The following is a 115,343-nucleotide window of genomic DNA, read 5'->3' on the forward strand; positions in this document are numbered from 1 at the left end:
CCTGGGGGCGCTTCGAGGACGGAGCCCCCGCTATGCATTCCCGACTGCGCCCCTATAGGCTTGGTAACAAATAGGGTCGCCCGTGATAGGTAACTATCGCGGGCGACCTTTGCGTTTGAGAGAGCGGCATACCGGTTCACGCTCGCGGGGGAGTGCCCCCTCTGCGGCGCTGGGGCGCCTTGAGGACGGAGCCCCCGCTTTGCGTGTCCGGTACACGCCCTCTAGGTCGCCTATCCCCTTGAGGTAGGGAAATATAGGTGGCTTGGTACGGGGTTTCCTTCTCAGGCTAGCTTGCCTCAGTCTGGGGTATATGAGGCTGGTCTGGGGCTGAGTTTCGTGTGCAGCTCGCCTGAGTTTGGGGTGGGCAGGGTTTTACACGTTAAAAACGGGTGGCGTATTCGCTCCGGCACTGCGAATACGCCACCCAAACACACCACACTCCACAAGACAATGCAGAGCGCGCGGGATCAACCATCCCGCAAGGTTCCCGTAACCTCCATCGCGCACCACGGTAGGCGACGACAGAAGAACGGGAGCTTATGACCGTTTGACACGCACAACGCCCCCTCGTACAGGTATACAAAGGCGCACGTCATGCGATCTTCCGGAAGTTTATTCGGAAGAGCTCCCACGCCGGTTCCGTTGAGAAAACAATTCGGTGTGGTTGCCTCCCGATGGTGAAGCACATCAACATCGTGTGCCGCAATACTGCGCAATCCAGTACGCGCAGATGTTGCGTGAAAACCATCCTCAGGAATGCAGTCCGCAGGCCAGTTTTCCAGCTTCAAATGGCAGAAGCTTAAGGGTTTGATGTGAGTGCTCGGATGGTCCGAATCATGTTGCTCTCAACGGAACCGGTTTATCGGTGATGGGAGCTCCTGTAGATAAGAATAACCTTAAATCACCCCTGGAGTAAACCTTAAACCAATAATTTAACCTTATTGTTATAATTCCTTGTCATAAAGGTATTGACGGGTGTTCAATGTGCTCTGAGTAGCCCCCTGGAGGCCCTCATAACTCTTTGGTCTGTTTGGCGCTCTCCACCGTTATGAAACCGTGATAAATCATCCCCGAAAACTTGAAGAATCGGGTTCCAAAACGGTCCCGCAAGTGACTACCGCGAGGGCTTGTTGAGAGGGTCTTGAAGGCGCGCTGAGAGTACAGTCATAAAACGTCATCTTGTCACGGAAGTTATCCCAGAGAAAACAAATTAAACCCCCTGCGTGCGCTGTGGCATAATCAGTATCAACATCGTGCTCCGGGGTCGGTGAAATTCCGAACCGGCGGTCACAGCCCGCGAACCACTCTCGCAGGCAGGCAAAAATCGTACGAATCTTCGCATCCGCACAGGATGCAAGACTCCGCTAGAGAAGCCCGCCCGCAAGAGAGGCCGAACCGGTGAAAATCCGGTGCCGACAGTACAGTCTGGATGGAAGGTAGCACGAGCAGAAAAAGGCAGGAGCGCACTCTGTCGAGCCGCCCGAGAAACCTTGGGACAGCTTGCATCGCGCACCCAACGCAGTTGTTTCAGAGAGCATCAGCTTTCTGTGTAGCAGGGGAGAGGCACCTTTCGTAGGTGCCGGTACGTTATTCCCCTCGATCGCAGTCTCTGATTTCAGCCACGGTTTTCAGCCACGGTTGGCTGAATCGCCGCTCCCGCCTCACCACGGATACCGGCCATCCCATAAATCGGGCACCCCATAAGATGCCCGCGGTAGCCGCCCTTTTCTGTTCCTCTCCCCGGAGCCGCCGCAGATGCGCACCCAGCGCATCCGACACACGGTCCAACTCAGAGAGGAAAGAAACAATGGACATCTTGCGGTGGCTCTTCGACGCACAAATTCACGTGGGGGATCAGTCCCTCCTCGTGCGCGAAGTTCTCGGAAACGCATTCGGCCTGGCATCGGCGCTCGGCGGAATGCGACGCAAAGTATGGGCGTGGCCCGTCGGCATTCTCGGCAACCTGCTGCTCCTCACCGTCTTCCTGGGCGCCCTCGTCGGCAGCCCGCACCCCGTCACCATGCTCGGCCAGGCAGGCCGCCAGATCATGTTTATTGCCGTGTCCATCTGGGGCTGGCATCGTTGGCGTGCAACCCGCGCCGCCGGTGGTGACGCCTCCGAAGGTGCCGCAGTGATCCCCAAGTGGGCTACCAACACCGAACGCGCAGGCCTGGTCGTCGCTATGGTTGCAGGCACCCTGTTGCTCACCCCCATCTTCCGCGCCCTCGGCTCCTACGAACCCGTCTGGTCCGACGCCTGGATCTTTACCGGCTCGCTGCTCGCCACCTACGGCATGGCGCGCGGCTGGGTTGAATTCTGGCTCATCTGGGTTGCCGTCGACCTGGTCGGCGTGCCGCTGCTGTGGAGCGCAGGCTACTACGCAACCTCGCTCATGTACGTGTTCTACGGATGCTTCACCCTGGTCGGCTTCTTCGTCTGGTGGCGCACCCGCAACCTGGAGGCGCAGAAGACTCGGGTACAGACCCAGTTCCCCGACGTGACCGTTGAGGTAACCGACGTGAAGAAGGGTCGTGCATAAATGCCGCAGAACCCCTCGCTGCAGGTGCTGGCGAGCGCGCACCTGCCCGCAACCGTCGCCCCGAGCGTATCTTCGCCGCGCAACGATGTGGACTACTCCGCCGCGGAGTACGGTCACCTCGCCGGTCTGCCCGCCGCACGCACCCTCCAGCTGCCCGACCCCGAGCAGGAGCTCAGCCACGCAGAGGCCATGACCCTGGCGCTGCAGGCGGCACTCCAGGGTATCCGCGGCGCGAACCCCCTCGTCGGCGCCGTCATCACTGACGCGCACGGGCACCTGCTACATGTGGGCTACCACCGAGGCGCAGGCACCCCGCACGCCGAAGCCGACGCCCTCGCCGCCGCCCGAGCCGCGGGAACCGACCTCACCGGCGCCCGCATGTACGTGAGCCTCGAGCCCTGCAACCATACCGGACGCACCGGCCCCTGCTCCCACGCCGTCGCCGAGGCGGGCATCAGCGAACTCTACTACGCCTACAGCGACGACACCGAAAACGCAGCCGGAGGCGCCGCCTACCTGCGCTCGCAGGGCGTCACCGTGCACGCCATGGAGGAGTTCGCGAACGCATCCTACCTGCTGAACGAGCGCTGGTTCATTGCCGCCGCCGAACGCCGCCCCTTCATTACCGCAAAGAGCGCCTCCACCCTGGACGGGTTCATTGCGGCTGCTGATGGCACGAGCAAGTGGATTACCGGCCCCGCCGCGCGCGTTGACGGGCACCTGATTCGTCACCGCGCCGACGCCGTCCTGATCGGCACCCGAACCACCCTCATGGACGACCCGACCCTGGACGCGCGCGACGCCAACGGGGAACGCTTCGAGAAGCAGCCGTTGCGCGTGGTCATGGGTAAAACCGAGATTACCGAGAACTACCGCGTGCGCGGCCTCAACCCGCCCGAAGGTGTGGAGGCGGACCCGCAGAACTTCCTGCAGGTCTTCACCCACGACCCGCGCGAACTGCTCGATGAGCTGTACGCCCGCGGGGTGCGGCACCTCATGATTGAGGGCGGCCCCGGCATGGTTGGCCTCTTCGCCGGTGAAGACCTTATCGATGAGATGGTCTGGTACCGCGCCCCCATGATCATGGGGCAGGGCAAGAGCGCCGTGTACCGGCTGCTCGTGGACACCCTCGCGCAGGCGCCGCGCCTGCAACTGGACGACCTGGGCATGTTCCCGGCGGTGCGCGTGCTCGGCAATGACACCGCAATGCATCTGGTGCCGGCACCTCGCGGAACGGCGCAGGAACCGGGTGAGCGGCGTACCCTGCCGAAGCTGGACGCCTGCCACGCGCCCGAACCGAGATTAGATTAGCCGAGGCTGGACTAGTCGCGGCTGGACTAGCATCCGCCTGGGTTGAGTGTGGGCGGGGGAGTAGCACCTCAAGGAACCCCCGTCTGCGCCCGGCTAGTTTGTGCCGGCTGGTTCGCATGCTGGCACAAAAGCTCCCCGTCACGGGGAATATTCGAAAAATACGTATAGTTATACCGACGAACAAACCATCGCCGCCCGTCGCCCTCAACGACGACGCCCCGGCGGACACGGCGAGAAAAGGAAAAGCACACATGTTTACCGGAATCATTGGCGCCCTCGGCACCGTAGAATCCATCACCCCCATCGAAGGTAGCGACGCAGCCTACCTGACCCTCAACGCCGGTGACATCGTCGCCGACCTCGAACACGGTGGCTCCCTCGCCGTCAACGGTGTATGCCTCACCGCTATCGACCTCGACCAGCTGCAGCCCGGCCAGTTCCGCGCCTACGCGATGGGGGAGACTCTGCGCCGCACCAACCTCGGCAACCTGAACCCCGGCGACACCGTCAACCTGGAGCGCTGCCTGCCCGCCGGTGGCCGCCTCGACGGTCACGTCGTGCAGGGCCACGTGGATGCGGTCGGTACCCTCGCATCCATCACCGCGCACGAGGCGTGGAGCACCCTGCGTTTCAACCTGCCCACCGAACTGGCACCCCTGCTCGCTGAGAAGGGCTCCATCGCTGTTTCTGGCGTGTCCCTGACCGTCACTGCCGTTTCTGAGCCCGGCGAAAGCCCCGCATGGTTCGAGGTCGGCCTGATCCCCGAAACCCTGAAAGCAACCAACCTCGGCGCCCTCAAGGTTGGCGACAGCGTGAACCTTGAGACCGATGCACTCGCTAAGTACGTGCAGCGTCTGACCGCGTTCGCAGGCGTGCCCCAGGCTGACTCTGCGCACTCCGGTGAGCAGGTTGCGCCGCGTCGCGCCGACGCCGCAAGCGTCCTCGACAGCGTGCAGACGGCAGTGGACGCTATCGCAGCAGGTCGCGCCGTAGTCGTCGTTGACGACGAAGACCGCGAAAACGAAGGCGACATCATCTTCGCCGCCGAGCACGCAACCCCCGAGCTGATGGGCTTCATGATTCGCTACACCTCCGGCGTGGTCTGCGCACCCCTGAGCAACAAGCGTGCCGACGAGATGAACCTGCCGCCCATGGTCACCAACAACGAAGACCCCAAGGGCACCGCCTACACCGTCTCTTGCGATGCGGCATCCGGCGTGAGCACCGGCATCTCTGCGGCAGATCGCGCACGCACCGTGCAGATCCTCGCGGATGCATCCTCGACCCCGGCGGACATCACCCGCCCCGGCCACATCTTCCCGCTGCGCGCCGTTGACGGCGGCGTGGCGGAGCGCCCCGGTCACACCGAAGCCGCAGTGGAACTCTCCCTCGCGGCGGGCCTGTCTGGCGTGGGCGTTATCGCCGAGGTCGTGCACGACGACGGCTCCATGATGCGTTTCGACGCACTGCGCGCCTTCGCCACCGAGCACAACCTGCCCATGATCTCTATCGAAGACCTCATCAAGTACGTAGCTAAGGCGTAGGAGAACGCATGAGCGAAACCTCTAACACCCAGGCAACGCCAGGCACCCCCTCAGCGGACACCTTGGTCGAGTCGGTTGAGGCGCAGGCTGAAGAGCTCAGCGCCGAATCCCTGCGCATCGCCTCCCAGCTCGCTGAAGGCTACCGAGTCAGCCCCCTCGACATGGTGCCCAACCCCAGCCCGCTGCTGGTCGAAAGCACCGAAGAGGTCGCCGTACCCACCCCGCAGGGTGTGTTCGGCCTGCGCGCCTGGCGATTCGCAGACGGTGCCGAGCACATCAGCGCCCGCGCCCTCGACCGTGACGGCACCCCCGTACCCGCCGAGGACGGGGGAGCGCCCGCGGTGCGCATCCACTCCGAATGCGCCACCGGCGATATCTTCGGTTCCTTCCGATGCGATTGCGGCCCCCAGCTGGAGAACGGCCTGCGCATCATTGGCCGCACCGGCGGGTACCTCATCTACGTGCGCAACCACGAAGGACGCGGCATCGGCCTTGTCAACAAGCTCCGCGCCTACGCACTGCAGGATGCCGGGCTCGACACCCTCGACGCGAACCTGGCGCTCGGCCTGGACGGCGACATGCGCGACTACTCGCAGGCGGCGCTAATCCTGCAGGAACTCGGTGTGAACGAGCTGAGGCTCGTGACCAACAACCCCGCCAAGCAGGAGGCGCTCGAAAGCCTCGGCCTGCAAGTCACCGAACTCATCCCGGACGAAATTCCCGCCCGAGTCGAGAACGCACACTACCTGCAGACCAAGCGTGAGCGCATGCGCCACGTGCTCAAAAGCGCGTAGCGGCACCCCTGCAAACCCCTAATTTTTCAAAAACCCCAAAACCTACAAGGAGAACACAATGAGCGGCGTAGGCGCAGCAGACACCACCCTCAACCCCGAAGACTACAAGGGCTTCAAGCTCGCAATCGTAGCGGCAAGCTGGCACACCCAGGTCATGGACGGCCTCATCGACGGTGCGCAGCGCGCAGCACGCGACGCAGGCATCGAGCCGACCCTCGTGCGCGTTCCCGGCACCTTCGAACTGCCCGTCGCAGCAACCCGCCTCGCTGAGAAGTTCGACGCAATCGTCGCGCTCGGCGTGGTCATCCGCGGCGGCACCCCCCACTTCGACTACGTCTGCCAGGGCGCAACCAACGGCCTGACCGACGTGTCCGTGCTGACCGGCCGCCCCATCGGCTTCGGCGTGCTCACCTGCGACAACGAGCAGCAGGCACTCGACCGTGCAGGCCTGGAAGGCTCCAACGAAGACAAGGGCTACGAGGCGACCGCAGCGGCACTGCAGACCGCAGCAACTCTCAAGCAGTTCAGCAACTAACACGGCTGAACGGTACGCGGCTCAGTTTCACGAAGAGAACTATTGACTCTTTACCGTGGAACTGGGCCGCAGTACCGGTTAAACTGAAACAACCCGCGCACCGGGCTTACCGGGATTTATCAGGCATTATCGGGCGTCTATGGATCTGGCAAGTATGCGCCAGAGAGATACACACCGGCACATATGTCCCGGTACCCCCATATACCGGTAAAAACCCATGCACCGGTAAAACCCCATATACCGGTAAAAACCCCGCGCGGTAGCTAAGGGACACAGCGCACCGACGCGCTCCCAACCCAACACCAAGGAGTACAGCAATGCAGGATTTGGGCACCATCACCCCCAGCCTCGAAGAATTCCGCGCCCGCGCAGCCGGCACCCGCGTCATTCCCGTACACATCAAAATCCTCGCCGACTCACTCACCCCCATCGGCATCTACCGATCCCTCGTACTCCAAAACGACCAGGGCGAACCCGTCGAAGCAGCCCACGGCACCTTCCTGCTCGAATCCGCCAAAATCTCCGCAGAAGGCGAATCCGCAGCCTGGGACCGCTACTCCTTCATCGGCGCGTCCTCCCGCTCCACCCTCACCACCGTTGACGGCGCAGTCCACTGGCAGGGACGCACCCCCGCCGGCGCACCCGTTGACGGCGACCCTGTAGAAGCCATCGCAAAGACCCTGCAGATGCTCTACACCGAACCCGACCCGACCCTGCCGCCGCTCACCTCCGGCCTGGTCGGCTACCTCGGCTGGGACGTCGTACGCCACTGGGAACACCTGCCCTTCCCGCCCGCCGATGACGTGAACCTGCCCGAATTCGCGCTCAACATGGTCTCCGACATGGCAATCCACGACAACAAGGACGGCACCGTCCTGCTCGTCGCCAACGCCATCAACTTCAACGGCACTAGCGAAAACGTTGACGGCGCCTACGAGGACGCCGTCGCGCGTTTGCACAGCATGCTCCGCCGCCTGCAGCGCGGCGCCACCGCAACCACCTCCACTCTCTCCGGCGTGGCGGACATTGACCGTAAGGTCCGCGAAGACGTCACCCTCACCTGGAGCGAACAGGGCTTCAAGGACGCCATCGACCGTTCCAAGAAGAACATCATCGACGGCGATGTCTTCCAGATTGTGCTCTCACGCCGATTCGAAGCCGAAACCAACGCCAAGGCACTCGACGTGTACCGTGTACTGCGCCAGTCCAACCCCTCGCCGTACATGTACCTCTTCAACTTCGAAGACAGCAACGGCACCCCCTTCCACATTGTCGGCTCCTCCCCGGAGGCGCTCGTCACCCTCAAGGACGGAATCGCCAGCACCCACCCCATCGCCGGTTCCCGCCCGCGCGGCGCAACCCGCGAAGAAGACCTCGCACTCGCTGAGGAACTGCTCGCCGATGAAAAGGAACGCTCCGAACACCTCATGCTCGTCGACCTGGCACGCAACGACCTCTCGCGCATCGCCAAGCCCGGCACCGTGTCCGTCGACCAGTTCATGATCATTGAGCGTTTCAGCCACATCATGCACATTTCCTCCGCCGTCAGCGCCGAACTCGACCCGCAGTTCAGTGCCTACGACGTGCTGCGCGTCGCCTTCCCGGCAGGCACCCTCTCCGGCGCGCCCAAGCCGCGCGCCATGCAGCTCATCGACGAATACGAACCCACCCGCCGCGGCGTCTACGGCGGCGTATGCGGCTACTTCGACTTCGCCGGCAACATGGACATGGCAATCGCCATCCGCACCGCCGTCCTCAAGGAAGACACCGCCTACGTACAGGCAGGTGCAGGCCTCGTCATGGACTCCAACCCGGACTCCGAAACTCTCGAAACCGTCAACAAGTCCGCCGCCCCGCTGCGCGCCGTGCTGACCGCCTCCGGCCTGGCACCCCTGGACGCAGACGCAGCCGTCAACGCCACCAAGTAACCCAAGGAGACACCATGAGCACCGTTCTCGACGAGATCATTGTCGGCGTCCGCGAAGACCTCGCCGCCCGAGTACAGCAGGTTCCCCTCGAAGAAATGAAGAAGCGCGCCCTCGCAGCCGCCCCCGCCCGCGACGCGCTCGCCTCCCTACGCGGTGAAGTACCCGGCGGCGGCAACGGCTCGACCGCACGCATTATCTCCGAGGTGAAGCGCTCCTCACCCTCCAAGGGTGCGCTCGGCGAAATCCCCGACCCCGCCGCGCTCGCCGCACGCTACGAAGCAGGTGGCGCCGCTGCAATCTCGGTACTCACCGAACAGCGCCGCTTCAACGGCTCCCTCGCCGACCTGGACGCTGTGCGCGCCGCCGTGAACATCCCCGTACTCCGCAAGGACTTCACCGTTGACGAATACCAGATCTGGGAGGCACGAGCACACGGCGCCGACCTGGTTCTGCTGATTGTTGCTGCCCTCGATGAGCAGACCCTGCGCGAGTTCCTCGAACTCACCGAATCGCTCGGCATGAACGCCCTCGTCGAAACCCACACCCCCGAAGAAATCGAGGTCGCCCAGCGCATCGGCGCCAAAATCGTCGGCATCAACGTGCGCAACCTCAAGACCCTCGAAGTCAACAACGAGCACTACGCATCCCTCGCAGCGCACCTGCCCGGCTCTGTCATCAAGGTCGCCGAATCCGGTGTCGCCAGCATCGAGGACGTACGCGCCTACGCCGGTGCCGGTGCCGATGCGGTCCTCATCGGTGAAGCACTGGTACGCTCCGGCGACCCCGAAGGTACCGTGCGTGAATTCTCCAAGGTGCCTGTGACCCGATAAAGGTTTTCTCTGGTTGTGAAGCCGGTGTCTGCTCCCTCGCAGGCACCGGCTTTTCTGTGGTCTTTTAACAAGCCACCAGGTGCCCTGTGACGTAAATCTATGGGTAGATTACAGATGGAGAGTTTGTTATACGTGCCTGGTGGGTTAGTGGCTGATATTCTATGGGGGACATTTCACTAAAGTGCAGTGCATACCCCCCGGTCCGTGACCCATGACATACTCTAAAAAGTCTGGGAGTAGCGCCGAAACACACCAACTATTTCACTCATTCATACATACGGAACACCATGGCTGAACATCATGGACGGGTCGTGCCGTCCTTCAACTTACGTGACTTTTTTTATGGCTTCCTCTCCGGTCCTGTACCGACTCTAGAAGCACTCCGAACCTCCACAAAGAGTGGAAGCGGAGACTCTCCCTCCTCTGGAGCCGACGCCAACCGACCTGAGCTACTGCCCGCTCGCCGAACCTGGATTCCAGCCCTTATCATCTGGGCTGTAGCATGTATCCTCCACCTGGGTATGTTCTCTATCGCTCTTGAACAGCACAGGACCCACCCGCTCATTGACTTCGGTCAGCACAATGACCTCCTTGGGTTCCTGAACAGGTGGGACGCTCTGTTCTACGAACGCATTTATACCGAATGGTATCCTCAGAACCTGCCGCTCCGCGCTGACGGGTCTGTGGATTACAATGCTTGGGCTTTCATGCCGTTGCAATCCCTTATTGCCGGTGGAATCGCCAATACGTTCGGTATTGAGTATCGCGTCGCAACACTTGCACTGACCCTCGCAGCGGGCTTCGCTTTGGCTTACGTACTGTATCGCCTATTCATCGGCTGCCTGAACTGGCGTGACCGCGGCGTCTTCGACACTCGTGCGTTCGTAGGGGATGAATCCCGCAACCGCTTGGCGCTATGGGCTGTTGCCGTGTACGCATTCAGCATGGCCAGCCCCGTGTTCATTACCGGTTATGCTGAGGCACTGTCCATCCTGCTCATTGCTTTGAGCGTGTGGTGTGTGCTCCGGGGACGGTATGTATTGCTTCTGCCTGTGGCGCTTCTAGCGGCTCTTTCCCGCCCTGTGGGCGTGCCCCTCGGAGCCTTTGTTGGTTTGTGGTGGCTGTGGTGTACGGTGAACGACTATCGTCGCCGTCGTATCGAGGATGCATCGCACTCTGCGCTATCGGATGCGTGGGCTGCCTTCCGCGGACGCTTTGGACAGCTCCTCAGCGCTCTGCTCGTCTGTTCCTTCGCGTTCGTACACCCCCTGCATGCCGCCCTATACACGGGTCGTATAGACGCCTACTTCGCAACAGAACTGGGCTGGTCTAAGCGTAAACCCAGTGAAGGACACCAATACATTATCCAGTGGATCAACCAGCATTATCACTACTTCGGCGGAATGATTCCTAAGATTGTTGTGGCAATCTTATTTGTGGTAGCAATGATGGGCTTCTACTACTGGATTTCCCGCAAATTCAGCCGCACTCTCATCCACCCCGCCCTTTGGCTGTGGACCGCTTGCTACATGGGATACCTCTTCGTCTTCTGGCTCCCGATTTCTTCTACGAATCGTATTCTGTTGCCACTGTTCCCGCTGGCACTGCTGGTAGCGGCATATTTGCCGAAGAGCCGATGGTACCGCCCCTCGCTAGTGGCATTTGGGATTCTGATTTCTATTCCTTGGGTCCTACTACTCTGGGGAGACCCCGCGATGATGGGCAATATTGTGCTCGTCCCCTAAATATCAAATGGTAAAAAGCCGGTGCCCGGTTCCTGTCACGCAACAGGAACCGGACACCGGCTTTTTACCTATTAGAGAGCTTTTAGCGGCCCGTATAGTCCGCGTCCGCAATATCCTTCGGCCAGCGCGCCTTACGGAACGGCGCCCACGTAAACGCCGCCGCCACCAACAACAAACCACTGATAATGAACGCCGGAACAAAGCCCCACGCATCCGCAATCAAACCAGCCACCAGCGGACCCAAAATCATACCAAAATCACTACACATCTGATACACCGCCAACACCTGGCCACCGCTACGGCGAGTACCAATCACATCAGACACCGCAGCCTGAATCGACGGACCCATAAACGCCGCCCCAATACCCAGACACGCCGTCAACGACACAAACACCCACGCCACCGGCGCGAAACCCATAAACGTCACCGCAGAACCCGCCAACAGCAGACCCGAAAACGCCATCACACGGCGACCAAAACGATCCGAAAAACGACCCGAGAACGTCTGCGTCAACGCATTACCAAACGAATTCGTCGCCATCGCCAACGAAGCCAACAGGGTACCCGCCACCGAATTCGACATGTCGCCGCCCGTCGCCAAATACGCCGCCGCCAACGGAATAATCGACGACTGCACACCAAACACCGACCAGCCAATCGCCCAATTCGAAACCAACGCAGAACGGTAATTCGAGAACTTCAACGCGTCACGAACCGTCATCGCCGGCAGGTCGCTCTTACCCGTAGCGCCGCCGGATGCAGCAGGCTTAGCCGCCTTGCCGGATGCGCCAGCCTGAGTGTCAGCAGGGGAAGGCGCCGCCGACGGCAGCACCCCGGTACCCTTACCCTCAGCCAGCGCCGCCGCCTCCATAATCGCGTCACGCTCCGCCTCCAGCGCCGCCTGCGACGGCATCAAAAACCACACAATCAGGCCCGCCGCCAGCAACGAAAAACCATACACAATGAACGGTGCACGCATACCAAAGGGCGCCAGGGCGCTCGCAATCACCGGGCCCAGCAGGTTACCCAGCAGGAACGCCGTTGCATAATAGCCCGAAATACGGCCACGCATATGCGCCGGGGACAAGCGCACCAGCAGACCCATCGCAGAGACCGTGAACATGACCGAGCCGATACCCGCCACCGCACGCGAACCCAGCAGAACCCAATAATCCCAGGCAAACGCAATCATGAACGACGTCACCGACACAATCAGCATGCCAATCGTGTACACCGGACGCTCACCCCACCGGGTAATCATCTGACCCGCCGACGGCGCAAAAATCAGGCGCGTAATCGCCAACGCAGAAACCACCATCGTCGCCATCGTGACCGTCGCATTAAAGTTCTGGGCATAGTTCGGCAGCACCGGCGCCACCAAACCAAAACCCACCGCAATCATGAACGAGGCAGCAATCAGAACCTTCAAGCCGGTCGGCACACGGTTCGGGTCAATCGTGCGCGGGTCAAAAACAGGCGGTGTTTTGGCAGGGTTCCTCATGTTCATCCTCGAAATCGTGCGGTGCCGTGCGGCAGCCGCGGGCCCCACCCGCAACTGTCAACCATGTGTTCGGCTAAAAAACTTAACAGTGTCCAGTCTACTCCGCCGACAGCCGGGCATGCGCGTCACCTCGACCAGCCAAACCGCCCAAACCGGTAAGCTAGTAGTGTGAATGAAACGATGATGATGATTTGCGCGATTGTGCTGGGTGTACTGGTTATCGCCGGTATACTTTTCGCCGTTCTGCGCCGACCCAAGAAGACCGCGGACCTGCAGTCTTTGCGCCAGGAGGCGGCTAAGGCCTCCGGCGGTTCGGCAGAAGAACCCGAAAGCTCGGCACCTCGCGCTATTGAACTTGATATGCCCGACCCGTCCGCGGGTCGCCTGGTGCGCCTGCGCGCCCGCCTGGCTCGTTCGAACAACATGCTCGGCAAGGGCCTGCTGGCTCTGCTTTCTCGCGACCGCATCGACCAGGACGTCTGGGATGAGGTTGAGGAGACCCTGTTGCTTGCCGACCTCGGTTCCGAGCCGACTACCCGCCTGGTGGAGGCGCTGCAGCAGCGCGTGCGCGTTGAGGGTACGAGCAACCCTGCCGCCGTGAAGAAGATGCTCCGTGAGGAGCTCGTGAAGATTGTTCGCCCCGACATGGACCGCGAGCTGAAGACCGCCGGCAGTGACGGCAACCCCGGCGTGGTGCTGGTCGTTGGCGTGAACGGCGTGGGTAAGACCACGACCGTCGGCAAGATTGCGCGCGTGATGGTTGCTGACGGTCAGACCCTGCTCCTGGGCGCCGCGGATACGTTCCGTGCGGCCGCCTCCGAGCAGCTGACCACCTGGGGTGACCGCGTGGGCGTGAAGACCGTGCGTTCTGAGAAGGAAGGTGCCGACCCCGCATCCGTCGCGTTTGATGCCGTGAAGGCTGGCAAGGAGCAGGGCGTCGACACCGTGCTCGTGGACACCGCGGGCCGCCTGCAGAACAAGTCCGGTCTGATGGATCAGCTCGGCAAGATCAAGCGCGTGATCGAGAAGGAAGCGCCGGTCACCGAGGTTCTGCTCGTTATCGACGCGACCACCGGCCAGAACGGTATGGTTCAGGCGAAGGTCTTCGGCGACATCGTGGACGTCACCGGTATCGTGCTGACCAAGCTCGACGGCACCGCAAAGGGCGGCATCGTGGTCGCTATTCAGGAGGAGCTCGGCGTTCCCGTCAAGCTCATCGGCCTGGGTGAAGGCCCGGACGACCTGGCACCGTTCGACCCGGAAGCATTCGTGGACGCGCTGCTGGACTAACATCCTTATACTCCGCCGAGAAGCCACATGGGTTGTGAACACATGTGGCTTCTCGGCGGAATTGGTCTGATACATTTTGAGGACGCACAGAGAAGCCTCGAGGGAGTGTAGAAATTACACCCTCTCGAGGCTTTGTCGTTTATACGCTCACTGGTAGAACAGGACGTCGCGCTGTGATGACTTCAAAATAATGTTGAGGTACGCGCGACTTCTCTCTCAATATCTCAACTGGAATGCCTGACTCCTCGATGAGACTAATCGCATGAGGAATTAGGGACGGTTCTTCGAGAGAAGAAATAAGACCTGGTTCCTTAGCGCGCCATCCGTTACGAGAAACGGTAACCATTGCGTTTCGGTAGGCATCGTCTGAAAGGCGGCCCAGTTCTTTAGCCCTATACAGAAGAGCCTGCATACTGATGCCCCAATATTCCTTAAGCTCCTTCAGCTTCATCCAGCCTTGACCGTTCATGACTGTAGGCAATTCATCCTGAATGCATGCACTTGGTGCCAAAAATTCTGCGGCAAATGCATGAGCCTGAGCCTCAAGAACCTTATGACCAGGATCAGCATCAGCATGCATTACTAGGTGGCCTAGTTCATGGGCGGCATCAAATCGTTGACGGTAGTAATCACCCTTTGTCGGGTTCAGAACTACTACTGGAGCCTCGCTACCAAAAGTGGAGTATGCATCAATTGCTGCACTATGGAATGGTGCAAAGACAACGACGATACCATGGTTCTCCATGGCGCGGACAACATGTTGGACAGGCTTATTTCCTAAACCCCAATCTTTACGAACCTGCTCAGCTGCTAGACGAGGAATCTCAGAACCGGGAAGGTCAGAATCAGTCAAGATGCTGGGAAGTACCAGGTCCGGGAAATCGACGTACTCATTCATTGTATGTACAACATCCTGGACAACCTGCGTATACGCTTGAGCCTGGTTGCGGCTAAGCTGAGTTGTCGAGCGTAAGGACCTAAAGTGAGGTGCGCCAGAAATTAATGGGGCTTCTGAGAACTGACTTTCAAGAAAAGATGGAGCAACGCCAAGAGTTAGAGCTAGTGCGTAGACATTATCTTTAGTTGGGTTTCGGTTACCCGATTCCCAATGAGTAATAGTGACAGCGCTAACTCCAAGACTCCTAGCCAAATCGCTCTTGCGGACACCTTGAAGTTCTCGAGCTAACGTGAGCCTCCTTGGGTCAAAGGAGAGTATGGGGGAAGAATCTTGTACAGACATAATGCTTTCGCGGACAAAGAGTGTGGTGTATGAGTCATAACAGCTCCTACTCGGCTGCCTTCTTCAGCTTAACATGAGCGTCAGGAACTGCCGGGGCCTCAGGATGGGTCGTAGACTGAACTTCTTCCTGCGCGGAATCGATGGCGGCAAGGAATTTCGGCGATGCTGCATGATCGAGTACATCAATGGTCCATACCCAAGGGCTCTGGTTGCGACGTTCGACCGGAGCAGGTAGACCAAGGGCAAACTCCTTGAGTTCACCTTCGGGGGAAATATTATACGCTACTACCAAAATGGGGAGACGCAACGGCAAATCTTCGACGAGATCATCCAACCCCGGAATATCGAGAGTGTCCTGAACGTAGTGATTCGTTGCTGAAATAATTCGCTTTTTCGTACTGCTCTCCCAACGAATCTTGTCAATGCCACCGAAGCGGTTAGCGCTTTGCATTACCAGGGAGCAACAGGTGCTGACCTCCCAATAGGGCATGTTCTTGTACGAATCACTGCGGTAAAGACCACGCCGACGGCTCAACGCAGTGAGAAGCGGATATGCTTCCTGCGGAAGGTCAGTTGCCAAAGCGTTGAGATTCTTAGTGATAGGTTCATTTTGAAATGAGACAAACTTATCACCGGTAAGGGTGACACGATTAAGATTTTCAGCAACAAGCTCGTAGTGGTTCATGCCCTTGCTGGCGTTCCGTGCATGTTCAGGGTAGTCCGGGTTATTCGCCGCAAGCTGGATAATCTTTGCCGCAGTGGCCAGAGTATCCAAAACCCCGAGGTCTTTAAGCCAGTCCTCCATGACCTTCTTGTTGCTATAGGGAGAGTGGGACATTATTAACTCCTTTGAAAAATATTGTTTGAAAATTAACTAAATAATACACTGCGATTCTATCATTAACAACTGATGGGTGCTTATATGTGTCTATGGCGGGTATGGTGAAGGCGATAAAAACACTCCAAAGCCCATAATGACGATGGGCAGCACACGATGCGGGGCTCTGGGATATTCTGAATTTAGAAGATGCGTAGAAAGAAGGCGCGCCGGCCCTTCAAGCGGCACCGCGCATCGCACACCATACAACCCAGCTCACCCCGAACCTCAGCGAAGGAGCCACCATGGCAGCCACCCTCCCCGGAACCCTCCCCAGCGCTAACTACCGACCCACCTACCGCTCCAACGGTGCGTGCGATGACCTCGCCGCACTCGTTGCACCCTACAGCCTTTCGCGCGCCCAGCTGGCTGAGGCTACCGGCATTGCCGACGAGGCTGCCGTGAACAGCTGGATTGAGCAGTGCCGCCCCGGCCTCGCTGCGGATGCTCCCGTGCCCCTCGAACCCGTGCTGCGGTACCTGGACGAAAGCTACCTTCCCGACCCCGCAAACTGGCCCGGCGACAACGCCTACGACGAGTTCATTCTCGAGAACATTGCCGCACGCATGCTCGCACGCGTTGTTGCTGAAACCTTCGGCGCTGACCGTTCGGGTAACTACCGTGAACTTCTCGCACTCGTTGCAACCCTTGTGCTGATTGCCCGCTGCTGGGCTGGCACCGATGAGGCTTTCCTGACCCTGCTCAACGCCGAGCCCACCGCGGAAGAGGAAGAGTACCTGCAGGAGGCTATCGCGAACGCCCCCGAGCCCTTGCACCCCCTCCTGACCGAGCTGCTGCTGCCCGCCCTGCGTGAGGCGCGCGGCACCTTCACTGCCGCTGAGGCGCAGCTGCTCACCGGCTACGCGCTTGCCGCCGGATACTACGCGGGCGAGCATCCCTACGAGACTCTGAACGGCATCCACATTGCATTTGCCGCGGATGACCGCGCACTGCCCGATGATGAGCTGATGAGCCGTGTTGAGGACGTCCTCAAGGCTAATTTCCAGGCTGCCCAATCGGAAGCCGGCGCTACCGAGAACCCGGAGGCGCACGAGTTCACCCTGCCCGGCGACCAGGAAGGCTACGAAACCGCCGCACACCTGATTGCAGCTCTGCCCCAGGCTCATGACGTTATCGCTTTCAGCGCCCACCCCGGCGAAGGAACCAGCGCGCTCGCTGACGACTGCCGCGCCGCCTTCACCCTGTACCTGTGCTATCTGCTCCTCGGCGATGACGAGTCTTCGGAGCAACGCGCCGCTGAGCTGTACCGCGCCAGCCGTGAGAACTAGGTTTTCGCGCCCTACTTTGATTCTGTAGACACCTTGCCCGCAGACGCTAAGAAGCCACATGTGTTCGGAACACATGTGGCTTCTTGCGGTTAATGGTGGTGGTGGGTGTGGTGTGGTGGGATTATTCTCAACGGTGACTGTGCACGGCGAATTTACACAGCTACGGGCTGTTCCGCGCGAATCGCGCTGTAGGTCGCGTCGCTGACGGTCACGCCGTACTGGTTGGAGGCGAGCCGCAGAATCTCCTCGACGGTGTAGATGCGGAACACGCCGCCTCCGGTTGCCTTAGCGTATTCACGCAGCAGCTGGCGGTTCGCGAGCTGGTGTACGGGTTCGCCACCCGATGCGGCGCGTACCTGCTGACCGTTGCGTAGCCAGGTGTCGCGCACACCGCCGGTGACAAAGACGCAGTCGGTGCCTTTCACGCGGGTGGTTGCTTCGGTAACGCACTGGTTCCAGAGCGCGAAGTCGGCGTCAAAGCTGGCGTTAGCGAGTAGCGGGTGGCCCTGTGCGAGGGCTTCGCGGCACTGCTGTTCATGGCGTTCGGGGCTGGGCGCGGCACCCACGTGTCCGGTGAAGATGCGGTTCAGTCGCGGCAGGATCGTGTCGTCTTCGCGGCGTGCCACGTTGATTGATCCGGTGTCGGTGGTGGGTTCGAGAATCCGCATGATCTGTGCGATGGAGTGGTCCAGCTGGTGCGTGACAGAACGCAGCGCACTCCAGGGGGAGTTGCGTTCTTCGGGCAGGGTTTCTTTGAAGGATGCGAGCGCTGAGCGGACGCGTTCTGCGGCGGCGGGCACGGGGGATGCGCCGTCGAGTGCTGCCCAGAATTCTTTGAGCGCCTGGTGAGGGAGAAAGGCGTGTCCGCGTAGCTGTGAGTAGGCACGGAGGATTTCGTCGCTAATGTGGGTTGGGTAGTTGTAGAGGCTTGCAAGCGCGGTGGAGTCGAAGGCGATGAGAATTCCGGGGTGAATGGAAGTCAGCGGTTCGCGGTCGAGTTCCTTGTACTCGACGAAGTCTGAGTACAGGGTGCGTGCTTGACGGGTGATTGACATGAATCCCCTCCGGGTATCGAGTATGGTCGGTCAAATGCGAGTGCCGGAGAAGTCGAGGAGAATAATCCATTCCAGTGTATCGGCCTTCTTTGGCAGGTGATGGAGTTTCGGTATAAATATTTTGTTTATTACGTTTGTATCTAACCCGATGACGCGTTAGTGCATGTCAGAGTCATTTTCGGGTCTATGTTTTAGGTGTGAATTTCGCCGCGTGACCTCTATGCTGTGCGGTTTTATTTTCACAGTTATGAGCAGTATAGAACAAAAAGGTGCATTAAGGTGCAAAATCAGCGGGGTGGCGCCCAAAATAACGTCAGAAAACCCCTCCCACCTGCACATAGGATGCATGTAACACGCGGGGGACAAGGTGAGAAAGTAGATGAACATTTATTTCCTCCTGTAGACTTTAAGTGATTCAAATTTGATAAAGGAGAAGAGTAATGTCAGAGCTGACCACTCAAAATCAGGCGGAGGAGCAGGGTCCCGCTCGCACCGTCGTCGTGGCAGAAGATGAGGCATTGATTCGCCTCGACATCGTCGAAATTCTGAAGGACCAGGGTTTCGATGTTGTTGCAGAAACCGATAACGGCAAGACCGCTGTTGAGCTAGCACAGAAGCACCGCCCCGACCTCGTCCTCATGGATGTGAAGATGCCGATTATGGACGGCATCACCGCAGCCGAAGAAATCGCGAAGGAGCAGATCGCTCCCGTCGTTCTGCTGACTGCATTCAGCCAGAAGGAACTCGTTGACCGTGCCGTTGAGGCAGGCGCTATGGCGTACGTCGTCAAGCCGTTCTCCCCGAACGATCTGGTTCCCGCCATTGAGGTGGCAATTAGCCGCTACGAGCAGATTCGTGCACTCGAGAAGGAGGTGGGCACCATCCGCGACCAGTTCGAGACCCGCAAGCTCGTTGACCGCGCAAAGTCGCTGCTCATCACCAAGATGAACCTGACCGAGCCGGAAGCATTCCGCTGGATTCAGAAGACCTCCATGGACCGCCGCCTGTCCATGCGCGAAGTTTCTGACACCATCATCAAGCAGCTCTCCTAAGCACAAGACGTGCAAAGTACGTGACAGTACAGGTACGAATGCACGCTACGGCGAAGACTAGGAATCGCCGCTGAGCACACACGGCTGGTGCATTGATGAACCAGCGCCTTATTCATGACACACAAACGCCCCACCCCTCACAATGAAGCTGAGGGACGGGGCGTTCGTGTTTAACGGTTCGCGTGTGTGCGTTGTAAACCGGCGCTTAGCGCGGGCGGGAACCCAACGCTACACGGAACTTAACGCAGGTAGCGGTTCAAATCGTCTTCGTCATTGTTGGGGCCGCTGATGGGGCGGTCCGTGGGGGAGCCAGCCCAGAGCATGCCGCCGGTACCGAGCATCACGCCCAGCCACCAGAAGCTACCGGGGTTGTTGATAGCGGTCACCAGGCATACCAGCATCACGCCGATTGCGATGGGCAGGACAATGCGCTTGGCGCGCACAATCTTCGGGTAACGCTTGAAATAGGGGGTGCGCTCGCGGGCCATGGTGCTCCTTCTGGTCGTACCTTCTGGTGGGGTGTTGGCGGGGTGCCGTGTACCCCGTGCTTCTACGATTTTAGGCTACTTGCTGAAGTTGTAGGACGTTAGGCGGTGGGGCGGGGAATCAGCATGTTGGTGATGCGTGCGGTGCAGGTGGTGCGGCCGCGCTCATCCACAATGTCGATGGAGTGGATGCACAGGGTGCGTCCGAGCTTGACAGCGGTGCAGGTTGCGGTGACCACGCCGGAGACTGCCGGGCGCACGTGGGTTGCGTTGATGTCCACGCCGACTGCTACTAGGTTTTCGCCGCCGTGCACACCCGCGGAGAGCGAGCCGAGGGTCTCGGCGAGAACCACGTTGGCACCGCCGTGCAGCAGACCGATGGGCTGGGTGTTACCGGCGACGGGCATGGTCGCAACGGTGCGTTCTGCGGTGAGTTCCTGGAACTTAATGCCCATGGCGGGGATGAGCTCGCCCAGGCCGCGGGGGAAGTAGGGGTGCAGGTGCTCGGGGATGCCGCTTTCGGTCAGCTGCGCCTTGATTTCTTCTGCGGTGAGGGTGGTGGGTGCTGCCGCGCGGACGGGTGCGTGCTGTGTGTTGTTTTCAGTCATGACTTCCAGTGTACTCCTTGGTTTTTGTTGCTTTGGGTGGGATAGCTTTTCGCGAGTGCTTCCGGGTACGAATCAGCCCCGCCTCCTACAGGGGGAAGCGGGGCTGAAAAACGCTATGTAAGCGGATGAGGAATTAGGCGGAAATAGCTTCTGCCTTTTCGATGTCCTCGTCGCGGATTTCCTTATCGGGGTTCGCTCCGATTGCCTTGGAGATACGCTCGGTCAGGGCTGCGATGGTCGCGTCACCGGTCACGTTGGTTGCGGTGCCGAAGGAGTCCTGAGCCAGGTACAGGGCAATCATCAGGGCAATCATGGAGGCATCGAAACCAAGCATGGACTGCAGCAGACCGATTGCGGTCATCACGCCACCGCCGGGAACGCCGGGAGCGGCAACCATCATCACGCCGAGCACCAGAATCATGGGGATCAGGCTACCGAAGTCGGGGTGCTGGCCGGTCATGAACAGCACTGCCACCGAGCAGGAGGTAATGGTAATCATGGAGCCGGAGAGGTGAATGGTCGCGCACAGCGGAATCGCGAAGTCCACCACGCGGGGGGAGATGCCAGCTTTCTTCGCCGAACGCACGGTCACCGGGATGGTCGCAGCCGAAGACTGGGTACCGATCGCGGTGAAGTATGCCGGGAGCATGGTCTTGAGCATCTGGATGGGGTTGCGGCGAGAAATCGCGCCAGCCACCGAGTACTGCAGCGCCAGGGTGACCCAGTGCAGAATAATCACCATGACGAACACAAGACCGAAGACGGAGAGAATCTTCGCCACCTGACCGGCGAGGGTCATGTTCGCGAACACGCCCACAATGTGCACCGGCAGCAGGGGGATAATCACGTAGCCGAGCATCTTCTCAACGATGACCTGGAAGTCCTCGAAGAGGTTCAGCATCGCACGGGTCTTTAGAGCGGTAATGCCCAGGCCCAGGATGAAGGAGAGAATCAGTGCGCTCAGCACGCCCATAATCGGGGTCAGCTCGAAGGAGATGTAGCCCTTGGACAGTGCGTTCTCGGGGTTATCGAAGGAAGCGAGCTGCTGACCCTTCAGGATGATGGGGTAGAGCAGCAGTGCGCAGGTCAGTGCCAGGAAGCCAGCAAGGATGCTGGAGATGTACGCCAGACCCACGGTGATGCCGAGCATCTTGCCCGCACCCTGCGCGAGGGAACCAATGCCGGGCACGATGAAACCGATAATAATCAGCGGAATCGCGAAGCTCAGGAAGGCACTGAATACGGTAGAGAAGGAGACGAAGAGCTGCACAATAAAGTCGGTGGCGATGGATGCGCCGGTTGCGTCATTGATGCCGCTAATCATTCCGGGGGTCAGCATGCCGATGAGCACACCCGATGCAATCGCGATGATAATCCACGCGAGAAGGGGAAGTTTTTTGAGTGCCTTCATAGTTTCCTAAATGAGGGTTCGTTGTGTGTTAAGCGCGGGAGGTGCCCTCACGGTCCGGTGGATCCTGCCGGTGAATTCTGGGTAGAGTTCTGCCTATGAATACACGGGGTGTGGGGGTTCCTACGCTGGAGGCGATAATAAGGTTATATATTATCTGGAAACCGTATTATTATCCACCTTACATAGTGGCTTGGGGCACATTTTTTGGGGGAAAACTCACCAAACGCACCCCACCGGCACCTACATATGAGGTAAAACTCTTTCCACACACCCCGTTATTCCGCTATATGGCACAGCACCGGCACCCAACACGGCGCGGGCGCCTCCCCACAGTCCTAACCGGCAGCCACCACAAAACCCGCAGCCACGAAGCCAACCACCAAGAAAACTCAGACTCGATACACTAGAGGAGTGACTACAGAGAACAAAACCCTCCTGCTCATTGACGGACACTCCCTCGCCCTACGCTCCTTCTTCGGCATCTACACCATGGCCGAAAGGACCGGACAGCACATCTTCGTGCGCAGCGACGGCCAGCACACCGAAGCTGTCCACGCCTTCCTCTCCACCCTGCTGAGCATCATCAAAGACAACCAGCCCAGCCACATCGCCGTAGCCTTCGACCTGCCCGGCGGCACCTTCCGCACCGCCGAATACGGCGAATACAAGGGCGGCCGCAACGCCATCCCCGAAGCCTTCGACGGCCAGATCGACCTCATCAAAAAGATGCTCGGCGCGCTCAACATCCCCGCGCTCACCTACGAAAACTACGAAGCCGACGACATCGTTGCAACCCTCACCCGCCGCGGCACCGAAGCCGGCTACAAGGTTCTCATCCTCTCCGGCGACCGCGACATCTTCCAGCTCGTCACCGACGACGTCACCCTGCTCTACCCGGTCACCACCGGCCCCTCCAAGGGTATTCAGCGCATGGACCCCGCCGCCGTCGAAAAGAAAACCAAAGTACCCCCGCACATGTACCCCGACCTCGCCGCCCTCACCGGCGAGCAGGCGGACAACCTGCCCGGCGTACCCGGCGTAGGCCCCGGCTTCGCCGCCAAATGGCTCAGCGAATACGGCTCCCTCGACGCCGTCATCGAAAACAGCGACAAGATCGGCGGCAAGAAGGGCGAAGCACTACGCGAAAATATCGACAACGTCGTGCGCAACCGCCGACTCAACCAGCTCGTCAACGACCTCGACCTGAACGTCACCCTCGAAGACACCGCATTCACCCCCGACCTGGATGCACTCAACACCTTCTTCGACGAAGTAGAGTTCCGCACCATCCGCAAGCGCGCCGCCGACACCCTCGGCCCCATCGTGCGCGCAGCCGGATCCGCTGGCTCTGCAGTTTCCACCGCAGAAGCAGGGGAGGAGGGCGTCACCAAGAAGGCACCCACCGGCCCCGTCTACGCACCCATTGCCACCAGCGCACCCACCAAAAACGCAGACGCAGTAGCATTCCGCGCCTTCTGCGCCGCCGCAGCCGAAGAAAACTACGGCACCGACGAACAGGGCGCGCCCATCGCCGTACCCGAACGCCTCGAAGGCGCCGTGACCCTCTACCCGGTCACCAACCTGCCCGTAGCGCGCCCCGCCATCGGCGACGCACCCGCCGTCAAGGTCACCAAAACCAAGATCCGCGCCGCCGAAGAAAACCCCGAACTGCTCGGCGTGCTCCTCACCAGCAAGAGCACCAGCCTCTGGGTCGACACCCGCAGCATCGACCCGGAACTCGACGCCGCCCTCGCCGCCTGGCTCTCCGACGAAGCAGCCCGCAAAATCGTCATGGACCTCAAGGTTCAGCGCAAACTCCTGCGCGCCTACGGCTACGAACTCGCCGGCGCCGTCGAAGACCCCGCCCTGTCCTCCTACATGTGCGGCTTCATCCCCACCGCAACCCGCAAACTCTTCTCCGAACGCATGGAAGACCTCGCCGAACGCTACCTCTGGATCCCCAAGGACCCCTACGCGCAGCTCGTCTTCCAGCCCGAAGAAGATGAGGCAGAACCCTCCCTCTTCAGCCTGCCTGGCGAAGCCGAACCCGTCGACAACCTGCGCTACTTCACCCAAATCAGCCGCATCATCCACGAACTCGCGCGCCTGCTGCACTACGAAATGGAAGAACACGGCCAGCTCAAAGTCTACGAAGAAATCGAACTGCCGCTACTTTACGTCCTCGCAGACATGGAGCAGGCAGGCATCGCCGTCTCCGACGCGCTCCTTGCCGAACTGCACGACACCTTCTCCGCACGCGCTAACCAGGCGCAGGACGCCGCACGCACCATCATCGGCGACACCGTCCAAACCGACGACGGCGAAGAACCCCTCAACCTCGCCTCCGTCAAACAGCTGCAGACCGTGCTCTTCGACAAGCTCGCCCTGCCGCACACCCGCAAAATCAAGTCCGGCTACTCCACCGACGCCGAATCCGTCACCGAACTGCTCGCCAAAATCTCCCCGGAGTCCGACGGTGCCGCATTCCTCGGTGCGCTCGCCGCCTACCGCGACAACATCAAACTCGTACAGACCGTCGAAGGCCTGCAGAAAGCAGCCGCCGACGACGGACGCGTGCACACCACCTTCCAGCAGGGTGCCGCCTCCACCGGTCGACTCTCCTCGACCGCGCCGAACCTGCAGAACATCCCGATCCGCACCGAAGAAGGCCGCCGCATCCGTGGCGCCTTCATCGTCGCGCCCGCACCCGTCGACGGTGTGGAGTACGAGGGTCTGCTCACCGCCGACTACTCGCAGATCGAAATGCGCATCATGGTGCACCTCGCCGCCGACGAGAAGCTCATCGCAGCCTACGAAGCGGGGGAGGACCTGCACCGTTACGTCGGTTCCGAAGTCTTCGGCGTCGCCCCCGAAGAAGTCACCCCCGAGCAGCGCTCCAAGGTCAAGGCAATGTCCTACGGCCTGGCATACGGCCTGTCCCGATTCGGCCTCGCCAAGCAGCTGAACATCAGCTCCGACGAAGCAGGCGAACTGCGCACCAACTACTTCAAGCGCTTCGGACGCGTAGGACGATTCCTGCGCGGCGTGCTCAAGCAGGCACACCAGGACGGCTACACCGAAACCATTTTCGGCCGCCGCCGCGTGCTGCCCGACCTGGACTCGCCCAACCGTGTACGCCGTGAAGCCGCCGAACGCGCCGCCCTCAACGCCCCCATTCAGGGCACCGCCGCGGACATCATCAAGATCGCCATGATCAACATTCACCGCCGCCTGCGCGAAGAGGGCCTGAAGACCCGCATGCTGCTGCAGGTGCACGACGAAATCATCCTCGAAGTCGCCACCGGTGAGCGTGAAGCCGCCGAACGCGTGCTGGTCGAGGAGATGAGCGGTGCCGCCTCCCTGCGTGTTCCTCTGGATGTGCAGGTCGGCTGGGGTAAGTCTTGGCAGGAGGCGGGCCACTAGGCTCACTACCTTGTATTGATTTCCGCACGGAAAGGCAGTTATCGTCCTCGTTCCTACAGGCAGGGGTGGGTGGGTACGCTATACCCTTCCTCCGCTCCTGCAGGGGAACCCACCCTCTCGGGCGCTCCGCCCTCTCCTTGCTTCGCCGCGGAGAGCACCCGAGAGGGTACCCTGATGTCGCTTCCGGAGGGTATAGCTACCCCTCGTTCCAGCCTGGTGCGAGCATGAGGAGGGGCGGTGTCGTCCGTAGTGACATCAGGGTGCCCGAAGCGAAGCGAGGGCGGGTGCCCCTGTAGGAACGAGGACGAGCACAGCCCCTCGCATCCCAGCGTTACTAAAACCGCAAATAAGTACGGGAATCCCGGGCGCGTAACCATTGACGACACGCCCGGGATTCCCGTACACTATTAATCGCGTGTACCAACGTACGGGTTTTCTATGCTCTTTTTCTCCTTAAGAAAACGGGGAGAAAACGGGCACAGACCGCTCGCACACCCTGCTGAGAGCATCTGCTTCCGGTGGGCGGTACACATTGTAAGTATCCGTCAGCTCGACGTTTCCTCACCCCGTTCAAAGGCGTTAGCGGTCCTATACCGTGCGCGCCGGGGTGAAAAAGTGAGCCGGTTAGCGCCTCCACCCGGGGGTGTTGAGCGGCGAACCGGCAGCGTCGACCTATTAGAAATCCAATTGGAGCCCTCACTACATGAGCACCAACATCCCTCAGGTCGCAATCAACGACATCGGCGACGAGCAGGCATTCCTCGAGGCAGTCGAGAAGACCATCAAGGTCTTCAACGACGGCGATCTCGTCTCCGGCCAGGTTGTTAAGATCGACCACGATGAGGTTCTGCTCGACATCGGTTACAAGACCGAAGGCGTCATCCCCTCCCGCGAGCTGTCCATCAAGCACGACATCGACCCCTCTGAGGTTGTCGAGCTCGGCTCCGAGGTTGAGGCACTCGTCCTCACCAAGGAGGACAAGGAAGGTCGCCTGATCCTCTCCAAGAAGCGCGCACAGTACGAGCGTGCATGGGGCGACATCGAGAAGGTCAAGGAAAACGACGGCGTCGTTACCGGTACCGTTATCGAGGTTGTCAAGGGTGGCCTTATCCTCGACATCGGTCTGCGTGGCTTCCTGCCCGCATCCCTCGTTGAGATGCGCCGCGTCCGCGACCTCGCACCTTACATCGGCCAGCAGCTCGAGGCTAAGATCATCGAGCTGGACAAGAACCGCAACAACGTTGTTCTGTCTCGCCGTGCATACCTGGAAGAGACCCAGTCCGCAGTCCGCTCCTCCTTCCTCAACGAGCTGGAGAAGGGTCAGGTCCGCGAGGGCGTTGTCTCCTCCATCGTCAACTTCGGTGCATTCGTGGACCTGGGTGGCGTGGACGGTCTGGTTCACGTTTCCGAGCTGTCCTGGAAGCACATCGACCACCCCTCCGAGGTTGTCGAGGTTGGCCAGCCCGTTACCGTCGAGGTTCTCGAGGTGGACCTGGACCGCGAGCGCGTGTCCCTGTCCCTCAAGGCAACCCAGGAAGATCCGTGGCAGGCATTTGCTCGCACCCACGCTCTGGGTCAGATTGTTCCCGGCAAGGTCACCAAGCTCGTTCCCTTCGGTGCATTCGTGCGCGTTGAGGACGGCATCGAGGGCCTCGTCCACATCTCCGAGCTGGCAACCCGCCACGTTGACCTGGCTGAGCAGGTCGTCTCCGTTGGTGAAGAGGTCTTCGTTAAGATCATCGACATCGACATGGACCGCCGCCGCATCTCCCTGTCCCTCAAGCAGGCAAACGAGGGCGTTGACCCCAACGCTACCGAGTTTGACCCCGCTCTGTACGGCATGGCTGCAGAGTACGACGAGGCTGGCAACTACAAGTACCCCGAGGGCTTCGACCCCGAGGCTAACGAGTGGCTGGAAGGCTTCGACGCACAGCGCGAGGCTTGGGAAGCACAGTACGCAGAGGCACAGGCTCGCTTCGAGGCTCACAAGGTTCAGGTTGCTAAGGCTCTCGAGGCTGACGCAGAGGCTGCAGCAGCAGCTCCCGCAGCAGCTGAGCCCGCACCGACCTCTTACTCCTCCGAGGAGCCCGCTTCCGCAGGTACCCTCGCATCGGATGAGGCACTGGCTGAGCTCCGCAAGAAGCTGACCGGCAACTAATCTGCCGCTCAGATGAGCACTCATCAGGCATAGTAGCCGATAGGTAACCCCCGCGTGGGGTGCCTAGAGCAGGGGAACCCCCTCATCTCCCGTTTGGGAGGTGAGGGGGTTCTTTGCGTTATTGGGGGGCGTTGGGATCCGGGGTACGTGCCCTGTGTTGCTGTGCTCTGTATTGCTGTGCCCTGTGCTGCTGGGGAGGATTTTAGGCGGAGGTCATCTGGTCCCAGACGGTGCGCACCTGCTCGGCGGTCTCCTCCAGCGAGCCGCCATTATCAATGATCCAGGTTGCGACCGCCTCACGCTGCTCGTCGGTTGCCTGCGCGGCGATGCGGGCGCGCGCATCCTCCTCACTCATGCCGCGCGAGGACACGAGGCGTTGCAGGCGAGTTGCCAGGGGAGTGCGCACCACGACCACGCCCTCAAAGGCGGACGGGTCGCCGCTCTCCACGAGTAGCGGAATGTCCTCCAGCACCACGCTGCTGAACCCGGGCTCGGACTGCGCCTGCTCCACCAGCTGCGCGGCGCGCTCACGAATAGCGGGGTGCACAATCGCGTTCAGGCGCAGGCGCGCCTGCTTATCATTGAACACGATACGCGCCAGGGCGGGGCGGTTGAGGCGGCCGTCCTCATCGAGCAGATGCTCGCCGAACTCCGCGACCGTGCGGGCGAGCACCGCCTCGCCGGGCTCCATGAGGGAGCGGGAGATAGCGTCCGCATCCACCAGGAATGCGCCCTGCTCAACGAAGAGGGAGGCGATGGTGCTCTTGCCGCTGCCGATACCGCCGGTGAGGGCGTAACGGCGCAGGGCGGTAGAAGCGGGGGAAGAAGGCTGGGACATGGACGGTGCTCCTGACGGGCTGTGCCACAATAGATAGGTACTGATTAGAGGAGGACACATGCAGGAAGAAACTCGCGCCAACCGATACCTTGTGCCGCGCGGCGATGAGCCCTATGAGAGCCTCCTCGAAATTAAGCGTAGCGAATTTATTGGTCACATCAAGCGCGTGAGCACCGTTGAGGAGGCGCGCGCCTACATTGAGTCGGTGCGCAAGACCTACCACGATGCCCGCCACGTGTGTTCGGCGTTCATTATTGGTGCTGACCGCGATATTCAACGTTCCTCCGATGACGGTGAGCCCGCCGGTACTGCGGGTGTGCCGATGATGCAGGCGCTGCTGGCGCGTCAGACCCGTGAGGACGGCACCACCGACCTGTCGGATGTGGTTGCCGTGGTCGTGCGCTATTTTGGTGGCATTAAGCTTGGTGCGGGCGGTCTGGTGCGTGCCTACACTGATTCGGTGGTGCAGACCCTGGATGGTGCGCTATTTGATTCGCGTGAGCGTCTGCGAGTGGGTCAGGTGCCCAGTTCGCATGCTGATGCTGGCCGCCTGGAGAACGAGATCCGTGCAGCCGGTCTGAATGTGCTGGGTACCGAGTACGGTGCGGAGGGTGCCACGATTTCCCTGGGTGTGTTTGACCGCCCGGAGGAGCTGGCGCGTGCCGAGGAGCTGGTGGTGAGCTTGAGTTCCGGTGCGGCGAGTGTGACCTGGGGGGATACGCAGTGGGTGGATTTGCCGGTCTAGGTTACCGGCCTCTAGATTGCCGATCCCTAGATTCCCGGTCTTAGATTTCTGGTTCTAAATTTCTAGTCCCAAATTTCCTGGCTAGAGCGCCCGTTTAAAGTCTTCAAAACTCAAAAGGTAGTCCAACCTTAGTTAATAGTTACTCTAGCCCTAGTAATTGCCCGCTAAAGCTGATAGCCTAAAAAGCGTTGCGGAACGCACACGCCCCTCCACGGCACGGGCAACGGGTTCGTCACCAGCGGTAACCCAGCCTGGCGCCTCCACGAGGGAACGCGTGCGCCCGCACTGACGGGCAGGGCTCAACGCTGACATCTCAGCGCCGAGAACTGGGTACTATCTCAGCGCTGAGGTCCTGATGCTGACGTCTTGAAGCTATAGCTTAGTTGCTCAAGGAACGAGGCACAGCTGTATGCCGGTACTATACGATCCGGCAGACGGTCGAGTGTGTGCACGAACCATCTGCCGGTAGGCGCTGAGCCCCGCCCGTCACCTTACGAAGAATCAGCTAATGAACGCTCTGAAGAGCTCAAGGTCGTGAAAACGTGACGCAGTCGGGAACCTACTATCAACAAGTAGACGAACAAGCAGGCAAAAACTCATCAGAGCAGTCCGCGGGCAGCCGCGGCGGCACCGCAACCCTCAACCGCCAGGGAGCGCGCCTCCCCAAGATGGGCACTGTCGAGCAGCTAGAACCCGCCACCGTCGCCCAGCTACTCAACGCCTACCGCCAGCAGAACCTCGGCACCCTCCTGGGTGTGCTCACGCAGCGTCCGGCAGAGTTTGCCCGTCAGCTCGGCAGGCTCTGCCGCGTCTTCCCCGAACACGTTCACGCTATCGCACAGGCGTTCGGCGCCGTGGGCCGCGCCCTGCCCATTGACGAGCTGGTGCGCCTGCACAACCGCTACTCCAACGCCGCCCGCGGAGTTGGCGAACACCTCAGCCTGGATAACTCCGGCGTGGCGCACCTGGTTCAGAGCCCAGCACTGAGCCGTGAAGGTGCGGGCCACCTGCTCATGGCGGTTGAGCTCTGCCTCGCCGGCAGGATGCGCGGGCTCACCATCGCCATGCCCTCCACCGAGGCGTTCACCCCGGCTGATCAGGCGCCGAGCCTCGGGTCCTGCAACCCCGCCCTGGACGGTGCCCTCAACGCTTTTGAACCGGCTGGCTGGGAGCCATTCCCCCTGGAGGGCAGCGAAGTGCTGCTCGCGACCGGTATGCGCGATGTGCCCGACGGCTACGAGCTGTCCCTCTGGCTGCTCGACGACGACTATCAGTGCCGCGCCCGCATTGAGCGCGGCGCCCCGCAGGTGTGCGTGGCAAGCTTCTACGATGAAGAAGTCATCACCCGCACCGTGGAAGAAACCGGGTCGGGCGAGGCCGGTCTGGTCGAAAACTACCGCGTGGAGGAGTACGCGGAACTGGACTTCCTCAACGCCATGGACCGGCAGGTACGCTACGTGGCGGTCACCGCCGCGGTGGGGGAGCCGCTGCTGTCTGTGCTGAACGAGAAGAGCGCGGTGCCGAATAGTATTCCCGACCCTGCCGCTTTTGCGAACGGTGCGAGCACCTCCCGGTTCGCGAGGAGCGCCCGCCCGGATATCCGCACCGCCGCCGTGGTCGGTAAGGGCCTGCGCACCATCAATCACCGCGGCATGCTGCCGGTGTTGGACGTGCCGAACCGCACCGTGTGCGCGGTGATTGACCTGTACAAGCAGCGCATCTGCGTGCCGGGTGTGGGCATTCCGCGCGGGCTGAGCGTGGAGGATGAAGAGCGCACCATGCAGCTGATTTTGAGCGCCCTGAACGGGTACCTTCCGCTAACGAACCGGGCGCTGATGAGCCTCGCCGGAGCCACCGTGGAGGTGCGCTAGCACTGCGGTCAACTAGCGCTGCCGTCAACTATCACTGTGGCGCCCCACGGCTACAAACCAATAAAATACCGCCCGGAATCGTGTTGTGAGCACGGTTCCGGGCGGTACGTGTTTAACGAACTAACCAATCGCCAGGCGAGCTAGTTGCCGGATTAGCTAGCCGCGGGACCCTGACCGTTGATGATGCGCTGCGCCTCATCCTCGGTCAGCTGGTAGCCGTAGAAGGTCGAGTAGAACTCGCGGGTCTCCTTCACCAGGTCAACGTCGGAGAACTTCTCGGGATGGAACAGCTTCGCCGCCCACAGAATCTGCAGAGCCTCCTCGGCGGAGTAGCGGTCCCAGTTGAAGGTGCCGACCGGGTTCTTAATAATTTTGCCGTTCTTCACCGCCGGAACGTCAGCCCACGCGGCGTCCGCCTTAATCGCGTCCACGCCCTTCTGCGCATCCGCGCCGCCAATGATGATGTACTCCGGCTGTGAGGCAATAATCTGCTCCAGGGAAATGTTCTTCAAGTTCTCCACGCCGTCCAGGGAGTTCTTCGCACCCGAAAGCTTCATCCATTCACCAATTAGGGAGTTCGAGCCGTCCACCTTCGTCAGGTCAGAACCGCCCGCAATGTGCAGAACCTTCGGGGACTCGGTGACGCCCTGCAGGCGCTCCTTGATGAGGTTCTCGTTCTTCTCCAGGTACGCCAGGTACTTCTCGGCACGCTCAATCGCCTCATCGGTGCCAATGACCTCGGCGGTCAGCTCAACGGTGCGCTTCAGATCCGCGAAGTTCTGGAACTCCACGTGCACCGCCGGGATACCCGCCTCAGATGCCTTCGCAATCTGCTCCTTCGAGGAGGCGAGTAGCACCTCCGGCTTATCGGCAAGCAGCTGCTCCATGTTCACGTCGGTGCCCTTCACCGGCGCGTCAACCTTCTCAATACCGGGGTACACCTGCTTGAACCATGCCAGGGACTTCACGGTAGAGGTGGTGGACACCAGCTTCTCAGCGCCGCCGAGCAGCAGAACCACCTGGTTGTTTGCGTGCCACAGGTCAGCGATGCGCTCCGGGGTGGTGGGTACGGTGACCTCCTTGCCGTCAATGTCCTTAATGACCTTGGTGCCGTCACCGTTATCCTTCACGAAGAAGCTGGTGTGCTTCTTCGAGCTCTGAGAGGAGGCGGAAGCGGACACCGAGCTCGAGGCGGAACCCGATGCAGAGGAGGAGGCGGTGTTCGCGGCACCGCAACCGGTCAGCGCAGCCAGCAGCAGGGAAGTGGTCAGGGCAATGCCGGTGTGGAACTTCGTAATCTTCATGATGTGTCTTTCTGTGTCGATAGGGTGGGTGAATAACCCGGCGGCGGCCTGGGTGGGGCAGGCGTGCTAGGGACACGCCTCCCACAAGACAAAGGGCACCTCTACCGTATCTCTTGTGTGCCACCCAAACCACCGCCGGAAATCTAAACGCTGCGGAGCCTCAGATATCGAGGCTCGTCATGTGCACGCTGGAACGACCCAGCTCGGGGGAGTAAGCCACCGTCAGGCCGGTATTGAAGGTGCGGGAGAGAACCTCGCTCGTGAGCACCTTGGAGGCGCGGCCCGTCAAAAGTTGAGCCGGCGCATCTGCAGGTACCTCCGGCGTTGCGTTTGGCACGGTATCGGGCATATCGCGCGCACCAAGCAGGGCGACGGTCGCATCCAGCATGAGGGCGTGATCCGGGTTGTGGGTCGTGAAGATGACCCCGTACCCGGCATCGCGCAGCTGCCGAATTTTCCGCAGAACCTTCGCCTGATTCGCCACATCGAGGGCGCTCGTCGGCTCGTCCAGAACGATGAGCGGGGCGTCTTGCACCAGGGTTCGGGCAATACCCACCTGCTGACGCTGACCGCCGGACAGCTGATCCAGCGGGGAGTGCGCCAGGTCGAGCAGCCCCAGCTCCTCCATCACGGTGTGCACCTGCTCACGGTCACGATGCGAGGGCGAAGAGAACAACCCGATATAGGGTGCGCGACCCATCAGCAGGTACTCGGTCACGGTGTAGGAGATGCCGTGACCTTCCATCTGCGGAAGGTACGCGATGCGGCGGGCACGCTCAGTCGCGGTCAAAGAATCCAGCGGCTCACCGCCCAGGTGGACGGTGCCCTCGGTGAGCGAGTGCAAACCAATCAGGGAGTTCAACAGGGTGGACTTACCCACACCGTTGCGACCCAGAATGGCGAGGACCTCACCGCGTCGCACCTGCAGGTTCACGTTGCGGAAAATCCAGCGGCTGGAGCGGTGCCCGGAACGGTGCAGACCAGCGCGGTGATCCGTGCGGCGGCGCTTGATGTGCCCGCCCCGGTGGCCGTAACGGAAGCCCGCACCGTCCAGGTGTAGCAGAACCTCGGCGCTCGCATCCGTGCGGTGCTGAGCATCGGGAATGGAAGACGACATTACTTCACCCGAACCTTTCCAAACAGCAGTAGCGCCACGTACAGGGGTGTGCCAATGAAGCCGGTCAGTACGCTCAAAGGCACCTCCGCACTGGTGAGGCTACGTGCCAGGGTATCGACGAACATCATGAACGAAGCACCCATCAGAATGGACAGCGGCATGAGCTTGGTCGTGTCACTACCGACCAGCAGGCGGCACAGGTGCGGAATGACCAGGCCAACCCAAGAAATCGGGCCGCCAATACACACGCTGGTCGCGGTGACCAGGGTTGCCAGCAGAATGGTGATACCGCGGGTGCGGGTCAGGTTAATGCCGAGGGTGCGCGCCTCATCGTCACCGAGCGAGAGGATATTGATGCGCCAACGCATCGCCAAGAGCAACAGAATGCAGGGCACCGCCACCAGCGCAAACTGCGTGAGTGCTTCCGCGCGTACGTCCTGCAGGGAACCCATCTGCCAGAACACGATCTGTGCCAGCTGAGTTTCAGGGTTCGCAATGAACTTCAACGCACCCAGCGCGGCGGTGCCAAAGCCACCCACAATCACGCCGGAGAGCACCAGCATGAGCGTGGACTGATTCTTGAGCAGACGCGGAATGCTCACGGTCAGTAGCACGGCGGCAAGACCACCGGCCAGGGCAGAACCCTGAATGGCGATGCTCGTGCCCACACCCAGTAGAATGGCGGAGGCGGCACCCACCGACGCACCCTGCGAAACACCCAGCAGGTACGGGGAGACCAACGGGTTACGGAAGACCGCCTGGAAGGTGGCACCCGCAATGGCGAGGGCGGCACCGATGAGCCCGGCGGCGAGCAGACGCGGAATACGCACGGTCAGCAGCATGTTTTCGGCGGGCTTGTAGACTTTCAGGTCCATGCCGAACCAGTTCTTACCGAGAATGCGGAAGAGCTCGTCCAATTCGAGCGGGTACCTGCCGGTGATGAGTGAGAGGTAGGTGACGCCCAACAGAATGGTGAGGGCGATGAGCAGAATCAGCGGGTACGAGGACGCGAAGAGGGTGCTGCGATGCTCGGCCTTGGCAGCTAAGGTGGCAACCGGCGCGCCGGTGGGGTTCGCCTCCGGGTTCGCTTCTGTGGATTCGTTCGGAGTTGCCTGTGAAGCTGTCTCCGTGGTCGTGCTCATGGAGTCCTTCCGTGCGCTCTTGTGGTCCCGTTCTGTCTGCGTGTATGCGCTCTAAACATATGTGAGCCACATCAAGGAGGCAAAGGGGGTGAGTGCGGAGCGCCCGTCATAAGTCTTTATGTGTTGCCGCTTATCTTCTGCGGTGCGGTGCCCGTGAGCGGCGGCGGCTGCGGGGGAGAGCGGCCACCCCTAAGAGCACTGTTCCTAAGAGCACCGTTATCGTGCGGGAGAATGCTCCCGCTCGCCTCCTGCCCGGTAGCGCAGATGAACCAGTCGAAAGACCCTTATCTTTTGCGCCACCTCTTTTATGAACTTGGGCACTTTCATGGTGATGGCTTGTTACCTGTCGTGTCTGGGCTATTGCACGTCATTGTATTGCGCCAGCAGAAAAGGGTGACCAATCCTGGGGCGCATTGGGCGGCTTTCCCCTAGGATGGATACATGAGCTACGCACCCGAAATTAACCGCATCGTCGCCCCCTTTGAAGTGGTCAGCCCCTTCCAGCCTGCCGGTGACCAGCCAAAGGCTATCGCCGAGCTCACCGAGCGTGTGCAGAACGGTGAGAAGGACATCGTGCTGATGGGCGCTACCGGTACCGGTAAGTCCGCGACCGCAGCCTGGCTGATTGAGGCGGTGCAGCGTCCGACTCTGGTGCTCGTGCAGAATAAGACTCTGGCGGCGCAGCTGGCGAATGAGCTGCGCGAGCTGCTACCGAATAATGCGGTGGAGTATTTCGTCTCCTACTACGACTACTACCAGCCTGAGGCGTACGTGCCGCAGACCGATACGTTCATTGAGAAGGACTCCTCCATCAATGAGGAGGTGGAGCGTCTGCGCCACTCGGCGACGAACTCCCTGCTGACTCGCCGCGACGTGGTGGTGGTTTCGACCGTGTCCTGCATTTACGGTCTGGGCACGCCCGAGGAGTACATTGAGCAGATGGTGACTCTGCGTCGCGGTGAGGAGATTGACCGCGACGAGCTGCTGCGCCAGTTCGTGGCGATGCAGTACGCGCGTAATGACATGGACTTTCACCGCGGCACGTTCCGTGTGCGCGGCGATACCGTCGAAATCATCCCCATGTACGAGGAGAACGCGATCCGCGTTGAGTTCTTCGGTGATGAGATTGAGGCGATTTACACCCTGCACCCGCTGACCGGAGAGGTGATTCGCGAGGAAGAAGAGATGTACGTCTTCCCCGCAAGCCACTACGTTGCCGGCGCCGAGCGCATGGCGAAGGCTATTACCTCCATCGAGGATGAGCTGCGTGAGCGCCTGCAGACCCTCGAATCCCAGGGCAAGCTGCTGGAGGCGCAGCGTCTGCGCATGCGCACCACCTACGACCTGGAAATGATGGAGCAGATGGGCTTCTGCAATGGCATTGAGAACTACTCGCGCCATATTGACGGTCGTGCCGCCGGTAGCGCCCCGAACTGTCTGCTGGATTATTTCCCGGATGATTTCCTGCTGATTATTGACGAGTCGCACGTGACGGTCCCGCAGATTGGTGCCATGTATGAGGGCGATATGTCCCGTAAGCGCACCCTCGTGGAGCACGGTTTCCGTCTGCCGTCGGCGATGGATAACCGCCCGTTGAAGTGGGAGGAGTTCCTGGAGCGTATCGGTCAGACGATTTACCTCTCGGCGACCCCCGGCAAGTATGAGCTGTCGCAGGCTGATGGTTATGTGGAGCAGATTATTCGCCCGACCGGCCTGATTGACCCCGAGATCGTGGTCAAACCGACCAAGGGTCAGATTGATGATTTGCTTGAGGAGATTCGCGTGCGCGTTGAGCGTGATGAGCGTGTGCTGGTCACGACCCTCACTAAGCGCATGGCGGAAGATCTGACCGAGTACCTGCTGCAGCACGGCGTGAAGGTGCAGTACCTGCACTCTGACGTGGACACCCTGCGCCGTGTGGAGCTTCTGCGTGAGCTGCGCCTGGGCACCTTTGACGTGCTGGTCGGTATTAACCTGCTGCGTGAGGGCCTTGACCTGCCCGAAGTGTCCCTGGTTGCGATTCTGGATGCCGATAAGGAAGGCTTCCTGCGTTCGACCACTTCGCTGATTCAGACCATTGGTCGTGCGGCGCGTAACGTGTCCGGTCAGGTGCACATGTACGCCGATAAGATTACGGATTCTATGCGCGTGGCGATTGATGAGACGAACCGCCGCCGCGAGATTCAGCAGGCGTACAACCACGAGCACGGCATTGACCCGCAGCCGCTGCGTAAGAAGATTGCCGATATTACGGATGTGCTCGCCCGCGAGGAAGAGGACACCCGCGAGCTTCTGCAGCTGCGTAAGAGCGGCAAGAAGGGTGCCCGTACGGTGAGTGCGGGTGCGAAGACCGGTTCTGCGACCTCGTCGAAGATTGCCACGAGCACCCCGGAGTCGGAGGAGCTTCTCGCCCGTGCGGAGGCGCGCGTTCGCGCCGACGGTCTGGCTGCGGCACCCGCCGAGGATCTGCTGGATTTGATTGAGCAGATGAACGAGCAGATGCGCGTGGCGGCGGAGAACCTGCAGTTTGAGTTGGCGGCGCGTCTGCGTGATGAGCTTGCCGATTTGAAGAAGGAGCTGCGCCTGATGAAGGAGGCGGGTCACGCCTAAACCCGGTGCTCTAACCCGGTGCTCTAACCCGGTGCTCTAAACTTGATGCCCTAAACACCGTGCTCTAAGCCCGGTGTTCTAAGCCTGGTGCTCTAAGCCCGGTGTTTAGGGGTCTGACTTGGGTTTTTCGCCATGAGATAATTCATTGCTCGTGAAGTTCCACTGAGTGCAGATAGATACTGTAGACTATCAAGGTGTTTTACGTATCAAATAACACCGTGATGCTTCCGAACGATAAAGAAAAATCTGTGACTATTTCGAATAACTCTTCAGACGAACACACTACGGGAGCTCGTTCCGTTACCCGCCGCAACCTCACCCGCGGCGCGCTTTGGGCTGTGCCCGCTATTGCCGCCTCTACGGCGGTACCCGCATTCGCTGCTTCGGCTGATGATTGCAAGACGGTACACGGCCCGGACTTCACCCAGGTCGGTGGCTGGATGATTACCAATCCCGCCAGTGGCGCCCTGCAGTCGCGCACCAAGAACAAGCCCGTGACTGCGCCGGAGACCGGTCAGGCGTGGTGGTCCATGGAGAACGCAACCTCACCGAACCCCGCAACGATTCGCCTCATGTCCGTGTACGAGGCGACTCACGGCCCCGAGGGCGACCTCAACCTGAACTGCGGTGAGTTCGTGATGACTTACAACGTCTCCGCGCTGGAGGCGACGACCGGCACCACGCACCTGCACCCGTCCATGGACATTTACCTCTTCTCGCCCGAGGGTAAAATCATTGACCGCCAGATTTTCACGACTGACCCGACCGGCAAGGCAACCGTTATGACCCGCAACGGCAAGACTCAGACCGTTCAGGGTCAGGTCATTCCGTTTGCGTCGAGCGTGAATGATAAGGCGACCGGCATCTCCGCGCGTTTTGCGCTGCGTGGCGATAAGCTCATGGAAGGCATGTACCAGTTCGAGGTGGTTATTACCGTCCCGACGATTCAGGAGAACGGCACGCTTGATACGAACAAGCAGGTGAACGCGATTGCTTTCACCCCGCCGACCTTCAACATGGTCTCCTAACTGAATGAAAGGTAGCCCTCCCCGTAATAGTTAACGGGGAGGGCTACCTTTATGTGGGCTTGCGGCGCGGTGTCGATCTGTGCGTGCTGATTTGCAATACACCACGTTCTACACCGCGCCTTTTTTGCGCTGTGCCTTTTTACACTTCGGCGTGCCTCGCTCCTGAAAAACCCTCCGGAGGGGCTCCTGTGCGAAAACCTCAACCTGCTGTATAATCGTTCACCGAGCAAGGGAGTATCCCACCAATCGACTCATCGTCAGCACGTTAGCCGAAGGCGCCTAACCGGTGAATCGAGCCGACCTCCATTCAGATCGGCGGGAGAGACTTGTGGTCCTGTACGCACACCACAAGAAAGGCTCCCCATGGAAGTTACCGGGTTGCAATGGTTGGTTACTATTCTCATCATCGCGGGTCTGTTGGCCTTCGATTTCGTGTTCCACGTTCGTAAGGCGCACGAACCCTCCGTCAAGGAAGCGGCCATCTGGTCGAGTATTTACATCGGCATCGCGCTGCTGTTCGGTCTGTATATTTTCGTGACGAACGGCCCCTCCGCCGCCACTGAATTCTATGCAGGCTACATCACCGAAGAAGCTCTCTCGGTCGATAACCTCTTCGTCTTCATGATCATTATGGGCACCTTCCGTGTCGCCCGTGAGAATCAGCAGAAGGTCCTTCTCTTCGGTATCGTCTTCGCGATCCTGGCGCGCGGCTCCTTCATCTTCGCTGGCGCGGCGATCATCAACTCCTTCGCCTGGGTATTCTACATCTTCGGCCTGGTCCTGCTCATGACCGCAGGTAACCTGCTCAAGGACGAAATCACCGAAGGCGACGGTGACGACGAAGCCGACAACATCATGGTCCGCCTCGCCAAGAAGTACCTGAAGACCAGCGACCACTTCGACGGCGACAAGCTCTTCACCATCGAAAACGGCAAGCGCGTCATGACCCCCATGATGCTCGTCATGGTCGCTATCGCCGGTTCCGACCTGCTCTTCGCACTCGACTCGATCCCCGCGATCTTCGGCCTCACCCAGTCCGTCTACATTGTGTTCACCGCGACCGCGTTCTCCCTCATGGGTCTGCGCCAGCTGTACTTCCTCATTGACGGCCTGCTGGACCGCCTCGTCTACCTCTCCTACGGCCTGGCGACCATCCTCGCGTTCATTGGTGTGAAGCTCATCCTGCACGCAATGCACGAGAACAACCTGCCGTTCATCAACCACGGCGAGCCCGTGCACGTCATCGAAATCAGCACCGAAATGTCGCTGATGGTCATCGTGGGCGTTCTGATCATTACCGTGCTTGCCTCGCTGCTCAGCCCCAAGGGGCGCGCACTGCAGACCATTCAGCGTGTTCAGGCGCTCTCCGAGAAGTACCTGGCACTGCCCGAGGATGCACCTGCCGCCGAGCGTGCGGACATCACCGCCCGTTGGCAGCAGGAAACCGAGAAGCTCAACGCCATTCCCGCCAAGCTGCGTGAAGAGCTGATCGAGAAGGAAGACGAATACCACGCCCTCGTGATGCGTGCCCGCACCGCACAGGATGCGCACGCTTCCTCCTCGAAGTAGTAGTTTGAGCTACTGAGCGTGCAGCCTCACCAGGCTAAACGCTAACACTAAAGCCCCTCACACCGGATCAACCGGAGTGAGGGGCTTTAGCTATATCAGAGATATTTCAGAAGAATTACTGGTTGTGAACCTCAGCCAGCATGTTCTTCAGGTGACCCAGAATGGTCAGCGAGTCAGAACCGAAACCGTCGTGGTGGTGGGTCTTCGAAGTCCACACGTGGGTGTTACCGACCCAGCGAGCGGTCTCCATGGAGTGCTCAAAGTCCACGTACACGTCCGGGTTGTACGCCGCAGCCACCACGGGAACCTCGTTCTTGTGCAGCTGTGCGTGGTCGTACAGGCGACCCCAGTCCTTCTTCTCAGCCAGCAGGTTCGCAACCTCAGCCAGCGGACGCAGCGAGGGATCCTCCTCGTAGTACCAGGGGAAGATGTGCTCGCCGGTGAAGAGCAGACGGTCCGCATCCGGTGCGAACTCGGGGCGGGAAGCCGCCACGCGAGCAGCAGACCAGTTGGTCGGCGCGGGGGAGGGGGACAGCTCGTAGCCGGGGATGCCGGGCAGAACGCCGTCAGCGGGGCCGTCAGCGTAAATGGTCTCGTGCATCAGGGCGTACAGCGGGTTCGCCTGGAAGGTCACCTCGGCACCCATAGCGGTCAGGAACTGATCGGACAGGTGGTCGTTACCCTCAGCGAAAGCGGTCTCCAGGAAGTAGTGCAGACCGCGCTCGCGCCAGCGGCCACCCAGGAAATGGCCGGCCATCTGGAAGCGGTGATCGGTCAGACGCTCACCGGTGGGCAGGTACTCCTTGTGGGTGCGCAGGTGCTCAGCAATGCGGGTAGCGAGCTCAGCGTCCTCGGGGAACCAGCTGTAGTACTCCTCAACACGTTCCTTCATGCGGTCGAAGGTGTGCTGGTAGACGTTGTCCACGGAGGTGCGAATCGGCGCCAGGCCCGCGGTGATGCGGCAGTCACGCAGCGACTGCGGTGCGAACGACAGGTAGGACAGGGTCAGGAAGCCACCGAAGGACTGACCAATGGTGGACCAGCGCTTGTCGGCACGGTCAGCCAGCAGCACCTCGCGGACAGCCTCCGCGTCAGCGATGATGGAGTCCGCACGGAACAGCTCAGTGTACTCAGCCTGAACCTGCGCGTCACCCACAGCGGTGATGGTGCGGGCAGACAGCGGGGAAGACATGCCGGTACCGCGCTGATCCAGAAGAACCACGCGGTGAGTCTTCGCCAGCTCAGCAATCCAGCCGCCAATGGAGCCGGTCTTCGGCGAACCGAAACCGGGGCCACCCTGCAGGTACACAATGTAAGGACGCTTATCAGCCGAAACGGTCAGAGTCTCGTTGGTGCTCACAACCTCACGGGCGAACACGGTGATGGTCTGGTCCGCGAAACGGGAGGAGAGAGCGGCATCCTTGCCCTTGGAGAAAATCAGACCGTGGGTCAGGGGAACCTGGAACCAGTGGTCGGTAATCTCGTAGCCGTCGTGCTTGACGACCGAACCCTTGCGGTACTCAACCTTGGGAAGCGAAGAAACGGTCAACGGTGAACCTTCTTTCATTCAAATAGATAGATACTCTGTATTCTAGCCCACTATGGGCAACATCTGGGCAGAGCCTCGGGCGGAGTCTCAATCGGAGTCTTAGAACTCGCCCACGCTCAGAATCTTCAGCACCGGGTAACCCGCCTCATCGGATGCCGCCAGATTAACCTCGGCACGAATACCGAAGTCAAAGTTATCTTCGGGGTCAGCGAAGCTCTGCTGAACCTTCCACACGCCCGGATGCGCGGCGGTGTCCTCATCCATGCTGACCAGGCGAGGCGAGCGCGCGTCGGCGTCCGTGTAGATGTCGTCGTAGGTGTCGAAGTAGTCGTCCATGGCGTCCGCCCAGCGGTCGGCATCCCAGCCGCACCACTCGTCCAGGGCGCCCAGGGCGCGGTCACGCTCGTCAGCGAAGAGCTCCACACGGCGGAAGAGGGCGTTGCGCACCATCACGCGGAAGGCGCGCAGGTTCTGCGTCACGGCGGGAGGCTCTTCCTCCTCGATGGAGGCGTGCTCGGCCGCAATGGTCGCGGTGTCTTCGCCGGCAGCCAGCTTCTCCCATTCGTCCACCAGGGAGGAGTCGGTCTGGCGTACCAGCTCGCCGAGCCACTCGATGATGTCGTCGAGCTCGTCGGTCACGGCAGAATCGGGGATGGTGTGGCGCAGCGCCTTGTATGCGTCAGAGAGGTAACGCAGGAGCACGCCCTCGGCACGTTCGAGCGAGTAGTACTGCACGAAGTCGTTGAAGCCCATCGCGCGTTCGTACATGTCACGCACGATTGACTTGGGGCGCGGCTCAAAACGTGCCACCCACGGCGCGGACTGCTTGTAGGTCGTGTACGCCTGATCGATGAGCTCCGCCAGGGGCTGCGGGTAGGTGACCTTGTCCAGCTCGTTCATGCGTTCGGTGTAGTCCACACCGTCCGCCTTCAACTGTGCCGACAGTTCGTTCTTCGCCTTGCGTTCCTGTGCGTACAGCACCTGGTTCGGCGAATCCAGGGTCGCCTCAATGAGGGAGAGCACGTCCAGTGCGTAGCTGGGCGATTCGGGGTCGAGCAGTTCCAGCGCGGCGACCGCAAAAGCGGACAGCGGCTGGTTCAGGGCAAAGTTATCCTGCAAATCCTCGGTCAGGCGCAGGTAGGAGCCGTGCTCGTCCGGGGTGTTGGTTCGCTCAATCACGCCGCCGGTCAGTAGCTCCTTGTAGATGCCGATTGCCTTGCGCAGCAGCTCGCGGCGGCGTGCCGGGCTCTCGTGGTTCTCCTGAATGATGCGGTACGCGGCAATGACCGGGTTCTCCGGGCGGTGCATCAGGTTCAGCAACATCGAATGGGTGATGTCGAAGGAGGAGGTTAGCGGCTCCGGGGCTGCTTCTACCAACTGGTCGAAGGTCTTCTCGGACCAGCCAACGAAGCCTTCCGGCGCCTTCTTGCGCTTGGAGGACAGGGACTGGTTAATGCGCTTGGTGTCGTCGCCGAACTTCGCCTGCGCCTTCGCCAGCAGGCGCGCGTTCTCAATATCGTGCTCGGGAGCCTGAACCACCACGGTGCCGGCGGTATCAAAACCGGCGCGGCCCGCGCGTCCAGCAATCTGGTGGAACTCGCGGGCACGCAGACGACGGCTACGGGCACCGTCAAACTTCGACAGCGCCGTAATCAGCACGGTACGAATCGGCACGTTAATACCCACGCCCAGGGTGTCGGTACCGCAAATCACCTTGAGCAGACCCTCCTGAGCCAGCTGCTCCACGAGGCGGCGGTACTTGGGCAGCATGCCCGCGTGGTGAATACCGATACCGGCACGCACCAGCTTATTCAGCGCCTTACCGAAGCCCGGACCGAAACGGAACTTAGCAATCAGCTCGGAGATGCGTTCCTTATCTTCCTTCGAAGCAATAGCCACCGACAGCAGCGCGTTCGCCTGCTCCAGCGCCGCCTTCTGCGAGAAGTGCACAATGTAGACCGGAGTCTGCTTGGTCTGCACGAGCTCCTGCACCGTCTCCTGAACCGGGGTGGTGGAGTAGTAGAAATGCAGCGGAATGGGACGCTCAGAATGCGCCACCAGGTCACTTTCACGACCGGTCAGCGCCGTCATCTCCTCCTGGAAGCGAGTCGTATCGCCCAGGGTTGCGCTCATCAGCAGGAACTGCGCCTGCGGAAGCTCCAGCAGGGGAAGCTGCCACGCCCAGCCGCGCTGCGGGTCAGAGTAGAAGTGGAACTCGTCCATAATGACCTGGCACAGGTCCGCATCCTTACCCTCGCGCAGGGCAATATTGGCGAGAATTTCCGCGGTGCAGCAGATAATCGGCGCCTCCGTATTAATGGCGGAGTCGCCGGTAATCATGCCCACGTTTTCGGCACCAAAAATATTAATCAGGTCAAAGAACTTCTCAGACACCAGCGCCTTAATGGGGGCGGTGTAGTAGGAGCGCTGACCGGTCGCCAGGCCCGTAAAATGCGCGGCAACAGCCACAGTGGACTTACCGGAACCGGTCGGGGTTGCCAGCACCACGTTATGTCCGGCGGCAATGCTCAGAACGGCCTCGTCCTGGGCGGGGTACAGGGTCATGCCGCGGGTCGAAATCCACTCGGTGAAGGATTCATAGATTTCTTCGGCGGTGAGGGGGTTGCCCTTAAAATCGCGTCGATTGTAGTCGCCGGGATTCTCGCCCAGCGTGGAAGAAAGAAAATTCAAAATACTCATGAGGATTCCAGTCTATCGGGAATAGCGCGGGCGCGGGGGCGTTATCGTTACGAGGGAACAACAGGGTACTCGCGGAGTGCTTGCGGGGTGTTCACTGCATCTTTGCAGGGTGGTTGCGGTTCCTTCGCGGGGCGTTTATAGGGCGTTCGGGAGGCGCGGTGCCGCGCTAACGCGGGAATTCCCCAAATTCGTGTAGTGTAGAACAAAGCACTAAAAGTGCAGTGGTGCAAAAACCTGGTGCTCAGAAGGTCGAAAACGTAGGCCTCCAAGCCGCATAGATTACCGCGTAGATGCAGAATCCGCCGATTGATGTCGGTGCATGTTGAGCGGCTGATACAAACTCCAAAATACGTTGCATAAATGACGACACGCCCATCTATGGTGCAAATAGTGTTGCGTGCCACATTGATAAAGGAATAGGGTAAGAGAAAGGAGAGACGTTGAATGACTGAATACAACGCTGACAAGGCACAAGAAAACGCCGCGCGTGAAGAAGCTACGCATGAAGAATCCATGCATAACAAAACCACGCAGGAAAAAGCCGCTCAGAAGAAAACTGCGCAGAAAAAAGCTGCACAGGAAGTAACCGGTAGCGAACAGCGCAAGGCCGAAGAGGAAGCCCTCAAAAAGCGCCTCGCCCTGCGAGTCACCGCACCCGGACACAAATACCCCTGGCACCGCTGGGCAATCCCCGTCCTCGGAGAAACTACCGCGGGTATCGGCGCGATCCTGATCCCCGTCATGGTGGGCCAGTTCATCAACCAGCACATCGCAGGAAAAGCCCCCGACGCCTGGCCCATGTTCTGGGTGGTGGTCGCATCCATCACCTTCATCGTGATTAACGAGTTCTTCGGCTGGGGTACCTCCATGACCCTCAGCGCGGAGCTCGGCCGCGACTGGCGCATCTATATCAACCGACTCATGGGACGCACCCGCACAACCGTTGACGCGGGCGAAGCGGTTACCGTCATGAACAAAGACGTACGCCGCATCACGGCCGTCTACTTCTCGCTACCGCTATTCGTCAATGCCATGATTGTTGCGACCCTCGGTGCCGTGCAGCTCTGGCTCATTAACCCCGTCACCGCGATTGTCACCCTCATCGGTACGCTCATCGTGGTCGGCGTGATTGCCTGGTACTCGTCCTTCCTCGAATCCAAGATTGGCGAATACCGTGAGAAGGATGGCGAAGCCTCCTCACGCGCCTCCGACATCGCCACCGGCCTGCGCACCATCGCCGGCCTCGGTGCCGAAGAACAGATGCGTGAGCGCTACCACCGCGGCACTGACGAAGTCTTCGACAGCTACATGCGCTATGAAAAGACGCACCGCTGGATGTTCCTCATCCGCGCGCTGCTCGGCGGTGCCGTGACCCTGCTCGGCGTCGGCTTCGCCCTCACCGGCCATGTCGAAAATGGCCGCTGGGTCTCCGACACCCCCGCCGCGTCCCTGGTGACCGTCGCCTCCATTATTGCGATGATGGGTGGCCCCATCTGGATTACCCAGAACTTCCTGACGGAATGGCGCTACGCCAAGATTGCGCTCGCCAAGGTCGCCCGACTCGAAGGCCACGCGGGTGTGCGTCAGGGCGTGCTGAAGCGCCCGCGCACCGACGAAGAAATGGCGCAGCTGGCACGCGCCGAACAGACAGTCGAGGCGAGCACCTTCGAGGTGCCCGTACCCGTCGCCCCCACCGGTGCTAGCAACCCGCGCATCGTGTACGTCAACCCGCGCGACTACAACCTCACCGCGCAAGACTACGCCGAGGCGCTCGCCCGCACCCTGCGACGCGGGGGAGAGGACCTCAAGGACGCAACCGGCCGCCGCGTGTTGCTGAGCGAACCGAATCCCATGATTTTCGCGGGAACCCTGCAGGAGCACCTGCGCCTGGGTACCGTGCCGAACCCCGACGAGGAGCTGGCACAGGCAAAGGACCAGGAGCTGCTGAAGATTACCGACTCCCGCGAAATCGCCTACCGACTGGGCGGACGCAACCCCGAAGACTACTTCGCCGCCCGCATCACCAGCGAAGGCGCGAACCTCTCCGGTGGTCAGCGTCAGCGTCTGGCGCTCGCCCGCGCACTCGCACAGGACGCGCAGGTGCTCATCCTGACCGAGCCGCTGAACTCCGTGGACGAACCCAGCCAGCGCTACATCTACGATGCGATGGAAACCCAGATCGGTAGCGACCGCCTGCCCGTCGGCTACCCCGGCCTGCTACAGGATTTGGAGCAGGTCTACGTTGTCTCCACAACCGCGGAGACGACCCGCCGCATGGAACGCGACGGCTACCCGGAAACCACTCAGTCTGAAACCACTCAGAATCAGGAGGTGAACTAGCATGGCAAAGCAGCTCCCCATCGAAACCCCCGCCTACGTGGCACGCCGCATGTGGAACTACCTCGCGGCGCATAAGGGGCGAGCCCTCTACACCTTCGTCATCTACATGGTCAGTACCCTCATGGGTGCGGTGGTGCCCCTGCAGATTGGTGCCACCGTGGACGACGTGGTGGCGGGCAAGTTCTCCAGCTACCCGTGGCAGCCGATTCTGATTATCCTGGCGGCGTTCATCGTGCAGGCAATAACCCTCATGGTCTCCTCGTACAGCGCGGCGCGACTGGGTGCGCTCGTCACCCGTGACGCCAACCAGGACACCCTCGACGGCACCCTCGACCTGGACGCACGCACCGTGGAAGAAGCCGGCAGCGGCGACCTGCTCACCCGCGTGACCGACGACCTGTCCTCGGCAGCCAAGTCCGTCAGTGAGGACCTGCTCGGCGCGATTTACGTGCTGCTGTACTTCCTGATCTCCACCATCTCGCTAGCGGTTGTGAGCCCGGCTATGGGCCTGATTATGCTACCCATGATTGCCGGTCTTGCCCTCATCATGTCGAAGATGCTGCCGCTCATGGCGGCACGCAACCAGACTACCCAGGAGCGCGTGAGCGACCTCAACAGCGTGCTGACCGAGAACATTCGCGGCACCTCCACGATCCGTGAGCTGGGCGTTCACACCGCCCGCGAAGACGCCTTCGCCGGTGAGAACAAGCGCCAGTTCGCCGCGCAGCTGGGCATGGTGCGCATCCGCCAGCTGTACTTCACCGTGGACGCTATCAACGCCTGGATCCCCACGATTCTGTGTATGCTCTGGGGTGCCGCCTGCGTGGCTCTCGGCTGGGCAAGCTGGGGCGCCGTGGCGACCGCCTCGGTCATGGTTTTCAGCCTGCGAGTCCTCGCCGACATGCTGAACCACCACGTCAGCAGCCTGCGCATCATGCTGGTGAACATGGGTCGTGTGTTCGGTGTGGTCTCCCTGGCGAAGAAGCAGCGTGAGGCGCGTGCACAGCACCGTGCCGAAGCGTTCGCCGCCGTATCTGATGAAGCCGTGAAGAACCCGGAGTACGCCATTGACTGCACCGACGTCTCCTACGGCTACTCGCCGGACGCCCTCGTTCTGGAAGGTATCAACCTGAAGATTCGCCGCGGTGAGGCACTTGCCCTGGTGGGTCGTTCCGGTTCGGGTAAGACCACCCTGGCTCGTCTGATTGGTGGTTCGCTGACCGCCCTGGAAGGCACCATCACCGTGATGGGCCGCCCGGTCGGTCACGGCGACTTCCCGACCGATGCCGCCGCCGATGGCCGCCCGCGCCTGCTGGTCTGCACCCAGGAAGCGCACGTCTTCTTCGGTACTCTCGCCGATAACTTTACGGTGGTCGTGCCGGATGCAACCGTCGAGCAGATGGGCGAGGCACTGGACGCTATCGGTGCCCGCTGGTGGCGCGACCTGCCGCAGGGCATGGATACTGTCGTGAGCGGCGCGGATTCGCCGCTGACCCGCGACCAGATTCAGCAGCTGGCGCTGGCACGTATTGTGCTTGCTGACCCGCACGCCGTGATTCTGGACGAGTCCACCACTCAGCTGGAGCTCGCGGACGCAACCGAGTCCCTGAGCGCCGTGCTGGCGAACCGTGCGGTGCTGATCATTTCGCACGATGCGCGTATCGCCTCGCTGGCTGACCGCGCGGTCCTGCTGCACGAGGGTAGGATCATTGCGGAGGGTTCACCGGCAGAGATTTTCGCCCTGACCTAAACCCGGCTGATAGTGCCCGGCTGATAGTGCCCGGTACCGTGTGAAGCGGTGCCGGGCACTACGTGTTTAACGGGTGGTTTCCGTACAAGGGTGCACTGAAATCGGCGGCGGGAGCACTCGCAAGAGTGCAAGACTCAAACGAAAATTTCGGAGAGATTCACTTGTTACCCGCAGAACTTTTAGCTACGGAGAATCATTGTGATAACCTGGCAGAGCGATATGGGGTGCCTTGAGACGCCCGCGACCCGCTAACCCGCCCAACTGACCGCCCAACTGACCGCCCAACGAAGGGCTACGGCACAGCGAAGAGCTACAGCACAGCGGGCGCACGAAACGGCGTAATAACACTCAAGGCTGAGAGAATCACCCATTGAACCTGCTCTAGTTCGAACTAGCGAAGGGATTATCGATCATGGCAGAGCAGCCTACCGCGCCCTCGTGCGCACCCACCTCCAACCCCTCGACCCTCTCCAACCCTGCACCCGGCGCGAGCGCCTCCGGAGCATCCGGGGTACCCCAGACAGCTCGGGTGCCGAGGGTTCTCTCCATTGCGGGAACCGACCCCTCCGGCGGTGCAGGTATCCAGGCGGACCTCAAGTCCATTGCCGCATCCGGCGGTTACGGCATGTGTGTGACCACCTCACTGGTCGCCCAAAACACGTGCGGGGTTCGTGAAGTATTCACCCCGCCCCTGGAATTTTTGACCGCGCAGCTTGCCGCCGTTTTTGATGACGTCACGGTTGACGCCGTGAAAATCGGCATGCTCGGCGACGCAGACACGATTCGCACCGTCCGCACCTGGCTGAGCGAGCACCCCGTGCCCCTGGTCGTGCTCGACCCGGTCATGATTGCTTCCAGCGGTGACCGCCTGCTGCAGGCGGAAGCGGAGCAGGCGCTGCGCGACCTCGTGCCGCTCGTGAATGTGATTACCCCGAACATTCCGGAGCTCGCCGTGCTCTGTGAGAAGGAGCCCGCTCAGACTTTCGATGAGGCGCACGAGCAGGCGGCGAACCTTGCGGCGGCGACCGGAACCACCGTGATTGTGAAGGGCGGCCACCTGTGCGGTCAGGACGCCGGTAACACCGCGGTCTTCCCGGACGGCACCTGCGCGCACGTGCGCACCCCGCGCCTGGACAGCCGTAATACGCACGGCACCGGATGCTCCCTGTCCTCTTCGCTGGCAACCCGCCTGGGTGTGGAACTGCTGCAGCACACCGAAGCCGCAGAACACACCGCAGAGCAGAGCGTTCTGACCAGCGAAGACACCCACCGCGCCCTGCAGTGGAGCACCCGCTGGCTCCACGAATCCATTGCCGCAGGTGCCGGTCTGCAGGTTGGCTCCGGTGAGGGCCACGGCCCGGTGGACCACGCCGCCCGTGCCCGCCGCCTGGAGGCTGCCGCCTCCGCGTACCCGTGGCATCACCTGCTCGCCACCACCGACTCTGAGGGCAATACTCTGGACGGCACCAGCCCGGAACGTCTGCTGCCGGTCAGCCCCGTGCCCGCCGGTGAAGCCGTCGTAAAGCCCGCCGGTCCCTGGACCGCCGCCCTCTGGGCTGCGGGTGGCGAAACCTGGCACCAAATCCTGGACCTGCCCTTCGTGCGTGCCCTCGGTGACGGCACCCTCGACGAGGACCTGTTCGCCTTCTACCTAGATCAGGACGCCCTCTACCTGCGTGATTATTCGCGTGCGCTCGCGACTCTCTCGGCGCGTGCTGACACCGCTGAGGCGCAGGTGCACTGGGCCGCCGGTGCGCACGAGGCGATTGCCGCCGAATCGCAGCTACACGAGGGCTGGCTGGCGAACCGTGCGCGTCTGGGTGGGCCCTCACCGATTACGATGGGGTACACGAATTTCCTGCGTGCCACCGCTGCCGGTGATGATTACGTGGTCGGTGCCGCGGCGATCCTGCCCTGCTACTGGCTGTACGAAGAGGTGGGCGCTGTGCTCTCCTCGCAGAATCATGCGGACCACCCGTACGCGGAGTGGTTGAGCATGTACGGTGGCGAAGAGTTCGCCGCGGATGTGGCGCGTAGCCTCGCGGAGGTGGAGCGTGCGTTTGAGACGGCTTCACCGGCTCAGCGTGTGCGCGCGGCGCGGGCGTACCTGTCGGCGTGCGTGTACGAGCGTGAGTTCTTTGACCAGGCGCACCGAGCATTGCGTTAGTTTGCCGGGCGCTGCGCTAGATGATAGGCGCCGATTTTTGGGCTGAATACCGCCCCGGCATGGCGTGAGATGGGTGATTGATGCTTCACTCAAGCTACCGACGGTTCGGTGGTTGTGCCGGTTATGCTTAAGGCGTCGGTGAAAACCGTTTGCGGCAGGATTCCGGCCCTCACCCAACTGGCTGATGTACCTGCCGCGCCCGCACCTCTACGGCGTGTAACCGACCAGTTTGGCCCGTCGCAACCACCTCATCCAACCCCCGCGGCGGGCCAAACGCCTTCCTTCTAGCTTTCGCGAAGAATGTTCGGCATAGAAATATCCCGTGCAGATACTCTCATCTGCACGGGATATTTCTATATGTCTAACCGCTGCGAATCAGCCGCCGCGGCTAGTGCGTCAGGCTAGGGGAGAAGCGCCTACTTGCTCTCGCCCTTGAGTGCACCCACGAGCGGACCAATCACGTCCATGGGCAGCGGGAAGACCACGGTCGAGTTCTGGTCGGCACCCAGCTCCAGCAGGGTCTGCAGGTAACGCAGCTGCAGGGAAGCGGGGGACTGGCTCAGAATGTCGGATGCTTCCTTCAGCTCGCTGGAGGCCTCCAGCTCACCGCGTGCCGAAATGATCTTTGCGCGGCGCTCACGCTCAGCCTCAGCCTCGCGAGCCATGGCGCGCTGCATAGCCTCGGGAATCTCAACGTCCTTGATTTCAACGAGCTCCACCTGAATACCCCACGGCTCGGTGCGCGAACCGATGATGGAACGCAGGTCCTCGTTCAGGTCCTCGCGGTGTGCGAGCAGGGTGTCCAGGTCAACGCGACCGAGCAGGGAACGCAGGGTGGTCTGCGCAATCTGGCTGGTGGCAATCGGGTAGTTCTCAACCTCAAGCACCGCGTTCTTGGCGTTGGTCACGCGGAAGAGGACCACGGCGTTCACGCGGGCGGGAACGTTGTCCTTGGTGATGACTTCCTGCGGGGGAATGGTCAGGGTGATAACACGCATATCAACGCGCTGCAGGGAGTCAACGAGGGGGAAGACGACGTTCAGGCCGGGCTTCAGCTCCGAACGCAGGTGGCCGAAGCGGAAAGAGATGCCACGCTCGTATTCGGGGATGACGCGGAACATACGAATCAGAATAAAAAGAACAATGACGGCAACTGGGATGAGGATAGTTGCCAAAGTGACGGGATCCATGGTTTTCCTTCACAAATATTGGGGGAGGACGGTATGTGTGCCCACCTGCCCGCGCCTCGTACGGTGCAGGTAGTAGGGGGTGCCCGGTAACCGGGCTGCGTGTGGGGGAGTTTTGGGAGGGGAATTTTCCGTCCCGGCGTACATCGCGGCGGTCGGTGCTTTAGCGGCACCCCGCATGGAAAACTCAAAAGAGGAATAAAAGAGAATTCCATGCAGGGTGGCCGCCGAAGCTAACAGACGGAACCAATCGACCGGTCAGCCGCCGGAACGGAAAAACTTGTGCAGCGCTACTTCTTCGCCATCTGCTCTGCCAGCTTTTCAGCAGCCTCAACCTCAGCCAGGTTCTGCTCCTGCAGGACCTCGTTCGTGGTCTTGTGCAGTCGCTTAACCGAGGTGCCGGTGCCGCTCCATGCGGGGCGGTCCGGGTCGAGGGCAGAGGTACGAACCGGCAGGGTTGCCTCCGCAATCATCTGCTTGCGGGTCTGCTCGGTACGGCGCTTACGCTCATTCGACACGCCACCCCACTTCGCCGCGAAACGGTCCATCTTCACGTTCACCGATTCATCAGCGGTGGATGCGTGAATATGCTTCGGATCGTTCTCGAAGTTCGCGGGGGAACGCATGAGCTTCACAGCCAGCGGGTAGGTCAGCGACAGGCAGACCACCGCGGCGGCACCCTCCACCAGAAGCTCCAGCGGGGAGTGCCAGACGATGGCGGCACCAATCAGGATGACCACACCCAGCAGCGACACGGCAACCGCGAGCCCGCGGTGGAAACGACCCGACTCGGAGTAGGGCCATTCATCCACTTCGCGGGTGAGCTCGCGGCCGTTCGCCGAGACGGTGCAGCTGTCCTTAATCGGGCAGGTGTTGCACACGCTGGGCTTGGCGCGGTAACGCATCACTCGGTTGTCCGAGTCGAATGCGGTCGCCCACAGCCACTGGTCTTCGGGGCAGAGCCACGCGTCGCTCTCTTCGTGGTAGGTGAACCCGAAGGTTCGCGCCGCCACCATGCGCTGGCTGGTGCGCTTGGCGAGAATATCGAAGCCCCAACCCACGGCGACCAGGCCGAGCGCGTACACGCAGGCCAGCCACACGAGGAAAGAAACTCCAGCAATCTGCTCAGGCATGGTTAGCCTCGACGATCGCTACGGTAGGGGCTGGTCTGCTCGGGCAGCTCCTCGGCAGCCTTAGCGCCGGCGAACTCTGCGATGCGAGCGTCCTCAACCACCTCGTACAGCGGCGGTTCGGGCAGCTCCAGGACGGTTTCCTTAGCGTTCTTGGAGAAGATCTCCTTGATACCCAGCAGCGCCAGCTTAATCAGCGGGATAATGCCGACCAGGAAGATCACGTCACCGGGCATACGCATCCAACCCATCACAGCGGAAGCACCGTCGTGAATGAACGCGAAGGAACGAGCCTCGTAGTACCCTTCACCCACGGACTTGTACAGCTGAGCAATACCCAGCGGCAGCAGCGAGATGAAGGACATCCACAGCAGACCAATGTTCAGGGTCCAGAAGGAGAACTTCAGACCCTTCTCAGGCCACTTGTCCTCAGGGATCAGGTAGCGCAGACCAAACACCGCGAACGCGATTGCGAGCATACCGTACACACCCATCATGGATGCGTGTGCGTGGTTTGCGGTCAGCGCGGTACCAATCTCGAAGTAGGACACGATCGGCAGGTTAATCAGGAAGCCGAACACACCTGCGCCGAGGAAGTTCCAGAAGCCCACAGCAATCAGGAACATGACAGCCCAACGGTGCGGGAAAGGCTTGGTGCGGTTGGAGTACTGGCGAGCACCCAGCTGCATGAAGCCCCACGCCTCAACGGTCAGGAAGGTCAGCGGGATAACCTCAGCAGCCGAGAAGAACGCACCGAATGCCATCTGCTCGGAGGGGGTACCGACGAAGTAGGTGTGGTGCAGAGTACCGATCACACCACCGACGGAGTAGAGCACGGCGTCCATCATGATGATGGAGATTGCGATGCGCTCGCGGACCACGCCGAGCAGCACGAAGATGTACGCCACCATGACGGTGGTGAACAGTTCGAGGAAGTCCTCCACCCAGAGGTGAACCACCCAGAATCGCCAGAATTCGGCGACGGTCACGTGAGTACGCTGACCTGCGAGCAGGCCGACCGCGTAGAACATGGGGATGGCGAGGCCGGAGAAGAGGAACAGCCACGGCAGGGAGGTCTTCTTCGAGCCCTTCAGGCGAGCGGAGAGGGTACGCCAGACGATGACGATCCAGATGAACATACCCGCGGTGAGCAGGATCTGGAAGAATCGCGGCAGGTCCAGGAACTCCCACTGCTGCGAGAAGAAGCCGGTGAATTCCTTGGGGATGAGGCCCTTCTGAGAGAACCATTCGTTCAGCAGCGAGCCGAGGACCACGAAGACCACGGCGCCGATGAGAACATAGGTGAGCAGACCCTGCTTCTTGGGTTCGCGGCGGGTAATCAGCGGGGCGATGAAGATACCGCCCGCCAGGAACGCGCCTGCGGTCCAGAAGAGGGAGAGCTGAAGGTGCCAGGTTCGGGATACCGTGTAGGGCAGCAACTGGCCCATGTCGATACCGAAGAATCCGGTGAGTTCTTCACGGTAGTGCTCGGTGAGCGCACCCACCAGAGCCTGCAGGAGGAACAGCACCAGGATGGTTGCGAAGAGCAGGCAGGCTGCCTTCTGCGAGGGGGTCAGGCGAACTTCGTCGGGCTGACGGAAGTCGAGGACGGGTGCCTCTTCCGCGTGCCAGCCGATAGCGCGGGACCAGCGGCCGTAGATGGCGAACATCAGACCGGTACCACCGATGAGGGCAATCAGGGAGAGTGCCGACCAGACCATCAGATCCGCGGTGGGCTTGTTGTCCACGTTGGGTTCGGAGGGCCAGTTGTTGGTGTAGGAGTAGGGCTGGTCGGGGCGGTCTGCCGCCGATGCCCATGCGGTCCAGCCGAAGAAAGCGACGATGTCGTGCAGTTCTTCGTCGTTCTTAATGGCGTTGGGGAACAGGCCCTGCGAGGTGTCACCCTTCATGAGGGTTTCACGGTAGTGCTTGAGCATGAGCTGGTAGCCCTTGGTCTCACCAGCGGACCAGGTGATGGTCTTAGTCTGCTCGTCGTACTTGTTCTCCTTGCGCCACTCGTTCTTGACGAGTTCGCGGGGGTCCTGCTTGCCCTGTTCACGGTACTCCTTGACGGCAGCATCGGTGGTCAGGCGCAGGTATTCTGCAGTGTAGTCGGGGCCGAGGTAGGCACCGTGGCCGAGGACGGATCCGTACTGCTGCAGGCCGCGTCCCTGGAACAGTTCCTGACCGTGCAGAATCTGTTCTTGGGTTGCGATAGTTTTGCCGTCGTTGCCGACGATTTTATCGGGGAGCGGCATGGAGAGTGCGTAGGTGCGCATTGCAAGGACTGCCATGATGGTGAAGCCCAGGAGCATCACAAACGCAACAGCCTGTACCCAGCCTTTTCCGGCATAGGCACCGACCGTGTCTGAGCGGCGGGCAATCTTTGCTGCCTGCGCACGCGAGACGGGTTTTGTAGCCATAGTGTATGTCTCCAGTGTGCGTGGAATTTGTAGGTGGAGTGGTCCCGACGCACATCCGCTGGAGGGGCGGCTCACTATGTTCAGGGTGAATCGTCCTTGAGGGAGGTGCGACAGCCCACCCTGCTCTCATTTTTGCATATTAAATGCGCATTTACGAAACTTTGCTGACGTAGCGTCATAATGTGACACGGCTATTTGGCGGGGAAATCAGTAATCATAAGGCGGAAAACCTGAAATATTACGTTGAGGTTGAACCCTTAGCTTCCGCGCTACCTCCCCGCCTGTAACGGGGGAGGAGGCGCCGGGGTGGAGGCTGCGCAGACTCTCTCAACCGAGGCTTTTACTCAGGCTCCTACTCGAGCTCCTGCCGGAGTTCTCGCTGAAGTCGTTGGAGGGAGGCGCATCCCAGCATGTGGAAGGGGAGAGCGGCACCCCTCACGTGCCTACACTCGGGTGTGGAATAATAAAACCCGACGCTACTAAACACAGTACAAATTTTTTGCGGCACAGGTTACCGCAGTACAGATTTTGTGCTCTTTGGCGGCGTATATTCAGAAGGGGTCACTCACCCCGCATCCACGGCGGACCGCCGCCACAGCCCGCAATCTATCGGCACCTCAGGAGAGTTCACGTGCTTCTCTACAAATCCACCCAGAAAGCAATCACCGGAATCCTGCGCACCGTCTTCCGCGCCCGCGTGACCGGACTCGAAAACTTCCCCGCCAACGGCCCGGTGATTGTCGCCTCCAACCACCTGTCCTTCCTGGACTCCATCATTATTTCTGCCATGATGCCGCGCCGCGTGGCGTTCCTCGCCAAGGCTGAGTACGTGAACACCCCCGGCCCGCGCGGCAAGATGATGAAGGCATTCTTCGAAGCCGTAGACATCATTCCTGTGAACCGCTCCGACCGTTCCGAATCGCTCAAGGCGCTCGACATTGCCCTGGAGAAGCTACAGGAGGGTAAGGTCTTCGGCATTTACCCCGAGGGCACCCGCTCCCGCGACGGCTACCTGTACCGCGGCAAGATTGGTGTGGCGTGGCTGGCGCACATGACCGGCGCCCCCGTGGTTCCGGTTGGTCTGATTGGTACCGACCGCCTGCAGAAGCCCGGCTCGAACATGATTTACCCGCGCCGCTTCACGATTCGTGTGGGCAAGCCGCTCTACTTTGAGAAGACCGGCGAGAAGATGACCGGCAAGCAGCGCCGCGTCACCACCGACACGATCATGAATGAGATTGCTCAGCTGTCCGGTCAGGCGCGAAAGCACGAGTACAACGTTTCGCCCTCAGCCGCACGTGACGCAGGCTAGGGCACGCCCCGCCTATACCGCGTAGACTTAAACCGCGCATTCACGCACCGACCCCCGCGCATTGGGGAGATGGGTGTAGGATGCGCGGTTTGTCGTATGCGCGAGCCTGAGATGACCCCGGCAGCCCAGCAGCGGCCCACACCGACCCCGGCACCCCAGCAGAAAGCCCAGTAGAGCGAGGAGAAAGTACCCATGGCAGAGCCTTCCAGCTACCGCCCCGCCCCCGGCGAAATCCCCACCGACCCGGGCGTTTACCGTTTCCGCGATGCTGACGGCCGCGTCATCTACGTGGGTAAGGCGAAGAACCTGCGCAACCGCCTCAACAGCTATTTTGCGTCCCCGCAGACGCTGAGCCCGAAGACCTACGCGATGGTGCATACGGCGGCGAGCGTGGAGTGGACTGTGGTGGCGAGCGAGATGGAGTCGCTACAGCTCGAATACACCTGGATTAAGGAGTTTTCGCCGCGCTTCAATATTGCGTTCCGCGACGATAAGTCGTACCCGTACCTGGCGATTACCGTCAATGACGTGTACCCGCGCGCCATGGTGACCCGCGGCGAGCGCCGTAAGGGCGTGCGCTATTTTGGCCCGTATTCGCAGGCGTGGGCGATTCGTGAAACCCTGGATGCGCTGCTGCGCGTGTTCCCGGTGCGCACCTGCACGAACGGCGTGTTTAACCGCGCGAAGAATAGTGGCCGCCCGTGCCTGCTCGGTTATATCGATAAGTGCGCGGCGCCGTGCGTGGGCAAGATTAGCGCCGAGGAGCACCGCGAGTTGGCGCGCGGGCTGACCCGGTTTATGGGTGGTGGCGCTGAGAAGCATATCGCCCAGTTGACCGCGGAAATGAAAGCAGCCGCAGCTGATATGGACTTTGAGCGTGCCGCGATTCTTCGTGACGATATTGCCGCGCTGACTAAGGCGTTTGAGCGTAACGCCGTGGTGCTCGGCGCGACCGTGGATGCCGACCTGTTCGCCTACGCTGAGGACGACCTGGAGGCATCCGTTCAGGTGTTCTTCGTGCGCGGCGGCAGGATCCGCGGCCAGCGCGGCTGGATCGTGGAGAAGGTCAACGACAGCACCGATGCGCAGCTCATTGAGCAGCTGATCGCGCAGGTGTACAGCGATATTGCGGCGAGCCTCGCCTCCCAGAAGGATGCCGAGAAGAGCCTGAACAGCTACGATATTCCGCGTTCTGTGCTCGTGCCGGTGGAGCCCGAGAATAAGGAGCAGCTGGCGTCCTGGCTGGCGGAGGTGCGCGGCGGGCCCGTGGAAATTAGCGTCCCGCAGCGCGGCGACAAGGCAGAGCTTATGAAGACGGTCGCCGAGAATGCGCGCCAGTCGCTGACCCTGCACAAGAGCCGCCGCGCCGGTGATTTGACCACCCGTAGCGCTTCCCTCGTGGAGCTGCAGGAGGCGCTGGAGCTACCGGACCCGCTGCTGCGCATCGAGTGCTACGACATTTCGCATGTGCAGGGCACGAACGTGGTTGCGTCCATGGTCGTCTTTGAGGACGGCATGCCCGCGAAGAACGCCTACCGCACCTACAGCATTACCGGCGACGCCGCGCGTGACGATACCGCCAGCATGTACGACGTCATTACGCGCCGCTTCAAGAGGCACCTGGCGCAGCAGGCGGAACGCGAAGCCGCGCCCGTGCACTCCGGCGAGATTGACGCCTCCACGCCCGAGCCTGCGAAGTTCGCCTACCCGCCGAACCTGGTGCTCGTGGACGGCGGCCCGCCGCAGGTGGCTGCCGCATCCGCCGCGCTGAGCGACCTGGGCATTACGGACGTGTACGTCGCCGGCATCGCTAAGCGCCTGGAGGAACTGTGGCTGCCGGACGACGACTACCCGGTCGTGCTGCCGCGCACCTCGCAGGCGCTGTACCTGGTGCAGCGCATCCGCGATGAGGCGCACCGTTTCGCTATCACCTTCCACCGTTCCAAGCGTGGTAAGGCGATGGTCGCCTCCGCCCTGGATGAGGTGCCCGGTCTGGGCGAGGTGAAGCGTTCCGCGCTGATTAAGCACTTTGGGTCGGTGGCTCAGATGAAGCAGGCGAGCGCCGAGGAGCTGACGGCGGTGCCGGGTATTGGTCCGGCGTTGGCTCAGAAGATTCTGGCGGCGCTGACCTAATCCTCTGGCTGGCGCTGGCCTAAGTGCCTGCTGGCGCTGAGTGAAGGCCCGCCCGGGGTGTGAACGCAGCACTCCGCCTCGTAATGGCGCTTAACAAACGTGTCATAATTGAAGGAAACCGTCATCATTACGAGCGCGCTATCTTCGCGCGCCCTCAACCAGTAGAGTGGAAACCGTGAGTAATAACCATCTGCGCCTATTCACCAGCGAGTCGGTGACTGAAGGCCACCCCGATAAGATTTGTGACCAGATTTCTGACGCCATCCTTGACGGCATCATCGCCCAGGACCCCGCAGCGAATGTTGCTGTGGAGACCATGGTAACCACCGGTCAGGTGCATGTTGCTGGTGAGGTGACCACCTCCAGCTACGTCGAAATCCCCTCCATCGTGCGCGAGACCATTCTGGGTATCGGCTACGATTCCTCGACCCGCGGCTTCGACGGCGAGTTCTGCGGCGTGTCCGTGTCCATTGGTGAGCAGTCCCCGGACATTAACGCCGGCGTGTACGAGTCCCTCGAGGTTCGTCAGGGTATTGCTGCTGACGAGTACGACCGCCAGGGTGCGGGAGACCAGGGCATCATGTTCGGTTACGCATCCAACGAGACGAACGTGCTGATGCCCGCCCCGATTTGGCTGGCGCACCGCCTCTCTGAGCGTCTGACCAAGGTCCGTAAGGACGGCCTGCTGACCGAGCTGCGCCCCGACGGCAAGACTCAGGTGACCCTCGGCTACGATTCGAACAACGTGCCTGTCTCCGTGGACACCGTGGTTGTTTCGAGCCAGCACACCGCAAGCTACGACCTGGCTGACCTGCGTGCAGACATTGAGAAGCACGTTATCGCACCGGTTTTGGGCAGCGTCGAGCTGGATTCCTCCAACGCCAAGTTCATTGTGAACCCCGCTGGCCGCTTCGTTCAGGGTGGTCCCGTGGGTGACGCGGGCCTGACCGGCCGCAAGATTATTGTGGACACCTACGGCGGTTCGGCTCGTCACGGTGGTGGCGCGTTCTCCGGTAAGGACCCGTCGAAGGTGGACCGTTCCGCAGCGTACGCAATGCGTTGGGTTGCGAAGAACATTGTGGGTGCCGGTCTTGCTGACCGCGCCGAGGTTCAGGTTGCGTACGCTATCGGCCAGGCAGCGCCGGTCGGTCTGTACGTTGAAACCTTCGGCACCGAGAAGGTCGACCCGATCAAGATTGAGAAGGCTGTGCGTGAGGTCTTCGACCTGCGCCCGCTGGCAATCATTAACGAACTGGATCTGCGCCGCCCGATTTACAAGAAGACCGCAGCTCACGGCCACTTCGGTCGTACCGAGCCGGAATTCACCTGGGAGCGCCTGAACCGCGTGGATGCACTGCGTTCGGCAGTGTCCTCCTCCTCCTCCTCCTAATATCTGTCAGGGTAGAGGAGCACGCTGATTCGGGTGACTCAGAGCAGTTCTGAATCGAACTCTTCAGCACCGTTGGGTGCTCAGCAGGAATCCCTGCAACAGCTTGACCTGTTGCAGGGATTTCCTGCTCTTCGTGATGCCCTGATTCCGGCTACCCCGGAGCCGGTAAACGTTGCCGCCGAGTTGGAGGCGAGCGGCGTGCCGAACCCTGTGGCGCGTGTGCGCGTGGATAGCACCCTGCCGCAGGTGGACCGCACGTTTGATTACCGCGTGCCCGCCGAGCTGAGTGAGGATGCGGTGCCCGGCGCCCGCGTGCGCGTGCTGTTCAACGGTCACGAGATGACCGGCTACATTGAGGAGCGCGCCGCCACAACCGATTGGACGCGCACTTCGCTACTGCCGCTCAAGTCGGTGCTGTCGCGTGTGCCCTCTGTTGCGCCCGAAATTTTTGCGCTTGCCGAGGCGCTTGCCGACCGTTACGCCTCCACGGTGGCGAACGTGCTGCGCCTTGCGGTGCCGCCGCGCATTGCCGCGCTGGATAAGAAGTACGCGCCTCTTCTGCCGGGTTACGAGTCGGCGTATTTGGGTGATTCTGCCCTGGTAAGCACTTCCGATGCTCCCGAGAGCGCGGATCCGGAGCATGCGGCTTCCGAGCATGTGGCTTCCGAGAGCGCGGAATCTGAGCCTGCCGCCGTCTCCGCTACCTCCAACGCTACCGACCCGTACGCGTGGCTTGCCACCCCCGGCGCGCCCGCACCCTTCGTGCTGGACCCGCCGGCGCTGAACCCGGACGCGCCGGATGCCGCCTCCGTCTTCTCCGATTACGAGAACGGCGCGGAGTTCATTGAAGATGTTGCCACCGGTGCCGCGACCCGCGCCGTGATGACGGTTCTTCCCGGCCACCTGGAGCACACGTGGGCGGATGTTTTGGCGACCGCACTCGCGGCTGCTGCTGCGAGTGGTCGCGGGGCTATTGCGGTGGTTCCGACCGCTAAGAACCTGGATCTTCTGGAGGCGGCGCTCGCCGAGCGTCTGCCGGCTGATTCGTTTGTGCGTTTGAGTTCTGATTCGACTCCGCATACTCGCTATCACGGGTTTGTGAAGGCTCGTTTGGGCCGGGTTCCGGTGGTGATTGGTACCCGCGCCGCCGCATACGCGCCGGTGGCGAACCTGGGCCTGGTGGTGTGTTGGGATGACGGCGATTCTTCGCTGGTGGAGCAGCGCGCCCCGTATTGTCATGCTCGTGATGTGTTGCTTCTGCGTGCTTCTGCTGAGAATACTGCGGCGCTGTTTGCCGGGTTCAGTATGAGTAGTGAGGCGGCGCGTCTGGTGCGTACCCGCTGGGCGTCTCATGTGCGTGCGCCGCGTGCGTTGGTGCGTGATTATTCGCCGCGTATTTTTTCGACGGGTTCGGAGTTTGAGTTGGCGCGTGACCCGTTGGCGGCGATGGCGCGTATTCCGCACTTGGCGTTTGAGCATGCTCGTCGGGCGTTGGCGCGTGGTCCTGTGTTGGTGCAGGTGGCGCGTAGCGGTTATATTCCGTCGTTTTCGTGCGAGCGTTGCCGCATGCCGGCGCGTTGTGGCGAGTGTAGTGGGCCTTTGTCGGTGGCTTCGGGTTCGTCGGTTCCGTCGTGTTCGTGGTGCGGTCATTTGGCGCAGCAGTGGCGTTGTTCTGAGTGCGGTTTTACGCATTGGCGTTATTCGGCGGCGGGTGCGACTCGTACTGCTGAGGAGCTGGGTCGTGCGTTCCCGAATGTTCCGGTGATTTCTTCGGCTGGTGACCATGTGCGCGCGTCGGTTGGTCCTGAGCCTGCGTTGGTGGTGGCGACTCCGGGTGCTGAGCCGGTGGCTTTTGGCGGCTATGCGGCGGCGCTTTTGTTGGATGCCGATAAGATGCTTCGTTTTGATTCGTTGCGTGCTCCGGAGGCGGCGTTGCGTCGCTGGCTGAATGCGGCGGCGTTGGTTCGTCCGGCGGCTCTTGAGGGTACGGTGGTGACGACTGCTTCGCCGTCGCCGGTGGAGCAGGCGCTGGTGCGTTGGGACCCTGCATGGTTTGCTCGTCAGGAGCTGGAGGAGCGCGCTCAGACGGGTCTGCCTCCGGCGGTTCGTACGGCTGCGGTGACCGGTGCGGAGGCGGATGTTCGCGCTTTCATGGAGGAGCTCTTGGGCTCTTCTGCGCTGGATGAGCGGGTGCGTGAGCAGTTGCGTATTGTGGGTCCGGTTCCTCTGGATCAGGGGTATTTTGCCTGGTCGGAGTCTCTTGAGGAGGATTCTGAGGAGGCGCCGGTTCAGGGTGATTGGCGTACCCTGATGTTCTTCTCGTACGGCATTGCTCAGCAGGTGACCCGCGAGTTGCGTGCGACGCGTGCAACGATTGCGGCGTTGAAGAAGAACGTGGGGGAGCGGCCGGTTCAGATTCGCTGTGACGGCCTGGACGTGCTGTGATTTTCTAGTCGTGCTGTAGTGTTCTAGTGAGGGGCGGTGTTTGCCCCGGGTTGGGCGTTGGCACGCGGGTTTGCGGGCGCGCTGTGCGCAGAGGCGAGGAGGTGAGAGGCATGTCGAAGGTGCCTCATCTGCTGAAGGGTAGTGCGCTGCCTGATGGTGAGCAGCGGCGGCTGGCTGAGTATGCTTCTGCGCATCCGAAGAGTGCTCTGCACCGCAAGGGACAGCACCATGATGCGGCGGTGCTGCTGCTGGTTCACGGTATCGGCTACCAGAATCACGGCGAGACGCTCGCGTATTTTGGCAAGCCGGTGGCGCATAGTGTGCAGACTCTGCTGGCGCTGAACACGGATTCTGTCGCGCTCTCCGAAGAGAACCCCGCCGCGGAGGATTCTGCGCGGGTTCGTGTTGAGGTGATTCCTGACGGCGATACCCTCCCGCTTGCCGCCGAGGTGAACCCGCTGAGCCACCACAGCGAGTTGACGTATTCGTTGACGATTGAACGCACGGAGTACCCTGCTGACCCGGTTGAGGAAAGCCCGCAGGTTGAAGAGAATTCCGTGCAGGAAGAACCCGCCGAAGCCTCCGGGCCCAAAGAATCTACAAGAATCAGTCTGCCGAAAATTGAACTTCCGAAGGTGGAGCTGCCCAAAGTGGAGTTACCCAAGGTAGAGCTACCCAAGGTAGAGCTGCCCAAGGTGGAACTTCCCAAGGTGGAGCTCCCTAAGATTGAGCTGCCGAAAATTGAGCTTCCCAAGGTAGAGCTCCCGAACATCGATTTCTCGAACATCGAGCTGCCTAATCTTGAGCTTCCGCGCCTGCCTCAGCCGAAGCCGCGCCCGGTTCGCACGGTCACTCGCCGCAGCCTCCTTTTTCAGGAGGGTTTCTGGCGGCCCAGACATTACCCGCCCGTTGAAGGAGCATTTGCCCTGGTTGGCGTCGGTTTTGCCGCTGTTTTTGATGTTTTGCTTTTACTATGAGCGCCCCGGCGCGACCTGGCGTGAGCGTGCCGGGCACCTGCTGCGTTCTACGGCGCGGTTTGTGAACGTGGCGCTGTGGCTGGTGCTGGCGGCTATGGCGCTCATGACTTTCCGTGATGCTTTTGTGGCGTCTCTGGGTACTCCGCAGGGTGCGTTTACGGGTCTGGCGGCGGTGCTCGGCCTGGGTATTGTGGGCTGGATTTTGGCTCGTCGTGCCCGTGAGCTGTGGGCGCTGGTGAAGGCTATTCCGACGCAGCTGATTCAGACGGCGACCAGCCCGGAGTCGCGCGATTTGGAGCGTATTTATGCGCGTCTGGATCGTCAGCTGGACGAGTTGAGTTCCCGTAGCGATGCGGTGGGTATTCTTGCCCATTCGCAGGGCGGCTATTTGAGCTATGAGCTTCTGCGTCGTCGTGCGGCGGCGGGTAAGAAGCCGATTCGTTTCTTCTACGGTCTGGGTAGTGGCGTGGTCCCGATTAGCATTATCGCTAGTGACCGTAACGACACTCCGGGGCACCTGGATGCTGCGGGCGGCTACCGTAACCGCGCCATGCTTCTGTGGGTGAGCGCGGTTGCGGCGTTCTGCTGGCTGGTAGAGGCGTCCCTGCTGTTTGGTCCGTACCGTTCGCTGCTGCACTATACGATGCTGGTGCCCCTGGCGTTGAGTGTGGTGCCGCTGGTTGTGAGCGTGCCGGGTACCTTCAAGGGTAGGGCGCGTATTGTCCACAAGAGTGCCCGGGAAAGCGCCTCCGCAAAAACCTCCGCAACTCCTTCCGCGAAGAGCCCGGCGGATGTGCGCCTGGTCAACCCGTACGGCACGCGCGCCTACGTGAAGTGGCTGATCCCGCTGCTCTTCGTGCACGGCGTTTTCATGCTGTACGCGGTGTTCATGCTACTGCTGGCGCAGTTGCGTGTTGAGGGCGCGGTCCCTGAGCTAACGCCCGCCTCCGTGGCGTTTTGGGGAGCGCTGATCCTGGTACTCATGATGTCGGTGCGTAGCGCCTGCCACCTGTATGTGCGCGCCTACGCGCCGATGTTGCAGGATCTTGATGTGGCTGACCGGTGCGAGATTTCCGCTCGTGGTGACAGCATTGGCAGGTCGAATATTACTCAGCCCGCTGATGTGGACGTCAGCTTTGTGACTCTGCCGGGCCCGTCGGTGAATAGTCACATGCAGTATTTTGATGCGTGCTCGCCGGTGCCGTTGATGCTTGCGCACCGCCTGGTGCCGCACATGATGCCGGAGGGTGAGCAGACGCAGAAGGCGGCGGCTTTCACCGATATTGGTGCGGAACTGAACTGCGGTTTTGCGCGCGTGAAGAAGTGGATGCGCACCATGCATTACGGGCTGTATGCGGTGCTTCTGCTGATGCTGTCGGTGCTGCTGAATGTGGCGTCGCCGGTGAGCCTGTCCGCGTTGACGGGGCTTGATACGTCGCGCCTGCATTCGGAGGGTTTTGACCGTCTGGTGGCGGATGCTCAGCAGCTGCGTGAGCAGGCGGGTTCTTCGGATCTGCTGCTGTGGATTCTGGTCGGCATTTTTGTGGTGGAGGCGCTGCTGATGATGGTGCTTTCGCCGTGGACTCAGCGGCGTTTGCAGCGTGCGTTCATGATGCGCAAGGTGGACCGCACGGGTCAGCTGAGCGAGTTCAATCCTTTGCCGATGGTGACGGCTCTTCTGGGTCTTGACGGTGAGGATGAAGACGCCGAGGATGCAGAGGAACATAACCTCGCAGGGGAGAAAAAGCCGGAGAGTAAAGCAGGGCAGAGCGCTGTAGTTTAGGGTGCTTAGGTGGTGCCGCTGGAAGGGCACCCCAGAATTTTTATGCATTCGTGTGCACCTAAGATTTGCTGGGGTTTGGGTGATTCTAATTGGCGTAGTCTCCGTATCCACGGTAATATATTCAGCACTGCGGATACTATTTCGGCGCTTGTCGAGGTGGTATTGGCAGTATCTATCACTCAACTTCGCGTACGCCTCACAACCGTGCGCACCAACGAAAGATGAATACTGGTGACTCAGACTATGATCACCCCCGCATACGAACCGGCATGCGGCGGGTCTGCTTCTGTACACAATTACGGCGTCATGCACCCGGACCCCGTGTTGCTTTCCGACATGACCAGCGCAGAACGAGGAGCTGTTTACCGCTACTTGGCGCGCTTCGCTGAGCTGGATGACGCAAAGATTTTCTACGCGTATGGTCACGCTTACGAACTGGCTCGTAAGGATGCTGAACGCGGTCTCTACGCAACTATGGCGTAGCCTGCATAATTAGCTTTGGAAATGTTGCTGCACTCTGTGTGAGTGCGGCAGCATTTCTGCTTTTCGGGCTGGCTTTCACATTGGCTTTCGGATGGGCTTTAGTTCGGTTGGGAACTCGGCGGTCCCATGCCGCTATGACGCCCCTGATTTCTTCCTGACAACCGGGGACGTGTCCACTATGGGGGCGTTCCCTGATGGTTCTTGAACATTGATTAGCTCTTGGGTAGTTTAGAGATATCACAACCACTACTGCGAAGAGACTTCCGATGATCTCCGTAGGTTCTTTTCGCGGTGTTACCTCCGGTAGCGTCTGCATTGTTGCGGTGCTGCCCTAAGAAACGCCCTAAGGAAAGGTTCTCGCCGATGAGCTTCACCAATATTGCCTATGATTACGAGCCGGAACTTGGCGATTCGGCACCGAGCCGCGACAACGGTATTACTCACCCGGACCCTGTTCTGCTGTCCTCGATGACGAAGGCTCAGCGTGGCGCGGTGTGCCGCTACCTGGCTCGTTTTGCTGAGCTGGATGACGCGAAGATTTTCTACGCGTACGGTCATGCGGATGAGCTGGCTGCGAAGGAAGCGGCTCGTACCGGTAGCTTTGCTACGGTCTAAGGATTTCTGCTTCGGTGTGATGCGGTGAGGCTGCACCTTCCGGATGCGCCCTCAGGGTGCCCGAGCTCTGCGAGGGCGGGTTCCCTGCGTCGGCGCGGAGGAAGTGTGTAGCGAACCGCCGCTGCGCATCGTTGCCGTAAGCCGTACGCACCTACCGGCGACCATGAATTGAATACGAGATTGCCGCCGCACCCTCCCGAGTTTTGGGGGAGTGCGGCGGCATTTCTTTGCCTAAAGCAGGCCCTAGAGCCCGCGCACGACCTCCAGCAGTTTGAGTGCCGAGTCGCGCCAGGAGTAGCGGCGCACATCCGACAGGCCGTCAATAATCACGCGCTCGCGAACGGCGGTGTCCTCCAGGGAGCGGATAGCCTTGACCCAGTCGGCGGCGTGTGCCTCCGGGGCACCGTCAACCGGCGCGAACACGGCGTGCGGCGCAATCTCACGGAAAATCGGGATGTCACTAATCACCGCGGGGCAACCGGCAGCCTGAGCCTCAACCACGGGCAGGCCGTAACCCTCCTCGCGGGAAGCAGTCACCAGGGCGTGCGCCTGGCGGAGCAGCTGCTGGTACTCCTCGTCGCTCACGCCGTTGTGCACCTCCACGTTCTCACCGATGAGGCGCTCGTCGGTGAGCTGCACCAGGCGCTGCGGCGGCATCTTCGACAGCAGATGCAGGCGGTAATCAGGCAGGGAACGCATCGCCAGCAGCAGGGTTTCTACGTTCTTGTACGGCATGAACGAACCCATGTACACCAGGTGCTTGACGGGCTGCTCTTCGCGGGTGGTGGCGCGTTCCAGCGCGGTCTGGCGGGAGACGACGCTACCGGGCTGCGGGGCGTTGGGCACCACGAACAGCGGCTTGGTGGTCAGCTCATGCTCACGAATCAGCGAGGCGGTCGACTCGGAAACCGTCACGACCGCGTCGCCGTGGTTGAGCAGAAAACGCTGCGGGGTGTAGGTCTTGTGGAAGAGTCGCCAGCCCACGCGCACCGGTGCGGGCAGGAACCCGGGCGGGGTCGGGTGCGAGTAGTAGATCAGGTCGTGCAGGGTGAGAATCAGCTTGAATTTGCGTCCGGTGGAGCCGATAGTCTGCATGGGGGAGAACACCACGTCCGGCGCGTACTTATTCAGCTGCAGGGCTGCGGTCGGTTCGAGCGGGCCGGTGGGCGAGCAGATCTTCACGTGCGGCAAATCCGGCAGCATCTCCAGCTGACGCTCATCGCTGATGATCATGGTCAGGTCGAGGTCGGCGGCGGCTTCGTCACCGGTGTCGATGAGGGTTTTGAGCGCGCCCAGCAGGGACGCGGTGTAGCGGCTGATGCCGTCGTGGAAGCCGATACGGGTGTATCGGGCGTCAACCATGAGTTTCATGTTGGTTCCTTACTTCTCGTTCCCTGAGTGGCCGGCGGCGAAATCGGCGATGAGTTCCGCGGCGCGGCGAGGGGTTTCGTAGTGGATGAGGTGCCCGACTTCGGGAATCATGTCCAGGCGCTCGCGGGGGCCGGCCGATGGGGCGGGCAGGTTGCGGGAGGTGAGCGTCGCGTACATGGCGCGGGCCGTTTCGGGGGTGCCCAGGTCGTCGTCTTCGGCAACGAGCATCTGCACCGGTACTCGGATGGCGGCGGCGTATTCGGCGGCGGTGTGCGTAATGGACGCTTCGTAGGCGCTGAGCACTCCGCGGCGGGAGCCGAAGGAGCCGAAGTAGGCGGCGTGCTGGCCGTTGATGAAGCGGCGCATTGCCTTGTCTTTGGTGCGCATCATGACTTCGCTGGAGGCGCGGGTAATCAGCTGCGAGCGCAGCAACGGGTAGCCAATTTTTTCGGGGAGTGCCGCGCCGGCGCGGTAGTAGAGAGATGCGAGGCGGGAGGCGACGCGCTGGCTACCTTCGAGGGCAGGCTCGCTAATCGGGTTGATGAGCGAGAGCAGTGCGAGCGAGTTCGGGTGTGCGGCGGCGAAGGCGCTGGTGACGATGGAGCCGAAGGAGTGGCCGACCAGGTGTAGCGGCAGGGGCAGTGCATCCTCGCGGGCGGGGTTAGTGTGCTTCACAAAGTCGTTTAGCCACGCCACGTACGCGTTGATGTTGTCTGCGCCCTGAGGGTCTTTGCCCTGACTGTTTTCGGGCAGGTCTGCGGAGCGGCCAAAGCCGGGCAGGTCGGGGCTGATGATGCTGACGTTCGGGATGAGCTTCAGCAGGTAGTTCGCGATGATTTCCAGGCCGTGGTGGTCGCCGCGGAAGCCGTGCACGAGTAGCACGGGGTAGGAGCCTTCGGGGAAGGTTCCGTCGTTCATGCCTTTGCCGTACTGCCAGTAGCGGGTCATGACCGCCTGCGCGCCGTCACCAATGAGGGCGTCGTGGCGGGTGCCGGGGATGAGCGGGCCGGGCACACCCTCAAGAACTGAGGTGTTGGGGGAGTCCGGGGTAACGGTGGAGGTCATGGGTACCTTTCGCGGGTTGGGTACTGGGACGGCAAAGTCCCGTTCTTAATTCTAGGGGAGAAGCCTGGAAGGGCTCTGAAACCCGCCTGCCGCATCGGTGGTTGGGCGTGTGATTGCGCAGGTGGTCGGGCGGGTGGTGCCGTCCATTTGGTAGTCGAGGCGGCCTCAACTCTGGCGCGGTGCGGGTTTCGCGTTACACTTGGAGGGTTAAGTTTTTATCAACCTGTCTTTATTTAAGGAATCGCTGTGTCTGCTCAGGTAGAGACCGAACGCAACGAAAATGCGTACGACTTCCGCGCTATGGAAGCCAAGTGGCGCCCCTACTGGGACGAAACGAAGGTTTTCCAGCCCACCGGTGACGCCCCCAAGGGCCGCAAGTATGTGCTGGATATGTTCCCGTACCCCTCCGGTGACCTTCACATGGGTCACGCGGAGGCATTCGCTATTGGTGATATGAACGCCCGCTACTTCAAGCAGTGCGGCTATGATGTTCTGCACCCGATTGGCTGGGACTCTTTCGGCCTGCCCGCTGAGAACGCAGCCATTAAGAACGACACTCACCCCAAGGAGTGGACGTACAAGAACATTGAGACTCAGGCTGAGTCCTTCAAGCGTTACGCTATTGCCGCTGACTGGAGCCGCCGCCTGCACACCTCGGACCCCGAGTACTACAAGTGGACTCAGTGGCTGTTCGAGCAGTTCTACAAGAAGGGCCTGGCGTACCGTAAGGACTCCATGGTCAACTGGTGCCCCAAGGACCAGACCGTGCTCGCGAACGAGCAGGTTGTCAACGGTGCGTGTGAGCGTTGCGGTACTACCGTGACTAAGAAGTCGCTGAACCAGTGGTACTTCAAGATCACCGACTATGCGCAGCAGCTGCTGGATGACATGGAGCAGCTGGAGGGCAAATGGCCCGACCGCGTGCTGCTCATGCAGCGTAACTGGATTGGTCGTTCTGAGGGTGCTGAGGTTCGCTTCGAGATTGAGGCGACCGAGGATCAGGCTGCTGAGTCCTTCACCGTGTTCACCACCCGCCCCGACACCCTGTACGGCGCAACCTTCATCGTGGTTGCTGCGGATGCGGCATTCGCCGAGCAGATCGTGGCACCCGAGCACAAGGCTGCCCTGGAGCAGTACCGCGAAGACATTAAGGCACTGAGCGATATTGACCGCCAGTCCTCCGACCGCGAGAAGACCGGCGTGTTCACCGGTCGCTACGCAATCAACCCGCTGACCGGCGCGAAGCTGCCCGTTTGGGCTTCTGACTACGTGCTCGCCGATTACGGTACCGGCGCGATTATGGCTGTGCCCGCGCACGACCAGCGTGACCTTGAGTTCGCCCTGAAGTTCGACCTGCCCATCGTGAAGGTCCTGGACGTTGAGGGTGCTGAGGACCCGGCTACCAGCGGTGTTGCCGCAGCTGGTGACGGCGTGCTCATCAACTCCGGTGAGCTGACCGGCCTGCCGAAGGCTGAGGCGCTCGCTAAGGCTATTGAGCTGGTTGAGGCTGCCGGCACCGGTGAGGGTAAGGTCATTTACCGTCTGCGTGACTGGCTGCTGTCCCGTCAGCGTTTCTGGGGTACCCCGATTCCGGTGATTCACTGTGAGGATTGTGGCGAGGTTCTGGTTCCTGAGGATCAGCTACCGGTGCTGCTGCCCGATAACCTGCGCGGTGAGCAGCTGGCTCCTAAGGGCCAGTCGCCTCTTGCTGCAGCCGATGACTGGGCTATCGTGCCTTGCCCGAAGTGTGGCAAGCAGGCTCGTCGCGACTCGGACACCATGGACACCTTTGTGGATTCCTCCTGGTACTTCCTGCGTTACGTTTCCCCGAACTACGACAAGGCTCCTTTCGACCCGCAGGCTATGAGCGAGTGGGGTGCCGTCGACATGTACGTGGGCGGTGTGGAGCACGCTATTCTGCACCTGCTGTACGCACGCTTCTTCACCAAGGTTGTTCGCGACCTGGGCCTGATTAAGCACGATGAGCCGTTCAAGGCGCTCATGAACCAGGGTCAGGTGCTCAACGGCGGCAAGGCAATGTCCAAGTCGCTGGGTAACGGCGTGAACCTGGGCGAGCAGCTCGACAAGTTCGGTGTGGACGCTATCCGCACCACCATGATTTTCGCGTCCCCGCCCGAGGATGACGTGGATTGGGCGGATGTTTCCCCGGCTGGTTCGCAGAAGTTCCTGGCTCGCGCGTGGCGTGTGGCTCAGGACATCACCAGCGAACCCGGCGTGGACGCAACCACCGGTGACCTGGAGCTGCAGAAGCTGATTGCTCGAACCGTGCACGAGGTTCAGGGCCTGCTGGATAACGGCAAGTTCAACGTGGTTGTTGCTAAGACCATGGAGCTTGTGAACGCTACCCGTAAGGCTATTGACTCCGGTGCTGGCGCGGCTGATCCGGCTGTCCGTAAGGCTGCTGAGACTATCGCGATTCTGCTGTCTCTGTACGCACCCTACACCGCTGAGGACATGTGGCACGCTCTCGGCCACGACACCCCGGTTCTGACCGCGGGCTTCCCCGAGGTTGACCCGGCTCTGCTGGTGGATGACACCGTCACCGCTATCGTGCAGATTAAGGGCAAGGTCAAGGCTCGCCTGGAGGTTGCGAAGGATATTTCCGAGCAGGAGCTTCAGGAGCTGGCTCTGGCGGATGCCGCTGTTCAGCGTTCGATTGGTGACGCCGAGATCCGCAAGGTGATTGTGCGTGCGCCTAAGCTCGTGAACATCGTGATCTAAGCTTTTTAGATAAAGAAGTTTCTTAGATAAAGTACAAGCCCCGCTGTGGCTTCGGTTCGTTCAACGGAACGAACCCGGAGGCGCGGCGGGGCTTTGCTGTACTGCGGTAGTGATGAGTGCCATAATGTTCAGGGAACGCTAGGAGAGGGTTCGTCATCGAATCACGCACTGACGAACCGGAAGAAGGGCCGGAATATGGAGCGAGAGAACAACGCAGAGAACCGCATTGCCGTGGTGACCGATAGCGCCGCCGCCCTCGACCCCGAGCTCGTGCAGCGCCTGAGCGCTCGCGGCAATTTTATGCTGGTTCCGATGCCGGTGACTATTCGCACGCCCGGTGCGCCGGACCGTCAGTTGCAGGATTTGACCGCCGCCGAGGTAGACGAGGCTATTATGCTCGCGCACGTGATGGGTCAGACCGTGAGCACTTCCGGGCCCGCGCCGGGTGTGTTCGCTGATGTGTATGACGAGCTGGCGTCGCGCGGTTTTACGCACGTAATCTCTGTGCACCTGTCCGGTGAGCTTTCGGGCACGGTGGAGGCGGCACGCACCGGCGCCCGCCTGAGCCGCCTGGGTTCCGAGGGCGTGAGCGTGGTGGATAGCCGCACGGTCGCCGGCGCCTACGGTCACGCGGTGGTGCGCGCCCTGGAGGTGCTGAACTCTGCATCCTCTGATTCTGTTCCGAGCCATGACGACCCGAGCTCTGACTATCCGACTGCGGTGCAGCTGGTGGACTACATTCAGTCCGTCTGCGAGCAGTCTACGCTCTACTTCTATATCCCGACCCTGGATGCTCTGCGCCGCGGCGGTCGTGTTTCTCCGGCGTTGGCGATGGTGGGTCAGATGTTCCAGATCAAGCCGATTGGCACGATTACCGAGGGCAAGCTGGCGTATGTGGAGCGTCCCCGCACGGCGGCGCGCGCCCTGGAGCGCCTGGTGGAGGTGACGGTGCAGGCCTGCCGCGAGCATCGGCATGCGGCGGCGCTCAGCTCTGCTTCCGTGGGCTCTACTGCCGCCGACCCCGCTAACTCTTCTCTTAGTGCAACCCCGCGCGGTGAGGTGGTTGCGGTGCATCATGTGGGTAATGCGGCGCAGGCGGTGCAGCTGTATGAGCAGGTTCAGCAGATGCTGGGGGAGAGCTCCCTGGGTCATGATTCTGTCACTTCTTCGGCGCCGGAGTTTTTGGTGAGCGCGCTGCCGCCGGTACTGTCTGCTCATTCGGGCCTGGGCGCTGTGGCGCTGGTCGTTTATTAGGATCGTGTACTAGCCACCTATCCGGTGTGCTCAAAGTTCGTCCCGTGTAACATGTCCCCGCGCCTCGGGCGACACGAAACACGACACGAAAACTGTGTGCCGGGGGTGTTTTTACCCCGTTTTGGGCTGTGGTGTGTCTTACGTTGGGGTCGTCTGTTTTCGCGTGAGAATTTGCACTGCCCGTGAGTTCACGGGGCCTCTTTGAAAGCCATTCGCAAGTGAAAGGGTATTTTTTACCCTCACATTTTGCCTTGATATGGCGCGGTTTTCGACAAATGTGCGTTTCATGTGTGTTTATGTTGCCGTGACCGTATCGCAACATTTTCTAAGCATGAACACAACGCAAACCAACAGAAAACAACGGGTTTTTGCCGGTTTTTATGGCACAACTCACAAAAATTTCTCGATAGAACACACCAAAACACACACAAACTAGGGTAGGATTATTACCAACAACGGCGGAACGCACCGGGCAACATAGAGCACGGACGAATCCGACTAAACCAGAGCCCACAAGGCATCGGATTTGTACACCGCCACCAACGCACTGACAAGGAGATACTCCAGTGACTGTACGCGTAGCAATCAACGGCTTCGGCCGCATCGGCCGCACCTTCTTCCGCGCAGCTCAGACCGAGGGCGTCGGCTTCGAGATCGTCGCAATCAACGACCTCACCGATGTTGAGACCCTGGCACACCTGCTCAAGTACGACTCCATCATGGGTCGCTTCAACGCAGAGGTTGAGGTCAAGGAAGGCGCGCTGGTTGTTGACGGCAAGGAAATCAAGATCCTCGCTGAGCGTGACCCCCAGAACCTCCCCTGGAAGGACCTGGGCGTTGACGTAGTCCTCGAGTCCACCGGTTTCTTCACCGAAGGCAGCAAGGCAAAGGCACACATCGAGGCTGGCGCTAAGAAGGTTATCCTCTCCGCTCCCGGTAAGAACATCGACGGCACCTTCGTCATGGGCGTGAACGACGACCAGTACGACGCAGCTAACCACCACATCGTCTCCAACGCATCCTGCACCACCAACTGCCTCGCTCCGATGGCTAAGGTCCTGAACGACGCATTCGGCATCAAGCAGGGTCTGATGACCACCATCCACGCATACACCGCTGACCAGCGTCTGCAGGATGCTCCCCACCGCGACCTGCGCCGTGCACGTGCAGCAGCTGTGAACATGGTCCCCACCTCCACCGGTGCAGCAGCAGCTGTTGGCCTGGTTCTGCCTGAGCTGAAGGGTAAGCTGGACGGCTTCGCAGTTCGCGTTCCCACCATCACCGGCTCCATCACCGACCTGACCTTCACCGCTGAGCGCGAGGTCACCGTTGAGGAAGTCAACGCAGCAGTCAAGGCAGCAGCTGAGGGCCCCATGAAGGGCATCATCAAGTACAACGAGGATCCCATCGTGTCCAAGGACATCGAGGGTGAGCCCATCTCCACCGTCTTCGACGCACCGCTGACCAAGGTCATCGGCGACCAGGTGAAGGTTATCGCTTGGTACGACAACGAGTACGGCTACGTTGCACGCCTCGTGATGTTCACCAACAAGGTTGTGGCATCCCTCTAAGCCCCAATAGGCTTACGACGCTCACCGAGTGTAAGCGTCACCCCGCGTAACTAACGCATAGTGAACCCCGGCACCACCGCATCAAGCGGGGGAGTCGGGGTTTGCTGTACCAAGACTCTTTTGTAAGGGTCTTGAATAAACCTCTTAAAAACGTATAAACATACTATTTTCCGTCGCTCTTTTTGGGTCAAAAATACTGTAAGAAAATAGGTTTTAGGGAGTGCGAATATCCGCGATATTCTGCGGAAAAACACCATATAAAAGCTATTTTTTAGGCTGTCAAACACCCTATTATTCGGTATGATGGAAACGGTATATAAACCCACCTATCCAGGAGGAATTCCTATGGCTAAGGCACTGTCCGAACTGCTCGAAGAAGGCGTCGCAGGCCGCCACGTTCTCGTCCGTTCCGACCTGAACGTACCCCTGAAGGACGGCGTTGTCACCGACGACGGTCGCGTCCGCGCATCCCTGCCCGTCATTGAGAAGCTTGCCAAGGCTGGCGCACGCGTTATCGTGACCGCACACCTGGGCCGCCCCAAGGGCAAGGTCGACCCCCAGTACTCCATCGCACCGGCAGCTGCACGCCTGGCCGAGCTGGCATCCGTGCCCGTGAAGGTTGCAACCGACCTGGTAGGCGAGGACGCAAAGGCTAAGGCAGCAGCCCTGGCTGACGGCGAAGTTCTGGTCGTCGAAAACGTCCGCTACGACGCACGCGAGACCTCCAAGGATGACGCAGAGCGCGGCGAATTCGCTGACGAGCTGGTCGCACTGACCGGCGAGAACGGCGCATACGTGAACGACGCATTCGGTGCAGTTCACCGCAAGCACGCTTCCGTCTACGACGTTGCTAAGCGTCTGCCCGCATACCTGGGTGACCTGGTGAAGAAGGAAGTTGACGTTCTGGCTAAGACCCTGAACGACCCCGAGCGTCCCTTCGTTGTGGTCATGGGTGGCGCTAAGGTTTCCGACAAGCTCGCCGTGATTGACAACCTGATCGGTAAGGCTGACACCATCCTCATTGGTGGCGGTATGGGATACACCTTCGCATATGCACAGGGCTACGAGGTTGGCCAGTCGCTGCTGGAGAAGGACCAGGTCGACAACGTTCTGCGTTACCTGAAGGAAGCTCCCGAGAAGGGCACCGAGATCATCACCGCAGTGGACGTTGTCTGGTCTGACGCATTCTCCGCTGACGCTAACACCGAGGTCCGCCCGATTGAGGACCTGACCGGCGGCAAGCTGGGTGCAGAGGCTGAGGGCCTGGACATTGGCCCCAAGACCGCTGAGATTTTCGCTGAGAAGATCAAGGGTGCAAAGACCATCTTCTGGAACGGCCCCGTTGGCGTGTTCGAGATTGCTCCCTTCGCTGAGGGTACCCGCGCAGTGGCTCAGGCTATCGTTGAGTCTGACGCGTTCTCCATCATTGGTGGTGGCGACTCCGCTTCTGCAGTCCGTAACCTGGGCTTCAAGGATGAGCAGTTCGGCCACATCTCCACCGGTGGTGGCGCTTCCCTCGAGTACATTGAGGGTAAGACCCTGCCCGGCCTGGAGGCACTGGGCGCCTAATCTGGCGCGGCTCATCTGACTCTACGTACAGTAGCGCAGAGTTTTAGCGTAAGAAACCCCTGTCGGGGCGGTATTTCGGTACCGTTCCGGCGGGGGTTTCTGCATGCCCGCTCATGCCCGGATAATCCTGCGCGGGCAGGGGTGGGGCTGTTTCCTGGCTATATGCTGTGGATTCCCTGGGTTTGGTGACTCTAACCGGGAGGGATAGAGGTAGCTTTACTAGACTAGAAATGTAGAGGTTCCCGGCGCTCACCGGGCGGTACCTATACGGTTACTGCGGGGGAGCGAAGCAGGGGGCGCACGCACCTCCACAGGCAAACAAATACAGACAAGCGAATACAGGCGGGCGAAGAAGCCCAGCCGTTGAACCCAGCCACCCGAGCAGCCCAGAACCGCCTCGGCAGCTCGTGAAAACGGCAACTAGTGAACATCGAATCCAAGGAGGGAAAGAATGACCGTCAACACTCAAGCGCTCTTTGACGAAAAAGACTACACCGGAACATACCCGTACGTTGCCGATGGCGTGATTGGACCCTACACACCCGCAAACCGGGACCACCCCGCCTACTCGGCACCCGCCCCGGGCGTGAGGTACAGGCCGAGGCACTATGCGGCGAGGAACCTGCGCCCCTACCTGGGCTACTACTACGCCTGCCAAAACTACATGATTCTCGCCTCGGAACCGGCAGTTCTGAGGATGGACAATATCAGCGAAGAAATGTTTTTCCCCGCCATTCAGGACCTCTACGAAGAAGGTAAAGGCTGGGTCATTACCCCTAACCCCCAGATTCTGACCATGAACCTGCTGGAGGGGCAGCCGCGCCTCATCGACGAGACGCTAAAAATTGTGGAATGGAACGTGCGGTTCGATATCCTTCCCGAAGTTCAGGTGTACCGCAAAGACACGAACCAGGTGTACCCCATCACTGATTTTGATACGCGCGGCCTGATCCGTGACGGCGCAATCCACGGGACTCTACGCACACAATTCACGAATGAGTGGAGGCCCGTCCAATTCATTCCAGAAAATAGCCTGAGCTAGAGGAGGGGAGAGAAGCATGACGAATAACTTTGGCGGACCCGGATATAACCGATCTGGATATAACGAGCAACGAGCGCTCATGAGGTCTGTGATTACTCGCGCCAAGTTTATACGAGCTGGCGTGTTCGCTGGTGCCGCCCTCGTTGCGGTGGCTTTTGGTTGGGGTACTAAACTGCTCAACGGGACGGGTTCGGAGTCTCAAGCCGATAAGAAGCGTGACCAGGAATTTGTGCGCCTGGAACCCACGGAAAAGTACGATGAGCTCCGTACCTTGGGGACCTCTTCCGGGCCGTTGGTTTACACGGCGTTTGAGCGTAAGGGTCGCTTCATTCCTGCCACCGAGGCGCAGGCGGCGCAGAACGTGCCGTACCCTATTCAACAGCCCGGAATGGATAACTACGACCGCGCTGGCCTGTACGCGTTCTTGGCGTACTACTTCGCGTCGATGAATTACTTCTACCACACGGGCGATACGGAGCCTCTTTCTAAGGTCACGGACCCGGAAAAGGTGCTGCACCCCGAAATTCTTCGCCTGTACAGGGAGAAGCGCGGATGGGTTATTTCGGCTGACAAGAACGTGCTGAGCGCCAACGTTGTTGATGATCTTATTGCGGGTGAGAAACCTAAAAATACGAGCCGAAATATCCTGGTGAGCACCCTGTACACGAATAAGGCTACGAACCTCGCGTTTTATGTTAAGGAGACGGGCGAGAAGCAGGATATTCACAAATATTTGAGGTACCTGGGGCGTTTCTCGCTGGCTGTGGAGCATCTGCGCGGGCAGTGGGTGATTGTGGCTGACCGCGACGGCTACAGCATCCGCAACACCTACGAGCCGATCTACCCGCAAGGATTCGGGCAGCTGTAGCTTCCAACAAACCGAGGAAGCGCATCCGCAGGGGAAGTCGATATGAGGCTTCCCCTGCACCCGTTTAAATGGCTACAGAACCCGCAAAATGGCAAGGGCCGAAAGAAACCAATGAGCGCGGGGTGAGAATAGTCAAGGCACAGCATAAAACCGCGCCGAACCAGTGAAAATATGCCGCCAACCCTCTAAAATAGAAAAGGAAAATTCCGAACAACAACCCCGCACGGCATACCGCGCGGGAAAGCTAAGGAGCGAACTATGTCGCGTAAGCCCCTCATCGCAGGCAACTGGAAGATGAACCTCAACCACGCAGAGGCAGTCACCCTCGTCCAGAAGCTCGCATGGACCCTCGACGACGCAAACTTCAACTTCTCCGCAACCGAAGTAGCCGTCTTCCCGCCCTTCACCGACATCCGCTCCGTGCAGACCCTCGTCGAAGGCGACAAGCTGGACATCCTCTACGGCGGCCAGGACCTCTCCGTCCACGACTCCGGCGCATACACCGGCGAAATCTCCGGCGCATTCCTCTCCAAGCTCGGCGCAACCTTCGTGCTCGTCGGCCACTCCGAGCGCCGCACCTACCACCACGAAAGCGACGAGCTGTGCGCAGCAAAGGTTCAGGCAGCATACAAGCACGGCCTGACCCCCGTCCTCTGCGTCGGTGAGCCCCTCGAAATTCGCGAAGCAGGCACCCACGTCGAGTACACCCTCGAGCAGCTGCGCGGCTCCATCGCAGGTCTGACCGCAGAGCAGGCAGAGACCCTCGTCATCGCATACGAGCCCGTCTGGGCAATCGGCACCGGCAAGGTCGCAACCGCAGACGACGCGCAGGAAATGTCCGCAGCAATCCGCGCAGAAATCGCTAAGCTCTACTCCGCAGACGTTGCAGAGAAGGTCCGCGTTCTCTACGGCGGCTCCGTCAAGTCCTCCTCCGCACCCTCCATCATGGGCAAGGAAGACGTGGACGGCGTGCTCGTCGGCGGCGCATCCCTGCAGGCTGACGAATTCGCAGCAATCGCACGCTTCGACGCATAAAACCCCGACGCACCACAGCGTCTCATAGCGTTACAGCGCCCGGCGGGTACCCACCCGACCGGGCGCTGAACCATTTAACCGCCACCGGAGATAGCGGTTGACGTACGAGGCGGGCGTAAGAGCCGGGTGCATGAGTCAGGCGTAAGAGGAGGGTGTATGAGGCGGGGGAGAAGAGCCGGGCGCGTTCGCCCCTAACCACAAAACCCGCCCAAAACACGCCGACTCCGCGGTTCGCCCCGTACACTTAACGGCATGTTCAGCTTTGGTTTTTCCCTGGTCATCGCAGCCCTCGTCGGCATGATCCTCTACAGCTACCTGCGCAACCGCAAAGTGAGTGCCCCGCGCCTACCCGGCAACGACGGCGGCAACATCGGCTACGCAGGCGGCGCAGAATACCAGGAACCCTCGCCCGAATACCAGTACTTCGAGAGCCGCCGAGAAGCATTCCTCGACCAGCTCTACAGCCGCACCTCCTCACCGGAAATCCCCGTCACCCTCACCCTGCGCGACTGGGTAGACCAGGGCTTCTACGCTGAAGGAGGCGCCTACTGGGCAGCCGCGCAGCAGTTCACCTACTACCTCATCGACGGCGGATATGTGCGCGCCTACGACACCGAAGGCGACGAACTCACCGCCCAGCGTGTGCTCACCGACCGCCCCGCAGCACTGCAGCTGACCCCCAGCGAATACCAGCGCCGCAGTAACCGCGCCGCGTAAAAAGCCGCCTCAACGTGACCGAATGGCGGCTGTAGCGTATAGTTAAACCCGTCTGTCTGCGCCCCGCAGCCCAGGCACCCCACCAGAAGACAACGAAGGAAGGTCCCCATGGACGTCATCATGAACGTACTCATGGTCATCATCGCCATCACCAGCGTGATCGCAGTAATGCTTGTGCTGCTCAACCGCGGTCAGGGCGGCGGCCTCTCCGACATGTTCGGCGGCGGTATGACCAACTCCCTGAACTCCTCCGGTATGGCGTCCAAGAACCTGATCCGCCTGACCGTCACCGTGATCGTCATCTGGGTTATCGCAGTGGTCCTGTACGGCCTGGCAATGCGCTTCAACGGCCAGATCGTCGTCTAGCCAGCCTCTACCAGAGCCCACGCCCACCCCATCGCGGGTGAGCGACAAGAGCTTCTCCCCGGCACTTCTCAACCGAGAATGCCGGGGATTTTTTATGCACCAAACGGCAATGACGAAAGCGGTAGCGGGGCGCGAATCTTTACGGCATGATAGGACGTATACACCACATACGAAAGGCAAAGAAGCCATGAGCGCCTACACCCTCGACTACACGTACACCGCCCCGTCAGCCCTCATCGACGGCGCCGACTCCCGCGCGCTCAGCCTCGCCACCAGCGGCGGCAGCACCCCCGAAGGTGCCGCCTCCCACCCGTACTTCTTCTCCGGGTTCCTCGAACGAGCAGACGTCTACGCCACCGCACTACTGGTCGTCGCCCGGGTCGCCCGCACCCGCTTCTACGTACCGCCCAGCTCCCTCGCCGGAGCCCTACGCGCCGCAGACCCCGTCGTCACCAGCACCGCCGAAGGCCTACGCTTCGAATCCTTCAGCGCCTGCTGCGGAGTGTACGCGCGCCTCGACGTTGACTCGAGCGCGCTCGACGCCAGCCACAGCGCCGTAGGCGTCACCAACGTAGACGTCAACCCGCCCCTGCGCGCCGCGCTCGCCTCCCTCAGGGCAGGGGAGCCCATCCACCTGAACGTCGGCGACGACGGGCTGCTCACCACCACCCTTGACGGCTCCGTCATGGAAGAAAAAGTGCCGCTGCCCATCCGCTGGCTCAAGGGCTTTGCAGAAACGCAGATGCTCTCATCCCGCATGAGCCCCGTGCACAGCCTGGACGCTGCCGCCGCCCGAACCTTCATCCACTCCCTGCCGCGTAACTCCAGCACCAAGGCGGTCCTGTGGGCGACCCGCGCGGTGCGTTCCCTGCGGCTTGCCACCCGCGCCACCGCCGGATCTGTATGCGTGGCGGGCCCCGAGCGTCTGCGCGTGCTTGAGCCGCTCATCCGCCACATTCAGCGCCTGGACGCGTACAGTGAGCCCGTGACCGCTGGTAACGCGCCCGTGCCCAGTGTGTGGGTGGCGCACCTGCCCGGCGCACGCCTGAGCATTGGTTTGAGCCCCGAAAAGTCACGCGGATTCTCCGGTGAGGGATCCGTGCTGCAGGCGCTGTCTAACCCGAACACCGCGCAGAATGCTGACATGCTCAGCGTGCTGCTTTCCTTCGAGCCGCGCATTGACGTGCCCGTCATGTCTGCCCGCGCAGGCCTGGATGAGGCGGCAACACGCGACGCCCTCGCCCTGCTGGCTTCCTCCGGTCAGGTTGGTTTTGACGCGCATGCTGGCGAGTATTTCCACCGCCCGCTGCCCGTGCATCCGGAGGCGCTGACCGCCATGCACCCGCGCCTGGTCGGCGCGAAAAAGCTTGCCGACTCCGGCGCTATTGAGCGGGTCGGTGCGGGGGAGCACGGCACCGGCGAGTACAGTGTGCGCAGCGGCGCGAACACGTACACCGTGGTGCTGCCCGCCGACCCGTACGCCGTGGAGGGGTACCTCTGCTCCTGCCCCTGGTGGTTGAAGTACCGCGGTACGCGCGGCCCCTGCAAGCACGCGCTGGCGGTCAGTATTCTCTACCGCGAACACGCCGCCGGCTAGACACACCACGCACCGCACTAAAAGACGACGCCCCAAAAGCTCGCTTCAGCTTCCTTCCGAAAGACCATCATGAGCAAACGCCCCGAAACGCACACCTTCCCCGAAGGTGTCATCACCGAGCCGCTTCCCGGTGAAGTCATTTACCCGCTCCTCAGGCAGCAGAAAACCTGGAGCGACATCATGCACTTCAACCGCAACCTCGCCAACATCCTGGCGGTCGGCGGCACCCTCGAACAGATTTACCGCCGCTGGCAGTACTTCGACATCACCACCACCCCCTACGGCTCCCAGCTCGGTAAAAACACGCCCGGAACCGTCACGCAGGACCGTGTTAAAGCCTACGCAGAGTTCGGCTGGTTCACCGGAGGTGTTGCCATGCGCCTAGCTGAGCTCTACGGCGGGGCGCACCTCGAACACAACGAGGAATACTACACCGCCCTCATCAACTGCGACCGTGAGCTGATTCTCCCGCTGCTGCGCGAGGACGAACAGCTCCGTGAAGAGCTCATCTGGGGCATGCTCGCCGTCGAAGGTAACCGGGATGTATCCCTCACCCAGCGCGACTCCTACAAGCCCGGGCAGAAGGACAACAACCCCGGCTGGTCCTGCGCCCTCATCGAAGCCAGCGAAACCGGGCTGATTAGCCGTGAACGCCTCATTGACGCGCTCCTGAGCTCCCTCATGAGCGACTTCCCGGCGTACCGGGTCGGCTGGTTCTCACGCCTGGTCACCGGACTCAAACTCACCGCCGAAGAAATCGCGGCACGTCAGAGCGAATTTCTGACGCTTTTCTCCTCGCCCATCGGCCCGAGCGTAACCCTCGGTGTGCAGCATATTCACCGCCTCTGGAGCAAAAACCCGCAGGCGCTGGACGCCACCGCCTTCGCCTACGCGGCACCCGCCGTATGCGCCGGAACCAAAGCAAACGCACTCAAAATCCTGATCATGCTCCAGGCGCTGTACCGGGCGGGCACCCTCGATGCTGCCGCCTGCGAAGATGCGGTAGTCATGGCGCTCAGCCACGCCCACGCGCAGGTGCAGGCTGCCGCCCTTAAACACCTCGAAGAATGGGTGCAGGCAGGCGCTGCAGACGATACGAGCGCCGACGCTGTCGTGTTTGCCGAGCGTGCCCGCGAACTCTACCGCGACTACCGCTCCCAGCTCGATCCGCTGGTTGTGGCGCAGATTCAGGAAGAGGGCTCGCCGCTACTTGAAGAAGCACAGAACACCGGCCAGGGGAATAGCCGGGGGAGCGGTACCGAAAGCACCGCCCTCACTGAAGCCGCTGATATTAAGGCCGCCGCCGCGGAGGCGCTCGCCGCCTCCCGCGCCGTAATCCACCGGTACTGGGACACCCCCGTGCGCCCCGTGACCGCATCCGACGTGCAAGAACGCGCCCGTGCGCTCCTGCACCACCAGGTCGCGCCCTGCGCCACCCCCGATACGCTCAACGAAGCAGACCACCCCGAAACGCACGCCGGATGCGAGCTGGAGCTGGAACTACTCACCGCCTACCTGCTCAGCGCCGACGGCACCGCGCAGAGCCCAAACCTGCTCGAACAGCTTGTTCCTATCTGCCTGAAAAAGCTGAACCACTGGGGTTTGGAGTGGTTCGACATGCGCGCGCACATGACGGTTCTTGCAGCCGCCGGGAAGCTGCGTGAGCGCCCGAAGGCATCGGAGATGACCCCGAAGGAAGACCCCGGTACGGTGCCGAACCTGCACACCATGTACTCCCGCCACGCCGCGTTCTTCAGCACCGGATTCAAGGACGCCCTCGGCGTGCTACAAAGCAGGCAGAGCTACACGCCGCTTGCCACCCCTGAACTGTTCGGCGGGTGGGTGCATCCGGATACCCTGGTGCGCCGGTACGCCAAGAACCTGGCTGATGGAGCCCCCATCCTGCGCCAGGATTTCACGGCGGCGCTACTGCGTGTGCGCGTGCCGGAGGTGCTACCTCCGTACGCTACCGACGAGCAGCGACAGGACGCACAGAGCCGCCGGGCTGAGGCGCTGACCCTGCTTGAAAGCCTCGAAGAGCAATACGTGAAGAACGCTCAGGAGGACGCTCCGCGCTCTGCTCCTACCCAGATTCGCGTGCTCCGCTCCGCACTCGACGGCACCCTCGCCACCGGGCGCGTCAACCCCTACCTGGAATCCATCACGGTAGCTCAGCGGGAAAAGAGCTGGGGCCTTCAGCTGAACGGGGTGGCGCACGGTGCTTCCACCCCCGAGCTGAACGCTTTCCGCGGACTTGCCACCGCCCACCACGACGAAGAAGGACAGTACGCCCTGCTCTACCCCTCGCGGGCAGAACCGCTGGCTTTCTACTGCGCTAGTAGCAATTGGTACATCTTGGATCACAGCGCCTTCGACCGGAGCCTGTATTTGGCGTTGGCGGCACACCCCGGCGTGTGGGGTCCCGCCTGCGCGTTCGTGTTCGCCGCGGGCTTCTCGGAGCAGCGTGTCGAAATTCGTTCCCTCGCCGTGGAAATCATGCACCGCGTGCTGGACGATCAGCTCAGCCTTGAGGATGCTACCGCAGGCTTCGTGAACTTTGTGCCGCTGGCGATGCTGAACCGTTGGGCGCTCGCCCTCACCGACTTCGCCCAGCTGGATGCGCGGGCGGCGGTGCGCTTCTTCGCGCGCCTCATACCGCACCTGGATACCGGGGCGAACTCGCTCGGTAAGCTGCTGGGCGCCTTCAGCCAGGCGTTGGCAACTCTCGACCCTGCCACCCGTGCGCAGCTCGTGGATGAGCCGCTGCGTGGCTGGTTGGGTACGCTGACCGGTTCTTCGCAGAAGGCGCGGTACGCCCGGAATATCCTCAACCAGGTGCAGGGCTAACCGCCCCGCCCGCACCCGTTCAAACCCTCCGTTCAACTCTTCCCAACCATTCACCATCAACTCCGAAAGCAGGTACCAATGACTGATACCGCCCAGCCGCACAACCCTAACGAGCGCAGCGCCAGCGAGCATAACGCAGGGGAGCGCACCCTCGAAGAGCGCCGTGCCGCCCTCAAAGCCCTTATGGCGGCAGAATCAACTGACGTGCAGGAATACCACGCCGTCATCACCGGCGCCACCGAGGAGGAACGCGCCTCCCTCGCCCGAACCTTCACCCCCAAGAGCGTCATCGGTAGCGACCACATTAACCGCACCCCGCTCGCCGCATACGTTGCCGGGGCGCTCGTGCGCACCCCCGACGGTGACCCGTGGGAATACCACCGTTCCGCCGGCCGCGCCATGCGCACCCTGCTCTGGGAGGGGCGCCCGGATCAGCAGCTGATTGACGCGTTCCTGCTCGGCGCCACCGAACGCCCCGACGAGTGGATTCTGCGTTTCATTGAGGGCCTGCCGAACTCTTGGGCGCGCTCGAAGAAGATCTGGGAAACCTGCTACATGCTGCTTCGTGCCCGTAATCTGAGCTGCGATGCCCCCGAATACCTGGTCCTTTTCCTGCACGAGGCCCTGCCCTGCGTGAAGAAGGGCAGCGCCAGTAATCACGCCCAGCTCAAGACCTTCTTCACCCGTGACATGACCCTGCTCGACCAGGAATTCTGGGCGGTCTTCCGCACCGAAGGGGTGCTCTTCAAGGGCTACGGCAACTACATGGGTGAAAGCGCGGAACTCTGCCGCCTCATGGGCGAATACTTCGACATCCGCGACGAGATTCTGGACGCCCTGCTACGCGGCCTGACCAGCGATTTCAGCGCATTCAACTCGGCTGCGTTCCACTCCGTCTACACCGATTTGCAGCCCACCGACGCAGAAAACCGGGCACGCTTCGGGCAGCTCATGGCTGTCCTCACCGCAGAGCCCAGCGCCTCCGTCGGATTCGCCCAGACCATGCTGCAGAACGTGCTCAAAGCCTGCGCACCCGCCGCCCTGCAGAAGACCCCCGATCTGCAACCCCTCGAACAGCTTGACCTGGAACAGCTCATCGACGCACTCGGCGCGAACCTCTACCGCACCGAAAAGAAGATTCAGCGCGGTGCCCTGCGCCTGCTCAAGCTCATCGCCACCCAGTACGCCGGCGTGAGCAAAGCCAAGCGTAAGAAGGCGCAAACCGCCGAGCAGGTGGCGCTCGCCAACTATATTGCTGATCGCGTCCTCGAAGCCTACGAGGTGCTACCCCTGGAACTGCGCGGTGCCGCTGAAGCCTGCCTACCCGAAGACCGCCTCCCCATGGCGGAAGAGGCGGAGGGGGCGGGCGCCTCCGTAGAGGTGCCGCCGGTGCTGTTGCCCGGTACCCCGCGCCATGAGTCGTTCACCCCCATTGCGGATCTGGACGAGTTCTGCGCCCTGCTGATCGAGGAATCGAACACCACCTCCGGCCGTGTGGCGGGGGAGAAGAGCCCCCGCGCTACTGGTGAGAACCTGGTGCGTCTTTACCACTTTGCAGCAACTGGGCAGCTGGCACCGGTGGATCAGCAGCAGCTTCGTACCCTGCGCAAGATTGCCAGCGAATATTACTACAACAACGTTGCGTGCATGCCTGTTCTCCGCGCAGTATTGAAAGCTAACGCCGAGGCCATGGGGTGCAAATCCTGGGGGCTACCCGAGCTGACGCCGCTCCTGCAGTATTCCGACCGTAGTGAGATGGTTGCACGAGCTCGCCCGAGTAACGCGCTCTTGAGCAAGGAAGAGATGATACGTCTAACTATTCAGAATAAACACCATCTCTGGAATGCTGACTACAAGCCGTTGAAGGGTTACCGTGACCTCTATGAGATCTTCCGCGAGCAGATGCGTGCCGTCGCCGCCGGGGGAGAGTACCGCACGGACGGACGCACAGTGAGCCTGCTGAGCGCACCACTACCCGCCCGTCAGCTTACCTACAGTGACTGGACTTATCGCGCTGTTTCTGGCCTGGATATGCCCTGGAGCGGCCTCAACCGTGGTCTCGACAATGATCGAGTCTGGGAGTACCAGGAGGCCAGCAGGTCGGGTCGTCTTCGCGAGGCAGGTTTCGAAAACTTTAACGTTGAGGAATTCGTGAAGTACCAGCCCATGTGGCAGGTCAAGGGCGACATCGCGGATACCGTGGATGAGGCGCGCGAGGCCCTGAGCCACTCAACCGCTGGCATGAGCCCCGAGGAAGCCATCGCCTACGAGGTGTTAAACACCGCGTTCATTCCCTTCGTGTACCTACTGAATCTCGATAGCGTCGATGGGTGGCGGGGCGACTATATTATCGTGCTCACCGAGTGGTCCTCCTGGCTACTTCAGAACAACCCGGACCTGCTCTCTGCATACTTCCTGTTCGCCGCTTCGCAGTGCATTGAGGAGAAGACCGTCACCCCCGTCCCCGTGCTCATGCGCGCGCTGAGGGAGTCCACTGTGCAGGTGGGCGCCCCGACCTGCACCCTGCTCGGCTATGTGGCGAGCGCGAAAAATCCTGAGTACCGTCTGGCAGCGGCAGAAGCCATTGCGGCACTTTTTGAGGCGGGCCTGCTGGATACAGGAACCTTCGCGGAGACCCTGAAGTGGGCACTGGAGGACGGGATGGTCCTTGCGAACCGCCTGGTGGCGACCCTGCGTGAGGTGTCGGCTATTAGTCCGCTGGCGGGTTGGCGTGTGCTGCAGGTTCTGCGCCTGCTGCTGCCGATGGTCGGTGAGCTGACGAAGGGCGGCGACTATGTGCGCCTGGCGGTGGAGCTTGCCGAACTGTACGGCACGCCGGTTGAGATTCCCGCCGAGCTGGAGCCAAAGACGAAGGGCTCCACGGTGCTGGCGAAAGCGCTACGCGCCCTGGCTGCCGTGCCTGCCCGCAAGACGGAGGAGGCGCTTGCCGCCCGCGAAGCCGCGCTTGCGCTACTGGGTGAGAGCGGTGCCTAATACTGTGCCTGAAAGCGTGCATCCTGCGGCGCCTGCGTGGAGCGCCGAATACCTGCAGGAGTTCCTGTGGCGTATTGTGCCGGGTCGTTCCATGCGCTCTATGGATGATGAGGTGATTGCCAAGTTTTTCAGGGAGCATCCGGAACACTGGGAAAAAATCTGGGCGCTGTTTACCGTGGAGGGCGCCCTGCCCTCGAATGGTCTAGCACTCTGGTTTATTTATGATGCGCAGCTGACCATCTGCGGTCATGATTTCCTCGTGTATTTGGCGGAGCGTTTTCCACAGTATCGCGCCCGGATTGAGCAGGAGTGCGTTCAGGCGTTGCTGCGTGATTATGCGCCGCAGAACGCCCGCGTTTTCTCGCGTTCCTTTGAGGCTCTGACGGCGGTTCCGAAGGGGCTGCGCGGTGCTGAACGTAAGCAGGCTTTGGCGGCTCAGGCGCAATCCTATGCTCGGCACGGTGCGCTGATTCCGGCGTTGTTGGCTTCGCCGGTGGCGACCACGGCTGCTGTGGGCGCGCAGATGCTGCAGAGTGTTCTGCAGGTCTGCGCGCCGTCTGGCGGTTCTGCCCCTGCCGGTCAGGTGCCGCTGACTGCTGGTGAGCTTCAAGCCCTGGTGGCGGAGGCGCTACCTGCCGCCGCGCAGTTGCTGTTCCGGCGTGAGAAGAAGCTGATGACTGCCGGTTTGAAGGTGCTTGAGTTGAGTGTCCGGGCGGTACCGGAACGTGCCGGGGAGGTGTCTGCTTACGCGCAGGATGCTGTGGAGGTTCTTCCTCTGGAGCTGCGCGATCGCGCGCAGAAGCTGTGCCCTGACACTGTGCCTGCACAGCCTAGTTCGATTCAGCCTGCCTCAGATCAGCCGCCCCGTAGTGTGCGGATTCCGGATGTCCCTGCCCTTGGGCTCTCAGCATCGGAGGTGAATGCCGCCCTCAACGCGGCGCCGCAGGCGGGGCGCGCCTCCGAAGCTACCCGGGATGCTATTCGCAACGACCGGGACTGCGAAGAGCTGCTGTTCGCCCTCTACCACCTCAACGAGAGGGAGCAGTCTGCCCGCCGCATCCCGGCGCTGCTGAACTACCTGCATCGGGCGCATCAGGAGGGGCGAGTCATTGAGTTCAGTCCCGCTTTTCAGAAGCATCTGCGTCGTTACCTGAGCCGTGCCTGGCATGACGTTTGCGACCAATTGCGCTACCTCGCCTACCGGCTGCTGGTCCAGCATGTGCACGCCGCAGACCCTGACCCGCAGGCAGCACTCACCGAGCACACGGGTCGTTTTCAGGGTGCTGATTTTCATTTCAGGGGGTACCCGCGTAAGGGTAGCGAATATTGGGCGTACCGGTCGCCGACGGCGCTGTTCCACGAGCAGCTTCGCGTTGCGTTCGGGGATCAGCCCTATAGTAGCGAGGGCGCGGCTGGGCAGGGCTTTGCGCCTCTGCTGGCTGAGCCGCTGCCTGCGGTGGAGCGTTCTTTTGAGCGCACGGTGATTCGTTTCAAGTCGTACCGTGAGGCGTTTCCGAAGGTTCTGCACGGCGAGTATGAGGTGAATGATTCCACCTATGAGCTGTGGCGGGGGCCGGGGGGGGAGCTAGCCACGGAGCGGAGTACGTTCACGGCGGCGGCATACACGGTGGCTGGTGCCTGTGTGGAGTATCCGGGGCGTTCCCTGGAACATGCCGAGGTGCCGTCTGTTGCCCTAGTATGCGGCTGGTACGCCTGGGCGATGCGCCACAACCCGGACCTTCTGGCGGCGCAGTATAAGCCGCTGCTGAGCGTGTATCAGTTCTCTCGCCTTCACGGTTTTGAGGAGGTTCTGCAGACGCTCGGTGCGGCGGAGCGTGCTCTGGGCATGCCGTCGTATAACTTCCTGGCGTGGGCTTCTGTAGTGCACGCCCCGGAGCGTCGCGCGTTGACGGCGGAGACGATTGCCTCCCTCATTGACCGCGGCAACTGGGATGCGCACCTTTTCGCCCGCGAGCTCGGGTACCTCCTGGAGCACGGCTGGTTCGGGGTGAATCGCCTGGTGCAGACGCTGAACGATGCCGCTTCGCTGAGCCCCTTGGCGGGGTGGTCTGTCTTCCAGACGGTGCGCCGGATCCTTCCGTTGGCTCCGCAGGTGGGTCAGGGCGCGTCCCTTGTGAAGCTTGCCGTTGAGCTTGCCGAACTGTACGGTACGCCGGTTGAGATTCCCGCGGTCCTGGAACCGAAGATGAAGGGCTCCACGGTGCTGGCGAAAGCGCTACGTGCCCTGGTTGCGGTGACCCCGCGCGTGACGGAGGAGGCGCTTGCCGCCCGCGAGGCCGCGCTCACTCTGCTCGGGGAGTCCTAGCCCGCAAACCTACCTGCCGGTGATGCTACTTGCCCCTTAGCTAGAGCCTCACCGGCGGGTAGAAACCCCCGAGCATGCTTCGGTGACGAAACGGCTTGACCGCCGTCGCGGGGCGGGAGTACTCTATAAGTAATGGCGGATCATGAAGAGTCCTACTTTCTGAAATATCTTTTCTTATATTTATCGGATTCTTCGCTTCCCGCCATTTTTCTTTTAATCCCCCGTTCCCACGCGGCTGACAGATAATCGGCTAGCAGATAAGCAAGCAACCGATCAACAAACAACGGATAAGTGCCGCCCAAGCTCCGCAACACGTAATGGTCGGTTGCCCCGCGAATACACACCCTCGCAGGTCACCGATGACCAAACCCCGCGACAACCCGCGCCCACGCCGCTACGATAAGAACATAGACACACCACCGACGGTGACAGCCGGGTGAGACCAACGGAAAGGACGACCCGTGACCACTCCCTACGACGCATCCCCCTACCTGCAGGAATCACCCTACCTCAACGAATCCGCCTACCTTCACGGCGAAGCGCCCGAGGGCCTCAGCCCCCTCGTGCGCCTCATCCTGATGCGCCGCTACGGCGTGTACGTCTTCACCGACCTGTACGGCCCCTACTACCGCTCGAACTACTCGAGCATTAACGAGCTGCACCACTCCGGCGCATTCGACACCGACCTGGGACGAGTATCCGTCCTGAGCAATTGCGGTCTGACCCTCAGCCCTGAGTCCCTCGCCCAGGCGCTGAACGCCAGCGCCAACGAATTCGCCCTGTTCGCAACTATCTGGTCCTACGAATACGGGTACCGCCCCGGCCGCGTGTTCCGCCGCGACTTTGATCTGCGCGCCCTGACGCTCACTGACGAGCAGCGCTACACCGAGCAGATCATGCACTACCTCTCCAACCCGTACTACAACCCGGACGGCACCGAGCGAATCCTTGGCGGCCTGCCCGAGAACTACGTGCCCTACGAGTGGCAGCAGCCGATGAGCCGCTCCAACTTCACCAGCATGGAACGCAACCGCCGACCCCTGCAGATGGTCAGCGGCGTGCAGAACGCCCTGATTATGGCGGGTGCCCTCTACCAGCAGCTGCTCGGTCAGCAGCAGGCGTACAACCAGACCGACCAGCGCGATCTGGTGGCGCTGCGCCGTTTCCTCGCCCAGCATGACGCGTTGCCGGCTGCCCGACCGGAGAACAGCAGCCGCGAGAACCGCGTGTTCATCGCCGCCTGCCTGCACCCCGAAGACGCTGAGCACCTGCGCACCATGAAGGAGGCACTCGCCCTCGCCGCCGCCTACTCGCGTCTGCGTTACAACGGCACGGTGGGGGACCTGAGCCTGAGCATCGCGCCGCGCCTGAAGCTGCGCCGTAACGAACGCACCCGCATCGCGCACCTGCTCAACCGGGTACTGGAGGCTGACCCGGTTGGTGCCCGCTACGACAGCGCACCCGCCGCCGAAATGTACAAGCGCCTCGTCAAGGCGGTTCACCCCGGCGACTACCCGTCGCTGACCGCGCTGAGCCGCTGGGCTGACGACCTGTACCGCGGCGAGGTGTACAGCTTCGAATCGCTGGTGGACCGCGCCTACGCAACCCGGGATGCGCAGAACGTGGCACGTCTGCTCTCGACCCGCCCCGGCGTGTTTGCACGCCAGCTGGTGCGCGCCCTGGATGCTTTCGAAGCGCCCCGCTACGGCATTGATACCGCGCCGAGCCCCGGCCAGCAGATCATCTTTGACGCGTTTGCCGCCGTGGCGCCGCGTGTTTCCGCGCCCATCCTGGTGCAGATCCGCAACCTGGTGACCCTGCAGCGTAACGCGCTCGCGAACCCGCCCAAGGAGCGCCCCGCCAACCCGGTGGCGGTGCAGGAGGACCGGGAGATGGCTGACTATGCGCGCCGCACCCCGGAGGGCGTCGCGAGGGTTCAGAACCTCATGCAGAACGCGGGCATCCCGAACCCGCTGGGCTCGTTCTTTGACCGTAACGCCGGCCTGTCTAACCCGCACACCTCTGTCCCCGAGAGCCCACGAAACACTCAGCGTGCCGCGGCTTCCACTCAGAAGGCTCAGCCTGCCGCCCCGCAGCGCATGAACCTGTCCAAGACCGGTATCGCCACCATGATTCCGGCGCGCGAGTACAGCCCGGCGGTGCTGGACCTGCTGGAGCGCCTGGTCGAGATTGGTCTGTCCGGCCGTCTTGCCGAGACCAGCATCTACCTGCCCGAGCAGGTGGGCGATACAATCATGCCGCTGAACACCCGCAGCGCCCGCCCCTCCCTGGACGGTATGGGCCGCTACAACACCTCCACGGTGCATCTGCCGCCCACCGGCGTGATCCGCCTCTTCTGCTTCTGGGATGAGGGCGTGGACATTGACCTGTCGCTGATGATGTTCGATGCCGAAGGCAACTACATGGACAAGATTAGCTACTGGTCGCAGACCGTGAAGAACAGCCAGGGCGCCATTTACGCGCACCACTCCGGCGACATTACCGACGGTACCGGCGGCGCCTGGGAGTACATCGACATTGAGGCGCGCAAGGCGCTCAAGGCGGAGGTGTGCTACCTCGTGCCGGTGGTGCAGCTGTACTCCGGTTTCGGGAAGACACACACCCTGGCCGCGGTGAACGACCTGCAGGCGGGCTTCATGGTGGTTCCCGCCGTGGGCGTGGGTGAGGTGCACGAGGTGAGCCAGGTGCACACCAAGTTCACCTTGCGCGCTGAGAGCCGCGGCGTGCTGCCGTTCATCGTGGACCTGCAGAACCGCGACCCGTACGACATTCCCGATGAGACCGACGCCATCGTGAAGGTGACGGATATCGGTCTTGCCCGCGGCATTAACGTGTTGCAGTCCGGCGCGAATATCACCGCCGTGCGTGAGCACTTTGACTGGGCGCAGCCCATGACGGTGCGCGAGTACCTGCAGTTGACCGGCGCGAAGCTCACCCCGAGCCCTGAGGAGGCGCAGCAGGTGCTGGAGGCGACGGTTCCGTCGCTGGCGGCACTGTACGTGGGCTTTGAGAGCGAAGCGGAGGAGGCCCAGGAACAGGAGCCGCAGGAACAGGATGGGTAGAATCCTGCCGCTGCTGAACAGTAGGCGGGCGTAGCAAGAGTGGAGCCCCGGATAGTCGAAACTATCCGGGGCTCCACTCTTTTGTCATGTCATAACATTTTGGAATCTTCGTTGGATGATGAAGATGTACTGGCTTACTTAGGCGACTGCTTCGAGCTGTTGGCTCACGTACTGGTTCAGGCTCTGGTGAGAAAGCGCTGCCTGCTGAACCAGACGACGATGCAATTGCGGTGAAACACGCAAGTTGAATCGTCCTGAGAAGGAACGCAGAGAGAACGGTTCGGGTGCCTCGCGGCCGTCTTCTTCAAGAATTTCGAGGGTGTCGGCGACGACTTCTCGGATACCTGCGAATGCCTCGGTAGAGGTCGGTGCCAGGTATGAGAGGCTGGGAAATTCGGCGACGGTTCCGACGAATTCCTGGTCATCTTCAGACCACTCGACGCGGTAGGTGTAGAGCTCTTGGCGGGGGAGAGCGTTAGTCATCGTTATTCTCCAATTTTCGAATGGCTGCTAGAACCTGCTTAACTTGGTATTTCTTTGCTTTACCAGAGTTTCCCTGCTGAATGTTGACAATAGGGTCACCATGCCAGGGCGTGCTGTAGTAGTGGTGAGAACCGCGGATACGCGGCGCTCCAAAGAAATGGGTGCATACCTTTTGAAGTTGAGTGAAAGTAACGTTTTGAGGGCTGGCGGCCATCTTCGCGACTAAATCTTCAATACTCGGCATACTTCATGGTACCACTTCTAGTACCATTTCGGGCTGGTTTAAAAACCATAGAGAAAAGCCCCGGATAGTCGAAACTATCCGGGGCTCTACTCTTTTGTTGATGCAGTTCAGAACCGAACCTTACGGGCGGTTCTCAGGAGCCAGCGACTCCTCGGTTGCAAAAATCAGGGTCTGCTTCTTACCGCGTGCACCCACCGCCGGGGTTTCCAACAGCAACTCCGCGTTCAGGTCCTCAGCGTCCAGCTTCGCGCCAGCCAGAAGGCGGCTGGTCGCAGCCTGCTTATCCTCACCGGTGATGAGGAAGAACACGTGACGCGAATTATTGATAATCGGCAGGGTCACCGACACGCGCTCAGCCGGCGGCTTCGGCGAATCAGAAACCATCACGGTCACAGCCTTACCGCCCTCAACCGGGTCCTCCGGCAGACCGGTACCCAACAGAACCTGCTTACGGCCCGGGAACAGGGACGCAATATGACCGTCCGGGCCCATGCCCAACAGGGTGATGTCAAAGACCGGTGCGGGCCACTGGCCGCCACCACCACCGCAGCCTCCGCCGCCGCATCCGCAACCACCTGCGGGCTCAGTAGCCTCAGCGTCAAAGTCTTCGAGAGTGGTCTCTTCGATGGACTGCTCGGGTGCGGAAGAGCCGCAACCGCCGCCACCACAACCACAGCCGCCGGAGCCGCCGTGTTCGTGACCCGCGCCGCCACCGTGACCGCCAGCCAGCGGCAGTTCGGTTGCGCCCTCGGGCATCTGCACGCTCACAGCCGGTGCAGAACCGGCGTAATCACGCATCTCAAAGGCGTAGTGCTCAGCTGCAGCTTCCAGGCCGGTGAAAATATCGGACGGGCCCATGCGGTGCACATTGCCCACGACCAGGCCGTGCGACAGCAGGGGAGCGAGCAGCACCTCAATAGCCTGACCGTCATTACGTTCGGGGCTACGCTCGGGCACGTAACGCTCATCGGAGAACCAGAAGTGCACGCGGGACCAGTCGATATCCTTCACGCGCTCGTTCTCAGCCCACGCCTTCAAAGTGGCGATACCCATGGTGCCGCCGGTCAGCGAAATGTGGGCGATTGTGCGCTCAGAGAGCACGTGCTCAATGATGTCGAGGATGCGGGACACCGCGTCCGCTGCGAGAGCGTCGCGGGTCGGGTGCGCCACCAGGGTGGGGGTGGATGCGCCCATGTTCTGAATCTTAGGCATCGAAAACCTCCGGGTATTCTTCGAGATCCAGCATGTCTTCAGGCTGGCAGGTATCGTCCACGAGGGTGACGGTGCACAGCGCCTGCTTCAGCACGTCACCGTAGGTGTCGTCCGGGTCGAGGCGGCGCAGCTCCTCAGAGATGCACTCGGCGAGGGTACGCACCGGCAGCGCAATCTGCTGATCGGGCGCGTACGGGGTGGAGATGGTTGCCACGGAAATGCCGGGGCGGAACATCGTCACCGAACCGTCTTCACGCTCAATGCTGACGCGGTACAGGCCGCGGTTTGCCGCGCCAATGGTGGCGAGGTGCACGGGTGCTTCAAGCTTCCAGCCGAGCCACGTACCGAGTAGCACCACGGACGGGGACTTGCTCGAACCCCACACAACCACGCGGCGCACGGGGGAGGAAGGCATCTGCTCCATGAGCGCTGCCAGCTGGGTGCGCCACAGGGTGAGGCGCGTCCATGCCAGGTCGGTGTCGCCTGCACGGAATACGTCGGTGAGCTTACGCAGCGCTTCCTTCGGGTCGTCGGCGCGTGCAGAGTCGGTAATGCGACGCTGCGCGATACGACCGATGGAGTGCTGTGCCGGGTTCTCGGGTACCGAGTGCGGCCACCAGACCACAATCGGGGAGTCCGGCAGCAGCAGACCGGAGATCAGTGCTTCGGTCGGGCGGGATGCGCTACCCCAGCCGCGCAGAACAATCATCTCGGATGCGCCGGTGTCGCCGCCGAGGTGGATTTCTGCATCCAGCTGGTCGGGGTCGAGCGGGTCGTGGGAGATGTGCACAATAATGCGGCTCGGGTGTTCGTGGGAGGCACGAATTGCGGCGCGCATTGCTTCGCGGGAGTGGCCCTTTTCCGCGAGAACAACGAGGGTGAGTACTCGTCCGCTGCTGAGGCTACCGTTGGCGGCAGTCAGGTGGCTCAGTTCCTTATTGATGGCGGAAACGGTGGTGTTATGCAGGTGCGAGATCACGGGCGCCTCCAAGCGCGGTTGTCACGCTCAAGCATCTCGTGTGCTGAACGCGGACCCCACGAACCGGACTCGTAGGGTTCAGGCTTAATGCGGTTTTCTTCCCAGTACTCTTCGAAGGGGTCGAGGATCTTCCAGGAGAGCTCGACTTCTTCGTGGCGGGGGAACAGCGGCGGCTCGCCGAGCAGAACGTCCAGGATGAGACGCTCGTAGGCTTCGGGGGACTCTTCGGTGAAGGAGTGGCCGTAGCCGAAGTCCATGTTGACGTCGCGGATTTCCATCTGGGTGCCGGGCACCTTCGCGGAGAATCGGATGGTCATGCCTTCGTCGGGCTGCACGCGGATGACGATGGCGTTCTGGCCGACCTGCGGGTTTTCACGTTCGCCGAAGAGACGGTCGGAGGACTTCTTGAAGACCACGGCGATTTCGGTGACTCGGCGGCCCAGGCGCTTGCCGGCGCGCAGGTAGAAGGGGGTGCCTTCCCAGCGGCGGTTTGCGATGGACACCTTCAGCGCTGCGAAGGTTTCGGTGCGGGAGTCTGCGGGGATGTCGTTCTCGTCGAAGAAGCCGTTGACGTGCTCGCCGCCCTGGTAGCCTGCGGCGTACTGGCCGAGCGCGAAGGAGTTCGGCAGGTCGTCGATACGGACTGCTTCGAGGACCTTCGCCTTCTCGGCGCGCAGGTGCTTAGCGTCGAGGCTGAGGGGCTCTTCCATAGCGGTGAGGGCGAGCAGCTGCAGCAGGTGGTTCTGGATGACGTCGCGGGCCGCACCCACGCCGTCGTAGTAGCCTGCGCGGGAGCCGATGCCGATGTCTTCAGCCATGGTGATCTGGACGTGATCCACGTAGTGGGAGTTCCAGAGGGGCTCGAACATCTGGTTGGAGAAACGCATCGCCAGGATGTTCTGAACGGTTTCCTTGCCCAGGTAGTGGTCGATGCGGAACACGGCGTCGGGCGGGAAGACTGCCTCCACGATGGAGTTCAGTTCGCGTGCGCTCTCAAGGTTGTGGCCGAAGGGCTTCTCAATGACCACGCGGCGCCAACCGTCGACGGGGTTGACGGTGTCGTTATCGCGCGATGCGAGGTCGTGTTCGGCGAGCTTGGTGAGGACCTGCTCGAATGCCTTCGGGGGGATGGAGAGGTAGAAGGCGTGGTTGCCGTGAGCGCCACGCTCGTCGAGTTCGGCGAGGGTGCTCTTGAGTTGTTCATAGGCTGCGTCGTCGTTGAAGGCACCTTCAACGAATCGCATGCCCTGCTGGAACTGGTTCCATACGTCCTCGCGGAAGGGGGTGCGGGCGTTTGCCTCAACAGATTCACGCACATAGGCGCGGAAGTCGTCATCGCTCCAGGGGCGGCGGCCGAAGCCGACGAGGCCGAAGCTCGGCGGGAGCAAACCGCGGTTCATGAGGTCATACACTGCCGGAAGCAGCTTCTTGCGGGCCAGGTCACCGGTTACGCCAAAGAAGACGAGCGCGGACGGCCCCGCAATGCGGGTAATGCGGCGGTCGCGAGTGTCCCTGAGAGGGTTCGCTTCATGACCGATAGTCACAATATATTCCTTTGATTGCCTTGGTTGGTTCGTGCGGCGCGCGGTTCGTACCTTGTCGCGCGGAGGCGATGCCGCATTCTGGAAGGTGTGTACCCTGTATTGTACCGGTTTTGACGGGATTGTCTCAGTGGCACCCTAATTCGCCGAGATTCCCCGAACGGTGAAGCTCTGGCGGGAACCCCGGCGGATTAGGATGCGGTGCCGCGGTGCGCATCGGGCGGTGCACACCGGGAACGCATTGGTCATGCGCTATATTTCAGCGGCTGCTGAACTTCAGTGGCTTCCGAATTTCAGCAGCTATAGATTCGGCTGTGTCGCCTAGTTCTACTTAGCCTGCTCGAGTGCTTCGCGGACGGTCTGCAGCAGCTCTTCCCAAGAGACGTCGAACTTGGACAGGCCCTCAACCTCGAGCTTCTCCACGACCTCCGCGTAGGAGACGTAAGCGGAGATAGCGTCCAGAACCTCATTCGCTTCGGAGTAGTTCGGAACGATGGTGTTGCCGGTAACCTCGCCGTGGTCGGCAACAGCGTTCAGGGTTGCCTCGGGCATGGTGTTCACGGTGTTGGGTGCGACCAGGCCGGTGACGTACAGGGTGTCCGGCAGGGACGGGTCCTTCACGCCGGTGGATGCCCACAGCGGGCGCTGTACGTTCGCGCCGTGTGCCTGCAGACGTGCCCAACGCTCGGAGGAGAACATTTCCTCGAACACCTCGTAGGCGAGGCGTGCGTTTGCCAGGCCTGCCTTGCCCTTGAGCTGCACAGCGTCGCCGCCGGCAGCTTCGAGGCGCGCATCGATTTCGGTGTCTACGCGGGAGACGAAGAAGGATGCGACCGAGTGGATGGTGGACAGGTCCTTACCGTTCTCCAGCGCCTGCTCCAGGCCGAGCATGTAGGCGTTGATGACCTCGCGGTAGCGGGTCAGAGAGAAGATCAGGGTCACGTTCACGCTGATGCCAGCAGCCAGGGTCTCCGCGATGGGGCGCAGGCCTTCCTGGGTTGCGGGGATCTTAATCATGACGTTTTCGCGGCCCACGCGCTTGTAGAGTTCACGTGCCATCTTGGCGGTGCCTTCGGCATCGCGTGCCAGGCGGGGGTCAACCTCGATGGAGACGCGGCCGTCAAAACCGTTGGACGCCTTGTAGACGGGTGCGAACACATCGCAGGCTGCGCGTACGTCGTCGCAGGTTGCGGCGAAGACTGCCTCTTCAACGCTTGCGCCGGCGGCGGCAAGCTCACGCATCTGCTCAGCGTATGCGGCGCCCTTGGAGAGCGCGCCAGCGAAGATGGTGGGGTTGGTGGTCACACCGACGACGTTGTGGGTCTTGATGAGTTCGGCAAGGTTGCCGCTGGTCAGACGCTCACGGGAGAGGTCGTCAAGCCAGATGGAGACACCGGCGTCGGAAAGCTTCTGAGTGGACTCAGACATGTGAAAACCTACGATTCTTTGTCGAAATTGAAATTTGAGATATCAGTGAAATCTTCTGGGCGGCGGGAGGCTCCGGCTGAGCGGTCAGCCGGAGCCTACCTGTTGCGTCCGCACCCCACCCGTACAGGGGGAGCGCAGTGTGCGCGGCAGTTACCGCGGCGTTGTTATTGCCTACTTAGCGGCCTCGATGGAATCCTTAGCGGCGGCCACGACAGCCTCCGCGGTGATACCGAATTCGCGGTACAGGGTCTTCGCATCGGCGGATGCACCGAAGTGCTCGATGGATACGGCGCGGCCGGCGGTGCCGAGCAGGTCGTACCAGCTCATCGCCAGGCCAGCCTCGACGGAGACGCGGGCTGCAACCGAGGAGGGCAGAACCGACTCGCGGTACTCTGCGTCCTGCTCAGCGAACCACTCACGCGAAGGCATAGAAACCACGCGGGCCGCGATACCCTGCTCAGCGAGGGTTGCGCGAGCCTGAACAGCGAGCTCAACCTCGGAACCGGTAGCGATCAGGATGACATCCGGGGTGCCCTCGGTGTCAGCCATGATGTAGCCGCCGCGTGCGGTGCCCTCAGCGGAAGCGAACTTCTCACCCTCAGCGTCTGCGTGCACGTCTTCACGAGCCCAGACGGGCAGGTTCTGACGGGAGAGCACGAGGCCTGCGGGGCGGTCGGACTTCTCCAGGATGGTGCGCCATGCGACGGCGGTTTCGTTAGCGTCCGCGGGGCGAACCACGTCGAAGCCGGGGATAGCGCGCAGGGAGGAGAGGTGCTCAATCGGCTGGTGGGTGGGGCCGTCCTCGCCCACACCGATGGAGTCGTGGGTCCACACATACAGTGCGGGAACACCCATCAGCGCGGAGAGGCGAACAGCCGGGCGCTGGTAGTCGGAGAACACGAAGAAGGTGCCCGAGAACGCGCGGGTCGGGGAGGAGAGCACGATGCCGTTGACGATTGCTGCGGCAGCCTGCTCACGAATACCGAAGTGCAACACGCGGCCGTAGGGGCTGCCGGTCCAGTCTTCGGTGCTGCGCGATGCCGGGTTGAAGGACTCCGCGCCCTTGATGGTGGTCAGGTTCGAACCGGCGAGGTCAGCGGAGCCGCCCCACAGTTCGGGGAAGGTCTCAGCGATAGCGTTGATGACGGTGCCGGATGCCGCGCGGGTTGCCACGGAGGTGCCAGCCTCGAACACGGGGAAGGCAGCCTTGTAGTCTGCGGGCAGTTCGCCTGCGACGAGGCGCTTGTACAGTTCGGCGCGCTCGGGGTTAGCCTTGGCCCATGCCTCGAACTTCTCGTCCCATGCCTTGTGCGTAGCGGCGCCGCGCTCGACAAGCTGGCGGGTGTGTGCCAGGACGTTCTCCTCGATGAAGAAGCTCTTGGCGGGGTCGAAGCCGAGCAGTTCCTTGGTTGCGGCAACCTCTTCGGCGCCGAGCTTGGAGCCGTGCACTGCGCCGGTGTTCTGCTTGGTGGGTGCAGGGTAGCCGATGATGGTGCGCAGCTCAATGAAGGAGGGCTTGTCGGTGACAGCCTTCGCACGCTCAATAGCGGCGTACAGTTCTGCAACGTCCTCAACGTAGTCGCCGGTGCGGGTCCAGTCCACGCGCTGAACATCCCAGCCGTAGGACTCGTAGCGCTTTGCCACGTCCTCGGTGAAGGCAACGTCGGTGTCTTCCTCAATGGAGATGTGGTTGCGGTCCCAGACGACGATCAGGTTGCCGAGCTCCTGGTGACCTGCGAGCGCGCACGCCTCGGCGGTGACGCCTTCCTGCACGTCACCTTCGGAGGCGATGACGTAGACGTGGTGGTCGAAGGGGGAGGTGCCCGGTGCTGCTTCGGGGTCGAACATGCCGCGCATACGGCGCTGTGCGTAGGCGAAACCAACGGCGGATGCCAGGCCCTGGCCGAGCGGGCCGGTGGTGATTTCTACGCCCTTGGTGTGCTTGTATTCGGGGTGGCCGGGGGTGAGGGCACCCCAGGTGCGCAGGGCTTCCAGGTCCTTCATTTCGAGACCGTAGCCGCCGAGGAACAGCTGAGTGTACAGGGTGAGGGAGGTGTGGCCGGGGGAGAGGATGAAGCGGTCACGGCCTTCCCAACGGTCGTCGGAGGGATCCTGGTTCATGACCTTCTGGAAGAGCAGGTAGGCGACCGGCGCCAGGCTCATTGCGGTGCCGGGGTGACCGGATCCGACCTTTTCTACGGCGTCTGCGGCGAGGATACGTGCGGTATCTACGGCGCGCTGGTCGGTTTCTGTCCACTGGAAGTTCTCTGCCACGTGGGTGTCCTTTCACAACGTGAGTGGATGCGCCAGCAGGCTTGTGCTAGCGCGCTGTCCGTCGGGTGTAACGTGCCTTCGGGGGCGCTTATTCCCGCGCCGGTAGGTGACCGGGTAGGTACCAGGGTAGGTGCGGGGCGTCCGGAGAGTTGTTTCGACCCTTTCGTTTTAACAGGATAGTTCACTGGGCGGAAGTATCCGGTGTGTGAATGCAGACATTCACAGGGTGATACGGGGCTGAGATGGAGAAAAAGCGACGCTACAACGCGGGCTCTGCGGATTTCGCGGTGCACGTTTGAGCTGTGTTTCTGAGCTATGCGCTGAATATTGTTCAGTAACGTAACAATTTTTGTGTAAGTGGTGAAGCTCATGTTAAGGTTGAGCAGGAAGGTTGCAGACCGAAACAGTGGTTGGGTCGGTCTGCATCTCGGTGATTGAAGCCCCTCCTCTGCGTAAGAACCATTGATTATCTTACTGTGGTGGTGAGATAAAAGGTTCTGGAGGAGGGTGCTTTCTTTTAGTCTCTGACCGTGCACTTTGTGCGTGATTGAGGCTAAAGGTTTGTGTTATATGAATGGGCGCCGGATATGGTCGGAAACATATCCGGCGCCCGCCTTTTTAACCTGCAGTTGCTTTAGCTGTATGCGCGAAAAGCGCTGCCTGCCAGGTTGATACTAGTCAGACCACTTGAACTTGCGCGAGGCAATAAACCCAATGACCACGGTCCACACGATGAGTACCCAGTGCGGGTCGGCGAGCCACTGATGCTGAATGAAGTTGCCGCGCAACGCGTCACCCAGAGCCGCTGAGGGCGACCACGCCACGATTCCGGCGTACCAGTCGGGGAAGGACTTCAACGGGAACACCACGCCGCCGGCACCGGCAAGAATCACCCAGGCAATATTCACGATGGCGAGGGTCGCCTCCGCGCGCACCGTACCGGCAATGAGCAGACCCAGCGCCGTAAACGCGCCGGCACCCATGAGCATCGTGATGATGGAGCGCGAGACGGCGATAGCGTCCGGGCGCCAGCCCAGACCGTACCCGAGCGCCGCAACCAGCGTGAACTGAATCGCCACGACCACCAGCACCGCAATGCACTTGCCCATGATCAGACCGTTACGGCCCAGGGGAGTGGTCGCAAGGAACCGCAGCACGCCGTAGCGGCGATCAAAACCGGTGGCAATGCCCTGACCGGACAGCGCCGTAGAAATCACGCAGAGCGCCAGAACGCCGGGGACCGCCGCATCCATGCGGGATACTCCCACCGAGTTCGCGTACTCATCAATCAGACCGGTGAACCGCAGGGCGATAAGCGCCATGACGGGAAAAATAATGTTGAGCATCAGCTGTTCGCCGTTGCGGAGCATCGCCATCGTCTCGTAGCGGCCCTGCTCAATGACGCGCACGAGCGGGTAGTTCGCGCGCGGGGGAATGTACTCCTCGTCTTCGTCAATAGAAGAGACCCTGGGGCGGGTGTCCGCGGCGTGTTCTTCCATTCGGCGTTCTTCCGCCCGGCTCTCTTCTGCCTGAAGTTCTGCTCGCTTGTTGTTAGTGCGTGCGGTGTTGCTCATCGGATATCACGTCCTGAAATGTCGAGGAAGACATCCTCAAGAGTCTTCGGTTCCATGGTGAGAGAAATCGGCATGAGGTAACGTTCGGCGAGCGCTGAGGTGAACGCCGCCAGATGCTCGGGGCGTAGCGCGCCGACCAGCTCATACTCACCGGGCACGGAGGGGGCGCCGTCACGAGCCGGGGTGTAGGGCACCTTCTCGATGAGCTCCACACCGGCACGCAGATGCGCGGGCAGCAGCTGCTCGCGGGTGGGGGTGGGTGCATCCAGCGTGTACTGCAGGCGGTTCATGCCGTCGCTGGCGATGAGCTCGGAGACGGTGCCTTCCTGAACCGTGGTGCCGTTTTCAATGATGTACACGTAGTCGGCGAGCTTCTGTGCGTCGTCAATCAGGTGCGTGGTGAGCACGATTGCGGTGCCGAGTTCACGCTGTTCACGAATGATGTCGAAGACGACGTTGCGGGATTGCGGATCCAAACCCGCGGAGGGCTCGTCGAGGAAGAGCACATCCGGGCGTCCAATGAGGGCGGCGGCGAGGGAGACACGCTGCTTCTGACCACCCGAGAGGCGGCGAATCGTGGTGCCGTTGAAGGCATCAATGCCGAGGCGTTCTGCAAGCTCTTCAACCGGGTACGGGTCGGTGTACATGGTCGAGATGTGCTCGAGTAGCGGAATGGGGTGCATGGCGTTGGGCAGGCCGCCGTCCTGGAGCATAATGCCGACCTTGGCGCGCAGCTCCGGGTCTGCCTGCAGCGGGTTTTCTCCGAGCAGGCGCACGGTACCACGGGTGGGTTTGAGCAGACCCTGGGCGCAGGCGAGGGTCGTGGTTTTACCGGCACCGTTGGCTCCGAGTAGGACGACCACCTCACCGGGGAAGACGCGCAGGTTGACCTTGTTGACGGCGCGGTAGAGCCCGCTGGCGGTGAGCCGTTCGGGGTATTTGGTGCGGAAGGCGCGTGAGGGTTTGAACTCTTTGATGAGGTCTTTAATAGTGAGCGCCGGTTCTTCGGCGACGATGCGTCGTCGTGCGGTGGGGGAGGCGCTGGGCTCCGTGTGGTGCTCAGCGTGTGCCGTTGGCACGGCGGATGCACGCCCCGGGTGGTCCTGCTGGCCCGCGGTGGTGGTCTCCATAGACAGTCACTTTCGATTTTTTCGAGGATGAGCGTGTGTGCCCCTTCATCTTATGCCCTAACTCACGTTTAAGGCACACTCATCATGACCCAAAAGTTCGCTTTAAGGTAGAAAAGCTAGCAAGTAGGGGTACCTAACTAGCCAAAGAAAAACTAATTAGGACATACTTTACTTGTGTATTCCGTGAATAAGACCCCTCAGCGCGCCTCAATGAACGAGGCGCAGACCCGAAACGGCACCCGAACCGCCGCCTCGGGCTCTACTGGTGCTTCCAGTACAAAGTCCTCCGCGGCACGCACATCCAAGCGCAAAGCCGAGGCAGAAGAACGCACCAGGGACCGCGTCCTGCGCGAAGTCCTCAACAACGGCCCCGTATCCGCAGCAACCCTCGGTGAGCTCCTCAGCCTCACCCCCGCAGCGGTACGCCGCCACCTCGACGCCCTCGAATCCAACAACATGATCGAGGTCGCGCCCATCAAAAAGCACGGCGCCGGAGCTGGACGACCCGCCCGCCGCTACGTGATTGCCCCCCAGGGCCACGAACGCCTCGGCAACGACTACCTCATCATCGCCCGCGACGCCCTGCAAATGCTCCGCGACACGGTTGGGCAGGAAGCCCTCGAAGCTTTCGCCTCCGCCCGCGCCGCAGAAATGGAAGCCCGCTACCGACCCGTCGTAGAAGCCGCCGGTGATGACGTGGCAGCCAGTGCGCAGGCGCTCGCAGAGGCAATGAGCAAGGACGGTTTCGTGGCGACCGCTCAGGTCACCGCGCCTCCTGCAGGACGAACCGTTCCCGAGCATTTTCTGGCAAGTATTCAGCTCTGTCAGGGTCACTGCCCGGTACGTGACCTCGCTGGAGACTTCCAGGTGTTCTGTGAGCAGGAAACCGGGATTATTTCTGACCTGCTCGGCGTTGATGTCCGTAGGCTTTCAACCATGGCTTCGGGTGCTCACGTGTGTACCACGCACGTGCCCCTGAACCGCGTCACCGCCGAGGGTGAGAAGAACGCAGAAGAATCCTAGAGAAACTTATTCCTAGAGAAACCTTCCGCGTAACGCTTACCGCAGTACCTCGCGGCGCACCCGGATGAACCCCTCAAGGGTGCGACCCGCACGCTGGAACCCGCCCGCCCCACGTTGCGTTAAACGCCGTGGTCGAGCGCGGCATCAGCCCCCAAAAAACTACCGCGCCTGCAACCGGCAGGTGGCGGAGAGAAATGTAATAACCATCGAAGAAAGGCCGTAATGACTGAGAAAGTTGGGCAGAACGCCAACGACACCGTCATTTCAGAGATCCTGGAGATGAACCCCGAACTCGAGGGCATTGGCAACTACGAGTACGGTTGGGCAGACTCCGACGAAGCAGGCCAGGTAGCAAAGCGCGGCCTGGACGAGAACGTCGTGCGCGACATCTCTGCGAAGAAGAACGAACCCCAGTGGATGCTGGACATGCGTCTGAAGGCGCTGAAGTTCTTCGAGCGTAAGCCCATGCCCACCTGGGGTGCGGATCTTTCCGAAATCGACTTCGACAACATCAAGTACTTCGTGCGCTCGACCGAGGGTCAGGCGGCTTCTTGGGAGGAACTGCCCGAGGACATCCGCACCACCTACGAGCGTCTGGGCATTCCCGAGGCGGAGCGTAACTCGCTGGTCGCGGGTGTGGCTGCACAGTACGAGTCTGAGGTCGTGTACCACCAGATCCGTGAGGACCTGGAGAAGCAGGGCGTGATCTTCGTCGACACCGACACCGGTCTGCGCGAATACCCCGAACTGTTCAAGGAATACTTCGGCTCCATCATCCCGATTGGTGACAACAAGTTCTCCGCACTGAACACCGCCGTATGGTCCGGTGGCTCCTTCGTGTACGTTCCCCCGGGAGTTCACGTGGAGATCCCGCTGCAGGCGTACTTCCGCATTAACACCGAGAACATGGGCCAGTTCGAACGCACCCTGATTATTGCGGACGAAGACTCCTACGTTCACTACATTGAGGGTTGCACCGCCCCCATCTACAAGTCCGACTCCCTGCACTCCGCAGTGGTTGAGATTGTGCTGAAGAAGAACGCACGCGTTCGCTACACCACCATCCAGAACTGGTCGAACAACGTCTACAACCTGGTGACCAAGCGCGCGGTTGCGCACGAGGGCGCCACCATGGAATGGGTGGACGGCAATATCGGTTCGAAGGTCACCCAGAAGTACCCGGCTGTTTACATGGTCGGCGAGCACGCTAAGGGTGAGACCCTGTCCATCGCATTCGCGGGTGAGGGTCAGCACCAGGACACCGGTTCGAAGATGGTTCACATTGCACCGAACACCTCCTCGACCATTGTGTCCAAGTCCGTGGCACGTAACGGCGGCCGCAGCGCATACCGCGGCCTGGTTCAGGTTCGTGAGGGCGCTAAGCACTCCAAGTCCTCCGTGGTCTGTGACGCACTGCTGGTGGACACCATCTCCCGCTCCGACACCTACCCCTACGTGGATGTCCGCGAGGACGATGTGACCATGGGTCACGAGGCGACCGTTTCCCGCGTCTCCGAGGACCAGCTGTTCTACCTGATGCAGCGCGGCCTGAGCGAAGAAGAAGCAATGGCAATGATTGTCCGCGGCTTCGTTGAGCCCATCGCACGTGAGCTGCCGATGGAGTACGCACTCGAACTGAACCGCCTGATCGAACTTCAGATGGAAGGATCTGTGGGCTAATGCCGACCAACGAAGAAACCCTGGGTTACCACTCCCCGATCATCCCCGGCATGGACCAGGAGGGCGAGAAGCTCGCCACCGAGTTCGCCCACGATGACACCCTGTACCGTGCCACCGAGGCACACCACCAGGGCTCCAACCCGAACAACATTCAGAAGGTACTCGAAGCATCCCGTGCAGAGCGTAAGACCTCCTACAACGTGGAGGACTTCGCGCCCCTGACCGGTCGTGAAGAGGACTGGCGCTTCACCCCGCTGAAGCGTCTGGGTGGCCTGCACCTGGAGAAGCTGACCGGCACCGCACCGGCACCGCAGATCACTGCACCCGAGCAGGTTCAGGTTGAGACCGTCTCCCGTGAGGATGCACGCATCGGCTCCGCAGGTATCCCCGAGGACCGTGTGGCAGCGAACGCGTGGTCCAGCTTCTCCGAGGCAACCGTGGTGACCATCCCCGCCGAAGCTGAACTGGCTGAGCACGTGGAAATCGACATCACCGGCACCGGCAACGAGGCAGCCGCGCAGCACATCGTGATTGAGGCTAAGCCCTTCTCGAAGGCTGTTGTGGTTCTGCGCCACACCGGCTCCACCATCCTGGCACAGAACGTTGAGTTCGTGGTGAACGACGAGGCTGAGCTGAACGTTGTTTCCGTGCAGCAGTGGGCTGACGACGCAATCCACACCTCCGCACACTACGCTAAGCTGGGCCGCAACGCACGCTTCAAGCACGTTGTGGTGTCCCTCGGCGGCGACCTGGTGCGCGTGACCCCCTCCACCAAGTTCACCGCTCCCGGCGCTGAGACTGAAATGTACGGCCTGTACTTCGTAGACGCAGGTCAGCACATTGAGTCCCGCCTGTTCGTGGACCACTCCGTACCCAACTGCAAGTCCCGCGTGACCTACAAGGGCGCGCTGCAGGGCAAGGGTGCGCACTCCGTATGGGTTGGTGACGTTCTGATTGGTAAGGATGCAGAAGGCACCGACACCTACGAGCTGAACCGTAACCTGCTGCTGGAAGTTGGCCCCCGCGCCGACTCCGTGCCGAACCTGGAGATTGAGACCGGCCTGATTGAGGGCGCCGGCCACGCATCCACCACCGGCCAGCTCGATGAGCAGCACCTGTGGTACCTGCAGGCTCGCGGTATTCCGGAGGCTGAGGCACGCCGTCTGGTCGTGCGCGGCTTCCTGAATGAGATCATTCAGCAGATTCGTGTTCCCGAACTTGAAGAGCAGCTCACCGAGGCCCTTGAGGCAGAGCTCGCCCTCAGCAACAACTAAGCTTTACCAGGAGAAATCAATGTCTACTCTTGAAATCAAGGACCTTCACGTCTCGGTTATCCTCGACGACGAAACCACCAAGCCCATCCTGAAGGGCGTTAACCTGACCATCAACTCGGGCGAGATTCACGCAATCATGGGCCCGAACGGTTCCGGTAAGTCCACTCTGGCTTCCACCATTGCTGGCCACCCCAAGTACCAGGTTGACTCCGGTCAGATCCTGCTCGACGGTGAGGACATCACCGAGATGAGCGTGGACGAGCGTGCACGCGCAGGCCTGTTCCTGGCTATGCAGTACCCGGTTGAGATCCCCGGTGTGACCATGTCCAACTTCCTGCGCTCCGCAAAGACCGCTGTGGACGGCAAGGCTCCCTCCCTGCGTACCTGGACCAAGGACGTTAAGGAAGCCATGAAGAACCTGGAGATTGACCCCGACTTCATCGCACGTAACGTGAACGAGGGCTTCTCCGGCGGTGAGAAGAAGCGCCACGAGATCCTTCAGCTGGAGCTGCTCAAGCCCAAGTTCGGCATCCTGGACGAGACCGACTCCGGTCTGGACGTTGACGCACTGAAGATCGTGTCTGAGGGCGTGAACCGTGCGCACGAGGCTAACGACATGGGCGTCATGCTGATTACCCACTACACCCGCATCCTGCGCTACATCAAGCCGCAGTTCGTGCACGTGTTCGTGGACGGCAAGATGGTTGACCAGGGCGGCCCCGAGCTGGCTGACCGCCTGGAAGAAGAGGGCTACGTTTCTTACGTGGGTAAGAAGTAAGCTTCTTCTCCTACCGGATTCTGACAGAAAGATAGGACTATGACTGAGACTGTGCAGGGTCGTGTTCCTCAGGAAGAGATTGAGGAAGCCCTCAAGGAGGTCATTGACCCGGAGCTCGGCGTCAATATTGTTGACCTCGGTCTGCTCTACGGTCTGCGCTGGGATGAGGATGGAACCCTCATTCTGGACCTGACTCTGACCACCGCAGCCTGCCCGCTGCAGGAGGTTATTGAGGAGCAGGTTCAGAGCAACCTGGATAACCTGGTTGATTCTTGGCGTGTGAACTGGGTTTGGATGCCGCCGTGGGGTCCGGAGCGTATTACTGAGGACGGCCGCGATATGATGCGCGCGCTGGGCTTCAACATCTAAGCTCCTGACTCGCAGATAAGGTACCCGCCCGGTGCGGAAGGTGTAAGCCTTCGGCACCGGGCGGGTACTTTTATGCTTTCTGGGTTTTACATTTTCTGGGAGAGGCGAATCTGTCGGGGGACTGGGGCAAAAAGAACCCCCGCCTTCGTACCGTATATGCGGTGGAGGCGGGGGTCCCTTCTGCTTAGCTATGACGAGGGTTTTAGGCGTCTACCTAGTCGTCCAGGTGCAGCAGCTTCAGCGAGTATTCGTACTTGATCATCAGGGTCGAGCGGGTCGGCTCCGGCAGCAGAGCCAGACGGCGCGGGTCAGTATTATCCGCGACATCGGCAAGCTTCACCAGGCGAGCCAAATCATTCACACGCACCCTACCCAGGTACGCCTCGTAGGATTCGCCGGGGCGGCGGGTCAAGGCATCAATCGCATCCACAATACGCGCCGAGAAGTAACGGGCCAGATATGCGAGGGAAACGCCGGTATCCTCCACCGTGTCGTGCAGCAACGCCACAATCTGAGCCTCAGTCTTCAGTTCCTCCAAAGACGAATCGGGATGAGTGGCTGCAGCCATTTCAGACACAAGCTTACGTGCCCCAAGAGCCACACGGCGAGGGTGGGAGATGTAGGGCCAGCCGTTACGATCAGTCTGCCCCTCATGCGCCTTGTCAGCGATGCTGTCTGCCAGGCGAACCATCTCTTTGTAGTAGTTATTCGACATGAGAACCTCCGTTGGTTTAGACTCCTGCGAGTTGACGGCACCCGCGACCGTGCCGGTACGTTGCGCTAAGCCGATACGGAACGGTAGCTGGTACCAACACTCTACGCCAGCTGTGGGGCGGCGGTGGCGGAACTCGCCCAAAACACCCTTAATACGTCAAATATGACGCGCAGAAGAAGAACACAGGGCGTTTTTCCTTCTGAACTTGTGGGTTTGGTGCCCTTTCTGCCGTGTATCTGCAGTTGGTAACAGGCATTCAGAAGGCGCCCCGCACCTCCGCGAAAGTGTCCGCTGCACCCTTTGGCGCCGCCCAGCGTAACCCGCCCAAAATCTCATATGGTGGCAAAAAATTTCTGTCTTTTTCTGGCGAAAATCGGTGCACAAACCGCCCAACACTAAGGCAGTTTAAGCGTGTTTAGCACACACCGATACACACTCATCAAACGAAAAAATCGCGCGCCCTCCGCGCCCTGCTAAAACCTTCAAAAACCCGTATTTTTGTGCGAAAATACGCGATAAACTGGGGGCAACCAAACATCGGAGAACACCATGGCAGAGCTCTACGAGCGCTTCGTCGCTTTGTATCCCTACCCACACGAGCGAATCCGCCACGGCGCCCCACGAGCCGAACTTAACCGGCGATACCTCGAACACCTCTACGAGGGCAAGAACCGGGGAACAACCCCCATCGTGGTTGCCCTCGACCCGACCCTACTCGGGACCATTGAGAATAACGTCTCCCTGCGCACCTCAACGCCCGTGCAGAACATCACCGCCGACACCGTCAAGCGGTACGCACACGAGCTCATCACCGACCAGCATCGTTACCTGGATCAAGTCGGTGTAGAAGTCGCCGCGCACGAGGCGTTCCGGCAGCTGAACGAGAGCGCCTACCTGCAAACCTACCGCCGTCTCATGGAAAACGGCGAACTCGGTGAAGACGATATCGGCATGCCGCTGAAGGCGGAGTACCCATTCGAACTGACCGCCGGCATCATCAATGAGAAGGTCAAAGCTACCGACATTGACAGCGCCGCGGAACTGCTCATCATGGACCTGCCGCTGCGGGATGTATCCGGGGTATTTGCCTACCTGCCCTTTGGCGGGTGGGATTCCAGCCCCAGCCCCGAGGCGATGCTGTCCATTGCCCGCTACTGGTTTGAACGTGACGACGCCTACCCGGCTGTTATTGCCTCGGACTTTATCGAGTTCTACACGCCGGTACCGGTCACGACCCGCCGCGACGCCGAAATCCTGGCGGTCGAGCACACGATGGTTTCCTCGGCGATGCCGGTGCGTGTCTACCGCGGCTTCGACAAGCTTGTGGAGGCACTCTACGGTCAGCACGACTGGTACCTGTGGTGGGAGCAGCTCCCGGCGGTGCTCCTCATTGAAACGCCCTAAACCAGCCTAAGCTAGGCGAGTAAAGCGAAGGGGCGGGATGAACCTACATGGTTCGTCCCGCCCCTCTCACGTGTCTGCGCTATTTCAGTTCGTCCACGTGCCGCGCCCGCAAAGCACGAGCGGTCGCCGTCGCGTAATCAACCGCCTGCACCACCCACGGAATCAGCAGCCGCCAATACATGCGCTTGGGCAGGTTACGCGCAACCGCCGCCCTGCGCAACGCACCCCAACGGTCCATGAGCGCCGGAATCGACCGGACCATCAACGCAATCAGCAGACCCAGACGCTCGGGAGAAAGACCCACGAAACGCAACGGCGAACACAGCCTCACAAAGCCGTCAATCAGAACCGGCAGGGGAGTGCTCACCAGCAGAGTACGGGACGCGTAGAAAGCCGTCAGCATAGTCGCGATAGCATCCACGCCGGAGGCGTACTGCCCTGTGAAGACGTAATAAGCGACCATGATCAGTAGCAGCAGAGACAGCGTGCGAACCACCAGCCACAGCTGGGAGGCGGGTACGCCAGCCCATAGAGCGCACAGCGTGGAGGCAATCAGCGCCACCAGCGCCACCTGCCAGCCGGTCACCGCCAACAGCAGAAACAGCCCAAAGAAGAGCGTGCCCTTGAGCCATAGCGGCACCCGATGCACCGGCGTGTTCAACGGCTGGTAGAAACCCACCAGCAGAGTACCGGGGTTGAAATCCGAGCCCTGAGAGGCGGGGCGAGGATTCACGCGCGGCGTGTTAGCGCCCATGCGCGCCTCCTGCCGAATCCAGACCTTCGGTAGCGCCTTCGTTGGGGAACCCTTCGGCACACCAGGTGCGGTACTGCTGTACCAGCTGCACCGCATCCCCCTGAGCGAGCAAACGGCCATCATGAATAATCACGGCTTCATCGCAGGACGCCGCCAAATCCAGGTCATGCGTGCTGAGCACCAGCATCTGATCCAGCGACTCCAAATGCTTCAGTAGCCGCGCGCGATTGCGCAAATCCAGCAGGGTGGTCGGCTCATCGAGCAGAAGAATCTGCGGGCGCGCCGCCAGCACGCTGGTGAGAGCGACCAGCTGCTTTTCGCCTCCTGAGAGGGTGAAAACGCTCTGGTTTTCAAGGTGTTCGAGGCCGCGCTCGCGGAGCAGTTCACGAATCCGTTCGAGGCGCTGCTCACCGCTGAGGGCACTACCTTCAACGGCGGCGGCACGGCGCAGGCTCAGGTCAATATCTTCGGCAACGGTGGGCATAATCAGCTGCGCCTCCGGCTGGGCGAAGAGCATGCCCACACCCTCAAAAGCGCCCTGGGAATGACCGCGAGCGCCCGTCGAGCCGCGGCTCGGCGCATCCAGGGTGTCGACACCGTTCACACGCACAATACCTTCATCCGGGTGGGTGAGCCCGTTAAAAAGCCCTAGCAGGGTCGACTTGCCGCTACCGTTCAGGCCCAGCACCGCGGTGCGCTTCGCCGTGAACCGCAGGCTCACATCCTTGAGGATACGGCGATGCCCGCCTTCGGGCAGCTCGGTGAAAACACTCACCGATTCAAGCTCAAGGGCGGGCATGCTGGTAGAGGCGCTCACCGCCTGCTCGCCTTGCACCTGCTGCGGTGCAGGCTGGCGCGTGGAGCGGCGAAAAAACATAGCTATCCTCTCGTGTGGCACATCGTGTGCCTTTAACGCTGGGTAGAAGCCAGGGACGGGAAGGCGCGGCGTACCGACAAACCAACCAGAACCGCGATCGTGGACTTTACCAGATCCCAGGGAACGAATACCATTGCCGCGCTGAATGCGGCGTCAAAAGTCATGTGGGCGTTCACCATCATACCGGCGATACCGCAGGCGGTCAGAACCACAAAACCGCAGAAGTTCGCGACCAGAGCCATGAGGAAGGTTGCACCAACCGAACGGGTGTTGCGGGTGAACAGGTAGGCGAGGGTACCGGCAATAGCGGCGAAGGGCAGGAAGCCGAGCAGGTAGCCGGCACTCGGGGAGGCGAGCGTACCCAAGCCGGCGCCGCCCTTAGCGAAGATGGGCAGGCCAGCGAAACCAACCAGCAGGTACAGCGCCACGGAGGCGGTGGCACGCTTGCCGCCGAGCACCTGAGCGGTGATGTAAATGCCGAGGGTCTGGAAGGTGAAGGGAACCGCAACGCCGCCCAAGCTGACGGCGGGCATGATGGCGAGCGCGGCGATGAAGCCCGCGAACACTGCGATGAGGGAGAGGTCGGTGGCGAGGGAGGTCTTTGCCGCTACGTTACGGCGCGGTGCCTGGGTTGCCTGGGGTGCCTGAGCTGATTCGCGCACGGAATCGGTCATTGGGGTGGTACTCCTTTGGTACGTATTGCTCTGCAGATTTTTCTACAGAGTTGAGGGTAGCGGTGGTTGACTGCTTGTCACAACCCAATTTTTGAACAATGTTCTACGAATAGTGTTCGGTATGTATCGTACACCGCACACCATGAAAACAAAAGGTGCCCCACATGCGCACTCGGCACGCCTGCACTAAAATTGATGAGGTGCTCTGCGTGCTCGCCGCTTCTAACCCGGCAAATCCCGCCTACCGAGCACTATCAACCCACACACCAGACCGCCATCCGGAAAGGCACCCATGATTGCTGTACAGAACCTCGAATTGCGTGCAGGCGCGCGCCTGCTCATGGAAGAGGTCACCTTCCGCATCGATAAGGGCGACAAGATTGGTCTGGTGGGCCGCAACGGTGCCGGTAAGACCACTATGACTAAGGTGCTTGCCGGTCTGACCCTGCCCGCTGACGGTACGGTTACCCGCAGCGGTACTATCGGCTACCTTCCGCAGGACCCGAAGGTGGATGACATGAGCCAGCTGGCGCGTGACCGTATCCTTTCGGCGCGTGGCCTGGATGGTGTGGCGCGTAAGATGCGTCAGGCGCAGGACGATATGGCGAGTGAGGACCCGGCGGTGCGCGCTAAGGGTATGCGCCGCTACGACCGTCTTGAGGCTGAGTTCATTGCCGGCGGCGGCTACGCGGCTGAGTCGGAGGCGGCGGTTATCACCTCCAACCTGGACCTGCCGGAGCGTGTGCTTGCCCAGCCGCTGTCAACTCTGTCGGGTGGTCAGCGTCGCCGTGTGGAGCTGGCGCGTATTCTCTTCTCCAATGCAGACACCATGCTGCTGGATGAGCCGACCAACCACCTGGATGCCGACTCGATTCTGTGGCTGCGCGACTTCTTGAAGAACTTCTCGGGCGGCCTGATGGTCATTAGCCACGATGTTGACCTGATGGAGCTGGTCGTCAACCGCGTCTTCTACCTGGACGCGAACCGCTGCGTGATTGACCAGTACAACATGGGCTGGAAGAACTACCTGACTCAGCGTGAGCAGGATGAGCACCGCCGCAAGCGTGAGCGTGCGAATGCACAGAAGAAGGCAAATGCTCTGATGGAGCAAGCGAATAAGATGCGCGCGAAGGCGACGAAGGCTGTTGCCGCTCAGCAGATGATTAAGCGTGCTGAGAAGCTTCTGCGTGGCCTGGAGGAGGAGCGCCAGAGCGATAAGGTTGCGGCGATTCGCTTCCCGGACCCGGCGCCGTGCGGTAAGACGCCGCTCTCTGCCCAGGGGCTGTCGAAGTCCTATGGCTCTTTGGAGATTTTCACGGACGTTGATTTGGCGATTGACCGCGGTTCGCGCGTGGTGGTGCTGGGCCTGAACGGTGCCGGTAAGACCACTCTGCTGCGCATGCTGGCTGGTTCCACTCAGCCTGATACGGGTGAGGTCGTGTACGGTCACGGCGCGAAGCTGGGCTATTTTGCGCAGGAACACGAAATTCTTGATGGTGACCGCACTGTCTTTGAGAACATGAAGTCCGCTGCGCCGGATCTGGACGACACCCGCGTGCGCACGATTCTGGGTTCGTTCCTGTTCTCCGGTGATGACGTGGATAAGCCTGCCGGTGTGCTTTCCGGTGGCGAGAAGACCCGTCTGTCCCTGGCGACCCTGGTGGCGTCGAGTGCGAACGTGCTGCTGCTCGATGAGCCGACCAACAACCTGGACCCCGCCTCTCGCGAGGAGATTCTGAACGCGTTGAAGGCGTACCAGGGCGCTATTGTGATGGTTTCTCACGATGAGGGTGCAGTGGAGGCGCTGGATCCTGAGCGTGTGCTGCTTCTGCCGGATGCGGTGGAGGATTTGTGGTCGAAGGATTACCAGGATCTGATTTCGCTGGCGTAAAGGCTGGCATAAAGCAATATTCACCGACATAAAAGCATGGGGGAGGCTCCGGTGCCGTGTGGCGCCGGGGCCTCTTTGCGTGTCTTGTGTGTATCGCGCGTTGTTTTATTGTGCGCGTTGTTCTATTGTCCGGGGCGTATTGTCTGGGGCGTATTTCTATGTTCTGAAGATGCGTTGCGGAAGATTTTGTCGGTATTTTTTCGCGTGAATAGTGCCGAAAATGTGACCTGACCCGTGGGATTGTATTGTTTTCTGATTATATGTGGTGTTATTGCGTTCCCGTGCATGGGAACTGTGGGTTCTGGCACACGAAACTTGCGGCGTATTTGACGGAAAATAATGTTGCCTTGTGGGTTTTCCCGAGGGAAA

At 61.1% G+C, this 115,343-nt stretch carries 81 protein-coding genes and 2 riboswitches; of the genes, 50 read left to right on the forward strand and 31 right to left on the reverse strand.

Annotation, left to right across the window (positions count from 1 at the left end; all coding sequences use genetic code 11):
* Positions 1-1,249: 1,249 nt before the first annotated feature.
* Positions 1,250-1,447: riboswitch (FMN riboswitch) on the forward strand.
* 360 nt (positions 1,448-1,807) lie between these two features.
* The 8 genes from pnuC to HMPREF2836_RS04775 all read left to right on the forward strand — a co-directional run bounded on the left by pnuC (position 1,808) and on the right by HMPREF2836_RS04775 (position 11,226).
* The gene (gene pnuC, locus HMPREF2836_RS04740) at positions 1,808-2,539 is read left to right on the forward strand and encodes a nicotinamide riboside transporter PnuC (RefSeq protein ID WP_005507473.1); all 732 of its coding nucleotides are present in this window, start codon (positions 1,808-1,810) and stop codon (positions 2,537-2,539) included.
* Entirely contained in the window at positions 2,540-3,850 is a 1,311-nt protein-coding gene (ribD, locus tag HMPREF2836_RS04745) for a bifunctional diaminohydroxyphosphoribosylaminopyrimidine deaminase/5-amino-6-(5-phosphoribosylamino)uracil reductase RibD (RefSeq protein WP_070629615.1), read from the forward strand. It begins immediately after the preceding gene.
* A 251-nt stretch (positions 3,851-4,101) separates the two neighbouring features.
* Positions 4,102-5,394 (forward strand): 3,4-dihydroxy-2-butanone-4-phosphate synthase, encoded by a 1,293-nt coding sequence (ribB, locus tag HMPREF2836_RS04750; RefSeq protein ID WP_070629617.1) that lies wholly within the window; start codon positions 4,102-4,104, stop codon positions 5,392-5,394.
* Positions 5,395-5,402: 8 nt separating this feature from the next.
* Positions 5,403-6,188 (forward strand): GTP cyclohydrolase II, encoded by a 786-nt coding sequence (locus HMPREF2836_RS04755; RefSeq protein WP_141752106.1) that lies wholly within the window; start codon positions 5,403-5,405, stop codon positions 6,186-6,188.
* Between the two features lie 58 nt (positions 6,189-6,246).
* A complete protein-coding gene (ribH, locus tag HMPREF2836_RS04760) occupies positions 6,247-6,723 on the forward strand; it encodes a 6,7-dimethyl-8-ribityllumazine synthase (RefSeq protein WP_005506244.1) in 477 nt (158 codons plus the stop codon).
* 317 nt (positions 6,724-7,040) lie between these two features.
* Positions 7,041-8,651: an anthranilate synthase component I gene (locus tag HMPREF2836_RS04765; RefSeq protein WP_070629618.1), complete on the forward strand. Its 1,611-nt coding sequence runs from the start codon at positions 7,041-7,043 to the stop codon at positions 8,649-8,651.
* Between the two features lie 14 nt (positions 8,652-8,665).
* Entirely contained in the window at positions 8,666-9,481 is an 816-nt protein-coding gene (gene trpC / locus HMPREF2836_RS04770; protein WP_005506242.1) for an indole-3-glycerol phosphate synthase TrpC, read from the forward strand.
* 521 nt (positions 9,482-10,002) lie between these two features.
* Entirely contained in the window at positions 10,003-11,226 is a 1,224-nt protein-coding gene (locus HMPREF2836_RS04775) for a hypothetical protein (protein WP_141752107.1), read from the forward strand.
* 82 nt (positions 11,227-11,308) lie between these two features.
* Here the strand turns inward: HMPREF2836_RS04775 and HMPREF2836_RS04780 are convergent, their stop codons facing one another.
* Positions 11,309-12,727: an MFS transporter gene (locus tag HMPREF2836_RS04780; protein WP_070629619.1), complete on the reverse strand. Its 1,419-nt coding sequence runs from the start codon at positions 12,725-12,727 to the stop codon at positions 11,309-11,311.
* A gap of 180 nt (positions 12,728-12,907) precedes the next feature.
* Between HMPREF2836_RS04780 and ftsY the strand changes: the two genes are divergently transcribed.
* Positions 12,908-14,017, forward strand: coding sequence for a signal recognition particle-docking protein FtsY (gene ftsY / locus HMPREF2836_RS04785; RefSeq protein WP_070506468.1), 1,110 nt, complete (start codon positions 12,908-12,910; stop codon positions 14,015-14,017).
* A 139-nt stretch (positions 14,018-14,156) separates the two neighbouring features.
* On the opposite strand, the gene HMPREF2836_RS04790 is transcribed toward ftsY, so the two are convergent.
* On the reverse strand, positions 14,157-15,257 hold the full coding sequence (locus HMPREF2836_RS04790) for an XRE family transcriptional regulator (RefSeq protein ID WP_070616444.1): 1,101 nt from the start codon (positions 15,255-15,257) through the stop codon (positions 14,157-14,159).
* A 46-nt stretch (positions 15,258-15,303) separates the two neighbouring features.
* On the reverse strand, positions 15,304-16,095 hold the full coding sequence (locus tag HMPREF2836_RS04795; protein ID WP_049342755.1) for a hypothetical protein: 792 nt from the start codon (positions 16,093-16,095) through the stop codon (positions 15,304-15,306).
* A gap of 284 nt (positions 16,096-16,379) precedes the next feature.
* Here HMPREF2836_RS04795 and HMPREF2836_RS04800 point away from each other — a divergent pair, with 284 nt between their 5' ends.
* Complete coding sequence (locus tag HMPREF2836_RS04800; protein ID WP_070616447.1) at positions 16,380-17,423, forward strand: glycosyltransferase; 1,044 nt, start codon at positions 16,380-16,382, stop codon at positions 17,421-17,423.
* A gap of 152 nt (positions 17,424-17,575) precedes the next feature.
* Here HMPREF2836_RS04800 and HMPREF2836_RS04805 read toward each other — a convergent pair whose 3' ends face one another.
* Positions 17,576-18,478: a PIN-like domain-containing protein gene (locus HMPREF2836_RS04805; RefSeq protein WP_070629621.1), complete on the reverse strand. Its 903-nt coding sequence runs from the start codon at positions 18,476-18,478 to the stop codon at positions 17,576-17,578.
* Between the two features lie 440 nt (positions 18,479-18,918).
* Here HMPREF2836_RS04805 and HMPREF2836_RS04815 point away from each other — a divergent pair, with 440 nt between their 5' ends.
* Positions 18,919-19,530 carry an ANTAR domain-containing response regulator gene (locus HMPREF2836_RS04815; protein ID WP_005509159.1) on the forward strand — a complete coding sequence of 204 codons (612 nt, stop codon included), beginning with the start codon at positions 18,919-18,921 and terminating at the stop codon, positions 19,528-19,530.
* Positions 19,531-19,769: 239 nt separating this feature from the next.
* On the opposite strand, the gene HMPREF2836_RS04820 is transcribed toward HMPREF2836_RS04815, so the two are convergent.
* The 3 genes from HMPREF2836_RS04820 to HMPREF2836_RS04830 form a co-directional block, all read right to left on the reverse strand.
* Positions 19,770-20,018 carry a hypothetical protein gene (locus HMPREF2836_RS04820; protein WP_005506231.1) on the reverse strand — a complete coding sequence of 83 codons (249 nt, stop codon included), beginning with the start codon at positions 20,016-20,018 and terminating at the stop codon, positions 19,770-19,772.
* Positions 20,019-20,116: 98 nt separating this feature from the next.
* The gene (locus tag HMPREF2836_RS04825) at positions 20,117-20,623 is read right to left on the reverse strand and encodes a PaaI family thioesterase (RefSeq protein WP_049341349.1); all 507 of its coding nucleotides are present in this window, start codon (positions 20,621-20,623) and stop codon (positions 20,117-20,119) included.
* A gap of 133 nt (positions 20,624-20,756) precedes the next feature.
* Positions 20,757-22,034: a dicarboxylate/amino acid:cation symporter gene (locus tag HMPREF2836_RS04830; RefSeq protein WP_070629625.1), complete on the reverse strand. Its 1,278-nt coding sequence runs from the start codon at positions 22,032-22,034 to the stop codon at positions 20,757-20,759.
* 411 nt (positions 22,035-22,445) lie between these two features.
* On the opposite strand from HMPREF2836_RS04830, the gene polA reads away from it, so the two are divergent.
* Both polA and rpsA read left to right on the forward strand, forming a co-directional pair.
* A complete protein-coding gene (gene polA / locus HMPREF2836_RS04835; RefSeq protein ID WP_070629626.1) occupies positions 22,446-25,457 on the forward strand; it encodes a DNA polymerase I in 3,012 nt (1,003 codons plus the stop codon).
* A 703-nt stretch (positions 25,458-26,160) separates the two neighbouring features.
* Positions 26,161-27,615, forward strand: coding sequence for a 30S ribosomal protein S1 (gene rpsA / locus HMPREF2836_RS04840; RefSeq protein ID WP_070616461.1), 1,455 nt, complete (start codon positions 26,161-26,163; stop codon positions 27,613-27,615).
* A gap of 202 nt (positions 27,616-27,817) precedes the next feature.
* On the opposite strand, the gene coaE is transcribed toward rpsA, so the two are convergent.
* Positions 27,818-28,453, reverse strand: a complete 636-nt coding sequence (gene coaE / locus HMPREF2836_RS04845) for a dephospho-CoA kinase (protein WP_070629628.1) — start codon at positions 28,451-28,453, stop codon at positions 27,818-27,820.
* Positions 28,454-28,511: 58 nt separating this feature from the next.
* On the opposite strand from coaE, the gene HMPREF2836_RS04850 reads away from it, so the two are divergent.
* Entirely contained in the window at positions 28,512-29,198 is a 687-nt protein-coding gene (locus HMPREF2836_RS04850) for an IMPACT family protein (RefSeq protein WP_005506219.1), read from the forward strand.
* A 542-nt stretch (positions 29,199-29,740) separates the two neighbouring features.
* Positions 29,741-31,069 carry a 2-oxoglutarate dehydrogenase gene (locus HMPREF2836_RS04855; RefSeq protein ID WP_070629630.1) on the forward strand — a complete coding sequence of 443 codons (1,329 nt, stop codon included), beginning with the start codon at positions 29,741-29,743 and terminating at the stop codon, positions 31,067-31,069.
* Positions 31,070-31,221: 152 nt separating this feature from the next.
* Here HMPREF2836_RS04855 and HMPREF2836_RS04860 read toward each other — a convergent pair whose 3' ends face one another.
* From HMPREF2836_RS04860 to HMPREF2836_RS04870, 3 genes are all read right to left on the reverse strand, one after another.
* A complete protein-coding gene (locus tag HMPREF2836_RS04860; RefSeq protein ID WP_246822826.1) occupies positions 31,222-32,373 on the reverse strand; it encodes an ABC transporter substrate-binding protein in 1,152 nt (383 codons plus the stop codon).
* Between the two features lie 160 nt (positions 32,374-32,533).
* A complete protein-coding gene (locus HMPREF2836_RS04865; RefSeq protein ID WP_083309167.1) occupies positions 32,534-33,490 on the reverse strand; it encodes an ABC transporter ATP-binding protein in 957 nt (318 codons plus the stop codon).
* On the reverse strand, positions 33,490-34,632 hold the full coding sequence (locus HMPREF2836_RS04870) for a FecCD family ABC transporter permease (protein ID WP_083309168.1): 1,143 nt from the start codon (positions 34,630-34,632) through the stop codon (positions 33,490-33,492). Before HMPREF2836_RS04870 ends, HMPREF2836_RS04865 begins: the two co-directional genes overlap by 1 nt.
* 441 nt (positions 34,633-35,073) lie before the next feature.
* Between HMPREF2836_RS04870 and uvrB the strand changes: the two genes are divergently transcribed.
* From uvrB to HMPREF2836_RS04885, 3 genes are all read left to right on the forward strand, one after another.
* Positions 35,074-37,242: an excinuclease ABC subunit UvrB gene (gene uvrB, locus HMPREF2836_RS04875; RefSeq protein ID WP_070629632.1), complete on the forward strand. Its 2,169-nt coding sequence runs from the start codon at positions 35,074-35,076 to the stop codon at positions 37,240-37,242.
* A gap of 248 nt (positions 37,243-37,490) precedes the next feature.
* Complete coding sequence (locus tag HMPREF2836_RS04880; protein ID WP_246822827.1) at positions 37,491-38,270, forward strand: ornithinee aminotransferase; 780 nt, start codon at positions 37,491-37,493, stop codon at positions 38,268-38,270.
* A gap of 363 nt (positions 38,271-38,633) precedes the next feature.
* Positions 38,634-39,839, forward strand: coding sequence for a TerC family protein (locus HMPREF2836_RS04885; RefSeq protein ID WP_070629634.1), 1,206 nt, complete (start codon positions 38,634-38,636; stop codon positions 39,837-39,839).
* A 115-nt stretch (positions 39,840-39,954) separates the two neighbouring features.
* Here HMPREF2836_RS04885 and HMPREF2836_RS04890 read toward each other — a convergent pair whose 3' ends face one another.
* Positions 39,955-41,406 carry an alpha/beta fold hydrolase gene (locus tag HMPREF2836_RS04890; protein WP_070616310.1) on the reverse strand — a complete coding sequence of 484 codons (1,452 nt, stop codon included), beginning with the start codon at positions 41,404-41,406 and terminating at the stop codon, positions 39,955-39,957.
* Between the two features lie 81 nt (positions 41,407-41,487).
* Positions 41,488-44,088: a DEAD/DEAH box helicase gene (locus HMPREF2836_RS04895; protein ID WP_070629635.1), complete on the reverse strand. Its 2,601-nt coding sequence runs from the start codon at positions 44,086-44,088 to the stop codon at positions 41,488-41,490.
* 444 nt (positions 44,089-44,532) lie between these two features.
* Between HMPREF2836_RS04895 and HMPREF2836_RS04900 the strand changes: the two genes are divergently transcribed.
* The 3 genes from HMPREF2836_RS04900 to HMPREF2836_RS04910 all read left to right on the forward strand — a co-directional run bounded on the left by HMPREF2836_RS04900 (position 44,533) and on the right by HMPREF2836_RS04910 (position 50,345).
* A complete protein-coding gene (locus HMPREF2836_RS04900; protein ID WP_070629637.1) occupies positions 44,533-46,428 on the forward strand; it encodes an ABC transporter transmembrane domain-containing protein in 1,896 nt (631 codons plus the stop codon).
* 1 nt (position 46,429) lies between these two features.
* A complete protein-coding gene (locus HMPREF2836_RS04905) occupies positions 46,430-48,178 on the forward strand; it encodes an ABC transporter ATP-binding protein (protein ID WP_070629638.1) in 1,749 nt (582 codons plus the stop codon).
* Between the two features lie 210 nt (positions 48,179-48,388).
* Positions 48,389-48,599: riboswitch (TPP riboswitch) on the forward strand.
* Positions 48,591-50,345, forward strand: a complete 1,755-nt coding sequence (locus HMPREF2836_RS04910) for a bifunctional hydroxymethylpyrimidine kinase/phosphomethylpyrimidine kinase (RefSeq protein WP_246822829.1) — start codon at positions 48,591-48,593, stop codon at positions 50,343-50,345. (Overlaps the previous riboswitch by 9 nt.)
* Positions 50,346-50,761: 416 nt before the next feature.
* Here HMPREF2836_RS04910 and HMPREF2836_RS04915 read toward each other — a convergent pair whose 3' ends face one another.
* From HMPREF2836_RS04915 to HMPREF2836_RS04925, 3 genes are all read right to left on the reverse strand, one after another.
* Positions 50,762-51,535, reverse strand: a complete 774-nt coding sequence (locus HMPREF2836_RS04915) for a slipin family protein (RefSeq protein ID WP_005506196.1) — start codon at positions 51,533-51,535, stop codon at positions 50,762-50,764.
* A gap of 287 nt (positions 51,536-51,822) precedes the next feature.
* Positions 51,823-52,665, reverse strand: a complete 843-nt coding sequence (locus HMPREF2836_RS04920; RefSeq protein WP_070629640.1) for a transposase — start codon at positions 52,663-52,665, stop codon at positions 51,823-51,825.
* 2 nt (positions 52,666-52,667) lie between these two features.
* Positions 52,668-55,085, reverse strand: a complete 2,418-nt coding sequence (locus HMPREF2836_RS04925; RefSeq protein WP_005506188.1) for a nitric-oxide reductase large subunit — start codon at positions 55,083-55,085, stop codon at positions 52,668-52,670.
* Between the two features lie 631 nt (positions 55,086-55,716).
* Between HMPREF2836_RS04925 and HMPREF2836_RS04930 the strand changes: the two genes are divergently transcribed.
* The 8 genes from HMPREF2836_RS04930 to HMPREF2836_RS04965 all read left to right on the forward strand — a co-directional run bounded on the left by HMPREF2836_RS04930 (position 55,717) and on the right by HMPREF2836_RS04965 (position 66,223).
* Entirely contained in the window at positions 55,717-56,397 is a 681-nt protein-coding gene (locus tag HMPREF2836_RS04930; protein ID WP_070629642.1) for a lysophospholipid acyltransferase family protein, read from the forward strand.
* Positions 56,398-56,589: 192 nt separating this feature from the next.
* Positions 56,590-58,530, forward strand: a complete 1,941-nt coding sequence (uvrC, locus tag HMPREF2836_RS04935; RefSeq protein ID WP_070629644.1) for an excinuclease ABC subunit UvrC — start codon at positions 56,590-56,592, stop codon at positions 58,528-58,530.
* 175 nt (positions 58,531-58,705) lie between these two features.
* Positions 58,706-59,920, forward strand: a complete 1,215-nt coding sequence (gene metK / locus HMPREF2836_RS04940; RefSeq protein ID WP_070629645.1) for a methionine adenosyltransferase — start codon at positions 58,706-58,708, stop codon at positions 59,918-59,920.
* 33 nt (positions 59,921-59,953) lie between these two features.
* Positions 59,954-62,365, forward strand: a complete 2,412-nt coding sequence (locus HMPREF2836_RS04945; protein WP_070629647.1) for a primosomal protein N' family DNA-binding protein — start codon at positions 59,954-59,956, stop codon at positions 62,363-62,365.
* Positions 62,366-62,475: 110 nt separating this feature from the next.
* On the forward strand, positions 62,476-63,342 hold the full coding sequence (locus HMPREF2836_RS04950; RefSeq protein ID WP_070629649.1) for a hypothetical protein: 867 nt from the start codon (positions 62,476-62,478) through the stop codon (positions 63,340-63,342).
* Entirely contained in the window at positions 63,323-65,125 is a 1,803-nt protein-coding gene (locus HMPREF2836_RS04955) for an aconitase (protein WP_246822830.1), read from the forward strand. The genes HMPREF2836_RS04950 and HMPREF2836_RS04955 overlap by 20 nt, the downstream gene beginning before the upstream one ends.
* A gap of 231 nt (positions 65,126-65,356) precedes the next feature.
* On the forward strand, positions 65,357-65,608 hold the full coding sequence (locus HMPREF2836_RS04960) for a hypothetical protein (RefSeq protein WP_044143859.1): 252 nt from the start codon (positions 65,357-65,359) through the stop codon (positions 65,606-65,608).
* A 363-nt stretch (positions 65,609-65,971) separates the two neighbouring features.
* Positions 65,972-66,223, forward strand: a complete 252-nt coding sequence (locus HMPREF2836_RS04965; RefSeq protein WP_005509134.1) for a hypothetical protein — start codon at positions 65,972-65,974, stop codon at positions 66,221-66,223.
* Positions 66,224-66,466: 243 nt separating this feature from the next.
* On the opposite strand, the gene HMPREF2836_RS04970 is transcribed toward HMPREF2836_RS04965, so the two are convergent.
* Both HMPREF2836_RS04970 and HMPREF2836_RS04975 read right to left on the reverse strand, forming a co-directional pair.
* On the reverse strand, positions 66,467-67,594 hold the full coding sequence (locus HMPREF2836_RS04970) for a glycosyltransferase family 4 protein (RefSeq protein WP_049337671.1): 1,128 nt from the start codon (positions 67,592-67,594) through the stop codon (positions 66,467-66,469).
* Positions 67,595-67,603: 9 nt separating this feature from the next.
* Positions 67,604-68,659, reverse strand: a complete 1,056-nt coding sequence (locus HMPREF2836_RS04975; protein WP_070616319.1) for an alpha/beta fold hydrolase — start codon at positions 68,657-68,659, stop codon at positions 67,604-67,606.
* 246 nt (positions 68,660-68,905) lie between these two features.
* Here HMPREF2836_RS04975 and leuS point away from each other — a divergent pair, with 246 nt between their 5' ends.
* From leuS to HMPREF2836_RS05045, 14 genes are all read left to right on the forward strand, one after another.
* Positions 68,906-71,401 carry a leucine--tRNA ligase gene (leuS, locus tag HMPREF2836_RS04980; protein WP_070629652.1) on the forward strand — a complete coding sequence of 832 codons (2,496 nt, stop codon included), beginning with the start codon at positions 68,906-68,908 and terminating at the stop codon, positions 71,399-71,401.
* A gap of 195 nt (positions 71,402-71,596) precedes the next feature.
* Positions 71,597-72,655 (forward strand): DegV family protein, encoded by a 1,059-nt coding sequence (locus tag HMPREF2836_RS04985; RefSeq protein ID WP_070616321.1) that lies wholly within the window; start codon positions 71,597-71,599, stop codon positions 72,653-72,655.
* 566 nt (positions 72,656-73,221) lie between these two features.
* Positions 73,222-74,226 carry a type I glyceraldehyde-3-phosphate dehydrogenase gene (gene gap, locus HMPREF2836_RS04990; RefSeq protein ID WP_005506148.1) on the forward strand — a complete coding sequence of 335 codons (1,005 nt, stop codon included), beginning with the start codon at positions 73,222-73,224 and terminating at the stop codon, positions 74,224-74,226.
* A 345-nt stretch (positions 74,227-74,571) separates the two neighbouring features.
* Complete coding sequence (gene pgk, locus HMPREF2836_RS04995; RefSeq protein ID WP_049349705.1) at positions 74,572-75,795, forward strand: phosphoglycerate kinase; 1,224 nt, start codon at positions 74,572-74,574, stop codon at positions 75,793-75,795.
* 451 nt (positions 75,796-76,246) lie between these two features.
* On the forward strand, positions 76,247-76,837 hold the full coding sequence (locus tag HMPREF2836_RS05000; RefSeq protein WP_070629654.1) for a DUF6318 family protein: 591 nt from the start codon (positions 76,247-76,249) through the stop codon (positions 76,835-76,837).
* A gap of 79 nt (positions 76,838-76,916) precedes the next feature.
* On the forward strand, positions 76,917-77,705 hold the full coding sequence (locus tag HMPREF2836_RS05005) for a DUF6318 family protein (protein ID WP_246822831.1): 789 nt from the start codon (positions 76,917-76,919) through the stop codon (positions 77,703-77,705).
* A 258-nt stretch (positions 77,706-77,963) separates the two neighbouring features.
* Complete coding sequence (gene tpiA, locus HMPREF2836_RS05010) at positions 77,964-78,740, forward strand: triose-phosphate isomerase (protein WP_005509126.1); 777 nt, start codon at positions 77,964-77,966, stop codon at positions 78,738-78,740.
* Positions 78,741-78,992: 252 nt separating this feature from the next.
* Complete coding sequence (locus HMPREF2836_RS05015; RefSeq protein WP_044143857.1) at positions 78,993-79,457, forward strand: hypothetical protein; 465 nt, start codon at positions 78,993-78,995, stop codon at positions 79,455-79,457.
* A 108-nt stretch (positions 79,458-79,565) separates the two neighbouring features.
* Positions 79,566-79,823: a preprotein translocase subunit SecG gene (gene secG / locus HMPREF2836_RS05020; protein WP_005506130.1), complete on the forward strand. Its 258-nt coding sequence runs from the start codon at positions 79,566-79,568 to the stop codon at positions 79,821-79,823.
* Positions 79,824-80,010: 187 nt separating this feature from the next.
* Positions 80,011-81,420, forward strand: a complete 1,410-nt coding sequence (locus tag HMPREF2836_RS05025) for an SWIM zinc finger family protein (protein WP_049349690.1) — start codon at positions 80,011-80,013, stop codon at positions 81,418-81,420.
* Between the two features lie 69 nt (positions 81,421-81,489).
* On the forward strand, positions 81,490-84,267 hold the full coding sequence (locus tag HMPREF2836_RS05030; RefSeq protein WP_070629656.1) for a DUF6493 family protein: 2,778 nt from the start codon (positions 81,490-81,492) through the stop codon (positions 84,265-84,267).
* Between the two features lie 78 nt (positions 84,268-84,345).
* The gene (locus HMPREF2836_RS05035; protein WP_070629658.1) at positions 84,346-87,261 is read left to right on the forward strand and encodes an endonuclease; all 2,916 of its coding nucleotides are present in this window, start codon (positions 84,346-84,348) and stop codon (positions 87,259-87,261) included.
* Positions 87,254-89,587, forward strand: coding sequence for a DUF7825 domain-containing protein (locus HMPREF2836_RS05040; RefSeq protein WP_070629857.1), 2,334 nt, complete (start codon positions 87,254-87,256; stop codon positions 89,585-89,587). The genes HMPREF2836_RS05035 and HMPREF2836_RS05040 overlap by 8 nt, the downstream gene beginning before the upstream one ends.
* Before the next feature lie 461 nt (positions 89,588-90,048).
* On the forward strand, positions 90,049-92,670 hold the full coding sequence (locus tag HMPREF2836_RS05045) for a hypothetical protein (RefSeq protein ID WP_070629660.1): 2,622 nt from the start codon (positions 90,049-90,051) through the stop codon (positions 92,668-92,670).
* 138 nt (positions 92,671-92,808) lie between these two features.
* On the opposite strand, the gene HMPREF2836_RS05050 is transcribed toward HMPREF2836_RS05045, so the two are convergent.
* The 9 genes from HMPREF2836_RS05050 to HMPREF2836_RS05090 all read right to left on the reverse strand — a co-directional run bounded on the left by HMPREF2836_RS05050 (position 92,809) and on the right by HMPREF2836_RS05090 (position 103,535).
* On the reverse strand, positions 92,809-93,153 hold the full coding sequence (locus HMPREF2836_RS05050; RefSeq protein WP_070629662.1) for a type II toxin-antitoxin system HicB family antitoxin: 345 nt from the start codon (positions 93,151-93,153) through the stop codon (positions 92,809-92,811).
* A complete protein-coding gene (locus HMPREF2836_RS05055) occupies positions 93,146-93,397 on the reverse strand; it encodes a toxin HicA (RefSeq protein ID WP_049337750.1) in 252 nt (83 codons plus the stop codon). Before HMPREF2836_RS05055 ends, HMPREF2836_RS05050 begins: the two co-directional genes overlap by 8 nt.
* A gap of 120 nt (positions 93,398-93,517) precedes the next feature.
* Positions 93,518-94,609: a 6-phosphogluconolactonase gene (locus tag HMPREF2836_RS05060; RefSeq protein WP_070629664.1), complete on the reverse strand. Its 1,092-nt coding sequence runs from the start codon at positions 94,607-94,609 to the stop codon at positions 93,518-93,520.
* Positions 94,602-95,588: a glucose-6-phosphate dehydrogenase assembly protein OpcA gene (locus HMPREF2836_RS05065; protein ID WP_005506118.1), complete on the reverse strand. Its 987-nt coding sequence runs from the start codon at positions 95,586-95,588 to the stop codon at positions 94,602-94,604. The genes HMPREF2836_RS05060 and HMPREF2836_RS05065 overlap by 8 nt, the downstream gene beginning before the upstream one ends.
* Positions 95,585-97,132: a glucose-6-phosphate dehydrogenase gene (zwf, locus tag HMPREF2836_RS05070; RefSeq protein ID WP_005509118.1), complete on the reverse strand. Its 1,548-nt coding sequence runs from the start codon at positions 97,130-97,132 to the stop codon at positions 95,585-95,587. Before zwf ends, HMPREF2836_RS05065 begins: the two co-directional genes overlap by 4 nt.
* Before the next feature lie 324 nt (positions 97,133-97,456).
* Entirely contained in the window at positions 97,457-98,557 is a 1,101-nt protein-coding gene (gene tal / locus HMPREF2836_RS05075; protein ID WP_070629666.1) for a transaldolase, read from the reverse strand.
* 171 nt (positions 98,558-98,728) lie between these two features.
* Entirely contained in the window at positions 98,729-100,831 is a 2,103-nt protein-coding gene (gene tkt, locus HMPREF2836_RS05080; RefSeq protein WP_070629667.1) for a transketolase, read from the reverse strand.
* 674 nt (positions 100,832-101,505) lie between these two features.
* Positions 101,506-102,405, reverse strand: coding sequence for an ABC transporter permease (locus HMPREF2836_RS05085; RefSeq protein WP_070629669.1), 900 nt, complete (start codon positions 102,403-102,405; stop codon positions 101,506-101,508).
* The gene (locus tag HMPREF2836_RS05090) at positions 102,402-103,535 is read right to left on the reverse strand and encodes an ABC transporter ATP-binding protein (protein ID WP_070629671.1); all 1,134 of its coding nucleotides are present in this window, start codon (positions 103,533-103,535) and stop codon (positions 102,402-102,404) included. The genes HMPREF2836_RS05085 and HMPREF2836_RS05090 overlap by 4 nt, the downstream gene beginning before the upstream one ends.
* 174 nt (positions 103,536-103,709) lie before the next feature.
* Between HMPREF2836_RS05090 and HMPREF2836_RS05095 the strand changes: the two genes are divergently transcribed.
* The 5 genes from HMPREF2836_RS05095 (at position 103,710) to HMPREF2836_RS05115 (ending at position 108,659) form a co-directional block, all read left to right on the forward strand.
* The gene (locus HMPREF2836_RS05095; protein ID WP_070629673.1) at positions 103,710-104,558 is read left to right on the forward strand and encodes a helix-turn-helix transcriptional regulator; all 849 of its coding nucleotides are present in this window, start codon (positions 103,710-103,712) and stop codon (positions 104,556-104,558) included.
* Positions 104,559-104,780: 222 nt separating this feature from the next.
* Positions 104,781-106,238, forward strand: coding sequence for a Fe-S cluster assembly protein SufB (sufB, locus tag HMPREF2836_RS05100; RefSeq protein WP_049341273.1), 1,458 nt, complete (start codon positions 104,781-104,783; stop codon positions 106,236-106,238).
* Positions 106,238-107,512, forward strand: coding sequence for a Fe-S cluster assembly protein SufD (gene sufD, locus HMPREF2836_RS05105; protein WP_070629675.1), 1,275 nt, complete (start codon positions 106,238-106,240; stop codon positions 107,510-107,512). The genes sufB and sufD overlap by 1 nt, the downstream gene beginning before the upstream one ends.
* Positions 107,513-107,531: 19 nt before the next feature.
* A complete protein-coding gene (gene sufC / locus HMPREF2836_RS05110; RefSeq protein ID WP_005509109.1) occupies positions 107,532-108,290 on the forward strand; it encodes a Fe-S cluster assembly ATPase SufC in 759 nt (252 codons plus the stop codon).
* 39 nt (positions 108,291-108,329) lie between these two features.
* The gene (locus tag HMPREF2836_RS05115) at positions 108,330-108,659 is read left to right on the forward strand and encodes a metal-sulfur cluster assembly factor (RefSeq protein ID WP_005506103.1); all 330 of its coding nucleotides are present in this window, start codon (positions 108,330-108,332) and stop codon (positions 108,657-108,659) included.
* A gap of 214 nt (positions 108,660-108,873) precedes the next feature.
* On the opposite strand, the gene HMPREF2836_RS05120 is transcribed toward HMPREF2836_RS05115, so the two are convergent.
* Complete coding sequence (locus tag HMPREF2836_RS05120; protein ID WP_005509108.1) at positions 108,874-109,374, reverse strand: HD domain-containing protein; 501 nt, start codon at positions 109,372-109,374, stop codon at positions 108,874-108,876.
* A gap of 549 nt (positions 109,375-109,923) precedes the next feature.
* On the opposite strand from HMPREF2836_RS05120, the gene HMPREF2836_RS05125 reads away from it, so the two are divergent.
* Positions 109,924-110,778 (forward strand): DUF4253 domain-containing protein, encoded by an 855-nt coding sequence (locus HMPREF2836_RS05125; protein ID WP_005509107.1) that lies wholly within the window; start codon positions 109,924-109,926, stop codon positions 110,776-110,778.
* A 79-nt stretch (positions 110,779-110,857) separates the two neighbouring features.
* On the opposite strand, the gene HMPREF2836_RS05130 is transcribed toward HMPREF2836_RS05125, so the two are convergent.
* Genes HMPREF2836_RS05130 through HMPREF2836_RS05140 form a run of 3 tightly spaced genes read right to left on the reverse strand, consistent with a single transcriptional unit; the run spans position 110,858 to position 113,083 of the window.
* Entirely contained in the window at positions 110,858-111,532 is a 675-nt protein-coding gene (locus HMPREF2836_RS05130) for an energy-coupling factor transporter transmembrane component T family protein (RefSeq protein WP_070629676.1), read from the reverse strand.
* The gene (locus HMPREF2836_RS05135) at positions 111,522-112,409 is read right to left on the reverse strand and encodes an energy-coupling factor ABC transporter ATP-binding protein (protein ID WP_070616338.1); all 888 of its coding nucleotides are present in this window, start codon (positions 112,407-112,409) and stop codon (positions 111,522-111,524) included. The genes HMPREF2836_RS05130 and HMPREF2836_RS05135 overlap by 11 nt, the downstream gene beginning before the upstream one ends.
* Before the next feature lie 32 nt (positions 112,410-112,441).
* A complete protein-coding gene (locus HMPREF2836_RS05140) occupies positions 112,442-113,083 on the reverse strand; it encodes a biotin transporter BioY (RefSeq protein WP_070593270.1) in 642 nt (213 codons plus the stop codon).
* 292 nt (positions 113,084-113,375) lie between these two features.
* Between HMPREF2836_RS05140 and HMPREF2836_RS05145 the strand changes: the two genes are divergently transcribed.
* The gene (locus HMPREF2836_RS05145; RefSeq protein WP_070629678.1) at positions 113,376-114,974 is read left to right on the forward strand and encodes an ABC-F family ATP-binding cassette domain-containing protein; all 1,599 of its coding nucleotides are present in this window, start codon (positions 113,376-113,378) and stop codon (positions 114,972-114,974) included.
* Positions 114,975-115,343: the final 369 nt, after the last annotated feature.

The organism is Rothia sp. HMSC065C12, assembly GCF_001812085.1.
Taxonomy (GTDB): Bacteria; Actinomycetota; Actinomycetes; order Actinomycetales; family Micrococcaceae; genus Rothia; species Rothia mucilaginosa.

Coding starts and splice junctions, on each gene's coding strand:
- pnuC (WP_005507473.1), top strand. CDS start 1,808: ATGGACATCTTGCGGTGGCTCTTCGACGCACAAATTCACGTGGGGGAT.
- ribD (WP_070629615.1), top strand. CDS start 2,540: ATGCCGCAGAACCCCTCGCTGCAGGTGCTGGCGAGCGCGCACCTGCCC.
- ribB (WP_070629617.1), top strand. CDS start 4,102: ATGTTTACCGGAATCATTGGCGCCCTCGGCACCGTAGAATCCATCACC.
- HMPREF2836_RS04755 (WP_141752106.1), top strand. CDS start 5,403: ATGAGCGAAACCTCTAACACCCAGGCAACGCCAGGCACCCCCTCAGCG.
- ribH (WP_005506244.1), top strand. CDS start 6,247: ATGAGCGGCGTAGGCGCAGCAGACACCACCCTCAACCCCGAAGACTAC.
- HMPREF2836_RS04765 (WP_070629618.1), top strand. CDS start 7,041: ATGCAGGATTTGGGCACCATCACCCCCAGCCTCGAAGAATTCCGCGCC.
- trpC (WP_005506242.1), top strand. CDS start 8,666: ATGAGCACCGTTCTCGACGAGATCATTGTCGGCGTCCGCGAAGACCTC.
- HMPREF2836_RS04775 (WP_141752107.1), top strand. CDS start 10,003: ATGTTCTCTATCGCTCTTGAACAGCACAGGACCCACCCGCTCATTGAC.
- HMPREF2836_RS04780 (WP_070629619.1), bottom strand. CDS start 12,727: ATGAGGAACCCTGCCAAAACACCGCCTGTTTTTGACCCGCGCACGATT.
- ftsY (WP_070506468.1), top strand. CDS start 12,908: ATGATGATGATTTGCGCGATTGTGCTGGGTGTACTGGTTATCGCCGGT.
- HMPREF2836_RS04790 (WP_070616444.1), bottom strand. CDS start 15,257: ATGTCTGTACAAGATTCTTCCCCCATACTCTCCTTTGACCCAAGGAGG.
- HMPREF2836_RS04795 (WP_049342755.1), bottom strand. CDS start 16,095: ATGTCCCACTCTCCCTATAGCAACAAGAAGGTCATGGAGGACTGGCTT.
- HMPREF2836_RS04800 (WP_070616447.1), top strand. CDS start 16,380: ATGGCAGCCACCCTCCCCGGAACCCTCCCCAGCGCTAACTACCGACCC.
- HMPREF2836_RS04805 (WP_070629621.1), bottom strand. CDS start 18,478: ATGTCAATCACCCGTCAAGCACGCACCCTGTACTCAGACTTCGTCGAG.
- HMPREF2836_RS04815 (WP_005509159.1), top strand. CDS start 18,919: ATGTCAGAGCTGACCACTCAAAATCAGGCGGAGGAGCAGGGTCCCGCT.
- HMPREF2836_RS04820 (WP_005506231.1), bottom strand. CDS start 20,018: ATGGCCCGCGAGCGCACCCCCTATTTCAAGCGTTACCCGAAGATTGTG.
- HMPREF2836_RS04825 (WP_049341349.1), bottom strand. CDS start 20,623: ATGACTGAAAACAACACACAGCACGCACCCGTCCGCGCGGCAGCACCC.
- HMPREF2836_RS04830 (WP_070629625.1), bottom strand. CDS start 22,034: ATGAAGGCACTCAAAAAACTTCCCCTTCTCGCGTGGATTATCATCGCG.
- rpsA (WP_070616461.1), top strand. CDS start 26,161: ATGAGCACCAACATCCCTCAGGTCGCAATCAACGACATCGGCGACGAG.
- coaE (WP_070629628.1), bottom strand. CDS start 28,453: ATGTCCCAGCCTTCTTCCCCCGCTTCTACCGCCCTGCGCCGTTACGCC.
- HMPREF2836_RS04850 (WP_005506219.1), top strand. CDS start 28,512: ATGCAGGAAGAAACTCGCGCCAACCGATACCTTGTGCCGCGCGGCGAT.
- HMPREF2836_RS04860 (WP_246822826.1), bottom strand. CDS start 32,373: ATGAAGATTACGAAGTTCCACACCGGCATTGCCCTGACCACTTCCCTG.
- HMPREF2836_RS04865 (WP_083309167.1), bottom strand. CDS start 33,490: ATGTCGTCTTCCATTCCCGATGCTCAGCACCGCACGGATGCGAGCGCC.
- HMPREF2836_RS04870 (WP_083309168.1), bottom strand. CDS start 34,632: ATGAGCACGACCACGGAGACAGCTTCACAGGCAACTCCGAACGAATCC.
- uvrB (WP_070629632.1), top strand. CDS start 35,074: ATGAGCTACGCACCCGAAATTAACCGCATCGTCGCCCCCTTTGAAGTG.
- HMPREF2836_RS04885 (WP_070629634.1), top strand. CDS start 38,634: ATGGAAGTTACCGGGTTGCAATGGTTGGTTACTATTCTCATCATCGCG.
- HMPREF2836_RS04890 (WP_070616310.1), bottom strand. CDS start 41,406: ATGAAAGAAGGTTCACCGTTGACCGTTTCTTCGCTTCCCAAGGTTGAG.
- HMPREF2836_RS04895 (WP_070629635.1), bottom strand. CDS start 44,088: ATGAGTATTTTGAATTTTCTTTCTTCCACGCTGGGCGAGAATCCCGGC.
- HMPREF2836_RS04900 (WP_070629637.1), top strand. CDS start 44,533: ATGACTGAATACAACGCTGACAAGGCACAAGAAAACGCCGCGCGTGAA.
- HMPREF2836_RS04905 (WP_070629638.1), top strand. CDS start 46,430: ATGGCAAAGCAGCTCCCCATCGAAACCCCCGCCTACGTGGCACGCCGC.
- HMPREF2836_RS04910 (WP_246822829.1), top strand. CDS start 48,591: ATGGCAGAGCAGCCTACCGCGCCCTCGTGCGCACCCACCTCCAACCCC.
- HMPREF2836_RS04915 (WP_005506196.1), bottom strand. CDS start 51,535: ATGGATCCCGTCACTTTGGCAACTATCCTCATCCCAGTTGCCGTCATT.
- HMPREF2836_RS04920 (WP_070629640.1), bottom strand. CDS start 52,665: ATGCCTGAGCAGATTGCTGGAGTTTCTTTCCTCGTGTGGCTGGCCTGC.
- HMPREF2836_RS04925 (WP_005506188.1), bottom strand. CDS start 55,085: ATGGCTACAAAACCCGTCTCGCGTGCGCAGGCAGCAAAGATTGCCCGC.
- uvrC (WP_070629644.1), top strand. CDS start 56,590: ATGGCAGAGCCTTCCAGCTACCGCCCCGCCCCCGGCGAAATCCCCACC.
- HMPREF2836_RS04950 (WP_070629649.1), top strand. CDS start 62,476: ATGTCGAAGGTGCCTCATCTGCTGAAGGGTAGTGCGCTGCCTGATGGT.
- HMPREF2836_RS04955 (WP_246822830.1), top strand. CDS start 63,323: ATGTTTTGCTTTTACTATGAGCGCCCCGGCGCGACCTGGCGTGAGCGT.
- HMPREF2836_RS04965 (WP_005509134.1), top strand. CDS start 65,972: ATGAGCTTCACCAATATTGCCTATGATTACGAGCCGGAACTTGGCGAT.
- HMPREF2836_RS04970 (WP_049337671.1), bottom strand. CDS start 67,594: ATGAAACTCATGGTTGACGCCCGATACACCCGTATCGGCTTCCACGAC.
- HMPREF2836_RS04975 (WP_070616319.1), bottom strand. CDS start 68,659: ATGACCTCCACCGTTACCCCGGACTCCCCCAACACCTCAGTTCTTGAG.
- HMPREF2836_RS04985 (WP_070616321.1), top strand. CDS start 71,597: ATGGAGCGAGAGAACAACGCAGAGAACCGCATTGCCGTGGTGACCGAT.
- pgk (WP_049349705.1), top strand. CDS start 74,572: ATGGCTAAGGCACTGTCCGAACTGCTCGAAGAAGGCGTCGCAGGCCGC.
- HMPREF2836_RS05000 (WP_070629654.1), top strand. CDS start 76,247: ATGACCGTCAACACTCAAGCGCTCTTTGACGAAAAAGACTACACCGGA.
- HMPREF2836_RS05005 (WP_246822831.1), top strand. CDS start 76,917: ATGAGGTCTGTGATTACTCGCGCCAAGTTTATACGAGCTGGCGTGTTC.
- tpiA (WP_005509126.1), top strand. CDS start 77,964: ATGTCGCGTAAGCCCCTCATCGCAGGCAACTGGAAGATGAACCTCAAC.
- HMPREF2836_RS05015 (WP_044143857.1), top strand. CDS start 78,993: ATGTTCAGCTTTGGTTTTTCCCTGGTCATCGCAGCCCTCGTCGGCATG.
- secG (WP_005506130.1), top strand. CDS start 79,566: ATGGACGTCATCATGAACGTACTCATGGTCATCATCGCCATCACCAGC.
- HMPREF2836_RS05025 (WP_049349690.1), top strand. CDS start 80,011: ATGAGCGCCTACACCCTCGACTACACGTACACCGCCCCGTCAGCCCTC.
- HMPREF2836_RS05030 (WP_070629656.1), top strand. CDS start 81,490: ATGAGCAAACGCCCCGAAACGCACACCTTCCCCGAAGGTGTCATCACC.
- HMPREF2836_RS05035 (WP_070629658.1), top strand. CDS start 84,346: ATGACTGATACCGCCCAGCCGCACAACCCTAACGAGCGCAGCGCCAGC.
- HMPREF2836_RS05050 (WP_070629662.1), bottom strand. CDS start 93,153: ATGACTAACGCTCTCCCCCGCCAAGAGCTCTACACCTACCGCGTCGAG.
- HMPREF2836_RS05055 (WP_049337750.1), bottom strand. CDS start 93,397: ATGCCGAGTATTGAAGATTTAGTCGCGAAGATGGCCGCCAGCCCTCAA.
- HMPREF2836_RS05060 (WP_070629664.1), bottom strand. CDS start 94,609: ATGCCTAAGATTCAGAACATGGGCGCATCCACCCCCACCCTGGTGGCG.
- tal (WP_070629666.1), bottom strand. CDS start 98,557: ATGTCTGAGTCCACTCAGAAGCTTTCCGACGCCGGTGTCTCCATCTGG.
- HMPREF2836_RS05085 (WP_070629669.1), bottom strand. CDS start 102,405: ATGAGCAACACCGCACGCACTAACAACAAGCGAGCAGAACTTCAGGCA.
- HMPREF2836_RS05090 (WP_070629671.1), bottom strand. CDS start 103,535: ATGGAGACCACCACCGCGGGCCAGCAGGACCACCCGGGGCGTGCATCC.
- sufB (WP_049341273.1), top strand. CDS start 104,781: ATGACTGAGAAAGTTGGGCAGAACGCCAACGACACCGTCATTTCAGAG.
- sufD (WP_070629675.1), top strand. CDS start 106,238: ATGCCGACCAACGAAGAAACCCTGGGTTACCACTCCCCGATCATCCCC.
- sufC (WP_005509109.1), top strand. CDS start 107,532: ATGTCTACTCTTGAAATCAAGGACCTTCACGTCTCGGTTATCCTCGAC.
- HMPREF2836_RS05115 (WP_005506103.1), top strand. CDS start 108,330: ATGACTGAGACTGTGCAGGGTCGTGTTCCTCAGGAAGAGATTGAGGAA.
- HMPREF2836_RS05120 (WP_005509108.1), bottom strand. CDS start 109,374: ATGTCGAATAACTACTACAAAGAGATGGTTCGCCTGGCAGACAGCATC.
- HMPREF2836_RS05125 (WP_005509107.1), top strand. CDS start 109,924: ATGGCAGAGCTCTACGAGCGCTTCGTCGCTTTGTATCCCTACCCACAC.
- HMPREF2836_RS05130 (WP_070629676.1), bottom strand. CDS start 111,532: ATGGGCGCTAACACGCCGCGCGTGAATCCTCGCCCCGCCTCTCAGGGC.
- HMPREF2836_RS05135 (WP_070616338.1), bottom strand. CDS start 112,409: ATGTTTTTTCGCCGCTCCACGCGCCAGCCTGCACCGCAGCAGGTGCAA.
- HMPREF2836_RS05140 (WP_070593270.1), bottom strand. CDS start 113,083: ATGACCGATTCCGTGCGCGAATCAGCTCAGGCACCCCAGGCAACCCAG.
- HMPREF2836_RS05145 (WP_070629678.1), top strand. CDS start 113,376: ATGATTGCTGTACAGAACCTCGAATTGCGTGCAGGCGCGCGCCTGCTC.